This window comes from Methanobacterium aggregans (assembly GCF_017874455.1).
Taxonomy (GTDB): domain Archaea; phylum Methanobacteriota; class Methanobacteria; order Methanobacteriales; family Methanobacteriaceae; genus Methanobacterium_C; species Methanobacterium_C aggregans.
On sequence record NZ_JAGGLN010000001.1, the window covers coordinates 115,344 to 230,686 of the forward strand.

Consider the following 115,343-nt stretch of genomic DNA (forward strand, 5'->3'; position numbering starts at 1 on the left):
TGATATAGAGAAAGAGGGCAGCCTCAAGGGAAAAGTTGCAGACATCATGCACGACCCTGGTCGAACTGCTCCTGTTGCACTTGTTAAATTCGAAAATGGAGAAAAACAACTTATTTTAGCTCCTGAAGGAATACAGATCGATGATGAAATTGAATGTGGTATTTCAGCACCAATAAGTCCTGGAAACTCATTACCACTTGGAGAAATTCCTGAAGGAACACCTTTATACAATCTTGAAAGAATTCCAGGAGACGGCGGTAAATTCGTCAAGTCTTCAGGTACTTACGCTTCTTTAATAACCCATGATATTGGTAAAGCTATTGTGGAATTACCATCCGGTGAATTAAAGGCATTCAACCCCCGCTGCAGGGCAACCATTGGTGTTGTTGCTGGTGGAGGAAGAAAGGACAAACCATTCCTCAAAGCAGGAAACAGGTACCATGCACTTAAAGCCAAAGGTAAAAAATGTGTCAGTGTCAGAGGAGTGGCAATGAACGCAGTGGATCACCCACACGGTGGTGGAAACAGACAGCACCCTGGAAAGCCAACAACAGTATCCAGAAACGCACCACCAGGAAGAAAGGTTGGTTCAATAGCTGCCCGAAGGACAGGAAGAAGGAGATAAATTTAATTTAAAATTAAAAATGGGGAATACATATATGAAAAACGGATTAGGAGGAGACTAATTGGCAAGAAAAGAATTCAGATATCGCGGTTACACCCTGGAAGACTTGCAGGAAATGCCGTTAGATAATGTTATACAGCTTTTACCATCAAGGCAGAGAAGGTCCCTTAAAAGGGGATTCCTTCCAAGGCAGAAAAAAGTCTTAGAGAACATAAGGAAGGTTAAAAAAGAGGGCACTACAGGTGGAAGGCCAGTAGTAATAAAAACCCATTGCAGGGACATGATAGTCCTTCCTGAAATGGTTGGAATGGCCTTCGGTATTTACAATGGAAAGGAATTTGTTGAAGTCACAATACAGCCTGAGATGATAGGCTGTTACTTCGGTGAGTTCGCACTTACAAGATCAAGGGTTCAGCACGGAGATCCAGGTATGGGTGCAACAAGATCATCCATGTTTGTGCCGCTTAAATAAGGAGAAATTACAAATGGCAAAGATCAAATACGCTTATCAGGATGAGTACGACGGAAAAACAGCAAAAGCTGCAGGGAGAGCTCTTAAGATCTCCCCCAAACATGCTGTTGAGATATGCAGCGCAGTAAGGGGAATGTATCTTGACGAAGCCAAAGAATATCTGGAACAGGTAATCCAGATGGAGAAACCCATACCATTCAAAAGACACAACAAAAAGGTTGGTCACAAAAGGGGTTTAAAAGGATGGCCAACAGGAAGGTATCCTGTTAAAGCAGCCACCCAGATCCTTCAGGTACTGGCTAACGCAGAGGCAAACGCAGAATACAAAGGACTCGAAACAGATAACCTCAAAATAGTTCACGCATCAAGCCACCGCGGCTACGTGATCAGAGGATGGACGGCAAGAGCATTTGGAAGGGCAAGTCCGTTCAACACAACAACAACCCATGTGCAGATAGTTCTAGGGGAGGCATAGACCTAAATGATTGAAAAAGATTTCGTAACAGAAGGACTTAAAAGGACAAAGATCGATGAATTCCTTGAATCAGAGCTTGAAAGAGCAGGTTACGGTGGAATGGAAATTCAGGTAACTCCTCTCGGTACAATGGTTGTTGTATATGCTGAAAGGCCAGGAATGGTCATAGGTAGAGGTGGAAAAACTGTTCGTGCCATAACCCAGAACCTTAAAAATGACTACGGCCTTGAAAACCCACAGGTAGAGGTTAAAGAGGTTGATGTTCCAGAGTTAAACCCAAAGATCATGGCCCATAAAATAGCAGCCATGCTCCAGAGGGGAATGCACTTCAGGAGAGTTGCATACACATCACTCCGTAGAATCATGGGTGCAGGAGCACAGGGTGTTGAAGTCACAATATCAGGTAAGATCAGGGGTTCAAGGTCAGCATGTGCTAAATTCACAGATGGTTACATCAAAAAATGTGGAGAACCAGCAATCAAGCATGTGAGAACAGGATTTGCAACCGTACAACTGAAACCAGGTGTTCTTGGTATATACGTCAGAATCATGCCACCGGGCATTGTTTTACCTGACAAGGTTGAAATCAAAGAGGTTGAAATTTCAGAACCTGCAGTTGAAGAAGTTGTTGAAAACATAGAACAAGAAGAAGCAGTTGCAGTTGAAGAAAAAGTAGAAAAAGCAGAACCTGTGGAGATCCTTGAAGAAATCACAGAAGAAGCACCTGAAGATGCAGAGGAAATTCCAGAAGAAGTTCCTGAGGAAGAAGTAGAAACTCCTGAAGCTGAAGCTCCAAAAGCTGAAGCAGAAGAATCATCTGAAGAAGTTGCAGAAACTGCTGAAGAAATCCCAGAAGAATCCAGTGAATCTGAAACTGCAGAATCTGAAACTGAAAAATCAGAAACAGATGAAAAGGCAGATAAATCAGAATAAACTATAATCTGTGCATTTATCACAAATTATTAAAAGGATGTAGAGAAATGGTAATATTAAGAAGCAAGGAAATACGGGTAATGGAAACAGATGAGATCCAGAAAAAACTGGAGGAACTCCGGGCAGAGCATTCAAAAATGGTTTCAAAAAGTGCAGCTGCTGGAGTCAACGAAAATCCAGGAAAGATAAAGGAACTTAAAAGAACGATCGCACGTGTCCTTACCATATTAAATGAAAAAAACCAGGAGAAATAAAATAGATGAAAGTCTGTGAGATATGCGGTCTTCCAGAAGAACTTTGCGTCTGTGAGGAGATAGCCAGAGAAATTCAAAAGGTTAAGGTATACACAGTAAGAAGAAGATTCGGGAAACTCATGACCATTGTCGAGGGAATAGATGAACACGACATTGACGTGAGGGAACTAACAAAGGAACTCAAGGCAAAATGTGCCTGTGGAGGTACAGCTAAGAAGGGTCAGATAGAGCTTCAGGGCGACCACAAGAAAAAGGTCAAAGAAGTTCTTGCAAACATGGGCTTTTCTTCAGACACCATTGAGATAAAGGATAGAGATGATAAAAATAGGAAAAGAAGAGGTAAAAGGCGATAAATTACCTATTTTTTTAGGTAAATGCCACACCTCATTCTTATCTTTTAAATAACATGATCACTCCACAAAACATATTTCAGCACGAGTTTATAGGCCTCCATGTTGAGGTCAAAGAAAGCTCGCATGAAGGATTCATCGGGATAAATGGAAAAGTTGTTGATGAAACCAGAAACACCATCACAGTGGAAACTGATGATGGGGTTGAAAAACTGGTTCCAAAAAAAGCTTCAACATTTCGCTTCAAATTACCTGAAGGTGCCATGGTTGAAATAGACGGCAGTGTAATTGTTGCCCGTCCCGAGGACAGGATCAAGAAGAAGTTCAGAAAATACTGGTAGGACTTGGATATTCAGGATCCATTGGATTCCAAAATGGACAGAAATCTAACTGGAACACAAAAAACTGGATAAACCATTAAAAATAACCCAAATTTAATTAACAAATAAATAATAGGACGTATCAGGTGATAATATGGTTGGTATCGACGTTAAAGAACCAAAAACAAAATGTGATGATCCTAACTGTCCGTTTCACGGAACCCTCCCTGTAAGGGGTCAAATATTAGAGGGAATTGTTACAAGTGACAAGGCAGAAAGAACAATCACTGTTGAAAGAAGTTTCTACAAATTCATCAGGAAGTATGAGAGATACGAGAAAAGGAAATCAAAAATCACAGCACACAAACCCGACTGCATAGAATTAAAAGTTGGAGACGCTGTTAAGATAGCAGAATGCAGACCACTCAGCAAGACAAAACACTTCGTTGTAGTGGAAGTGAAAGGAGAGAGCTAAATGAAAGCTATGTCATCCAATATTACAAAGGCACTGCCAGTAGGTGCAAGACTTCAATGTGTTGATAATACAGGTGCAAGAGAAGTCGAAATAGTAGCTGTCAAAGGATACAAAGGTGTTAGAAGAAGATTAGCACCTGCAGGTATCGGTGACATGATTGTGATCTCAGTCAAAAAAGGTACAGTTGACATGAGAAGAGAAGTCACAACAGCTGTTGTTGTAAGGCAGAAAAAAGAATTTAGAAGGGCAGATGGCTTAAGGGTCAAATTTGAGGACAATGCTGCTGTAATAGTATCTCCAGAAGGTGTGCTAAAAGGTTCCGAAATAAGGGGACCAATTGCAAAGGAAGCAGCTGAAAGATGGCCTGCAATAGGAAGCGCTGCCAGTACAATAGTTTAAAATCATGGTGATAAAATGTCAAAACAGCCAAGGAAACAAAGGAAACTTATCTACAAGGCACCTTTACATATACGCCACAACTTAATGAGCGTAAACCTCAGTAAGGAGCTCAGGGAACAATACGGAAGAAGATCCATTCCTATAAGGACTGGTGACTCTGTCAAAGTAGTTCGTGGTGATTTCAGGGATCATGAGGGCAAAGTAGAAAAGATAGACCTTAAAAATTACAGGGTAATGATTGAAGGAGCATCAGTCCAGAAACCAGATGGAAACAAAGTTTACCATACAGTACACCCTTCAAATATCATAATAGTAGAACTGGACCTGGACGATGATGAAAGAAACCAAATAATAAAGAGGAAGGGATAACATGGCAAAGATGGGATCAAGAAAACATCTTAAACGTTTCAAATCACCAGAGCACTGGCCAATCCATCCAAAAGAAAACAAATGGACTGTAAAACCAAGTGCAGGCCCACACTCAATTGAAGATTCACTCCCACTACTACTCGTAGTAAGGGATATCCTCAAAGTTGCAGATAACTCAAGGGAAGCAAAGATAATCATCAACAACGGTGACATCCTTGTGGACGGCCGTGCAAGAAAAGATTACAAATATCCAGTTGGATTCATGGATGTAATAGAATTACCAAAATCTGAAAAGGTTTACAGGGTACTGCCAGATCATAAAGGTAGGTTAATACTACACTCCATAAGTAAGAAAAATGCAGAATTTAAACTCTGCAGAATTGAGGATAAAACCACAATAAAAGGTGGTAAAATGCAGCTCAACCTCCACGACGGAAGAAACTGTCTTGTTGAAAAAGAATACAAAACAGGGGACGTTATTGTGGTTGAGATTCCAGAGCAAACCGTTACAGATCAGATCAAATTTGAAGCCGGAACAATCGGCCTCATAACTGGTGGTAAACACATAGGTGAGCTTGGTAAAATTAAAGAAATTAACACAACACGATCATCAAAATCAAACACTGTTCTAATTGAGACAGATGATAAAAAAACTTTCCTAACACTCACAGACTACGTCTTTGTCATAGGAAAAACAAAACCTGTTATTTCACTTCCAGGAGGTAACTAAATATGAACCCAATGGAACAAGTGAAAATTAACAAAGCAACAGTGAACATAGGTGTGGGTGACGGTGGAGAACAGCTTGCAAGGGCAGAAAAGCTCTTAACAAACATCACAAACCAGAAACCTGTACGTACTTATTCTAAGGTAACTAACCCTGAGTTTGGAATAAGAAAAGGACAGCCTATAGCATGCAAAGTCACACTAAGAAACGAAAAAGCATTTGATGCTGTTAAACTTGTACTTGATGGTATAGGTAACAGGATTAAGGCAAGTCAGTTCGACAAACAGGGAAACGTTTCATTTGGAATAGCAGAACACATAGAAATTCCAGGAATGAGGTACGATCCTGATATAGGTATATTTGGAATGAACGTTGCAGTAACCTTTGAAAAACCAGGTTACAGGATAAAGAGAAGGAAGATCCAGAACAAAAAAGTTCCAAATAAACATCAAGTCACAAAGGAAGAAACCATGGAATTCATGAAGGAAAAATTCCAGGTTGAAATAGAATAGGGTGATACATTGCCAAGAAAATACGGAAAGGCATCAAGAAAATGTAGTAGATGCGGGGACCACTCTGCACTTGTCAGAAGATACGGGCTAATGCTTTGCAGACAGTGCTTCAGGGAACTTGCACCAAAGATCGGATTTAAAAAATACAACTAAGAGGTGTCAAAATGACTCTTATGGATCCTCTAGCAGACGCCCTTACAAACATGAGAAACAACGAGATGCAGGGAAACAAGAGGTGCAAAATCTCTCCAGCGTCCAAGATGATCGGACATGTTTTAAGGACCATGCAGAAAGAGGGATATATCGGCGAATTTGAATTTGTTGACGATGAAAAGGCAGGGCAGTTCATTGTTGAACTAGAAGGAAACATAAACAAGTGCGGTGTAATAAAGCCAAGACACGCCGTTAAAAAAGATGAATTTGAAAAATTTGAGAAGAGGTACCTACCATCCAAAAACTTTGGAATAATGATAGTAACAACCCCACAGGGAATAATGACCCACAGGGAAGCCAAAGAAAAAGGAATAGGTGGAAGACTTCTCGTATACGTTTACTAAGGTGATAAAATGGCTCAACTAGCAATTCTAAGGGAAGAAATACCTATCCCTGAGGGAATAGATGTCACCGTAGACGGTGCGGTGACTGTTAAGGGATCCAAGGGACAGTTATCAAGAAACTTCAACAACAGGAACATCAAAATAACAGTAGAAGATGGAAACGTTGTTGTAGAAGCCAGGTTCCCTAAAAAGAAAGATAAAGCCATGTTAGGAACCATAAGGTCCCATATAAACAACATGATCGTGGGATTAACTGATGGATTTACCTACAACATGAAAATAGTTTACGCTCACTTCCCTATGGCTGTTAAAGCTGCTGGAGATAAAGTTACAATAGAAAACTTTTTAGGTGAAAGACACCCAAGGACAGCAAAAATCGTAGGGGACGCAAAAGTCCAAATCAAGGGCGAAGAAGTTACAGTGAGTGGAATCAACAAGGAAGACGTTGGACAGACCATGGCCAACCTAGAACAGGCTACAAAAATTAAGGGAAGAGACCCAAGGGTGTTCCAGGATGGAATATACCTTATAAGCAAGGAGTGAAACGGTGGTTCCAATGAAAAAAACTCCAATTAAAAAACCGAAAAAACCAAACTTCAAAAGACAGGAATGGTTCAGGTACAAAAAACTTGGGGACAAATACAGGAAACCCAAAGGAAAAACAAGTAAAAGACGAAGATATGAAGCAAGAAAACCTGCAATGGCTGCCATTGGTTACAGAACTCCAAGGACCATAAGGGGACTTCATCCTTCAGGTTACCAGGATGTTCTTGTCTGCAACATGGCAGAACTTGAACAGATTGACCCGGAAAACCAGGCTGGAAGGATCAGCTCCAAAATCGGGAAACGAAAAAAAGAGATAATGCTTGAAAGGGCAAAGGAACTTGGAATAAAAATTCTAAACAAAGGGCTTTAAACTCCAAAAGGGTTTAAGGAAATTTATTTTATTTCTACAGAAATAAAAACGGAATAAATTAGCCAAGAAAACCAGGCAGCAAAAAATGCATTGCAAAAAGGGACAAGGGTGCAGCACCGAATGCGCGGTGATTGCAAAAACATAAGCCGAAAATAAACGGCAGGAGATTCTACAAAAATCCTGGAAAACTGAAACAAAATAACACATTAGAAATACATTAAAAAACAGTGTTGCTAAATGCATCACTGGAATTAGGTAATATCATATAAACAGTAAATTTGATACATTACCTGGTTTTACAGACACATGAAAAAATTGTAGAATCAGGAACTAAAAAAACTTATGATGAGTTTCAAACTCCAGAGTTTTTACCTAAAGTGTTAAATTTCAATGTTCATTGTTTCAAGATTCAGGTAAAAATTTTGATCAACCTTTAGAGGTTGATTTGGAGGTTTCTTTATGAATCTTACTACTCAAAAACGATTAGCTGCAGACATACTCAAAGTTGGAGTAAACAGGGTTTGGATAGATCCTGAGAGTGTAGAAGAAGTATCACGGGCTATAACTCGCGAATCTGTTAAACAACTCATTGACAGTGGAGCTATAAAAGCAAAACCCAAAAAAGGTATAAGCAGCTACAGATCAAAGAAAATAGCGGAACAAAAGAAAAAAGGAAGAAGGAAAGGCCGAGGTAGTATAAAAGGAGCAAAAGGTGCTCGAAATCCAAAGAAACAAGCTTGGATGACTACCATCAGATCTTTAAGAACAGAACTCAAAGATATGAGAGAGAACAGGGAAATAAACAAAACCACCTACCGTAAACTCTACAAAATGGCCAAGGGTGGTGCCTTCAGAAGCAAATCTTACATGAAGACCTATGCAAGGGATCATGACTTGCTCAGATAGACGGGGGAATTATATTGGCACGAGGATCAAGATATAAACTGGCATTTAGAAGAAGAAGGGAAGGAAAAACTGATTACAGAGCCAGGTTAAAATTAATCAGTTTAGAAAAATCACGAATGGTTGTTAGAATAACAAACAACCATACAATAGTTCAGATCATAGCTGTGGCACAGGATGGAGATGAAACACTTGTTTCAGCACACTCCAAAGAAATCCAGAAAATGGGATGGCTTGGAAATGGTAAAAACACCTCCGCAGCATACCTGACAGGATTCTTATGTGGTAAAAAAGCACTTGAAGCTGGAATTGATGAAGCAGTTCTTGACATAGGATTAAAATCATCCATAAAAGGTGCAAGAATGTATGCAGCACTAAAAGGAGCAGTTGATGCAGGACTTTTCGTTCCTCACAACGATTCCATATTACCTGCAGATGAAAGGATAAGGGGAGAACATGTAGCAGCATACGCTGAATCTCTCAGTGATGAAGAAGTTAAGGAGAGGTTTTCACAGTACATTAAAAACGGCCTATTTCCGAAAGACCTCCCTGATCACTTTGAAGCTATAAAACAAAAGATTGAGGAAGGATCATAATGAGTTTTGAAAAAGAAGAATGGGAACCCAAGACCCAACTTGGGCACATGGTGAAGGAAGGTAAAATAACCGACATCGATGAGATCCTGGAAAAAGGCCTTCCAATAATGGAACTTGAAATAGTGGACAAACTACTCCCAGACCTTGAAGAAGAGGTAATGGATGTAAACCTCGTTCAGAGAATGCATAAATCTGGTCGTAAAGTCAACTTCCGAGTAATCGTTGCAGTGGGTAACAAAAACGGATATGTTGGACTTGGACAGGGAAAAGCTAAAGAGGTTGGTCCTGCAATAAGAAAAGCTGTTGACAACGCAAAATACAACATCATCAAAGTCAGAAGGGGCTGCGGTGACTGGGGATGTGTTTGCGGAAGGGAACACACAGTACCATTCAAAGTAGAAGGAAAGATTGGAAGTGTCCGTGTAACCCTCATACCAGCTCCAGGAGGAGTTGGACTTGCAATAGGTGATGTTGGAAAAACTATCCTAGGACTTGCAGGAATAGACGATGTATGGTCCCAGACCATGGGTCAGACCCAGACAACAATAAACTTCGCTGGTGCCGTCTTTGAAGCACTCAAACACCTGAGCAAAGTTAAGGCAACCACCAAGGATCTTAAAAACCTTGGAGTAGCAGTATAAATCAAGGTGATAAAAGATGATTGCAGCAATAAGAATAAGAGGCACAACAGGGATAAAAAAGGACATAGCTGACAACCTGATGATGCTGAGACTTAACCAGATAAATCATGCAGTCCTCATTGATGAAAACCCAAGTTACAATGGAATGCTCCAGAAAGGAAAGGATTACATAACCTGGGGAGAGATAGACTCTGAAACTCTGGCTAAAGTTATAGTAAAAAGGGGCAGGCTCATTGGTGATGTGAAAGTCACAGATGAATATGTGAACGAAAACACTGACTACTCTTCAATTGAAGAACTTGCAAAGGCAGTTGTAGAATCCAAAGCAACCCTTGAGGATGCAGGAATAAAACCAGTATTCAGACTTCACCCACCAAGAAAAGGATACAAATCCACTAAAAAAGGTTACAATGAAGGCGGAAGCCTGGGATACAGGGGAGAAAAACTAGGAGAATTAATCATTAAGATGATCTGATTCATCTTAAGTTCCCTAATTTCCCTAAACTTTCATTTAACAAAATCATCAAGGTGATGACATGATAAGGAAAACAAGAAAAATAAGGAAGCTACGAGGCTCAAGAACAGTTGCAGGAGGCTGTTCTAAGAAGAGGAGAGGTGCCGGTAACAGAGGTGGAAAAGGAATGGCTGGTGGACACAAACACCACTGGACATGGATGGTTATAAACGACCCAAAACACTTCGGAAAATACGGATTTAAAAGACCTCCAAAAAGCATATTTCAGTTCAGCCCTGTAAACCTTAGCTACCTCGACGAAAAGTCAGAGGAATTAGTAAAAAAAGGTTTAGCAACTGAAGAAAATGATAAAATTGTTATAGATGTAACTGAACTTGGATACAACAAGGTGCTTGGAAAGGGCAAACTAAGCAAACCTTTAACAATAAAATCCCCACTTTTCTCCCAAACAGCAACAAAAAAAATTGAAGAAGCTGGAGGAGAAGCAGTAACCCTTTAGACACATTAAATTTTTTTAGAAAAACCATTAAATTTCTGGATTAAAATCATGGGCTGCTAAAGGGGTCTTTTAAAGTTTCAATCCAGAATTTTAATCTAACTTTTTTCTAACACTAATAGCAAGGAGTGAATTTCATTGAAAGAAATGCTGCAACCCATATTCTCATTAATTCCGCAGGTTAAATCTCCAACTTACAGGGTGCCATTTAAAGAGAAACTTAAATGGACGGGAGTAATCCTGATACTGTACTTCTTATTAACAGTCGTACCTCTTTTTGGACTTAGCTCAACTTCAGTTGACTACTTCTCACAGCTCAGGGCTGTGATGGCAGGTAGTTTTGGTTCCATAGTAACACTAGGTATTGGACCCATAGTCTCAGCTTCAATCATACTGCAGCTTCTTGTTGGGGGTAAAATATTAAACCTTGACCTGTCGAAACCAGAGGATAAAGCATTCTTCCAGGGAACTCAGAAAGTCCTTGCACTCATATTCACATTGTTCGAGGCAGCAGTTCTCGTATTTACAGGTGCACTTGCACCATCATCACCAGAACTCAGTTGGATACTCATACTCCAGATAACCATTGGAGGAATACTCATCATATTCCTCGATGAAGTTGTTTCAAAATGGGGATTTGGAAGTGGTGTGGGACTGTTCATTGCAGCGGGAGTTGCCCAGGCAATAGTTGTTGGATCATTCAACCCCCTATCCTCCCCAACATCACCAGGAGTACCAGCAGGTGCAATACCAGGATTCCTTTACTCACTTACAAGTGGACAGCCAAACTTCGATCTTCTGATCCCAATTTTGGCAGTCATAGTGGTCTTCATGGTGGTTGTTTACGCAGAAAGTATGCGTGTTGAAATACCACTATCCTATGGAGGAGTTAAGGGAGCAAGGGGAAAATATCCATTAAAATTCATATATGCAAGTAACATGCCAGTTATATTAACAAGCGCACTTCTTTTGAATGTGCAGCTTTTTGCAACCATATTCCAGAAAATAGGTTACCCAATACTTGGAACCATATCCAATGGAAGGGCAGTAAGTGGAATTGCTTACTACCTATCAACACCCACAAGCTACACAGTCATCTTCACTGATCCCCTCAAGGTACTCATCTATGGAGTGGTGTTCATAGCTTCATGTATACTCTTTGCAGTACTCTGGGTTGAACTCAGTGGAATAGGACCTAAACAGGTTTCAAAACAGCTTCATGGAATGGGAATGCAGATCCCAGGTTTCAGGAGCAGTAAAGGACACTTCGAAAAGATACTGAAGAAGTACATACCTGCAATAACAGTACTTGGTGGTGCATTCGTTGGACTTCTAGCATTTGGAGCAGATCTTACAGGTGCATTAGGTGGAGGTACAGGTGTACTTTTAACAGTTGGTATTGTTTACAAACTCTATGAAGAAATAGCTCAGGAACAGCTCATGGACATGCACCCAATGTTGAGGAAGTTCTTAGGTGATTAGATTCCTAACAATTTATAGGGAATATAATTTCTGAATAAAATTCAGGTGAATAAAAATGAAAGTAGTTGTAGTTGCAGGAATTCCAGGATCAGGAAGTACAACAGTATTAGGAAATGCATTGAAGGATCTTGATTATCTTCATGTGAACTATGGAGATGTTATGCTTGAAATAGCCCAGAAAGAGGGCCTTGTGGAGGACAGAGATTCCATGAGGAAGCTTTCCCCTGATATCCAGAAGGAAATCCAGAGAAAAGCTGCAAAAAGTATAAGAGAACGTTCAGAGGAAAGTAACATAATCGTTGACACCCATTGTACCATAAAAACACCCAAAGGATTTCTTCCAGGACTTCCAAATTGGGTTCTTGAAGAACTTCAACCTGATATGTTCATACTCCTAGAGGCAGACGGTGATGAAATATTAATGCGAAGAATAAAGGACACCAGTCGTACAAGGGACATGGAAAACCTTAAGGAAATAGAGCTTCATCAGGAAATGAACAGAGCAGCTTCAATGGCATATGCAGTGATTACAGGGGCCACAGTTAAGATCATAGAAAACCATGACAACAAGCTGGAAACATCAGTTGAGGAAATGATAAATACCTTGAAGTAAACCATATTATATTCAAGAATTTCTACAACAAAAAAAATTCTACAATAGAACTTCAAGATAAAAATCACTGTGAAATCCAATTATAATATGGGTACAATCACAGGGGATGAAGTTCTACTGGAAACTTCTAAATAAAATATGAAACTAAAAAAAGAGGAAATAAAAAAATGGTATTTGAAATAGTGAACCAGCTTTTAAATCCCATATTTCTCCCCCTTCTGAATCTGGATCCACATCCAAATAATCCTATAATTGCAGTTTTTGTGATTGCAACCATTGTTGCATTCATAATCACCCTTGCAAACAAACTTTTGGTGGATCAGGACAGGATGCAGTTTGTCCAGCAGGAGATGAAGGGATTCCAGGCAGAAGTTATGGAAGCACAGAAATCTGGCGACCCAAAACGTATGGCTGATATGCAGAAGAAGCAGATGGAATTCATGGGCCTGCAGAAGGAGATGATGATGAACTCCTTCAAACCAATGATAGTGACCTTCCTACCCATAATCCTCATATTCTACTGGATGTCCTACAACCCTGCAATAAGTAAGATGGTTATATACCTACCACACTTCGTGTACTACATACTCTTAACACCACTGTGGCACATGCTTTACCATCCAGCAGCAGGAGCACCAGCCTTCAGTATAACATGGCTTGGATGGTACATACTGGTATCCTTTGCAATGTCATTTGTGTTCAGGAAATTTCTGGGACTTAAAAGTGGGGGAATGTAAACCTCCCCAACATTTATTAGAGATACGCTCTAAAATCAATGTACACACTGAATGGAAGAGACAATCTACAAATTGTACTGTAGAAACTAAAAATAAAACTAAAAATAAATTGTACAACAACTGTGATGTGGAATTTCAGGAATAGAATTCATTCATCACCATAACATTTATAGATTCATATAAAAAAATAGGAGATGTGTATTATGCCAGAATTAAGATACAGATCTAGATCATATAAAAGAACATTCAAAAAAACCCCTGGAGGAAAAACAGTACTCCACTACAAGAAGAAAAAACCGTCAAAGCATATATGTGCAGAGTGCGGTAAAGAACTTCACGCGGTCCCAAGGGGAAGACCGTACCAGATAAGAAAACTATCCAAATCTAAGAAAAGACCTAACAGGCCTTACGGCGGATACCTCTGCACAGAGTGTGCCCGTAAAGTTTTCAAAAAAGAGGCCAGGTTGTAATGATCATAACCATCGGTGGACTTGCAGGCAGCGGTACAACAACCGCATCCAAGATCCTGTCCGAAAAACTGGGAGTTCGGTATATTTCTGCAGGTGACATCTTTCGTCAGATGGCTGCAGAGAAAGGCATGGATCTCCTGGAATTCGGTAAATTCGCTGAAGGTAACGATGAGATCGACCTTGAAATCGATAGAAGACAGGCTAAAATAGCAGAAGAAAGTGAAGATTTGATAGTTGAGGGAAGACTCTCCGCACACTTCGTGGAAGCTGACCTTAAAATATGGTTCGTTGCACCACTACTCGTTCGAACAGAACGAATATGTCAGAGGGAAAACAAACCGAAAGAACAAGTAAAAAAAGAGATAAGTACAAGAGGCGAAAGTGAAGCCAAAAGGTACCGTGAAATACACGGAATCGACATTGGGGACATGGAGGTTTATGACATAGTTATAAACAGTAACAGTTTCCAGCCAGAGGCAATCGCAGACATCCTTTTGAAAGTAACTGAGGTGATTTCATGCCAGCAATAGAAGTAGGAAGAATATGTGTTAAAACAGCCGGAAGAGAAGCCGGTGAAAAATGTGTTATAATCGAGATTATAGATGAAAAATTCGTTGAAGTTGTAGGAAAATCAATAAAAAACAGAAAATGTAACATCAAACATCTCGAACCAGTAGATCAGACAATTGAAATAAAATCTGATGATGTTGAAGAGATAAAAAAACAGTTAGAAGCAGCTTCAGCTTAATTTGTTATATAACAACGTTGACAGATAATTAGTCTTAGATACAGATAATAATTAACAGATAATGTTAAATATTATCTGAAAATAATTATTCCAGACGTTAAATATCATAAATTCTTATGGAATGTTCAAAAAAACATTGAACCCTTAAGACAACGTTTAAATACAAAAAGAATAGTTATTAAATATAGGGCATAATTAATCAACGTCCCAACAGGTCATTTTAATGGTAGATTTTCTCATAAAAGCAGAGGGTGAAACAGATCCAGAATATGGATGTCAACCTGAAGCCAGACCCATAACAGAACACATCCGCAAGGGTGTTATAAACCTTGACAAACCAATGGGCCCAACATCCCATGAAATAGATTCATGGGTTAAAAGGATACTCCACGTGGAAAAAACAGGCCACGGAGGAACCCTGGACCCCAAGGTTACAGGTGTTCTGCCAATAGGCATTGACCATGCTACAAGGGTTATACAGATGCTCCTTGGAGCTCCCAAGGAATACGTGTGCCTCATGAGGCTCCACGACTCTGTAGCTGAGAAGAAGGTGCAGGATATTTTTGCAGAATTCACTGGAAAAATATTCCAGATGCCACCAATAAAATCTGCAGTTAAACGAGAATTAAGGGTCAGACGTATATACAACGTTAACATCCTTGAAATGGAAGACCAGGATGTTCTATTCCGAGTGAAATGTGAGGGTGGAACCTACATCCGAAAGTACTGTCACGATATAGGTGAGGCACTTGGATGCGGAGCCCACATGGCTGAACTTCGAAGAACAGTTTCAGGACCCTTCCATGAGGACGAAACCCTTAAAACCCTTCACGATCTAACAGATGCATACCATGCATGGACAGAGGATGAGGATGAATCCCAACTAAGGGAATGCATACTTCCAATGGAAAGAGCAGTGGATCATCTACCAAAGATCATTGTAAGGGATTCAACAGTTGATGCCATATGCCACGGCGCAGATCTTGCAGCCGGTGGAATAATGGAACTTTCCCCGAATATTGACCGGGGAAACACAGTTGCAATCCTCACAATTAAAGGTGAACTGGTTGCAGCAGGTGAAACCCTCAAAACATCAGGGGAGATCCTGAATGAAAAGAAGGGTATAATGGTAAATATAAAAAAGGTTTTTATGGAACCTGAAACATACCCAAAGATGTGGAAGTAAAAACTACTCTTTAATTTCACTTTCAAAACTACCGTAGAACCTCTAAGAAATTTAGGGGCGAGGCCAATAAAAATATAAATAGACAACGTTTTATACTAAGACGTTTAATGTAACTTTAAACCCAAATACTTTGAATCAAACAAAAGCAGGTTAAATTATACCTTCTACTGAAATTGTAGGAAACTTCAATGTTCGGTGTGTTTGATTGAAGGTGCAACTGAAATTCAGATGATTCATATCAAATGAAATTTCATGTTTGAAGTCACATCATACATGGCCGTATGGTGGGAATGAAGGTTTAAAGACGGTTTTTTTCTCATGCCGGGATAGTCTAGCCTGGTAAGGCGCAAGACTGGAAATCTTGTGGAGCTTTGCTCCGCCTGGGTTCAAATCCCAGTCCCGGCGCTTCTATACAAATTTACACCAAACTTACAAAACCATATTTTAAAAGAATTAGAAAAAAGATAAAATTTCAAGTTTTTTTAAAAATTAAGTTTGGATGAAAATAAAATAGGAAATATTAAGATATTGAATAAATCCAGACGAATTAGACTCTCGTTGGAGGTAAATACTATGGAAGATGATTTTAAGCACATGGTCCGTATTGCCAGAAGGGACGTTAACGGTAACAAAACAATTGAAAACGCTCTTGCAGATATAAAGGGTGTTGGAAGGGCTCTCTCTATGGCAGTATGTACCGCAGCAGGTTTTGATGCAGAACAGAAAATAGGATACCTATCAGATGATGAGGTTATAAGGATCGAAGAAGCTGTGAAAAATCCACAGAAATACGACATACCAGAATGGATGTTAAACAGGCGTAACGACTACGAAACCGGTAAAACAGAACACCTCATAGAATCCGACCTTGACATGCGTTTAAGGGAAGATCTGAACAGGATGAAAAAGGTGAGAAGTTACAAAGGAAGAAGACACGAAGTCGGACTCCCAGTAAGAGGTCAGAGGACCAAATCCACCTTCAGGAAAGGAAAATCTGTTGGAGTTAGTAGGAGAAGAAGAGGATAAACTCAATAAAAAGGAGACGATGATATGGGACATCCAAGAAAAGCACGAAAAAAGTATGATACACCATCACACCCCTGGAATGCAGATCGTATAAAAGCAGAAAATAAGCTAGTTCAGAAGTATGGTCTTAAAAATAAAAAAGAAGTTTGGAAAGCAGAAACTACTGTTAAAAGGTACAGAAGGGATGCAAGACATCTTTTAGGTATGGAAACAGACCAGACAGCAGTTGAAAAGGAACAGCTTCTAGCCCACCTTATCAACGCTGGAATCTTAGGCGAAGATGGAAAACTCGAATCCATACTTGACCTCACAGTTGAAGATATCCTCCGAAGAAGACTCCAGACAATGGTTCACAAAAAAGGACTTGCAAACACTGCAAAACAGGCAAGACTCTTCATAATCCACGGCCACATAGCTTTAAACGGTAAAAAAGTTAGTTCACCAAGCTTCATGGTCAAAAAAGGACAAGAAGAACTTCTAGGATTCTACCCTGGATCACCAATGGAAAAGTACCATAAAGAACAGGAAAAAACTGCAGAGAAAGCAGAATAAAACAATTAAAAATTAATTATTTATAAGGTGATAAAATGGCAGAAAAAGAGAAATGGGGCGTAGCTAACGTTTACTCATCCTTTAACAACACCATAATAACTGTAACTGATATCACAGGTGCAGAGACCATAACTCAGTGGTCCGGTGGTAAGGTTGTACGTGCAGACAGGCAGGAATCCTCACCATTTGCAGCAATGGAAGCTGCAACACGTGCAGCAGAAGATGTTAAGGAAAAAGGAATAATAGGACTTCACATAAAAGTCAGAGCTCCTGGTGGAAACGGACCAAGAACCCCAGGACCTGGTGCACAGGCCACAATACGAGCATTTGCAAGGGCAGGTATCAGGATAGGTAAAATAGAAGATGTAACCCCAATACCCCACGATGGTACAGGAAGACCTGGAGGTAAAAGGGGAAGAAGAGTGTAAACTGGCCTAGAAGAAGTGTCTAAAATGGATATAACTATACGAAAGAAGGAAGACAACCAGATGGTGTTTGTAATTGAAGGCGTTAACGTACCCTTCATAAATGCCATAAGAAGGATCTGCACAGTTGAAGTTCCCACAATAGCAATTGAAACAGTGGAAATTGTTAGAAATGATGCAAAAATATTTGATGAAGCATTAGCACATAGAATGGGATTAATACCTCTCACAACAGATCTTGAGTCAATGGTACCTCCATCAGAATGTGACTGTGAAGACCATTGTCCACGCTGCAGTGTTTCCTTACTTTTAAAGGAAAAAGGCCCAAAAACAGTTTATTCCAAAGACTTAAAATCACAGGACCCCCAGGTAAAACCAGTGTTTGACACAATCCCAATTCTTAAACTCAAGGAAGGAGAAGAAGTTGAACTTGAGGCAATAGCACAGCTGGGAATTGGACTTGAACATGCAAAATGGCAGCCAACAACATCCTGTGCATACAAGTACTATCCAAAGATAACAATCGACAAGGAAAAATGTGAAGAATGCGCCAAATGTGCAGATGCATGCCCAAGGGGAATACTCGAATTCGATGAGAAGAAAAACGAGGTAAAAATCCTGGACATAGAAAACTGCTCAATGTGCAAGTCATGCGTCAACGCATGTGAATCTGATGCAATCACAGTCGAAGGTGAAGAAGATAAATTCATATTCAGAATTGAAACAGACGGATCATTATCCCCTGAAGAAATTCTAATTCAAGCATGCGATATCCTATCAGAAAAAGCTGATAAAATCGTTGATTTCTGTGAATCCTAATATGAATAATAACTTCAGATACTACTAAAAATATTAAAATAAACTCTTGAACAGGGAGGAATTTAAGAATGGTAAAACTTACAAAGACAAACCCAAACTTAACCGCTCTTGTGGCAAGTCTTAAAGAGAAATCATACACTGAACAAGTGGCAATCTGGAAAGATGTTGCAAAAAGACTCGAAAGACCAACAAGAAGACAGGCAGAGGTTAATATATCTGACATAAACAGGAACACCAACCCTGATGAGGTAATCATCGTGGCTGGAAAAGTACTGGGAAGCGGAAAACTTGACCACAAAGTACAGGTTGCAGCTTTAAACTTTTCACAGGGTGCAGCTGAAAAAATAGTAACAGCAGGCGGAGAATGCATGGACATCCTCGATGTTGTTGAGAAAAACCCTAAGGGAAATGGAATAAAAATAATGGAGTAATTCTAAGATATTTTAGAATTCATCCCACATATTCCAAAAAACATACAAAATTAAAAATAAGATTAAAGGTGTATCATATGATCATAGATGGAGAAGGACTCGTACTTGGAAGACTTGCAAGCTCAGTGAGCCAGAAGCTTCTTGCAGGTGAATCCGTAACAGTTTTAAACGCCGAAAAAATTATAATATCCGGTTCAAAGGAATGGGCATACACAAGATACAAACAGCGAGTAGACAGGGCCAGCATCTCAAACCCAAGGGATATGGGACCTAAATACCCAAGAAGGCCTGATGACATATTCAGAAGAACTGTCAGGGGAATGATCCCATACAGGAAAACAACTGGAAGAGAAGCTTTCAAGGGACTCAGAGTTTACGTTGGAATTCCAAAGGAATTTGAAGGAGAAGAAACATATCCTGTACCTGAAGCCCAGCCAAAACACATAACCAAAAGTGTTGAACTTGGAAAAGTTTCACAGTTACTCGGATCAAAATTTTAAATTCTTAATGAAAGAGGTTGCATAACATGAAGAAGGTAATTCACACAAGTGGAAAAAGGAAAACTTCCATTGCAAGGGGAAAGGTAAAAGAAGGAAAAGGCAGGATCAGAATAAACAAAAAACCTGCAGAACTCTACGACCCAGAACTTGCAAGACTCAAAATACAGGAACCCATCATATTAGCAGGTGAACTTGTAGACAAAGTAGACATAGACGTCAAAGTCATAGGCGGAGGCGTAATGGGCCAGGCAGAAGCTGCCAGAATGGTCATAGCCAAAGGCCTTGTACAGTGGACAGGTGACATGGAACTCAAAGAAAAATTCACACAATACGACAGAACCATGCTCGTTGGAGATCCACGCCGTTCAGAACCTAAAAAATACGGTGGACCTGGAGCAAGAGCAAGAAACCAGAAAAGTTACAGGTAAGCTGATTCATAATGATCCCTGTAAGATGTTTAAGCTGCGGAAAAGTTGTTTCTGCATACTTCGATGAGTATCAGAAACGCACTGCAGATGGGGAAGACCCAAAAAAAGTTCTTGACGATCTTGGAATCACCAAGTACTGTTGCAGAAGAATGTTAATAGCTCATGTAGAGGTGTGGTAACAAAATTTATACCTGGGGCCGTAGGGTAGCTTGGTCCATCCTCCCAGCTATTGAAAGAAAGATTCAAAATTCCATAGAATTTAAAGGAAATTTTTAAAGCTAAAAAAGCATAAATATTTCTAGATTTTTCTTCAACTGGAACGGGGATGTGGTCAAAACACCGAAATGCTGGAGACCCGAGTTCAAATCTCGGCGGCCCCATCTAAATTCATATCACAACATTTTTCAAGCAAAAATAAATATTCATTTATCAAGATCAATCATAAAAAAACTCATAAAATAATTTTTTGTTAAACCCATAAAAAGGTTTTATAAAAAGATTCATGCCAAAACCTTTTTTTAGAGGATTTGGCTTTAGGAGATAGATATTAATGCCAGCAAAAAAACTCACAAGGTTTGAAAGGGCAAGATTAATAGGTGCAAGAGCTTTACAATTATCAATGGGAGCAAAACCCATGGTAAAAGTGTCAGATTCAATTGATCCAATAGACATTGCAACCATGGAACTTAAAAAGAATAAAATACCCATTGATATCAACAGAGGTTAAATCCTGCACAAAAAAAGTAGTCTAAAACTGTAGGTGTTATAAAATGGGATTATATGACTAAAACTACAGTCACAGCCCTTTTATATCTATGCTAAATATCAAAGACTATAAAATTGAATAAATAAATTGTATAACTCAAATAAAAATCCAAACAACCTAAAAAAAACCACTATTTTTTAAAAGAGGTGTTTTTGTGGATAGTATTATTGAAGACATCCGTGTTAGAAAAATTTTAGACAGCAGAGGCAACCCCACAGTGGAAGTGGATGTTGTAACCTGGAACGGTTTCGGAAGAGCTGCAGCACCAAGCGGTGCAAGCACTGGAGCCAGAGAGGTAGTAGCATTCCCTGAAGGTGGAGTTGACAGGATAGTAAGTGAAGTTGAAGATGTGATCTCCTCTGAACTTATTGGAATGGATGCAGAAGATTTAAAAGAAATAGACCTTGTTTTAAAGGAAATTGATGGAACAGAGAACCTGGCAGCAATAGGAGGAAACACAACAGTTGCAGTTTCAATGGCAGTGGCCAAGGCAGCAGCATCCTCATACAGCATGCCCCTTTACAGGTTCCTCGGCGGCAACATGCCCAATGAGATCCCATACCCACTGGGAAACATGATAAACGGAGGAGCACACGCAGGAACAAACGCACCTGACATACAGGAATTCCTTGTAATACCAGTCGGTGCAAAGACAATCACAGAAGCAGTGTTCACTAACGTACAGGTGCACAAGAAGATCCGTGAACTCATACAGGCCAAGGACAAATCCTTCACAGGTGGAAAGGGAGATGAAGGTGGATGGGCACCAAACCTAACCAATGAAGAAGCCCTTGAAATACAGTTTGCAGCATGTGAATCAGTTTCAGAGGAAACAGGAGTGCTTGTAAAACCATCACTGGACATGGCAGCAAGCGAACTCTGGGACCCAGCCACTGAAGAGTACGTCTACGATAGGGAAGGTACAAGAAGAAGCACAGGCGAACAGGTGGACTACGTATCTGAAATCATTGACAAATATGGTTTCTTCTTTGTTGAAGACCCAATAAGGGAGGGAGACTTTGAGGGATTTGCACAGCTCACCAAAAAAGCAGGTAAAAAAGCCATAATCTGTGGTGATGATATATTTGTGACCAACCAGGAAATACTCGCTGAGGGAATTGAAAAGGGTGCTGGAAACGCTATTATAATTAAGCCAAACCAGATCGGAACACTCACAGACACCTACAACACAATTGAACTTGCAAGAAACAACAAGTACGTTCCAGTTGTATCCCACCGTTCAGGTGAAACAACCGATGAAACAATAGCACACCTGGCAGTTGCATTCTCAGCTCCAATCATAAAAACAGGAGCAGTGGGCGGAGAGCGTATAGCCAAGCTCAACGAACTCATCAGAATATCTGAGGAAATGACAGACCCTGAAATGGCAGACATAGCTAAATACAGGTAGATAAAACTAAATCCAAATTAAATGGGGAAAAGAGGATTAAGTTTTCCTCTTTCACATTATAAATTAAGAAGGAGAACTGATACTGGTACAACCTGAAGATCAGTGCGAGGAGATTAAAAATGGTTAAAATAACAATAGACTACGATAAATGTGATGGTGCAGACTGTGCAGAATGTGTGGATGTCTGCCCAATGGAAGTTCTCATACTAGATGGTGAGAAAGTAGTAATCCAGAACAAGGAAGAATGCAGCTTATGTGAAGTATGCATGGATGTCTGCCCAAACGAAGCAGTTAACGTAGAGGAATAATTTAAATAATTAAAAAAAAGTAATTCAATACTTTAAGATAATTGATTCAAAACTTAATATTAATGAGGTGATAATTTGTCAGAACTATTAATTCCACTGGACAAATACTTAGCAGCAGGTTTACACATAGGTACACAGCAGAAAACAAAGGATATGGAACGCTACATTTACAGGGTAAGGGCAGACGGTCTTTACGTACTGGATGTAAGAAAGACAAACGACAGGATAATGTCCGTTGGTAAATTCCTATCAAAATACGACCCCGATGATATACTCGTTGTATCAACCAGACAGTACGGTCAGGCACCAGTTAAAAAATTCGGAGAAATGACAGGTGCAAAAACCATACCTGGAAGGTTCATACCAGGAACACTAACAAACCCTAACTACGCAAAATTCATAGAACCAAAGGTACTGGTTGTAACAGACCCAAGATCTGATTCCCAGGCAATCATTGAAGCAAGACAAGTTGGAATACCTGTAGTTGCACTCTGTGACACAGAAAACCTCCTTGGAAACGTGGACATAGTTGTTCCTGTGAACAACAAGGGAAGAAAAGCAATAGCACTCGTTTACTGGCTCCTTGCAAGACAGGTACTTCGTGGAAACGGAACCATCCCAGAAGACGCAGATCTGGACATTCCACCAGCAGAGTTTGAACTTAAAATATAAGGCATAAGAAACTGAATTTGAACCAATAGGTTCAGATTCAGCTTTTCCATGCTGAATTCAAAGTAATTTTTTATATAAAAGCCAAGGGATCATGTTCAATTCAATGATCCGTGGCTTATGAATACTCATTTCATTCATAATTCCCATTATCATAGAATTTTCCCATTTTTATTAAATTCCGATCTTCATTAACATAAAAAAAAGTGGAAGGTGGTTTTTTTATGATAAGAAAACCTGCAGTTGCAGGACTCTTCTATGAAATGGATCCAAAGGCTCTGAGAAAACAGATCGAATGGTGCTTCAAACACCAGCTTGGACCAGGAAAACTTCCAGATAAAATAGGGAATGAACGAAATATTAAGGGTGCTGTGGTTCCACATGCAGGTTACCCCTACTCAGGACCTGTGGTTGCACACTCATACTACAGTATAGCAGAAGATGGATTTCCAGAAACCTTCGTGATACTCTGCCCCAACCACACAGGAATGGGATCAGGAGTATCAGCAATGACAGATGGAACATGGGAAACACCCCTTGGAATGATTGACATAGATAATGAATTTGCAGACAAACTCGTTGCCAACACACCAATCATGGATTCAGACCCATCAGCCCACATCCAGGAGCACAGTGCAGAGGTACAACTACCATTTCTACAGTACCTTGAAAAGGAATACTCCACAGAAAGTTTCAGATTCGTTCCAGTGTGCATGTGGATGCAGGACATCCAGACAGCCATGGAAATAGGAAGTTCCATCCATGAAACTGCAAAGGAATTAGGTAGGGATGTTCTCGTTGTGGCAAGCAGTGACATGACACATTACCAGCCCCAGGATATAGCCCGCAGGGGAGACATGCAGGTGCTGGATGCCATGGAAGCCATGGATGAAAACCTTTTAATGACACGCGTGGCTGAGCTGAACATAACCATGTGTGGATACGGGCCAGTTACAGCAGCTATGACGGCTTCAAAGGCAATGGGTGCCGGGGAATGTGAAGTAAAAGCTTATGCAACCAGTGGAGATACAACAGGAGACCACAGTTCAGTTGTGGGATACGCATCAGCCATTTTTCTATGATAAGAAACATTTTTTTTCCAAGACTGAAAAGATTTGTTGAAACTCCTTTGTAGGGAAAAAAAATTCTCGGGATAAAACTTAACCTAGATTAAGATCTATAGTAGATTAACCCAGTTAATAGGGGAGTGGTTAATTCAAAGAAACTGGGAGTTCCACCTAAAACTAACAGTTTCAATACTCCTAAAATTCGAGGTATTAAATAATCAATTTAAATTCATTTAATAAATTCATTGAAGTAGTCCTAAAAACTAAAATTAGAATAGTTTCCCTAAAAATAATTTAAATTATTTAAAATTAATAAAATTCATTAAAAATTAAAATAATCAAACTTCATATTGGACTTCAATTATAGTATCCATATGAAAAATAATATTAATAGCGGTGCTCCAAAGTATATTTTGGATGCACTTGTTTCATCAAGATTTTGAGGCATAAAAACTCAAAATTTTCACAATCAATCACAAATTAACCAATTAAAACTCACAGAACAAGTAATTTTTGACTTTGTTCCATTAAACAATCACTTGAATTCACGATCATAAGGTAGATTCCATGCAGGTTACAGCGTCGGCACCAGGAAAGATCATTCTCTTTGGTGAACACGCCGTAGTCTACGGAAAACCTGCCATCGCAGTTGCAGTTGACAGAAGAGCATACGTAACTGTTCAAAACCGCGAAGACGAAAAAATATATGTAGAAGTACCGGATCTTGAGGTGTCCGGATATTTAAACCTTGAAGAAAATGAAGTAAAACTTGAAACTGGAGAAAAAACAACAAAAGGCATTTTAATCTACATGTTAAAATCCATTGAAAAGATCCATGCAGAATGTGGAATGCATATTCATGTGGACCTCAACGTACCAATAGGTGCCGGTTTAGGTTCATCAGCAGCCATAACAGTTGCAACCATTGCAGCAGTTTCAAAGTTCAACGGTAAAAACCTTTCACTGGAAGAAACAGCCAGAACAGCCCATGAAGTCGAACTTGAAGTTCAGGGGGCAGCAAGTCCTATAGACACAACCTTGAGTACCTACGGCGGTATAATATACCTATCTAAGAATGCAGATGCACTCACACCACTTGAAGTGGATATGGAACTGCCACTGGTTGTTGGATACACCTCCAAAAGGGGTAACACTGGAGAACTGGTTGAATCTGTTCGAAAAAGAAGAGAAAACTATCCTGATGCTTTGAATCTTATACTGGATTCTGTTGAATCTCTTACAAATAATGCAAAGGAAGCCATTCTTCAAAAGGATGAAAAAAGGGTTGGTGAACTTATGAACATCAACCACGGGCTTCTGGATGCCATGGGAGTGAACACAGACGAACTATCGAGAATGGTCTACGCTGCAAGAAAAGCAGGAGCCATAGGTTCAAAGATAACAGGGGCTGGCGGTGGAGGTAGTATAATAGCCTACTGCCCAGGAAAAACTGAAGAAGTGATTAAAGAGATTAACACCTTTGAAAAAGCCTTCAATGCAAAAATATCTGGAGAAGGAGTTAAAATTCACTCTGAAGATTCAGGTACGTTGTAATATGAAAACTGATCCAAGGTTACCTGTGCTTTGAAGATTTAAAAAAAATTCAATGGTACAGCTGAATCATGATCCACAATCCATTCAAGGGCACTGATGCAACTAACGGATGGATTAAAAAAACCCATAAAAAATTCAATTCAAAATAGAATCAGCCACCAAAAGTCATTTAACAATAGATCAATTGTTCATAAAGATTTGGGACATCAAAAAGGCCATCTAACAATAAATCCATTAATTGGCTTTAAGATGATTGGCTATGATTCACTGAAGATCCATATTAAATTACAGTAAATCCTTGGAACAAGAAACAGTAATTCATACCAAGATCAACTCAATAAACACATGGAATATCATAAATTTCATGAAGTTTTTATCAAAAAACTTCTCTTAAAAGCTTTCCTGAAATTTAATGAAAATTTCAGAAGAAATAGGAACTTCATGGACAATTGAAAGATATTCCACACATCCTGTACAAAAAAAACTCGATGATTGGAATGAATCACATATTCTAAAACCTGAAAATCCACATAATCCATTAAAATTCACTGTAACAATATTTAGGATGAATTTTTAAGGGACACTCTGATAACGGTTTCAGAGACAGATTCTGAGGGTTTAACAGGATATTTAACGGAATTTAACATGTCATATCATATGTAACGATCTTTGAATTGTTACAAACAGAATTTAACCATTAGACTAAACCAGAAAATTCAATTAAAACATAAAATGAGGTTGTTGATTAGTTGATAATCTTAAAACTTGGTGGAAGTGTTATAACCAGAAAGGATTCGGCGACGCCTGCTCTGGACAATGAAAATCTTAACAGAATTGCAAAGGAAATATCAGAATCATCAAAAAATGCAAAGTACGGTGAACTGATTGTTGTGCACGGTGCAGGTTCCTTCGGACACCCCTATGCCAAAAAGTATGATATAGGCAGCAGTATTCCTGATGAAGAAGAATTTCAGAGGAAGAGAAAAGGATTCTGCATAACCCAGGAAGCTGTGAAAAACCTGAACAGTGCAGTGTGCCAACACCTGCGGCAATATGGAATTCCCGCAGTATCGGTGCAGCCATCATCATTTGTAAGAACAAAAAATAAGAGAATATGTCACGCTGATTTAGATTTAATCAAAAAATATCTTGATTCCGGATTCGTACCTGTACTCTACGGAGACGTGGTCCTGGATGATGATGAAGCCATTAAAATGGCGGTACTATCAGGAGACCAAATAATAAACTATCTTGGAAAAAATTTAAAACCAGATAGAGTTATCCTGGGCTCTGATGTTAACGGAATTTACAGAAAGGATCCCAAGAAGTATTCAAATGAAGAACCCGTTAAAATTGTAACCTCACACGAGGATCTGGAATCAACAGAGGGTACACAAACAGTAGATGTTACAGGGGGGATGGGTGGAAAACTCACAGAACTTCTGCAGCTTGCTGAAATTGGTGTTGAATCTGAAATTCTTAATGCAGGATCACCCAACCTTATAAAAAGGGCACTCATGGGTGAAAGGGGAATTGGGACCCGTATCAAACTTTAAAATTAATCATACAATCAAATACGGATTTAAAATCGTATATAAACTAAAAGGGACGTAAAAAATGATTTCAGATAGAAAATTAGAACATCTGATGCTCTGCAGAAACAACGATGTGGAGTATCGGAAAAAAACAGGATTTGAGGATATAGAACTTATCCACAAAGCCCTTCCCGAAGTGAACAAAGAAGAGATAGATGTAAAAACAGAATTCTTCGGGAAAAAAATGGATGCACCCATAATAATATCTGCAATAACAGGCGGACATCCAGCATCCCTCTCAATTAACAGAGAACTTGCAAAGGCAGCAGGCAAACTCAACATAGGAATGGGAGTTGGAAGCCAGCGTGCAGCAGTTGAAAACCCTGAACTTACACCCACATACACAGTAGTGAGGGAGGAAGCACCATCATCATTCTTAATAGGAAATATAGGTGCTCCACAGATAGAATATGCCCAAAAAGCAGCAGATATGATGGATGCAGATGCACTTGCACTTCACCTTAACCCCCTCCAGGAAGCAATACAGCCAGAAGGAGATGTTGATGCAACAGGATACACAGACTCAATCAAAGAAATATCAAAAACCCTGAAGCTACCTGTAATTGCAAAGGAAACAGGTGCAGGTATAAACAGTCAGGATGCACGTACACTGGAAAAGGCAGGTGTAAGTGCAGTGGATGTTGCAGGATCCGGCGGTACAAGCTGGGCTGCAGTTGAAACCTACCGTGCAAAGGACAGATACCTCGGAAACCTTTACTGGGACTGGGGAATACCAACAGCCATAAGCACAGTGGAAGTATGTGAATCAATAGATTTACCTGTTATCTCATCTGGAGGTATAAGAACAGGATTGGATGCAGCAAAAGCAATTGCACTCGGTGCAGATGCTGTTGGACTGGCACTACCCTTACTTAAAGATGCATACTCAGGTCATGAGGCAGTTATCACAAGACTTGAAAAATTCGTGGAAGAACTCAAGGTTGCAATGTTCCTGGTGGGAGCATCCAGCCTGGAGGAACTCCGAAATTCAGATATCATAATCAAAGGAAGTACAAAGGAATGGCTCCAAGAAAGGGGTTTTAACACTAAAAAATACGCAAGGAGATCAGTACAATGAGCGTTGAAGTAATAGCAATAGGAGGATACGAGGAAGTTGGAAAGAACATGACAGCAGTTAAGATCGGCGACGATGTTGTAATATTTGACATGGGAATCCACCTCGACAGAATACACATACATGAAGATACAGACATAGCAAGAATGCACAGCCTGGATCTCATTGAAAGGGGAGTGATCCCTGATGACACATTAATGAAGGAAGTTGATGGTAAGGTAAGGGCCATAGTATTCACCCATGGCCACCTTGACCATATAGGGGCAGTTGCAAAGCTTGCACACAGATACGAGGCACCAATAATTGCAACACCCTACACACTGGGACTCATAGAGAGAACCATCAAACAGGAGAAGAAGTTCACAGTCACCAACCAGCTCCAAGTCTTAAATGCAGGTGAAAAATGTCAGATATCCCCAGATATAACCCTTGAATTTGTTGGAACAACCCACAGTATACCTCAGACAGTTACTGCAGCACTACACACATCAGAGGGAATAATAGTCTATGCAAACGACTTCAAATTCGACAACCATCAGGTTCTATCACCACCACCGGATTACAAACGTTTCAGAGAACTTGGACGTAAAGGAGTTCTTGCACTAATCGTGGACACAACCAATGCCTGTGTGAAGGAGGAATCCAAAACACACTCTGAGAAGATAGCAAGAATCCTCCTCAAGGATGTACTGGAAAAACCACTCCGCCAGAAGGAGGGAATAATAGTTACAACCTTCTCCTCACACATAGAAAGGATCCAGGCCATATGTAAAATTGCCAATGAGAGCAAACGTAAAATACTGCTTCTTGGAAGATCCATGGAGCGTTACTGTTCAATGGCAGAGAAATTAGGAATACTGGACCTTCCCAAGTCAGCAAGTGTGTACGGAAGTCCTAAGGCAGTTAACAGGGCCCTTGCAAGGGCTGATGAAAACAGGGAGAAGTACCTCATGGTTACAACAGGACATCAGGGAGAACCTGATGCATTACTACCACGTATTGCCAACGGCAAAACCCAGTTCACAGTTAAACCTGGTGATAACGTGATATTCTCATCATCAGTCATACCAAACCCAATGAACATGGCCAACCGTAACCTTCTGGAGCGAAGACTTAAATCCAGTGGTGCCAGAATATTTACCAACATACATGTTTCAGGCCATGCAGGACCTGAAGATCAGCGTGACTTTTTAAGGATGTTGAACCCAACTCATATCCTTCCATCACATGGAACACTTAGCATGCTTTCAGCATACACTGAACTTGCTGAGGAGGAAGGTTACAAACTTGGAAAAGACATACATATACTGAGAAATGGACAGGCACAAGTTTTCAATGGGGGAGCTTAATGGAAGTAATTAAAATTCTAAAACGTTATTCAGCAATTGTAGATGAAGAACTAGACAGGGTACTTGGAACAGTTGAACCTGAAAAACTCCAAGAATCATCAGAACACCTCATCAAAGCAGGCGGAAAAAAACTCCGCCCTGCCCTTGTAATGCTAAGCTGTGAAGCAGTTGGAGGAAAAAGAGAGGATGCAGTTAAAACAGCAGCAGCAGTGGAACTGATACACACATTTTCACTCATCCACGATGACATCATGGACAAGGATGAAATGAGAAGGGGAAAACCCTCAGTGCACATGATCTGGGGAGAACCAATGGCAATACTTGCAGGAGACACCCTCTTTTCCAAGGCATTTGAAGCAGTTCTTGAAACAGGAACAGCCCACATACCATCTGAAAATGTAATATCCGCACTTAAAACAGTTGTAGGATCCTGTATAGATATCTGTGAAGGACAGGCATTTGACATGTGCTTTGAAGGAGACTTTGAAGTCAGCGAAGAAGCCTATATGAAGATGATCTACAAGAAAACAGCAGCACTAATAGCTGCAGCCACCAAATCCGGTGCACTGGTTGGTGGAGGAAGTCCAGAACAGGTGAAAGCTCTTGCAGAATATGGGAAACTCATAGGATTGGCATTCCAGATACAGGACGATTATCTGGATGTTGTGAGTGAAGAGGAAGACCTTGGAAAACCAGTTGGAAGCGACATAGTCGAGGGTAAAATGACCCTCATGGTTGTCAGGGCACTTTCAAGTGCATCAAGTGAGGATAAAAAGGAAATAATATCCATACTGAATGCCAAATGTGATACAAACGTTGAAAGGGCAATTGAACTCTTTGAAAAGTACGGTTCAATTAAATACACCTACGATGTGGCCCATGACAATGTTGAAAGGGCAAAAAAGCTCCTGGATGTTGTTGAAGATTCACCTGCAAAGGAAGCATTACTACTCCTTGCAGACTTCGTGCTCCAGAGAAACCATTAATAAACGCCTATAAAATCCCCCCTATTTTATAAAAATGGTTTATAAAAGGGGATTTTTTTACATCCATTTTAAAATTTTATAATAAAAATATTTTTTTTTACACTACCCTTCTTTTTGATCATATAAAAAAAAAGAGAGATTAAGAAATAAACAGGATTGTAACAAATTTAAATTTTTAAAAAAAATCTTTAAAAATAGTTTTAATCAAAATATATTTTACATATAACTTTTACATTACAAACCAATAATTTTCAGAACACAACTTTAATACAGATTTAAAGGAAACTGGAATATTTAAGTGATTTTTATGAGTGAAAACGTTGAGGAAATCGTGTACAGAGATGCACTGGAAAATGCAGTTAAACATAAAGGTAAAGCACAGCCTGGTGCAGTAATAGGTTCAGTTATGAGCACCCATGCAGAACTTCGAAGTGAAGCCAAAACTGTGGCTTCAGCAGCAGGTAAAATAGTTTCAAAGGTAAATGCAATGGACCCTGAAACCCAGAAGGCAGAACTTGAAAAACTTGGAGGCCTGAAGGAGAAGAAAAAACGGGTTGAGGAGAAGGGACTTGCAGACCTTGAGGATGTTGAAGGGGAAGTTGTGCTCAGATTCGCACCAAATCCATCAGGCCCCCTACACATAGGACATGCAAGGGCAGCCATCCTGAACAATGAATACCTTAAACGATACGGAGGCAAGCTAATCTTCAGGATCGAGGACACAGACCCTCGAAGGGTTGAACCTTCCGCCTACCAGATGATAGAGGAGGACCTTGAATGGCTGGGCTTCAACTGGAACGAGAAAGTGATTCAGAGCGACCGCATGGAAACCTACTACCAGTACGCAGAGGAACTCATAAAACTCGGCCAGGCCTACATGTGCACCTGCAACGGTGGAGACTTCAAAAAACTCAAGGATGAATCCAAGGCCTGCCCATGCCGCGAAAGCACAGTTGAAGAGAACCTAAAACTCTGGAGGGAACTCTTCACCATGGAAGAGGGAGAAGCAGTGCTCCGTGTCAAAACAGACATAAAACACAAAAACCCTGCAATCCGTGACTGGGTTGCAATGAGGGTGGTTGAACACGAACACCCACGTACAGGTACGAAGTACAGGGTATATCCAATGATGAACTTCTCGGTGACAGTGGACGACCACCTCGGCGGTGTGACCCATGTGCTGCGTGGAAAGGACCACCTTGCAAACAGTGAAAAACAGAGCTACCTCTACAACCACTTCGGATGGAAGATACCAGTCTTCATACACTACGGAAGACTTAAAATGGAGGACGTAGCCCTGAGCACATCCAAGGCAAAGGCAGGAATTGAGGAAAAAATTTACAGTGGCTGGGACGACCCACGCCTCGGTACCATAAGAGCAATAGCAAGACGTGGAATAAAAAGGGAAGCCCTTGACGAATTAATGGTTGAAATTGGTGCTAAAATGGCAGATGCAACTGTGAGCTGGAAGAAGGTATACGGACTCAACCGCCAGATACTTGAGGATTCCTCAGACAGGTACTTCTTCGTTAAAAACCCTGTGAAGGTTGATATAATAAACCTCCCAGAAGAGGAACAGGGCACAATAAAAAGACCACTCCACCCGAACTTCCCAGAGCGTGGAAACCGCGAACTGCCCTTCAACGGCAAGGTTTACCTCACAATGGAAGATGTGAACAAAGCTGGTAAGGGTGGGATTTTAAGACTCATGGATGCAGTGAATCTGGAATTCAAATACGACACCTGCAACTGTGGCAACAGGAAGGCAGCCTACCACAGCGCAGGCCTTGAAGAGGCCAGAAGTGCAGGTGCCAGCATTGTTCAGTGGGTACCTTCAAGGGAGGCCATCAATACGGAGGTTGTGATGCCAGATGCAACCAGTGTATCAGGATTCATAGAACCTGCAGCCTCCAACCTGAAGGTTGATGATGTGGTGCAGCTTGAAAGGTTTGGATTTGCAAGGGTTGACAAGGCCCTCAATCATAAGATAAAATTCTACTTCGCACATAAATGAACCTAACCTAAAAAAAGGGTATGTGAAGAATATTTTCCCTTGAAAACAGGATTATACTTTATTTTAAGGGGATATCAATTATTCTCCCACACTTTTTAAATGACAACCCTGAAGTTAATTACAGTTTAAATTTTTATTTTAAAAAACAAATTTTTAAAAAAAAATCATTTTTTTTTTTTATTTGGTTTGGTATTGGGATTCCACTCTGTTTAGTATTCCATCTATCTCCCCTTCAACCATTTTGATATCCAGCATGTTTCCCTTAAGATTTTCCCGGGCCATTGTCCTTGAGTAGGGTATGAATCCCTGAATTGGGATATTTTTCTTTGACAGGACACCTTCCAGGATGATCTTCGTTTCATCATCAACCTTATTCAGAACAACTCCAAAAGTTTTGCCGGCTTCTCCAGTTAACTCTGCTGTCTTTTCACTTAGTAAAACAGCATCGTTGGATGGATCAACCGCCATAAGCACGCAGTCTACACCTTCAACTACTCCACGGCCGAAATGTTCTACTCCAGCTTCTGTGTCCACCAAAACCCACTCTTCCCCATTTACATGGAGTTTATTCAGGAAATCCCGTGCAACTACCCCCATGGGACATGCACATCCCTCATGGGAATGCTCTATTTTTCCAATCTGCATGAAACCTTTGTTTTCATTCCAACGAACAAAATCAGATGGAAGATCCTCTAAACTATTCTCTGGTAAGAGTTCCACCTTCTCATCTTTACCTTCCCTGATAATGGCCATGAGCTTCTCCATCACAGCAGGTCTACCACCTAAATAATCCATAAGGGTTTTTTCCGCAGGTTCAAGTCCCAGCATGGCACCCAGGCCAAGGTTGGATTCATCTGAATCCACAACCAGAACCTTTTTTCCCTGCATATTAATCATATGGGCCATGAGCGTGACAAGGGTGCTTTTTCCACTACCGCCGCGGCCACTGATAATCAATTTGGGCATGTTTTTTTAACCTCCAAATTCTCTTAATTAAACAGAAAATTCCATTAAATATAATGTGAATAGTTTTTTTTAATCTATTTGTACATCCCTGCAAGGGGATCCTTTCCATTGGGGAACATTGCACCGTAGGGTTCGAAGAAATCCATGTCCTTAACTGTGCAGAAATGCATCCCCTCATTGGACTCAGTCATCATCAGGGGGTTTGCCTTTTCAACATCCCAGGAACCATTTTCTGCATTGTAAATATCATCTCTGACCTCAAGATGCACAACCTTGGCCAGAACCAGGGCGTAGGGGAAGTTATCATACTCTTCAGCCACGATTTTGTGGAGTTTGCATTCCATCCAGGCGTAACATCCATCCACACCTGGAGTTTTAATGGTCTTAGATGGTTTTTCCACAAGTTCCGCCAGTTCAAATTCACTCACCTCAGGAGGTACGAACTTCGCTGTGGGTATGACCTTGTCCATCATATCCACTCCGGGCAGGTTCACAACGAACTCTTCCTGAGATTTTATGTTGTTGAAGGTGTCCCTCATAACTCCTGCCGTTGCAACACATATAAGGTCGAAGGGTCTAAGAATTGGCATCAAACAGGAGTATGGTGCCACATTTCCCACTCCATCTTCACTGACCGTTGATATGAAGGTCACAGGCAGTGGAATTATGGATTCTCGTTTGAAATTTTTTAACTGCATTGATATCACCAGTTAATGACTGGTTCCAACACCTATATAAATCATATACAATTAATATAAAGTATTACTTAATTCTTATGAAAACATGTTTAAGTAATATCTGCGTTTTTGAAGAAGTAAAAAAATAGTATTATGCCCTATAAAAAAATTGATTTTAAAGAGGATACAACTGTTTATTTGATGCTTTAAGTTAGTTGAATTCAATTAAAATTTGATTAATAAAAATAAACATCCCCTACTAAAATAAAAATTCATTTTGTATTATGAAACAAAGAATAATTTTGTATATGAAGGTACAAAGAATAACTTTGTTTTTTATAAATAAAATTCTGATATCATGGTATCATAACTAGGTTTTATAAATCTTAAGGGAGAAATTAAACCTTGTAATGTATTTGAATTATTAACTCGAATTAACGATTTTTTAACATAATAAATTGGAGAGTATGAAATGGCAGTAAAAATCAATGAAAACTACATGTTGATCAAAAGCAACTACCTCTTCGCTGAAATAGCAAGGAGAGTTGACAAGTTCCAGGAAGAAAACCCTGAAGCAGACCTTATAAAAATGGGAATAGGAGACGTCACCATACCCCTACCAAAGGCAGTTGTACGTGAATTTAAACGTGCAGTTGATGAGATGGGTGAAAAGGAAACCTTCATGGGCTACGGTCCAGAACAGGGATATTCATTCCTTATAAAGGAGATCATAGAAAAGGACTACGCACCCCTAGGAATAAACCTGGCTGAAGATGAGGTTTTCATAAGCGACGGAGCCAAATGTGACACAGGAAACATCCAGGAAATATTCGGCCTTGAAAACACCATAGCAGTAACAGACCCAGTTTACCCAGTATATGTTGAGAGCAACGTAATGGCCGGAAGAAGCGGAGCCATGGATGAAGATGGTAAGTACGATGGAATGGTCTACATACCATGCACAGCAGAGAACAAATTCACACCGGAACTTCCAGAAACACCTGTGGATCTGATCTACCTATGCTACCCAAACAACCCAACTGGTACAACCTTGACCAAGGACGAACTCCAGAAATGGGTGGATTATGCACGGGAAAACCAGTCAATCATACTCTTCGATGCAGCCTACGAAGCCTACATAACTGAGGACAACATACCCCACAGTATATATGAAATTGAAGGTGCAAGGGAAGTTGCAATAGAGTTCAGAAGCTTCTCCAAGAACGCAGGATTTACTGGTACAAGATGTGCATTTACAGTTGTTCCAAAAGAAGTTAAAGCCTACGACTCCGAGGGAGAGGCACATTCGGTAAACCCCCTCTGGAACAGGCGCCAGACAACCAAGTTCAACGGTGTGTCATACCCTGTTCAGGTTGCAGCTAAAGCAGTTTATTCAGAGGAGGGCCAGGCAGAGATCAAGAAATCAATAGCCTACTACATGCAGAATGCAGAGATAATCAGGGAAAGCCTTAAAGAAATGGGTTTAAGTATTTACGGTGGAGTTAACTCACCCTACATATGGGTGAAAACACCTGAGGGAATGACCTCCTGGGAATTCTTCGACCTTCTCCTCCACGATGCCAACGTTGTTGGAACACCTGGAGTGGGCTTCGGACCAAGCGGTGAAGGATACTTCAGAATAACAGCCTTCAACACCCTTGAAAACACCAAGGAAGCAATGGAAAGGATTTCGAAGCTGGAGATTTAGGTTTATTGGATTTGTATATCCTCTTTTTTTTATTTTAATTAATAAAAAGATTGATTTCTTTAAATAATTGAGATTTTCTATTTCTTTTTTTTTAATTGTGTCCTCTCGGTTCAAGGGCTTTAATACACCCTCTATTCTACTCCCATACAGTTCTTTGTTAAATTTAATAGTGTTTACTCAATGATGAGTATACTACTCCATTGTAATATCCTGCCAATTTTTCCTTTTTACGAATTCAACTAAATAATAATTAGGCTGTGAAGATTTAAATTACTATAATTCAATATATCAAGTTATGAAATATGATGATCTTAAAGAATTGGATGAAATTAATAGACAGGTTGCTATAAAGATTAGGAATAATTATAATAAAGAAGAATTGAATATACTCGATTTTTATCCAGAGCTGGATTTAAAGCCACCATATACTGGAACTGGTACTAACCTTATAAATCCCATCAAACCTTATCAACTTTTTCCTTTTTTTAAAACAGTTTTAGTAGATGTACCTCCCATACCTGATGAAGATTTATTTAAAATGCAATATGGATTATCAGTTGAAGAATTAATAGACCTAGAAAGGGAAGGTAAAGTGGCTATAAGATTATCTTATCCATATATTAACTATCATAACCTTGAGAATGATTATCTTGATCCTATAATTTCTAGAAGACCTCCATCCGCTCGTGCAAGAGATTTGAACTATAGCTATCTAATCAATGACAAATTTTTAGAAACATTAGAAAAAGAAGATTTTTTTAAAGGGAAACTATTTGGTTTTGGGAGTGATTTATCATTGGAAATGGGAATGATAGATCCAATAGCAATTGCATCATATGATATAATGAATGATAGTGGTTCTAATTTTTTTAACTTCGATGAAGAAATATTTGTAAATAAAGTTAAAAGTAACTGTCAAAAATTAAGCCTTTTAGGATATGGTGATGTAAATAAATTCCTAAGAAAGATGTTAGAGGTAGGTAGTGGTAGACTTGATTGGGCTTATGTTTATTCCTCATGTTATACCTCTTTTTTAACAGATCCTACTTTTAATTCTCTAGATGGCACGCATCTTGTTAATAATAATGTCAGAGAAGTTCTTAATGATTTATTTGTTAGAAACAATAGTGGAACCGCATTTAAAGGTATTGTCGATGAAAATGACCCATTTCCATATTATGATGTTGGTAAAATGCTAACAGAAGAAATGATTACAGCAACTCCTATTAGTCTGGAGCAATCTAAAGATATTGATTATTCAAACACTATTAAAGCATTGGAACATTTGGAAAATGCAGTAAATAAAAAAGATATTGAAGAAATAACTGATCGTACTCATGAATTGAAAGCAGAAATTAATGTAGCTAATCAAATAGTCATGGATATGAATTATGCAGCAAACAAAGTACCTAAGGGCATATCACGTATAGGATTTAGTATTGGTATGTTAGGATCATTAGCACAAGATCCACATACTCAAAGTTTATCATGGGCGATTAGTGGTATTATTGGCGGTTTAGGGGAATGTGATGTATTAAAGCCTGCTATTGAGACTTTATTGAAATTTAAAAGAGATAATCATGTCTTATATTTGTATAATAACTATGAAAAATATGAAATTAATGAGTATAATTTAGATGGAAGAATTTTAAACCATGATTATCCCTTAAATAATCCTTTAATAGATAAATACAAATATTATGACTCCATTTATAAGAAAATACCAATTCTCAGAGTTATGATCGATATAGATACTCGTTTAGTAATAGGAGATGGGCCACATTTAAAAATAAAAGGTCTTCCCAATGATAAATTAGAAGAGAAAATCCGAGCACAATTTGAAAAAGATTTTCCTAAAGAATTTTGGAAAATAACACATAAGCATTTACGGCTTTATGGAATCGCTTACATATTAAGATCTAAGGAAACCTACCATATAATAAATCCTAAATTCATTAAGCCTATTTATGAAAATAATGAATTATTAAGCTATGAATGCATAGCTAAGAATGGTAAAAAGCAAGAAATTGAGAAAGAACGTGTTATTTGTATTAATCCATCTAATGAGTATTCAATTGTAGAAGCTTATATTATTTTATTTGATCAAACATACCCTGATTTAACTCAAAAAGGAATAAGACCTAAATTACTTTATGATACATATTTTGAAAATATGCAAACGGCAAGTAAATCAAAGATAACCGACTTTGAAAATACCAAAAAATTATTATTGAAAAGTTTGGAAATACCTGAACATTTTAAAAATGTATACGATAGTGTGCGTGCATTAAATGAACTTGGGGATCTTCATCGAATGTATAATCGTCATTCTGAAGCTTTAGTATTTTATGAAAGAGCTCAGGATTGTCTTAATGGTAATGCACATAGTAATATTTTAAAAAAATTTGAATTAGAATTATGCAATAAGATTTTAGAGACTAATAATCATTTATTACGGTTAAATGGAGTATAAACACCTTTTTGACCACTAACGAAACCACAAATGAAAGGAAAAAGAACTAAGTACTGGATGAAATATATTATATTATAAATGTATCCTACAAATTACCGTTTTGTTAGGTGCTGGATGTGGACGCAAACTCTCGTTCTTAGGTGTCTATTTTAAGTTTTAAATGTATAAATATTATTTAATTTACTCATACCCCGGCCTATATACAAATTACATACCTTATTATTCATTACATACTCCCTATCCCCTTAAAAACTGCTGATTTTATATAATATTTTAATATACCTTGGTATACTTAAAAATCAAAACATTATTTTTTATAATTTATTTAATATGTTTTTATTAGTTATTTAAAAGAAGAAACCATCCCGGAGTTAAAATTAGAATTATATGGACATTAATTTTAAATATTTTATTTTCATGTTTTTAATTCATTTAAAAAATAAGAAGGCTTTTAAAAAAGAAAAATTGATTTGAGATTATAATACTGATTAAACCATTCAGCTCGTCTTGGTCACAGTGCCCATACCATTAATCTGTTTTTTCAAGGTTGGATTGCCCAAATACTTTATTGAACCTCCTCCATTAACAATGGCATTGAGTGTGCTTGCAACGTTCACGATGGCTGAACCTCCACCGTTGATTGTAACGGTTGCGGTTTGTGTCTTCAGATCATGTGCGTTGATGGAACCTGCTCCATTCACGGTTGCAGTGTGGTCCGTTGATGTACCTGCAAGGTACAAGGTACCTGCATCCACAGTGCTTGTGATTTTGCTGGTGCTGAGGCCAGTTACGTTACCTTCACAATTTCCATGGAGCGCAACACTGTCCAGACTTTTGAGCGTTAATTTGAACTTCACAGCCCCGTTGCTGGCAGAGTTCAGGTTGTTTATGACCAGTGCATTTCCAGAAACCTGAGTGTTGATCTTGGACATCATGCTGCTGTCAGCCTCAATCGTGAATGAATCTGTATCACCCTGCTGGATGATCAGGGTTCCAGGACCGTTCATGACAACCGATGTAACCCCCTGAACATTTGTCTGGTTTGCAGAGCCTGTGCTCTGATTTCCGGACTGATTGCCTTGATTCACGCATCCTGACGCTGCCACAACAAGACAGATCAGCACTCCCAAAATAACATAATAACTTTTCTTCAAGCAATAATCCCCTCCTCTTTTTTTACTTAATCCAAAGGATTAACCTAAAATTTCATTTTAATTTAATGCAGGGCATATGAGAACCATTTAAAGATAAATGACACCCAAACGCCGTTATTACTAATTATAATTAAGTAATAATTGAGTATATAATCCTTTCAGAACAAGAACAAATATAAAAGCTTAAATAGTAACCATGGAATTTAGATTTTCAGAGAAAAGATTTGGAAGGTTTTATTTTTTGATATTTTAAGAGATATTTTTTATTTTCTGAAATAAAATGTTAAATGGATGTAATAATGATTTTTTTTCATATGATTTGTTTATCCAGTTTCTGCTTTTTTCAAGGTTGCAATTTGTGCAGCCCTGTTTTTAAGTCCCAGTGCTATGAAGAACATTCCGATGGCCACAACTGCTATGAGTATGTATGCAGATGAGTAACCTGCAAATGTGCCGGCCTGTGATGCTATAACACCACCTACAAATGCCCCTCCAACAAGCTGCCCTGCACTGGCATTCAGGTTTATTATGGCCTGACCTGCAGCACGCTGGCTTGCAGGACTTTCAGCAAGCATTATGTAACGCAGGGGAGATCCAAGAACCGTGCTCAAACCAACCCCGGTGATAATTCCAGACACTATGAAAAGGTAGAAATTACCTGCAAACAAGGCGAACATGAGGAGTCCGACCACTATTAAAATGGAACCAACCACCATAACTGCCTTGTAACCGTAGCTGTCAAGAAGACGCCCCACAATTGGTGCAGCTACTCCAAGGGCAATGATGAGGGGCAGAACCATAAGGCTGGCCTGGGATGTTGAAAATGACAGTGCAATCACAGCGAAGGCTGGTAAAAATACAATTGCGGACTGGCAAAATCCGGTTCCAACTGCTATACCTGTTGCAAGTTTAACCTCCATTTTTGAGAGAAGATCCACTTGGATCACAGGGTCAAAGGCTTTATTCTCTATCTTCAAGAGTACAGGTAAGAGGATCACTGCCAGGATAAGGAAAGGAAGTACATTCATGGACATTAAACTTGATGTGAAGTGGCTGGTGTTGATCTGGTTCATTCCGTAGGCAAGGCTTGCAACGAGAACGGTAAGAACTGCAGCACCGTAGAGATCGAATTTTGGAACGTTTTCCTTGTGTGTTTCAGGCAGTACAATGAAGCTTGCAAGTATTATGGCTGCAGCTATTGGGATGTTGATGATGAAAAGCCACTGCCATCCGTATTTAAGGAGTACAGCTCCAAGAATTGGTCCCAGAACTCCTGAAATTCCCCAGACAGAACCGATTATTCCCAGGGCACTTCCACGTTTCTCTGGCGGGAAGGTGTCACCTATAAATGCACTTGCAACAGGGAATATTCCACCTGCACCGAAGCCCTGAACTGCACGCCCTATTATCACCATGCTGAAGGAACCTGAAGAAACAGTTATCACAGAGCCAACTGCAAAGAGGAGAACGTCAAGGACGTAAACCTTTCTTCTACCATAGTTATCGGACATCTTGGCCATGACTGGGGTTCCGATCATGAAAAACAGGAGGTAAATTGCGAATATCCAGGATACTGCCCTTGCATCCACTAGGAAGTAGTTCTGGATTGCAGGCAGTGCTGGACCTATGATCCCAATGTCCAGGGAACCCATGAACACACCTGCAAATAAGAGTGCCAGAATTCGGTTCCTGTCTTTGTTGTTCATGGATAAATTAATTGACAATGTTATTAAAGAAATCTTCTATTTTGTTTTTTGATTCTATTTCAGTTTTATAAGGAAAGAATTAACTGATTGACATTAATCCTAAAATAGTCTGATTTTAAATAAATGATAATTACATGATTAAAATTATTATTTCAATCCTAAGATAGTCTTATTATTATTTTCTATCTTTTTTGCACTTAATAACATTTAATTTTTTTATTTAATTTTTACCCAAAAATATTTATTACTATTTCAACATATATACTCCTAATAAATTTAATCATGCAAAAAATGAGATAAATTAAATGAAAAAAGTGGTTATAACAATCAATTTACAATATGTTGTAAAAATTATACTTAACATTACACTATGTCACTAATTTGTGAACAATAAACATTTATATACTCGAACTGATTATTATTATTTAGAAAATCATCGTTATGATTAACATGAGATTAAATCTTCTGGAATTCTTGTATGATTGTGGATTGGGGAAAAGAACAGTATGGGATTGGGATAATCGAAATTAATGGAAATGGTGATAAAATGGTTGAGGGAGTAATATATGAATTTACGGGAAATCCTTTTGTGGATGCGGGAATTTGGGCTTTAAGTAGATGGGTTGATAAAAAACCCGAAGAACTAAATGAAGATGACTTAAAAGGTATTATTGATGACATAATTTATGTTTATTTAAATAAAGCATGGTCTAAAAACTTATTTTCAGTTTTTCCGAACAACCCTCTTACTAATCCTGCCGTAAAAGATAAAAAAGAACGTTATTCAAAATTTTTAATGGAATTAATAGAAAAAATAGAGGTTTCAGAAGCATCCGGTGATTGTATATCTTGTGGTCGAAGAAATAGGGTTGAAAGATGGGGTAAAGATAAGATACCATTGACGGGTTCAAAGAAATTTGTAAATTATTTTTCTTATGCCACAGATGGTGCTGATTATTGTCCAGCATGTACATTTGCAGTCCAATTTGTTCCTATTGTGATGTATGCATGCGGAAACATGCTACTCCTTCATTCAAATTCTGAAAAAGTAATGAAATACTGGTCTAAAAGAACTGTTGAAAACGTGAAAAAACAGATTGTAGCAAGAGAATTTACAGGATGCTTCAACGAAGGGTATAAAAACCCTATCAATGCTCTTTTTCATGTAATTCAAGATGTAATTTTGCATTATAATGAAAGGTGGTATCTTGAAAAGCCTTCAATAGATTTTTATCATTTTACTAATTACAATCAGGGTCCTGATTTGAATATATATCATGTTCCAACTTCAGTTTTCACATTCTTGGCTTATATTCCTCAGCATGAAAAATATTTTGACTGGTTAAAGGTAGTGAGAAGAGGATACAGGTATGTAAATTGGGAAAAGATAAAAGAAGAAGGAGACTACAAAAACAACCCAAATCTTGTTTATAACAATCTTTTAAATGGAAAATCAATCATTGGATTTTTTATAGATAGAAAAAACAAGGAAGCGATAGGAGGATGGGATTTAATTAAAAATTATCTTTTAGAGGTGCGAAATATGGATGAAAAAAGGATAAACACAATAAAAAAAATTGGAGACGAACTTGCAGATTATATAGAAACCGCTGAGGATATTAAAACTCTGAAAAAGCTTGAAACAGCCAGTAATTACAAAAATTATCGTAACATACTAAGAATTGTTATTAAAAAGAGAATAGAAAACGGTATTGAAGATCCATTGTTCACATTTGATGATTACGTGAACTACCTTTTCCCTGAGGGTAGTTTAACATGGAGAGAAACTCAAGACTTGATTTTATTTAGAATATACGAAAAATTACAGTTTTGGATAATTCAACAGGGAAAACAAGATGAAATAGTAACATCATTGGAATTAGAAGAATCTCAAGAGGAGGAATAAAATGTCAAAAACAGTAGTTGGATTCATGTTGGTAGACGCACCACATTCAGCGTTAAATAATGCTGGTTCAGATGCAGGAGATAGAACAGATAACATTGTAAGGGTTAAATCGATCCGAAGGGGAAGGAAGGTTTATCCGTATGTTTCAGGACAAGCTTTGAGGTACTGGTGGAGGGACACTTTGGCTCAAAAATGTGGATGGAAATTATCTCCAATAGAACGTGAGAAAAAAATTGCTTTCACAAGTGCAAATCCCATTGAATATGACGATGATGATGTTTTTGGATACATGAGGGCTTTGAAAGCTAAAGAAGGAGGAACAGTAACAAGAATATCTCCTTTGAAAAACTCACCATTAATCTCAGTTATAGGACAAATCCCAACTCAAGATTTTGGTGTTATGGCTCGTCATGAAGGTAATCCTGTACCTTATGAGCATGAATTTTATTCAACAGTTCTTAAAGGAATATTCTCTATTGATCTTGATAGTTTAGGTGTATTTTATGCAACTGAGAAAACGGGTTACAAGAACATGCATCCAAAACTTGAGGAGATAGCTGAAGAACAGGGTTTATCCCATGAAGAAGAAACTAAAAAATGGGTAATGCCTGTGGATGTAAGAACAAAAAGAGCTCAAGATGTAATTAAAGTTCTTCCGAATTTACAGGGTGGAGCCAAATTAACTTCTCATCTAACGGATGTATCTCCAAAATTCATAGTCGTAGCTGCAATTGATGGCGGCAACCACATATTCATGAACATAGCAAAAGAAGAAGATGGAGAAGCCGTGATTGACATTGAAGCACTTAAAGAAGTTGTAACTGAATACAAGGATTCTATACTTACAGATGTTTACATAGGTCGTAGAAAAGGATTCATGGATGAGTTAGAAGAACCTCTTGAAAAATTAGCCGGAGAAAACGGTAAAATACACGTAGGAACAATCAAAGAAGCTGTTGATCAGTTTTCAAATAAAATTCCCGAGCTGATGAAAGAATGAAAGCATTAAGAGTTCTGATTAAAGGTTGGGTAACATCTTTCAGGTACCCGGCCTTTATCAGTGGTTTCCAACCAACTCTGCCAGTTCCACCATTGAGCACAATATATGGATTGATATCTGCTGCTAAAGGAGAACTTGTTACTCCAGAAGACCTTTCAGTTGGATACATCTTTAAACACAATGGAAAGGCAGTGGATCTTGAAACGATTTATGAATTATCTGGATTGAAAGGCAAATCAAACGTTATAAAAAGGGAGTTTTTAGTGGATCCTGAGATCTACCTTTATTTAGATGATCTAGATTACAAAAAATATTTTGAACACCCCTATTACCCAATGTTACTGGGGCGTTCAACAGATCTTGTGAATATCACTGAAATTAAAGAAGTAGAACTTGAAGAGAAAAGCAATGTAAAAATTGGAAAAACCATTTTACCATTTGGTTTAAATGGTGCTTATGGAACCATTCAGGCATTGCCAAGTCATTTTACAGATACAATACCAAGAAAAGCAACAGGTACAAAGCCTTTCATATTGATGGATCAATTTTTTGAATATTCAGATGAATGTCCCTATGATGAAGAAATGGATTGGGGAGTTTGGTTCCATAAATAGGTGTTTAAAATGAGTTTATTGGCGAAACCAGATGAAACTTTACTTGAACATACAGAAAACACTTTAAAAGTTTTTAAAAGTATTAAAGAATCTTACAGTAATGTTCATGAGTTGTGTGGTGTTGATGATTTTTGGGAACACCTTTTTTATTCTTTGTTTCTGCATGATTTTGGAAAGGGTGCTACTGGATTTCAGGAAATGCTCCAAAGTGGAAGTCAAAGTGCTCCTTGGAAGTACAGGCATGAAATTCTTTCTGCAGGATTTATATCCACACTAAATTATGATAAAATTTACAAAGATGCCATTGGCCTTGCAGTAATAACCCATCACAAAGATATAAACAAACTCCGTGAACGTTACAATACATTTTCAAGTCCCCCAGGAAAAGATTTATATCAAAAAAAGTTATCAGAGTTAGAATCTAATTTTGATGAGGTTTCCTCTTATTTTGATAATGTACCTAATTGGAGCACCCAATATCTTGGATATGAATTGAAAAATTTTCTTAAACCATCTTCTATTGATGATCTGTGGGATGTTTACAAAGAATCTGTTCATCCTTACTTTTTTAATTGGGAAGATGAAGAGTACACTATCCTTCATGGACAATATGGAATCTTTTTAAAGGGTTTTGTGAATGCATGTGATCATTTGGCCTCTGGTTCAAAGTATGAAATTTTAAAGGGTATCAAAGACATGAGAAGTGTATATAATTTTCCCGAGCTTCGAAAGATGCAGGAAGAATCTTCAAATGTTAAAGGAAGTGCATTTTTAACTTCTCCAACTGGAAGTGGTAAAACAGAAGCATCTCTTTTATGGACAGATAACAACCAGAATTTAACAAAATCTAAACGAGTCTTTTATTTGCTCCCATACACAGCCAGTATAAATGCAATGTATCAGAGACTTCAAAATGACTTCGGAAATAAAGATTTGGTTGGTTTATTACATGGTAAATCATCTTATTTTCTTTATAAAGAGTTATCTGGTGATGTTACTGCTTATGATTCAATAAAAAGTAATATTAGGGATATTAAAGGATTGAATAAAAAAATTTACAGGCCCTATAAAGTTTTAACTCCCTTCCAGATATTGAAGGCATTTTTTGGTGCTAAAGGATTTGAAATGCAGCTTTCAGAGATGACGAACGGCCTTTTTATCCTTGATGAGATTCATGCCTATGATGCACACACGACATCATTGATACTGGAGATCCTGAAAATTCTGAAGAATAATTACAACGCAGATCTCTTTGTAATGTCAGCTACACTTCCTTCATTCATTAAAAACCTTTTTAAGGAACATTTAGACATTTCAACAGATATAAAAATGGAAAAAGAGGAACTTCATAAGTTTACAAGACATGAAGTTGATGTGATAGACGGAAACATAATGGACAACATTGATCTGATCTTGGAAGATTTAGAAAATGGTAAAAAGGTTTTAATTGTTTGTAACACTGTTTTAAGGGCACAAGAAGTTTTTGAAGAATTAGAAAATGAAACAGGAAATAGTGCTTTGCTTCACAGCAGATTCATGCTACGAGATCGAGAAAAAATTGAAAAATCTTTAGATAATTTGGATTTACTTGTGGGTACGCAGGCCATTGAAGTATCTCTAGATATAGATTATGATGCTTTATATTCAGAACCAGCACCTATTGATGCGTTGATTCAAAGGTTTGGAAGGGTGAACAGGAAAAGACGAAAAAACATAGCTCCAGTAAATGTATTTTCTGAGGGTTCAGAAAGTGATAAATACATATATAATCCAGAAATCGTTGAAAAAACAGTACAAAGCCTGCGAAACGTTGGAATTTTAGATGAAGATCTTATCCAGAGTTTAGTTGATGATATTTACGGTGATGGATATGTTGGAAAGGATAAAGAAGAATTTGAAATGGTTCAAAGGAATTTTGAATCATTCAATAAAGGCATAGTTCCCTTCATAAATGATAGAGAAAAGGAAATGAATTTTTATTCATTATTCCAATCTTATGAAGTTGTTCCCATCAAATACAAACTGAACTATCTCCAAGAATTAAAAGAAAAAAGATACTTTGAAGCAATGAGTTATATCCTTTCAATCAGTGTTGGTCAGTTTAAAAAGCTTGAAAACGAATCTAACGTGGAATTTGATAAAGAAACATATTTTGTAAATATGGTCTATGATGAGAAGCTTGGATTAAGATTAGATCGAGAAGAAAGTTCATTTTTGTAATATAATTGGTGAAAACTATGCGTTTAAAAATAAGTTTGGCATATGGAAACAGTGAATACAAAATTCCTTACAATTACAATTATCAACTTTCTTCACTAATTTACAGGAAGATAGCAGATCTTGATCTTGCCACAGAACTTCATGTTTCTTCTGATTTCAAGTTTTTCACGTTTTCTCAATTTTACATTCCTAGAAGACGAATAACTCAAAAGGGTATCATTTCTCAAGATGGAAAAATGTACTTTTATATTTCTTCCCCAAACGACTATCTTATCCAAAGTATGGTAGAATCATATTTGGAAGATCTTGAGGTGACATTCCGGGGTGACAGACTGAAAGTTCAAGATGTTGAACTTCTGAAGAAACCTGAGTTTAGTGGGAGTGTTGAGTTTAGGACTATGTCCCCTGTTATGGCGAGGATAAAACGAGATGATAAAGTATGGGATCTTAACCCTGGAGACCTTCAATTCTACACAGCCCTCCAAAAGAATCTTCTGAACAAGTACAGAAGATTTCACGGCAGTTATAATGGTGATGAGTACTTGAAAATTGTTCCAGACATGGGATCCGTGAAACGCAAACGAATAACAATCAAAAAAGATGGTCTGGAAACCTATCACCGGGCTTATCAGATGCGTTTCATGGCTGAAGGAGATCCAAGACTTTTGGATTTCATGTATGATTGTGGACTTGGGGAAAAAAACAGTATGGGATTTGGAATGGTAAATTTAAGTAGAAGTTTACCGAGAGATGGTTAAAATGATATACAAAACTGAACTCTCAAACGATTTCCAGACAATTATCCCTCCAGAAATCAGAAATAAGTTCAAAATAAGTCCTGGAGACCAGATAGAATGGATAATCTCAAACAATGGAGTGAAGCTGAAATTTAGAAAAAAGGTTTCAATTGATGAAGTATTTGGAATCATTGACTCTGAAAGTGATGCAGTTGAACTTAAAAGGAAGGTTCAGAGGGGAGATAAATTTTGATCCTCTGGCCTATAAGTCTTTAAAAAGAGGAAAGTTAAATGCTCTCAAACTCCGAAAAACACCTCCAGGTTCGAGGTACCGAGATAAACTACTACTTCATCTGCAAGACCAAGCTGTGGCTTTTCTCCCACAACATCCAGATGGAGCAGGAATCTGAATCAGTTTCAATGGGCAAACAGCTCCACAAAAAGAGCTACGGCCGTGAGAAGAAGGACTTCACCATTGACAACCTCATCAGCGTTGATTTTATAAGGCGAGGTGAAACCCTTGAACTCCACGAGGTTAAAAAGAGCAGTAAAATGGAGGACGCCCACCGCTACCAGCTCCTTTACTACATGTACTACTTGAAGAAGGAGAAGGGAATTCAGAACATCATAGGATTCATAGACTACCCCAAGCTGAGAAAAAAGGAAAAGGTGGAACTCACAGAATCTGAAGAGAAATCTTTAGAGGGCATAATTGAAGGTATTGGTCAAATAGTTCATGGAACCATTTCGAAACCTGAAAAAAAGAAAATATGCCGTAAATGTGCCTACTACGAGTTCTGTTGGGTTTAAACTTTGTTCTAAAATATGAACATATGTTCTGGAAACTGAACATTTAAAAAAAATGGTTTGATGAAGATTTTCAAGTTGTGATCTACATGAAAAAGAACTACTACCTTATGTCGGATGGATTGCTTAAAAGAAAGGAAAACACACTGTATTTTGTGAACAAAGATGGTAAAAAGCCCATACCCATAAACAAGATCTACTCCATCTATGCCTACGGCTCTCTTACCTTCTCCTCCCAGTCAGTGCACCTCCTGGCAAAGGAGGGCATTCCAATACACTTCTTCAACTACTACGGATTCTATGACGGCAGCTTCTACCCTAGGGAAACCCTGCTTTCAGGGGATCTGCTCGTGAAGCAGGTTGAACACTACCTCAACCCGGGAAAGAGGTTGTGGATTGCTAAAAAGTTCATTGAAGGTGCTGCAGGTAACATGGAAAAGGTTCTTGGTTACTACCATGTTCAAAATGGTATAGGGAAAACAGTGAAGGATTTAACGTTATCATCCAACGTTACTGAGGCAATGAACGTTGAGGCACGTATGCGTTCAGAGTACTACTCTAAAATGGATGAAATACTTCCTGACGGATTTAAAATGGAGGGAAGAAGCAGAAGGCCTCCTGAGAACATGGTGAATGCCCTTATAAGTTTTGGAAACTCAATGGTTTATTCAACCGTTATCTCTGAGATATACAACACTCAACTCAACCCAACAATTTCCTACCTCCACGAACCCTTTGAACGGCGCTACTCCCTGGCACTGGATCTGAGCGAGATGTTCAAGCCGATACTGGTTGACAGGCTCATATTTTACATGGTCAACAAGAGGATGCTAACCGAGGATGACTTCGAACAGAAAGTGGACTACTGCATACTGAACGACGGTGGAAGGAAGAAGTTCATAAAAGAGTACGATGAAAGGCTTAAAAAAACCATAAAACACAGGGAACTCAACCGTAAAGTTTCTTACAGGCGTTTGATCAGGTTGGAAGCTTACAAACTAATCAAGCACATCCTTGGCACGCAGGAGTACAAACCCTTTGTGATGTGGTGGTGATCAAATGTACGTTATAATAGTCTACGACATCAACGTTGACAGGGTTAACAAGGTCAAATCATTCCTCAGAACGCATCTGCACTGGATTCAGAACTCTGTATTTGAGGGAGAGGTTACAAAAAGTGAATTTGAAGAGATAAAAGATGGTCTAAAGGATATTATAAATAAAGATGAGGATTCTGTGATACTCTACACCATGCGGAGCGAAAAAGCACTTAAAAGAAAGGTTCTTGGTGTTGAAAAGGCCCCTATTGGTGGAATACTTTAATTTTTTATTTTTTTAATTTATTTACTATTAATACGTTCGTTTTTCAGGATTTGACTAAATTTTGATGGATCGTTCATGCCACCATCCTTAATATTATTTTATATAGTTTTTATATTACTGAAGCTTGGATCCTCATGTTTCAAGTTTTTTGAATCTTATAGATGTTCTACCATAACAATATTGTCCTAAAATATCTTAAATCATTGCACATCTCTTATTTTTTTAAAAAAATCTCCCATGAATTGATGTTGATCCATATAAAAGAAATTGAAAATTGGGGATGGATAATTTTAAGTGTGATATTGGCCAAAGTATAGGCTGTATCAGGGGAAATAGGCGAAATTTCGGGCCTGCTAAAATCAGACTATTTTAGGATTGAAAGAGGTACAGGAAGCACAGCATTCAACCACTTCTTTTTCGCTAAAATCAGACTATTTTAGGATTGAAAGTAAAAGGAGGGGACAGATTTGTGGACCTCATGAGGGTGCTAAAATCAGACTATTTTAGGATTGAAAGAAGGTTATGAAGAAGTTGAACCTGAAGTTGAATCAGCTAAAATCAGACTATTTTAGGATTGAAAGTTTTACTACTTTTTAATGTTACGGTTGCAATTGTTGGCTAAAATCAGACTATTTTAGGATTGAAAGATATTCCTTGATTACTTGCAATTTACACAGCTGCATGCTAAAATCAGACTATTTTAGGATTGAAAGTAAGTTATTACCTCCAAAAAAATGATTAATTAGGAATTGCTAAAATCAGACTATTTTAGGATTGAAAGCGTGGTATGAAGTTCTTTACAACATTCTCAATGGTAAGCTAAAATCAGACTATTTTAGGATTGAAAGTCCCTGGAGCATACACACCTATACAGAACGGTGCATGCTAAAATCAGACTATTTTAGGATTGAAAGAATGATTCTATATCATTCCCTTTAAAAGATACCTATGCTAAAATCAGACTATTTTAGGATTGAAAGCAGATCAAAGCGGCTAATGATATTATTGAGTACTTCGCTAAAATCAGACTATTTTAGGATTGAAAGTCGGTTTCACCTCCTGCTTTAAAAAAATTGAAATTAGCTAAAATCAGACTATTTTAGGATTGAAAGTTGTAAGATTAAATGATGCCTTGGCTTCCCTGGCCCGCTAAAATCAGACTATTTTAGGATTGAAAGGGGGGAACTTATGGAGGGTATTATCCAGGGATGGAAGCTAAAATCAGACTATTTTAGGATTGAAAGTAAAAAATCGTGTAATTCCAATAACTTCTGATTCATGCTAAAATCAGACTATTTTAGGATTGAAAGTCAGGTTTCAGGGTGACAAGTTTTGCAGATTTTCCAGCTAAAATCAGACTATTTTAGGATTGAAAGTTTGACCATACTGCTGAAGAGGCTAAGGTTGTTGTAGCTAAAATCAGACTATTTTAGGATTGAAAGGTCATCAACATGAAAGTTGTTGATCATGATGCTGAAGCTAAAATCAGACTATTTTAGGATTGAAAGACTAACAGAGAATGGTGGACAAGTCTATGCAGATGAGCTAAAATCAGACTATTTTAGGATTGAAAGTTTTACATGAAGTACAACATGCAATCTTCTTTGCAAGCTAAAATCAGACTATTTTAGGATTGAAAGGATATATTGTGATTCAGGAAGTTCTTTGATCACATTGCTAAAATCAGACTATTTTAGGATTGAAAGATCTTCAGGAAGGCTCGGTTCTTCAAAGCAGATTCCGCTAAAATCAGACTATTTTAGGATTGAAAGATGGTAGGATTATGGGTCTGCGATCCCACCAGAATTTGCTAAAATCAGACTATTTTAGGATTGAAAGTCTCTCCTACTAAAGTTTCATTCCCCTCAACATCCAAGCTAAAATCAGACTATTTTAGGATTGAAAGGGATCACTTTTTTTTAATGGAGGATTTATTATGGCAAGCTAAAATCAGACTATTTTAGGATTGAAAGTAGTTACACCTGTTTTATGCTTATGTGCTGATCTGGGCTAAAATCAGACTATTTTAGGATTGAAAGTTTCTTTCTTCTCGAGTTCGTATTTATTCAGATACAAGCTAAAATCAGACTATTTTAGGATTGAAAGAAATCCAATGGGTACTGTAATGGAGCCACAGTTATAGCTAAAATCAGACTATTTTAGGATTGAAAGTCCTCCTAACATTCAACACATGCCTCAAGCTTGTTTGCTAAAATCAGACTATTTTAGGATTGAAAGTTACTCTCAGCATTTCTCAAACTCGACGAGGTTACCGGCTAAAATCAGACTATTTTAGGATTGAAAGATTGAAGGGTTTTGCTGTTGAGAGTGTGATTGTGGGGCTAAAATCAGACTATTTTAGGATTGAAAGTGTTTTATCAGTAGAATCAACTCTTACTTTTATATAGCTAAAATCAGACTATTTTAGGATTGAAAGTTCTGCCCTGTAAACGGTGGATGTTACGGTGTCACAGCTAAAATCAGACTATTTTAGGATTGAAAGATACCTGTACTGGCTCCAAGGGATGCTCCGATTATGGCTAAAATCAGACTATTTTAGGATTGAAAGACATTCAGTTATGAGGCATTTACACAGAAGGATTTACGCTAAAATCAGACTATTTTAGGATTGAAAGGTCATCAACATGAAAGTTGTTGATCATGATGCTGAAGCTAAAATCAGACTATTTTAGGATTGAAAGACACCAAAGCAAGCTTTGACCCTGGAATCAATGATGGCTAAAATCAGACTATTTTAGGATTGAAAGACAAAACAGCATACGACAAAGAGGAAGACGCAGCAAGCTAAAATCAGACTATTTTAGGATTGAAAGTTGTTTTTCAGAACTAACATTGATGGGCTGTAATCTGCTAAAATCAGACTATTTTAGGATTGAAAGACTTAAAGCACAAGATAATTTAAGGGGTGGGGATAAGCTAAAATCAGACTATTTTAGGATTGAAAGATAAAACCCGAACCCCCTATAAAAGAAGAAAAAGGAGGCTAAAATCAGACTATTTTAGGATTGAAAGGAATTAGACAGTTTTGCACAATGGTTAATGGAGCTAGCTAAAATCAGACTATTTTAGGATTGAAAGATAGATGCTTTAGGAAGCTCTGAAAGAGTACATCTGGCTAAAATCAGACTATTTTAGGATTGAAAGGAAAATATACCAAAGTTAAATTAAGCGAAACACACAGCTAAAATCAGACTATTTTAGGATTGAAAGCAACTGGAGTATTAACCTTGTAGGTGGAACAATGTGCTAAAATCAGACTATTTTAGGATTGAAAGCAGGATCCCCATCCATGAACTCATCAAGAACAACCTGCTAAAATCAGACTATTTTAGGATTGAAAGATGAAAAATATAGTTAGCAATGTAAATATACTTTTTGGCTAAAATCAGACTATTTTAGGATTGAAAGTATTTTCCTTGGCTGTTTGTATCATTTTTGGTTATTGCTAAAATCAGACTATTTTAGGATTGAAAGGGAAAATCAGTCAAGATAATCTTTATTCTCATCATGCTAAAATCAGACTATTTTAGGATTGAAAGCTGTTTTATAAAATAATTAAAAAAAAAATAAAGGTTTGCTAAAATCAGACTATTTTAGGATTGAAAGATAGGAGATATAACCTATAAAGCCGCAATTGAAGAGGGCTAAAATCAGACTATTTTAGGATTGAAAGAATGATATAATATTTGAATTTGATGTTGTTTCAGCAGCTAAAATCAGACTATTTTAGGATTGAAAGTGGCCTAATGTTTCATCTGGTGTTAGTGGTGCAGTTGCTAAAATCAGACTATTTTAGGATTGAAAGTTATTAATAATTTCAATTTTCTCAATAGTTATAGGAAGCTAAAATCAGACTATTTTAGGATTGAAAGCAAGTTGGTGAAATCATAGTAACCATCATGGCAAAAGCTAAAATCAGACTATTTTAGGATTGAAAGTAAAAACACGGATAGATGCCATCAAAGAAACCATTGGCTAAAATCAGACTATTTTAGGATTGAAAGAGCATCTTCTTTACAATACTGTAAGGTACACCTTTGGCTAAAATCAGACTATTTTAGGATTGAAAGTGATTTATGACACATGCATCATTTATTGTGATTTTGCTAAAATCAGACTATTTTAGGATTGAAAGTGAGTTTCTTTTTCCTTATCATACCCTCGATCATCAGCTAAAATCAGACTATTTTAGGATTGAAAGAACATGGCAGTGTCTATTCCATGAACGCAAAGCGGGCTAAAATCAGACTATTTTAGGATTGAAAGGAGTGTAAGAATCAAAGATGAAAAAACATTGTCTGAGCTAAAATCAGACTATTTTAGGATTGAAAGTCTTATTAGCACGACATTTAATAGCAACCTTACTCCTGCTAAAATCAGACTATTTTAGGATTGAAAGAAATAATGAGAGAATCTGATATTATAACAATCAAAGGCTAAAATCAGACTATTTTAGGATTGAAAGGTTCTTTATAATCATATTCCAAATAACCAGGAAACTGCTAAAATCAGACTATTTTAGGATTGAAAGAAGATAAAGTTTGAAAAAGGAGATTTAGGTCTTGAAAGCTAAAATCAGACTATTTTAGGATTGAAAGATCCCCGGGTCCATCCAAATCCTAGCAATCATCAACGCTAAAATCAGACTATTTTAGGATTGAAAGAAAACCACGTACTGGGTTTGGATCCACATGATGAATTGCTAAAATCAGACTATTTTAGGATTGAAACTGGAAAAGTAACAAAAGATGTTTCCGATTTCTTAGAGCTAAAATCAGACTATTTTAGGATTGAAAGAGATAAGGATCCGTACAAATAAAAGGGAGTGGAACCGCTAAAATCAGACTATTTTAGGATTGAAAGGGACACATCACCTCTATTAATTCTGGATCGTAAATTGCTAAAATCAGACTATTTTAGGATTGAAAGTGTTTTTAATTCAGTCTTATTTAAAAAAAAATAATAGCTAAAATCAGACTATTTTAGGATTGAAAGTTACCATAATTAATTGAATGCTCCCCCATACTTTCAGCTAAAATCAGACTATTTTAGGATTGAAAGAACACTTATTAAAATAATGAATAATTTTTATTTAGAGCTAAAATCAGACTATTTTAGGATTGAAAGGGTAATGTATCTGTAATTGGATTCTTTGGTATCAAAGCTAAAATCAGACTATTTTAGGATTGAAAGAGGGTTAATATGACCAAAGTAGACCCATTTGGTGATGGCTAAAATCAGACTATTTTAGGATTGAAACATTGTTTGAAGGGTTTGTTTTCCAGCCACTCCATCAGCTAAAATCAGACTATTTTAGGATTGAAACTTTAGAACTGATTACTTTGAGGATTTAAAGTTGGAGGCTAAAATCAGACTATTTTAGGATTGAAACCTACATTCGCAGTGCAAACCACAAGCCCCGCCGCCGGCTAAAATCAGACTATTTTAGGATTGAAACTCCAGTATCAATCTCATGATTACTAGAAGCAGCAGCGCTAAAATCAGACTATTTTAGGATTGAAACCACCAAGGGTTGTTGCTGCCATCTTCACAGCATCAGGGCTAAAATCAGACTATTTTAGGATTGAAACTCTTATCTTAAACAAAGAGTGGGGAGAATTGAAAGGCTAAAATCAGACTATTTTAGGATTGAAACATACCTCATTATTTAATGTGGGGAGGGAGTTTTATGCTAAAATCAGACTATTTTAGGATTGAAACGGAACTGTCCTTATCGTGGTACGATTGAGATGGGTGGCTAAAATCAGACTATTTTAGGATTGAAACTTCTGAAAGGCTTTTTTGTCTGCATTAATCACAACATGCTAAAATCAGACTATTTTAGGATTATAACTTAAAAAAATTACTTATAATGTTTTCCAAAAATAATGAAACGAAATGGGTTGTATTCAGTTATACGGGGATATTTAAAGAATTAATTTTTTGTTTTAACTGTTTTGCCCGCTCTGTGTGAATGTGTTAATCCTATTTTCTTTATTGTACACACTGTGGATTGTGATTGGCACCTAAACAGTTATTTTTTAGAATAAACTTCTTATGAATTTATTTTTAAGACAATATTTTGTTTTAGATTTATTTATTGAGTTTAAAAGTTAAATAAAGTTTAATATTATTTTAGAACTCTTTTCCATCTCATATATTTTTCAGGTTTACAATTTGTTCTTTTACATTTTCACAACTTATTAAAAAAACTTGAAGTTTTTTGTGATTAATGTAACAAAAAGATAAAGGTTTTTATAATAGAAATGTGAAGAATAATAATTTTCTTAGAAACGAATAGGAGGTGAAATAAGATGGAATTTAAGGGAATTATCATGTTATGTATTACATTTCTTGGTTTTTTTGCGTGTTTAAGTGGTGTCAGTGCAGCTGATGTTAGCATAGATAACAACACCTGGACCATAAGTGAAATCCAGAATTATTTCAATGGAAATACAGTTCATGGTTTAACCATATCCAATGGGGATAATGTGATTTTCCAAGCAGGTGATTACCTTAATTTAGCATTATCTGTGAAAAATAGTGTTAATATCCTTGCTAATGGTGCTGTAAACTTCATTGGAAAGGGAGCAGCCATTGGTATTACTGTCTCTAATGCCAACAACGTGAACATAACTGGACTGAGCGTAAGCAACTACACATACGGCATATATTTAAGTAAGTCTAACAACACGGATATCATTAATAACACCGCTAATAATAACCGTAAAAATGGAATAACACTTGATGCGGCCTCCAATACAGATATTATTAACAACACTATGTACAACAACACCAATCGGGGAATCTACCTATCCTCTGCCCGTAACTCTTTCGTCTCCAATAACACAATCTGCAACAGTTTGACTAATAATGGGGGTATTATCTTGGCTACTTCCATTAATTCCTACATAGTTAACAACACCCTAAATCACAATGTAGATGGAATCTACGTGTATGCAAACTCAGTTAACACGACTTTAATCAACAACGTGGTGAGTAACGATACCAGCAATGGAATAGTGCTGGGAGACTACAGTACTTCGGCAGTTAACAACATGTTGATCAACAACACCGTGATCAACAACAATGTTTACGGGATTCGCTTAATGAATACAGTTAATTCCACAATATCAGAGAATAACGTGTTTAACAATACCGCCGGAATTGGTTTGGCATACAATGCAATTAATTCCAATATAACAGAGAATAACGTGTCCAACAATAGAGGTGATGGAATTGGTGTATCAACATCCTCTAATACGAATATACAGGGTAATACAGTTAACAACAACAAAAGATCTGGGATCACGTTATCAAGTTCACGTAATTCCACTGTAGGAGACAACCTTGTTTCTAACAACAGTCAAAACGGGATAATCATAACGGGTACTGGAAATTCAACTGTAAAAAATAATACAGTTTCTAACAACACATTATCTGGAGTTAGATTAGGTAATTCCGGTAATTCCGTGACTGATAACTCTGTGACCGGTAACGGTGTTGGTGTTTCAATTTACGCAACTAACAACACCCTAAATAACAACAACATTGCAAACAATGGTGCTGGTGTTTTAATTGGTTATAACAACGCAGTTATTGTTCTGGGAGAGAATAACATATCAAATAACCTGTACGGACTCACTATCACAGGAAACAATGACAGATTGAGCAATTTTGGCATTGAAAACAATACCAATGGTATCCTTCTTAATGGTATCAAAAACATCCTGAACAATGTGACCAGCAGTAACAACACCAATGCAGGTTTAATATTTAATTCAACATCCTCAGGTAACATTTTCACTAATGGTTCAGTAACAAACAATGGTATGGGCATTACTGTGAATGGTCAGAACAACTCTGTTTTGAGCTCCACAATCCTAAAAAACACAGGATACGGTTTCACAGTAAATGGATCCAGCAACACCTTAAACTACAACAGGATATACCAGAATAACATGGGGTTGAACAACACAGGCAGCAACACCAATGCTAATTTGAACTGGTGGGGAATTAACAACGCACCAACACAAGTTACGAGCTCCGGCACAAATCTAAACATGAGCTGCTGGTACGTTCTACAGTTATCCTCCAACAACTACAACACAACTTTTAACACCACACAAACATTCAATCCAGGAGACTCTGTAACTTTAGGCTATTCATTAGAAACTAATATTCCAGTGACAAGTTACAGAGAATTGTTACCCTACTTTGAAGTTGCAGTAACAAAACCAGATGGAGGTACCGTTACAGGGGACATAAGAAACACAACAGTTAATTACACAATCACTGCCAAAAAGGGTACTACTTACTCAATTCAATCTACAGCTGACAAAGAGAACATTAAACTATCAATCAATACACCAGCTTCTGATTTAGCTGTCAATAAAACAGTGACGAATAAAAAACCTAACCTGAATGATAAAATTGTTTACACAATTACAGTGACAAATAATGGTCCAGATAATGCAACCGAGGTCTTTTTGAAGGATTTACTTCCAAAGGGAATTAAATTTATCTCTGCTGATGGGAAATACAATTCCACAACAGGAATATGGGCTATTGGAGATTTAAGAAGTGGTGAAACTGTCGTATTAAACATCATTGCACAGGTGATTCAGTCCAATGTGAACATACAAAACATTGCATCAGTGCACCAGGCAAACTACGACCCGAACAGTACCAATGACCAGTCAAGCATCACCATAAACGTTGGAAAAGATTCTGATCCAACAAGTGGAGGACGTGCAGGTAACGAAGATGGGGTAGTCAATGTAAATGCTGTTGCAATGAAAAACACGGGTGTGCCAATTGCAGTACTGGTACTAGGTATCTTAACAGTATTTGGCGGACTGTTACAAAGAAGGAAATAAACCTCCCTTCTTACTATTTTTTTATGAAAATATTTAATTTTAAAGGGGCTTTACAGAAAAATAGTAAAGATTCACATCTTAAGTTGAGATTACAATGGGCATCGACTTTGTTTATTTTACAACTCGCTCGTGATTTAAAGAGCCACCCTCTGGAAAATTTAGATATATAACTTAAATAGAGGAGCTGAGGAAACGTAGATTGTTCAAGTGGGTGTGTCTGGTATTTTTAGGATTACTTTTACAATCTTACGTTTCCCCAAAAAATGGTAAGATACAAATAGCATACGAAAAATTATTTGTACCACAGTACTAATCATGCATGTCGTACCTTATAAAAGTTTCTACAAAAAAAATCGGTTTTACCATGTGGACTTGACACCTGTGGTAACAGGTTAATTTTTTGAAAACATGTTTTACCAAAATAGGAAGCCCCATATTTTCGGGATAAATCTGCATCGAGGGCTGCAGTAAAAATGGATAAATTATTAACCATGTGTTCCAATGAATAATTTAGATACAAACAATCTTTTGGGATATGCTTCATTTTTTTGGGGCACCTCACATTATATTGTTAGGGGAGTGTTACATTGGACTTAAGCAAATATAAGAAAAGAACAGCTACCAAAAAGGCTTACAGAAAATTTAGACGGGGCAAATATGAAGAATCTCTGGAAGTTTACAACAACATTTTAGAAAATTATCCAGAACATACCAACGCCTGGTTCGGTAAAGCAATGGTTTTAGAAGCAATGGGAAAACTTGAAAATGCTTTAGAATTTTATGATAAAACGTTAGAACTGGATCCAGGGTACTTCGGTGCCTGGTACAATAGGGGAAACACTCTTATCAAGCTTGAAAGGTTTTCTGAGGCTTTGGATAGTTATGATGAGGCTTTGAAGTTGGATCCTGAGTACTTTGGTGCCTGGTACAATAGGGGAAACACTCTTATCAAGCTTGAAAGGTTTTCTGAGGCTTTGGATAGTTATGATGAGGCTTTGAAGCTGGAACCAAAGAATGTTGAAGTACTGTACAATAGGGGGTACGCCCTGGCGTATTTGGAGAGGTTTTCTGAGGCTTTGGATAGTTATGATGAGGTTTTAAAGAGGGATTCAAAGTATTTTGATGCATGGTACAATAGGGGGTACACTTTGGCGTATTTGGAGAGGTTTTCTGAGGCTTTGGATAGTTATGATGAGGCTTTGAAGCTGAATCCAAAGAATGCTGAACTATGGTACAATAAAGCTAAAACCTTTGAAAAACTTGATAAACCTCAGGAAGCCATAGAAAGTTATGATGAAGCCTTAAGAATAAACTTAAACTACGTTGATGCATGGTACAGTAGGGGCATGGTCATGGTAAAATTAGGTAAAAATGAAGAAGCATTGGAATGTTTTGATAAATCCTTAGAGTTGAATCCTGATTTTGAACCAGCTTTAAAAGCTAAAAAAGCTATTTCAGATGCTGAAGTATAACTCTTTTTTTGATCTTTTTTTTTAGAGGTTCTGAGAACCATCAACAGTTAAAGCTGACTGAATATGAGTTTTTCAGTACCTAAGGATCTTTAGGATAGAATTGACTATTATTGATGTTTTTGGTGGTGCTAAAGTAGACTGAAACAGGATGCTGGCACATGATCCTTCAGCTTTTGATCCAAAATTTGAACCTCAAACTAGTAGTACCATGAAAAACATATCATTTAAAAGGATGATAAACCTTATAAATACATTACAAGAATAAAGAAATATCTTAAAATCAGATAGGCCTTCAATTAGTTAATATTTATCCAAAAAAAGATGTTAAAAGTGATTTTTAATGAACTACTACCACGATGAAAAAATGGAGAAGCTCTTCCAGGTTCTGGAACAGCCAAAATCTCTTGAGGACATAGATCTTTCAGAGTCCTTTATAAAAAATCTTATTCTCAAGATCATCTCAAGCTACGGAAACATAAAGGTCAATCAGATCCATGAAATAACAGGTCTCCATGTTGATATCCTCGAGGAATGCCTGAGGGCAATGGAAAAACAGGATCTATGTGCTCAAACAGGTGGAAGTTTCCTTTTCCCAAGTGTTGAATACACCATAAAGAAGCAGGGACATGAAAAGGCCAAAAAATTGATGCAGGAAAACCCCTACATAGGTACGGCTCCTGTGACCTACGAGGAGTACTTCAAGATAATGGAGGTCCAGCTCAAGGGCAGGTTCCCAATCCACATCCCTGAATACGTGATTGAAGATGCTCTCAAGGATGTTGTTGGTGTTGAAGGTGCTAAAAAAACCCTTGTTGAAGCTGCAATTGGTGGAAAAGGATTTTTCATATACGGACCTCCAGGAACAGGTAAAACCTTCCTCACAAGTAAGATGTCGGATCTTCTACCCCCACTTCTAATTCCAAAGTACATAGAATTCAGCGGTGATGTTATACAACTTTATGACCCTGATTTTCACAAATCACGTGAGGAACAGCCAGAAGATCCACGGTGGGTTAAGGTCTACGCACCCTTTGTTTTCACAGGTTCCGAGCTTTCAACTGAGAAACTCGAAACTAACTTCAACCCGAACAAGGGAGTTTACGAAACCTCCCCAATCATAAAGGCCAATGGTGGAGTTTTACTTCTCGACGACCTTGGAAGACAGAAGGAAGATCACAACGCCCTTTTAAACAGGCTCATTGTGCCTCTGGAGAACAAGAAGGATGTTGTGTATATCAAGGGTGCTCCTGTTATTGTTCAAACCCACTTCATACCCTCATTTTCAACCAACCTTGAAATAACCATAGTTGATGAGGCCCACCTCAGACGTGCACCATTGAACATTCTCCTTGATCCACCAAGCCCCGATGAGATCGTGACTGTTTTCAAGAAGAACCTGGATGCAATGCATGAAGACTACGATGAGGATGTGCTTGAGAGGTTCAGGAGTGTCTATATCCCCATGATCTACGGTGGAGAACAGCTCAAACCAACCTTTGCACATGCAAGGGATGTTGCTCAGATAGCACAGGCCGTGCGTATAAGGCGTGGAGAGGAGAGGATAACAAAGGAAATACTTGAAGAAGCTTTAAACGGCCATATTTTGGTCTCGCTCCAAAGGAAGTACACCCCTGAACTCTTCGAGAGGATCATAAAACAGAAACATTGAAAAGGATTATGTGGAGGAATAATGCCTTAAAAATTCTTTAAAAAGGTTTTAAATCCTTCAAATAATTTTTCATCAAGGTCCCTTCATGAATTTTTTTTGTATGGGGCCTTTGGAATATTTTATAAGCAATGGAAATGTTTTTATCTAAAGCCTTTATAATATAAGAGAGGATGAAATTTTTTAGATCCAAAGATCATTTCACATAAGGGAAGATTTTATAGAGATTTATAAAGGAGATTTTCATATGACATGTAACATACTTGTTGGTGGAGGATGGGGAGATGAAGGTAAGGGAAAATGTATAACCTACCTTTGTTCAAATGATAAACCCGATATCATAGCTAGAGCTGGAGTAGGTCCAAATGCAGGACACTCAGTTGAATTTAATGGCGAAAAATATGGATTGAGGATGATACCTTCAGGATTCGTGCACACAGATGCAAGGCTTCTTATTGGTGCAGGGGTGCTCGTGGACCCTGAGGTGTTCCACTACGAACTCAACTACCTGAACAAGTACAACGTTAAGGAGAGAACCTTTGCAGACTACAGGTGCTCAATTATTGAAGAAAAACACAAACAGCAGGACAGAGCTTCTGAATACCTCTCAAAGAATATTGGAACCACAGGAAGTGGCTGCGGACCTGCAAACAGTGACAGGGTTATGAGGGTTGCAAAACTCGCAAGCCAGATCGAGGAAATGGAAGGATACACAGCAGACGTGCCAACAGAGGTTAACGAGGCCATAGATGCTGGTGAGGATGTGTTCATAGAGGGATCCCAGGGATTCGGATTATCGCTTTACTACGGAACCTACCCCTACGTGACCAGTAAGGACACAACTGCAAGCACAGCTGCAGCAGATGTTGGAGTGGGTCCAACCAAGATCGATGAAGTTATAGTTGTATTCAAATCATACATAACACGTGTAGGTGCAGGCCCATTCAAAACAGAAATAACACAGGATAAGGCAGAGGAAATGCACATAGAAGAGTACGGAACAGTCACAGGAAGAAGGAGGCGTGTTGGTGTATTCGACATGGAACTGGCCAAGGAATCCTGCATGATAAACGGAGCAACCCAGATAGCTCTGACATGTGTTGACAGATTATTCCCACAGTGTGAACGTGTTAAAGAGTACAGTCAACTTTCACCTGAAGTTAAAAACTTCGTTGAGGAGATACAAACTGAAACAGGAGTTCCTGTAACCATAATATCCACAGGACCTGACATGACAGACACAGTTGACCTCAGAGATGAATTACTCTGATTCAACATTTCCTTAATTTCTTTTAACCTTCTTTTTATATCTTAAAATTATTTAGATTTCATAATTATTTTCTTTAATTTATAACCTTTTTAATACTCTATCTTTTATTTTTAAAATTAATTTAATAATCTTCGTTTTTAATTTGTGAGGCTTTATTTTAAAATAATAACCTTTATTAAAGTTTTTAAAGGTTAATATGTTGTGGAACTGTTTAATTTAAAGTGTTATATCCTATGGATTTGCTATTTTTTGTAAATTTTTTTTATTCTCTTTTATTGCCCGTATTTTTAGGATTAAATCAGAAGTTTTATTATTGTGAATGTATTATGTTGATGTGGATATGATACTATGATAATATTTTATCCAGAACGAGCATGAAGGAGGTGAAAAAGACCAATGGAAACCAAAAACAAACATTCAGTCCTTAAAATTCCTTTGTTGTTATTGATGTGTGTAGTAATGTTATCTCTTGGTGTTAATGCTGTGAGTGCAGCTGGTGCATCGGATAATTCCACAATCTATGTCAGCACACAGGGAAATGACACATGGGATGGATTAAATGCTACATACAATGGTACAAGCGGGCCAAAAAAGACTATAACAAATGCCACAGGAACGGTAGCAACAAATGGGACAGTTCACATAGCAAAGGGAACCTACAACGAATCTGGAATAAACATCAACCATAACATGACCATCACAGGTGAAAACCAACAAAACACCATAATAAACGGAACTAATACAGACACAATATTCTACATAATATCTGGAGTTAATGTTAATATCAGCAATTTAACACTCACACAAGGCGAAAGCCCTGATGGTGGAGCTATTTACAATGAAGGTATTACGACCTTAACTAACTGTAACTTTGAAAATAACAGTGTCTATGGATATGGTGGGGCTATAGAAAATTACGGTGCTCTGAACATAACAAAATGTGTTTTTACCAATAACAGTGCAATGGTGGATGGAGGAGCTATTTCCAATGAAAAGGGATGTTCTGTTAATATAAAAGACAGTACACTCACAGGTAACACTGCAATGAACAATGGTGGAGCTATTTACAACGGTGGAACTTTAACCATAACCAACACTGCACTCACAAACAACAACGCAAGTAGGGGTGGAGCCATCATAAATATTGGAAATTTAAATGTGACCAACAGTACACTCGCAAACAACAACGCAACAAATTATGGTGGGGCCCTATTTAATTTTGTGCGTGGTGAAACTACTCCTAGGATAGTTAATTTTAACAGGATTGTTGGAAACAATGCATCTTACGGCAGTGCAATTTACTGTTTGTATGGTGCAGTGGATGCTACGCTTAACTGGTGGGGTTCCAATGATCCAGTATGGACAAACCTAATATTAAATAATGCTGGAACAATAGATACTTCAACATGGCTTTACATGACAATAAACGCCACACCAACCACTATCAACAATACTCAAAGCAGTTTAGTTACAGTTAGTTTCAACAACCAGTATAATGGTACTACGGTTACTTCATTCGATCCTAAGACAGGCCACATACCTGATGGAACATTTGTAAACTCTAGCAGTGCATTGGGAACTTTCAGCCCTATAACCACAACAATTAATGGTATTGCAACATCAGTCTTCACAGCAAGCCATGCAGGAACTGGTAACCTGAATGCAACTACCGATAATCAAACAGTTACACAACTCTTAACAGTGAATCCAGCTTCATACCTGTACCTGAACACTACAACATCCAAAAAGAACCCAACTACTGGTGAAACATTCATTGTAACCTACAAACTCAGTAACAGCGGGCCGGACAATGCAACCAATGTTACAGTATCATTCCAGATACCCGCAGGATTGGAATTTGTAACTGCAACTGTTGATAACGGAACATACAACTACAACGCTGCAAACAGAACAGTAACCTGGAACCTAACCAACGTGGCAGTGGGAGATCCTTATCTATACCTCACAGTCAAGGCTTTAGGAACTGGAAGCTACTCTATCACTCCAACGATAACCTCAGAGACATTCAACAGGAACACAAATCCATTAATGCCGTTCAGCATTAGTGTAAAAGCACAGAACAACTCTAATGGCAATACAGTGAACGCTGCAACAACAACAAAAACAGTTCCAATGCAAACCACAGGTATGCCAATAGCAGGACTTGTACTCGCAATTCTAGCTGTACTCGGCGGAATATTCACACCAAGGAAAAAATAAACCCCCTTTAATCCCTTTTTTATTCTTTTTTTAGGATCAAAAAGTTATGTTTATCCAAAAAAGGTGTTCAAATCTTCATAATATCTTAATTTAAGCTTTTTTTTAAAGGTTAAAACTGATTTTGTCGGTTTTTTTTGAAAATTAAGTTGATATTAAAAGAAAATATTGATATTAAAAAATTTTAAAAAAATTTCCTAAAAAAAATGAGTTCAGGAATTCACCCCTGGATTTCAGGATTCATCCCTTGGCTCCCCCATTTCCTCTATTTCATCTGCAACGTGCCAGTGGTCTCCACGTTTTTCAGCCCGTCTTATGAAGTAGACTCCTATAAGCGCTCCAACTATTCCACCGGCAGTGTCTGTGAAGAGGTCGTTCATGGTATCATCAATGGCATTCTGGGTTGGTGAGCCCTGCATCTGAGTATTCCCTGTTATCTCCCCTATTATGGTGTGTGATAGGTACTTGTCGTATGTGTACTCTCCCATTTCAAGCATACCTCCAAATCCTATGGTTACAATCACAATAAGCACGGCCATTGAAGCTACACCGGCCTTCAACTTACCGTAGAAGTACATGGTGTAAACTGCCATCATACCTATGAGTGCAACGTAAAGGGGCAGCATGAAGTGCATGAAGTTGTCGTAGTGGGGTACTCTGACGTAGAGTCCCAGTGCATCACCACCCACAAGTTCGAAGAGAACCATTGCAAGAAGCAGAAGTTCGATCTCAACTGGAATGGCACGTATCCGATTTCTTGTGAAGAAGGATGGTGCATGCATGATCAACAGTGCCACCAGAATGAGAACTCCGAATATTCTCTCTGAACCTGTGGCACCACCGAATATGGTGATGTAGATACCTGCAGCCAGGAGAAAAACCCTCAGCACGATGAGGATTATTCTTTCTGTGGGGTTTATATTTTCGTCTGGTTTAAAGTAACTCATATCTAACCTCCAGATTAAATCAATGCATTCAGATCATTAAATCTAACTCAAAAAATCTAAACCTCCTTAAATAATTTCATTATTCCTTTTATTATTTATTATTTTATATTTTTAAGCGCAGTTCAACCAAGTATATTCAGTTCAAACTCATATATCCTGAATTTTGTTCAAGGATCAGGTGGAACAATAGGTTTAAGTACAAAAATGAACACATCTAATTTAATAAAAACTAAGCTTAAAATAAGAAATATCTACATTTTTAAACTACTTAAAGATTTAAACCTACCTTATCCAATTCAACGAAGATTCACGGTAGATCATGAGTTTCCCATAACTTTTAAAGATTCAAAAAGTTTCCCATAACCTTAAAGATTCAAATAACTTTTAAAGTTGATTCAAAAAAAAGAAATAATATTATAAATGCTTTTTCAAATGGAGATGTTTAATGAAGAAAATTTTAATGATACCCCTTATCATGGTCATGGTACTCCAGGTGGCACCTGTATCTGCATGGTCAGTTACAACCCACTACGAGATAGCTGATGAAACATACAGCTCCCTTTCCCCTGCAGTTCAGGAGAACCTGAGTGAGATAGCAATGAGGGACGGTGCAGACGACCCTGACCTGAAGTTCAGGGACTTCCAGAACCATCACATGCCATACAGTGCCATTAAAGCACAGTACTGGTTAAACAAGGGAAAAATCAGCTACGACAGCGGCAACTATCACTACGCAAGTTACTGTTTTGGTGTGGCATCCCACTACATATCAGACAGCTTCTGCGCACCCCACACAGTGAACGGAGCATCGAAGGTGGACCATGCACTCTATGAAGTACAGGCAATGCTCCTTGAACCCCATGTAAGTTACATGAATTCTGACCTTAACCCCCTATTAGATCATGGTCAGGCAGAGGGTGAAGTGAGCTGGACAGAATGGAACCAGAACAAGGGCGATGCTGTAGTTCAGAACAACCTTGATAACGCTGCAAGTGCTTCTTACACGCTCATAAGTGAATATGCAACGTGAAGGAACACTTTCCTTTTATTTTAAAACCAACTCTTTTTTTATGGGGTTAATTTTAGTTTTTTTTAATTTAGTTTTTTTTAATGGGTTTAGTTTTAGAAAATGAGTTTTTATTTTGGATTTTGTTGTTAATTATTATAAAAAATAATTTCTATTTTTAAATTTAGTTTTAAAACCTTCATTATTATAAAAAAAATAATTTCCTTATTATAAAAAAAATGAAAATTCTCATGTCTTGAATTCTTTATTATTTAGAAAAAATTAAGGAATCTCTATTTAGAAAAAAATGAAGAAATCTCAAGTGAAAGAATGAATAAAAATAAATCCTTCACTTTAGTTGAAGAAACCTTCAATAATTCAAAGGCTTTAAGGTTTAACCTGCTTTATTCTGAACCCTTTCTGTACTCATGTGTGAAGGTTCTGTCGTAGAGCTTTGAAGGAGTTACATGGGGAGTACCAAGCACATCACCAACAACGATCATTGCAGTTTTCTCTATTCCAGACTCCTTTACTTTGCCTGCAATATCCTCAAGTGTACCCCTCACTATCCTCTCATCAGGCCAGGATGCCTTCTGAACAACTGCAGCAGAAGTTTCAGCAGGGTAATGACTTCGAAGATCCGAGACAACTTCCTCTATCATGTGAACACCAAGGAATATGCACATGGTTGCACCGTGCTCTGCAAGACTTGAAATGGATTCACCTGAAGGTTTAGGTGTACGACCCTCGGGCCTTGTGATTATAACTGTCTGAGAAACATCTGGAAGTGTTAACTCGGTTTCAAGGGCAGCTGCAGTTGCAAAGAGTGAGCTGACACCTGGAATTAATTCAAAGGGTATTCCAAGTTCCTGAAGGTCTTCCATCTGCTCGCCTATGGCTCCGTAGATTGAAGGGTCTCCTGTGTGAACCCTTGCAACAGTTTTTCCCTTGCTTGTTTCATCCTTCATGACCTGAACGATCTCATCCAGGTTCATGGATGCGCTGTTGTATATCAGGGCATCCTCCCTTGCACAGTCCAGAACTGCCCTGTTAACAAGGGAACCTGCGTAGATAATAACATCTGCACTTTCCAGTACCTTGTAAGCTTTAACTGTTAAAAGTTCAGGGTCTCCAGGACCCCCTCCTATGAATACTACTTTTCCCTTCATCTTTTTAATCCTCTGAGCATTATTTAAGGTTAGACTTTGATGTTTCTGCTATTTATTTATATGTACATCATCAGGGCCAGATTCAAAAACATGTCCATGTTTACTTTTAAAAATTATTAAAACATAATTTTTCATAGGAAAATTAATTCAAGATCATAAAAAAAATTAATTTATCCTGAGGATTTAGGTTCTTTGAATCTGAACTTAAAAAATCTGAACTTTAAAAAAGATGGAAAGATTCTCTTAAATGTCCATCCTTTCCTCAATCAGTTCAATTGCACCGTAGGGACATTCCCTTATGCATATTTCACAGCAGCCACAGGATGCGGGGTCTATAATGGCCTTGCCACTGTCATTAATGGTGATGGTTTTTGCACCGGTTTTCACCTGGGGACAGACATCCCTGCAGTTGTGATCACAGTCCACATCCCCCATGCAGTCCTCCTCCAAAACCACTGCTGATCTGGATGCAAATCCCAGGCCCCTTTTCACAGCTTCCTTTATGTTGTAGCCTGCAAGGTGCAGTATGGTATCATCAAGGGAAGGGTCTGTGTTCATTGAAGCCAGGCATGGGTAGTTGTGGATTTTGTTTCCTGATTCAGTTTCAGCCTCTTCAACTGGAAAGCCTTCCAGATTCTCTGCAACGTACCATGTGGAGCCGCATGGTGCTCCCCTTAAAACCTTCACCTTCCTCACGAGGTCATCGGTCTGGATCTCAAGTTTTGGCCTTCCAAACTCCTCTGCAAACTCATCCACAACAGGGTTTTCCACAGGCTTCAAACTGCAGAATGGCTTGGGAAAGAGGACCAGGACATCATCTGGTGTAGATTCTATTATCTCCCTTTGAAGTCCTGGTGGAATCTGGGAGGGGTCATGTATCGGGGCAATAACAGCTTTTGCACCACTTTTCTGTGCTACCTCTGGGAGCACCATGTTTATATCTCCTTTAAGGTCAAGTGCCAGGATAAGGTCACATTCTGGAAGGTTTTCTGGGACCTGGGATTTAAAATCGTCTATGAACTCGGGCATATCCTCTGGAAATTCATGCAGGCCCACTATGTTCGATGCAAAACCCTGCTCAGCAATGGTGTTAACAATTCTGGCCCCGTAGTCCCCACATGTCAGTATGAATATTTTCAGTTCCATCTCAAAATCCCCCTTTTAATCAGCTACTTCTCCTGTAGAATTACCTCAAGATAATATAAAAAAGTCTCTTCATGCACATCATAAATGTTCAGATGATCATTTGATGATTTAGGGATAAAAATGTTTTTTTAAATATTTAACATCTATCAAAAGTAGATCTTCATTCAAATTTGAAACCTTTTTTTTTAAATGAAAAAGATGGTTTTTGAGTTTAAATGATAAAGAAAGATGGTTTTTGAGCTTAAATTATGAGAAAAAAATGATTTTTGAGATTAAATGATGAAAAAGATGTTTATTGGTTAGAAAAGGATAAAGGTTAAAAAAGGATAAAAAAAAATGTTCTGGGGATAATAAAATTCGAGTAATAAAACTAATTATTTTAAATCCTTCAAAAACCCCTTTAAAAGACTTTATTTAATTAGGGCCTGTTTTATCAACCTTGAAACTGTGTCAATTATTATCCCTGTGAATGCAATGAAAACACCCATAACAGCGATCAAAGCTGCAAAGACAGTTGGTCCAAGGGTGCTTCGAGTTCCTCCAAGGTAATCTCCAAAGAATATAAGGCCTGAAGCAAGTCCTATGATGATGAGAACAACACCGGGAATGGTGAAGAAGTAGAGTGGTCTGTTAAATTCCATGTCCTGAATTATCTTGACCAGCACGCTGACCCCATGTTTTACAGGGTTTCTTTTCCTGTCAGTATCGTACCTAACACCTATCTGAACTTCTCCTATTCTAAAACCCGCATTAGATGCATCTATGAGCATTTCACTTTCAATTCCAAAGCCACTTAAACTGAATCGGAATGAGGGTATGATATGGGCTGAAAATGCTCTGAACCCACTTTGACTGTCTGTAACATCGGTTTTACCGTTCATGTTTGTTGCAATATCCAGAACGCTCTGACCCACACGCCTGTATCTGGGGGTGTTTTTTTCACCACCTTCAATGTATCTGCTCCCGTTTACAAGGTCGACTTCACCTTTTATTATGGGTTCCAGGAGTTTTGGTATTTCCTGGGGGTTGTGTTGTCCATCTGCATCGATGGTTACTACTGCATCGTAGCCACCCACCCTACTGAAACCAGTTTTAAGGGCTGCTCCCTTTCCCTGGTTTTGGGGGTGTATGATAACTTCTGCCCCTGCAAGTTTGGCTATGTCTGCTGTACTGTCGATACTGCCATCATCAACCACCAGTACATGGTCCACGTACCTTTGAACATTTAAAATTATACTGCCTATACCTATTTCCTCGTTGTAGGCAGGTATTATTGCAATCGTTTTCATATTTTTCTTCCTAACCTGAATTTGAATCTAATATTATGAGTTCCTTATGAATTTTTTTACATGAACACCTTGGGATAGGGATTCCACCCTTCACTCCAGAAAATTTCCAGTGTAATCCATGAGTTTTTATGATCTTTAACCTTGTTCATGAGTTCTGCAATGATCTCAATTTTTCCCGAGTTTATCTAAAAGGTTATAAAATCAAATCCGAAATTTATTTAAAGGTTGAATCATCCCCAATCATGGTAAAACCATCATGAATAGATTTCAGTTACATTTAAACCATTCACTGCTTTTAAAATGTAAAAAAATGTATTATAAACACCTTTTCCTGAAACTATTACACCTTCCATTTAGAATTTCTTCACTGATTTTTGGTATATAACTTCTCATTAAAATATTAGTGCCCTTGAATCTTAATCAGAGACTATCTGGATTTAAACCATTGATCTTCTTTTGTAGGAGTAAGGTTTATAATTTGTAGCCTCAGATATGTTACAAGGACTATATTATAAAATTTTAACGGTGAATTGATGGGGAGAAAGGAAACATCTGAATTCTTTGAAAAAGCAAAGAGTTTACATGAAAACAATGAATTTGAAACTGCATTATCATATTACAGTAAAGCTTTGAACTTATTCCGGGAATGGGGAGATGTTGAAGATGAAGCAGATGTCCTCCTTGAAATGGGCAGCGTGTACATGGACCTTGAAGATTACATGAAATCTGCAGAGTTCTATGAAACTTCACTGAAGCGTTACAAAAAACTTAAGGACCTTACAGGTCAGGGATACTCCTTAACAGGTTTGGCCCTGGTGAATGAAAAACTTGAGGAATACGAGGTTTCAAGATCCTACTACAGGAAGGCCATTAAAAAGTTCAGGAAGAACAAGGACCATGAGAGGGAGGCAATAGTTCTGTCCATGATGGCAAGAACCTATGAATTCCAGGGCTCATGGGAAGATGCCTTGATGGATTACAGAAGGGCAAACAGTGTCTACGAAAAGATCCAGGACATATCCGGCACTGAAGAAACACTCAGATTGATTGAAACCATTAAGGAGAAACGATCTCGTGTTCGTTCTTTTAAACGAAAGGTTGTAATTGTATTGTTATACCTTGCAGCACTCGTAGCTGCTGAAACTGTTACTGCACATTACAGCATGGAACTGGGCCTTGTAATGCATGCAGGAATACTTTTCGCACTTCTATTCCACTCTGCACTCGTCAGGGAGCAGAACTTCTCCTATCTTCTCATGTCCATGATGGCACTGCCGATGATACGTATCATAGGACTTTCAATCCCGCTTATAAATATAAAACAGCTTTACTGGTTCCCAATAATAGCAGTTCCCCTCTTCGGATCTTCCTATGTTATAATGAAGGTTCAGGGACTTGGACTTAAAAATGTAGGTTTTCAGTGGGGAAACCTGAAGCTGCAGATACTCATAGCCTTGACAGGGGTTATCCTTGGAACAGTTGAGTACTTCATACTCAAACCACCTGCCCTTATACCTCACTTCACACTACAATGGGTATTATTTGGTGCACTGATCCTCCTCATATCCACAGGATTTGCAGAGGAACTGCTCTTCAGGGGAATAATTCAGAAGAACGTTGAAAATGTTTTTGGATGTGCATTTGGACTGATTTACACTTCTTTAATATTCACAACCATGCACATAGGCTGGAACTCCTTTCCTGATCTGATATTCGTGTTCTTGGTGGCAATGTTCTATGGTTACGCCTTCCAGAAGACGCGCAGTCTGCTGGGCATAACCCTGTCCCACGGAATTTCAAACACTTTACTGTTTTTGATCGTGCCATTTTTAGTGGGTTGAGATGAATTTTCTTCTTTTGCACCACTTTTAAATCCTTTACACTATTTTAAAAATAAGATAGGTATTTAATTGAATAAATATGGTTTAAATGAAGTATTGATCTAAATAGAAGCGATCAAAATGAATAAAGGCACTTTAAATGAAAAAATAGATCATGTGGATAATGAGGGAGGTTGTGAAGGTGGTATCCTTCACAAAGTGTCACTTTTTAATTGTTTATGAGTGACACAAATTAACATTAACAAACCAAGTATTAATACCTTTGGTTTTTAGTATGCATCAGCTGAACCTGCCTTATGAAACTCATTCAGATGCGCTGAACTTGCCCTCCTTGAACCTTATCCTGAACCAGGTTCCATTTCTCCTTCTTAACTCCATCTCACCCTTCAGCTGTTGTATGAAGCTTGAAATAAGTTCCATTCCCATGGATTCAGCATGGACAATGTCCAGGTCTTCAGGTAATCCAACACCGTCATCCCCAACCTCCAGAATATAGGTGTCATGATCCCTGTGGAACCTCACAGTCACACAGCCATTCCTATCATCTGGAAAAGCGTACTTCAGGCTGTTTGAAACCAGTTCGTTGACAATGAGTCCCAGGGGAAGGGACGTGTTTATGTCAAGCATGAGGTAATCCACATCCATATTCAATGAAACCCTGCTCGTTGTGGAGTAGGTGTTGAAGAGATCCTCTGTGATACTCTCGATGTACTCCCCAAAGTTTATGCGTTTGAGATCCTTGCAGCTGTAGAGTTTTTCATGGATGATGGCCATGGAACGGGCCCGGCTCTGACTGTCCCTCATCATACTCCTGGCTTCCTCATCATCTATGTAACGGGACTGGAGGTTCAGAATACTGGAGATAACCATGAGGTTGTTTTTAACCCTGTGGTGAACCTCCTTCAAAAGGAGTTCCTTCTCCCTGAGGGAATCCTTCACGAGTTTTTCAGCTGCCTTCCACTGGCTGATGTCCCTTGCCACTGAAACAACAACCATCCTGTTCTGGAGTTTGAAGGTGTGGGAGCTGACCTCAACAGATATCCTCCCACCACTACAGGTTAAGTGTTCCGATTCAAAGGTTTTACTCCCATCCCTGAGAAGTTCCATGATTATGGATCTGATCTCATCTTCTTTCTTAGAAGATATATTTTCAGGGGTCATTTCAAGGAGTTTTTCCCGTTTGTAGCCCAGCATGCTACAGGCAACATCATTAACTTCTATGTAACGGCCGGGCATTCCCTCAACAACTTCGTGGAGGTAAACTGCATCGTTGGCATTGTTGAAAACCTCACGGAACTTCTCCTCACTCTCTTTAATGGCTTCCTCCATCCTTTTACGGTAGGTGATGTCTGAGAAGGTTGCAAGAACATTCCTTACACTACCCTCATCATCCTTGATTGGTGTGAGGTGGAACTGGGACCATGTTTTCTTTCCCCACTGGGACAGGTAACTGCGTTCTGCAGAGATACTCTCACCAGTCTCAAGACACCTTTTAAACTCCCCTGTAAATCCTGATTTCATAACTCTGGGAGATTTAAGCATGTTAACTTTTTTGCTCTTCTCCTCAGACTTTGAACCTGCCATCTCCAGAAATTTAGGGTTGATGTCAATCACTTCACCCTCACGGTTTATGAGAAGTATTCCAACCTGGGCGTTTTCAACAAGCAGCCTGTAACGTTTTTCACTTTCACGAAGCTCCTTTTCAGCCCTTTTTTCAGGGGTCACATCCCTGGATATTATGGAAACACCGCTTATGTTTCCCTGGCTGTTCTTGATGGGCGAAACTGTGAGGGAAACGTTTATTATGGAACCGTCCTTTCTCATACCCAAGGTGGAGTAGTTTCGAACCACCTCCCCTGCCTCTATCTTCTTGAGTATTGGGGGAAGTTCGTAATCACAGCCTGGAGGGGTGAATATCTCTACGTTTTTACCCATCATCTCCCTTTCAGTGTAGCCATATACCTCCTCCGCACCCCTGTTCCAGCTCAGTACCCTTCCATCAAGGTCATTTGATACCACAGCGTCTCGAGTGTTTTCAATGATGTCCGAAAACCTGTGCTCCATCTCCTCTACCATCTTCTTATGGGTGATGTTCCTGGCAATTCCCTGAACTGAAACTGGATTTCCATCATCATCTTTGATCACAACGTCCTTCTGGCTCACCCAGAGCACATCTCCAGAACTGTGGATGATCTGATACTCTGTCTGGGAGGCTGAGTTTTCAATGAGTTGGTTGAACCATTTCCTATCGAAGCAGTCCTTCCAGTCAGGGTGAAGCATTTCCTTTATGAGCAGAGGTTTTTGGTAAAACTCCTCCTGACTCCGACCGCATCCTTTAAGGCAGGAAGGACTGATGTACTCGTAGCGCCCTTCAGGAATGGATATTCTGTATATTACATCAGGACAGCTGTCTGCCAGGAGCCTGTACATTCTCTCGTTTTTGATTAAATCTTGGTTTTCAGTGGAAGCTTCCAATTCCTTTTCCAGATATTCCACCCTCTCTTCTAAGCGGGTGACTTCGCCCTCCAGATCCTCTCTGGTTTTATTCATCTTCAAAGAACCTCGCTACTCCTTACGGATATTAATAGTATTTCATATTCTTAATACTCTAAAACGTCCCATTTATTATCTACAATTAGATTTATCTTATCTTCTTACCATAAAAATATATTGGAAGAAAAATAAAGCTTATTTAAACTTTTTAGGGTTAAATAATATTTTAAACATGATTATTTATCCAATTTTAAATTTAAAACGTATTAAAAGGTTAAAAATACTTTAACACATATTAAAATAGAATTTATGGCAATATAAACATGTTTTTAGCCCTAAAAATTCTTTTAAAGTAGATTCACGTGATCTGGATCATTTTTTTATATAGTTGGTAGTATATTCACAGGATGTGTGCACAGTTGGGGATTATACATGATCCAGGAAATACAACCCTCATTTAAAAGGGGGTATTAAAATGAGTCCATTGGATGGATGAACCCCTCTTACATGCATATACCATTAAAATAAACCTTCTCCTTATCAAAAAAAATCTTCAGGGAGATTTTTTTGAATTTATGGGGTGTCCTCCAAAACTTAAAAGCTTATAACTGGGCAGCCATATAATATGTGAAGATAGAACTATCTTTTATCCTATTTCAAATGAAGTACAGAACTTTAAGAGTATAGTGTAAAAAGGACATTTTTAACGTACAATACGATTTTAACAGATTATTAAATATAAAAATTAAATTTACCCAGTTTTACCTAAAAATTTTAGAAAGTGAATCTTATGAAAATTTTAATGACATCCATAGTGGACCTCAGAAAGTCCCAGCACAACAGACCCCACCAGTTTGTTAAGCACCTCTCAAAAAATCATGAGGTCACGGTGCTGAGCATAAACGACTGGTGGAAGGGCAGTCAAACAGATATGAACTCCTACTCCTCTGATCTAAATGATTTTCTCCAAAACGTGGACATTCGATACCTCACAGACACAAAGGTGTCCCCGGTACTTCAGGAGCTCTTCTTCACAAGGGAGATAAAAAAGCTTTCAAAGGAAGATTTTGATGTTCACTTCAATTACAACAGCCTTATAACAGGGTCCCGATTTTCAAAGGACTTTAAAACAGTTTTCGACCTTGCAGATGATCTGCCTGAGATGATTGCTCACTCACCTCAGATACCTGGCTTCCTGAAGGGAATTGGGAAATGGATGGGTGAAAGATACCTTAAAAGGGACATAGAACAGGCAGAGCTGGTCACTCTAACAACTGAAACTCTTAAGGAAACCTATAATGTTCCTGATGAAAAATCTGTGATCATACCCAATGGTGTTAACACTGAAAACTTCAAAAATGTTGTGAATGCCAAGGAGGAACTGGGAATTGAAGGATTCATAGTGGGATACGTTGGAGTGTTAAGGGAATGGGTTGATCTTGAACCTGTTTTAAGGGCGCTGAAGGAACTTCCAGAGGATATCAAACTCCTTGTTGTTGGTAGTGAGGGTGAATTCCAGGAGAACAGGGAACTTGCAGCAAGATCCGGCCTGGGAGACCGGGTGATATTCACGGGCATGGTGCCATACTCCAGGGTTCCTCTCTACATATCTGCAATGGATGTGGGTTTAATACCATTTAAAACCAACGGCATAGCAAACAATGCCCTACCAATAAAACTCTTTGAGTACATGGCGTGTGAAAAACCAGTTATATCCACAGAACTTACACCTGTAACATCAAAATTCAATAACAATGTATTGTACGCTTCAAACTCCGAGGAATACTTGCAGTGCATAGAACTCCTTCACAACGATGAAGAACTCCGGAGAAGAATGGGCAAAAAGGGAAGAAAAATTGTTCTATCAGGCTACGACTGGGAATTCATTTCAAAGAAGCTTGAGGATGTGCTGAAGGAAGTGTGTTAAATGAAGATACTTGTAACCTCCCTCCCGGACCTCAAGAAGATCAACGTGCAGAGACCACACCACCTCCTTAAGCATCTCTCACAAAGCCATGATGTAACTGTGGTTTGTGTCAATGCATGGTGGCTTGAGGAGAGTACAGATGAAATTATGAGGGAAAGCCTGGAAAACCTTGCATTCCACTACATGGATATGGGTCGGAAGAACACCATCTCCCAGGAAATACTCATAAAAAAGAGTCTGAAGAAGCTGAATATTGATCCAGACTCCTTCGACGTCCTATTAAACTTCAACAGCCTCATTGCAGGTTACAAGGTTGCAAGAAGCAGCAGAACACCCATGGTATTCGATGTATGCGACGATCTTGTGGACTGGATCAATGTTTCAAGCAAGGTTCCAGGACCACTTAAACCTGCAGGAAAGAAGATATGTTCTGTGATGCTCCAGAAAAACATCAAAATAAGTCGGAAGATAACCTTCTCATTAAAATCCCTTGAGGAATCCTTCAATGCACCATCAGAGAAATCTGTGATAGTACCCAATGGAGTGGACACTGAAACTTTCAAAAACATGAAAAACCCTGGGCATGGAAAAAAATTCATAATAGGGTTTGTTGGATTTCTTGGAAACTGGGTTGACATTGAAACTCCATTCAAGGCCCTGAAAGAACTGGAAGATGTTGAGATGATTGTTGTTGGTGGTGGGGACAACCTGAACCACTTCAAGAACATGGCAGAAAAACTGGGAGTTGCAGAGCATGTTAAATTCACAGGGGATGTTCACTACTCCCAGGTTCCAGTTTACATCTCCCAGATGGATGTATGTTTACTCTCCTTTGATAGTAGTGTGGTTTCACACAGCGCCCTTCCACTGAAGCTCTTCGAGTACATGGCCTGTGAAAGACCAGTTGTATCATCAAGTCTTGAAAGTGTGAAGGAGGCAGTGGGAGACAGGGTGCTCTATGCAGACACTGTGGAGGACATGAAAAACAGTATAGAAACCCTCTGCAACAACGAAGACCTGAGGATAAAGCTTGGAAACAGAGGCAGAACATTTGTGAAGGAAAACTACAGCTGGAACAGTATTTGCTCCAAATTTGAAGAGGTTTTGAAGGGTGTTTCAGACAAAGATCAGGTAAATTTAGGGAAATCACAGTAAAGACATTTTAAGGTGCATATATGAAGGAAGCGTTACTCTTTTTAGAAAACAGTTTAATTGCCAATAAAAACGTTACAGTTGAAAACCTTTTAAGATCCATTGAATTCAAACTCTTCATTCTACCATCAATTAAACGTATTAAGCGGGATTACTCCCTCAAGATCTACGTGCAGGACCAGGAAACCCGCACTATGCTGGAGGATCATGGATACAACTGTCAGATGGTTGATAAAAACCTTTTTCATATGAATAAAAACCAGGAACTCATGGATCTCAGGGTAGAAGTTGAAAACTGGTCCAAAACATGTTACAGAACTTCTGAACTCCAATTCAAAGGAGTTACTATTGGTGAAACAACCCAACTCGAAGTTTCATATTTATTACAGGACCTTCTTGACAGGGTTCAGGGTTTTGAATCCACGATAAAGGGAGAAAATGCTGATATGGTTTTCATTGAAAACCCCCACTCCAACGATGGAAGGGCAATAAAAACTGTCTGCGAATCCCTGAAAATCCCCACAGAATTAGTATACTCATTTTATGGTAAACTAAAATCTGATTTTATAAAAAGGATGATCTACATCATCAGCAACAGAAACAACCTAATTGCAACCAACCTCTACAAAATAGGGGGAGGATCTGAGTCAGTTGAAAGCATCCTATTAAACGCGCCCTACATAAACTTTTTAAGGGCGCTCATGCCTGTGGTTAATGAATTGAGGAATAAGAAGGATTACAACATCTATGTAATGGCCAGAGAAGCAGATATAAATAGATACAAAGATGATTATTCTTTTTCACAGCTGGAACTTAAGAAACCTGGAATAAAAAGGATGATAATGAGTCCTCTGAGGGGAAAGGTGAAAAGATACTCATCTAAACTTGAGAATCCAGGATCCTTCAAGTACAATGGTGCAGACATCTGGAAGTACGTGGCTGATGATCTTCACCACCTCAATATGGGACGTTTGAAGGTTCTCTATCACCTTGAAAACTTCCAGAAGATCATGGAAGATTTAAACCCAAAACTCGTTGCTGTGGGAGATGATAGAACATCCTTCGTCAGGGCCCAGCTCATACAGGCAATTAAAAGAGATATTCCTGTTGTTGAGGTTCAGCACGGACTCTACCTTCCAGGCGGCCCCATGACTGACCCCATCTCAGACAAAATATTCATATGGGGTGAGGGAACCAAACCAGCACTCATGGGGGCAGGGGCCAGGGAGGATCAGCTGGAGGTTACAGGATCACCCCTCTACGACTCATTGATATCAAGGATCCCTGATGTGAAGCAGGATTCTGAACCTAAAACCATACTCTTTGCAACCCAGCCCATGGCAACCCAGTCAATATCAGACGACACCAACCTGCAGGTTGCTCAGAAGATAGCTGGTTTCCTTGAAAAGAGGAAGGATCTTAAACTCATTGTAAAGCCCCATCCCGTTGAAAATGCAGATTACTACAGATCAGCCCTTAAATCCATTCCAGAGGATATTGTGGATGTCAGGGACAGTCGTGAGGACATATTCCAGTTCCTGGAACTTGCAGATATTGTCATACTCATGTCATCAACCGTTGGTATAGAGGCTGCAATAATGGACAAACCCATGATATGCATCAAATCCAAACAATCCATCTACGTGGAGGAGGGTGTTGCACTTGAAGCTGAAACCCCAGATGAAGTTTTAACACGAATAGGGGAGATACTTGGGGATGAGGATGTGAATGAGAATCTCAGGGAAAACATGAAGGAATTTGTGATGAAGTACGCCTACCTCCAGGATGGCCAGGCATCTGAGAGAATAGCCCAATCCATAATTCAGATGATTGAAAAATAATTAAGGGGTAATATGGTTAAATAACCTTAAAAAAGTTAAATAACCCTAATTCACTCATTTAACATATTTTTAAAGAATTTAAATTCACTTTTTTCCACTCCCTTTAGTAATATAATGGATGCAAAGTAAACTGCAGCGCAGACTACAACCACAATTGCAATGTTTAAAATTCCCTCAGGTCTGCTTAAAATAATGATCACTGCTATTAAAATAGAAGATATGATACTTTTTATTATAAATTTCACGTTAAAATCAAATGTGAAGAATTTGTTTGAATAATAAAGCATGATTGAAAAGGCTACTACATATGAAATTAAGGTAACTGCCGCAGCACCGAGTATTCCCAGGTACGGAACCATAATAATATTCAAACCAAGATTTAAAATAGCACAGATTATCCATACAGTTCCTATTATTTTTGTTTTCTTTTCTAATACTAATATGTTACTTGTTATTCCATAAATTCCAATCAAAATAGCACTTAAAGCAACAAATGGAGTTATAAGGTATCCGTTTGCAGCTATTTCCGTTGTTGTGAGTATATTTAAAATGGGTTTTGAAAGCAGGGATAATCCAACAGCAGATGGTATTGCAACTAAAAGGAAATATTTAAGTGAATACTTTAAAAATACATCAACCTGTTCCATATTATTATCTTCATAGTACTTTGGAAGAACTGAAGGAAGTAAAAGTGTGAACGGGGCGAGTATTAACATTATAATGTTTCCAAGAGTGTAACCTGGTGAATAATAACCAACAAAAGCTGTTCCTAAAAATATTCCTATTACGTAACGGTCGCTGGAATCAGTTATCCAGTAAGATAAGTTACTGGGAACAGTTGGAAGTCCAAAAGAAAGATATTCTCTCATATTACTGAATTTTGGAATTTTAAAGCCTATATTTGAAATTATGAATGGTAGCATGACAATTAAGGTGGTGATGTTAGCAGCGAGGAGTCCTAATGCAGCTGTGTAAATACTGAATCCCATCAATGCAAAGTAAGATACAATAAAAACTCCCAAATACGTTTGTATCAATAGAAATATGGAATATCTTTTCATCTGCTGGAAGGTTCGGAAGTAGTTGAGTAAAAATGCATTTAAACATGCAAAGAATATTATCACAGCTAAAACCATGGCTAATTGAACATCACCGCCCAATATGCCATTGGCTATGTTTTGTGCGAATATGAACATTAAAACTGATATTATAAATGTTGAAACCAGAACAACAGCTGAAATGGAATAGAAACCTTCTCTTATTCTATTTTCATCTTTTTCTGCAGATAAAAATCTCACCATTGTGTAGGGTAATCCCAATGTGGCGATGTTGGGCATTAAACCAATAGTTGTAGTTATCTGAACCCAGATACCATACTCTCCGATTGAAAAATTTTTTGTCAATATTGGAAGCAATATCAAAGAACTGATGGCTACTAGTATGTTGGTTATTCCCACAAGACCTATTCGCTGTACAAAGAGTTTGTATTCACTCAAAACTTCACTTTCCTGTTTTTAATTATTTAATATAAAATAAGAAGATTTTAATTTTTGTTGGTCATGAAAAACTCAACCATCTTAAAATCAACTTCAGAATCTATGTCTATGGAACGTTCACCTGGCATTTCATAGATCATACTGGATTCAGTTATCACATTCTCCATTTCAAGCAGTTTTTGAGTCCAGTAAATGTATATAGAAGCATTCATCTCATAAACTATTGGAGTGTCTTGCATTCGGAATATGGGGTTTTTGAGCTCCTTTGAGAGATGTGCATGTTCATTTTCATCCAGTTCAACCATGTTGAAGTAAGGACTTTTTCGTGCACTGCACACTGAAAACAAGTTAACTGGTTTTTTATCAACCATTATATTGTATGCATTTTCTATGTCTTCCACAGTTCGAAGGGGACTTGTAGGATCAAGATCAACCACTAAATCAAATTCTTCATCTTCTTCATTTTTCAAGTACTCAACAACATGTTTTATTACTGGTATTTTAGGAGCAGTATCTTTCGCTAGTTCTGCAGGTCTCATAAATGGAACTTCTGCACCATATTCTCTGGAAATTTTTGCTATTTCTTCTGAATCTGTTGAAACAATTATTCTATCCGCTTTACCCCATTTTTTAGCCGTTTCAATCGTGTGAGCTATGAGAGGTTTTCCCATTAAATTCCTTAAATTTTTATTTTCAACTCTTTTTGAACCTTTCCGAGCACAGATCGTTAATAATGTCCTCATTGAATTACAACTCCCGCATTATTTCTCATATAAAGTGCATATTTAAGCGTTTCAATAGCAAAGGGAGTGTCATTGAAACTTTTAACTCCATTAACAATAATATCTAAGAAATATTCCATTTCTTCAATGTACATGTCGTTTCTATCAAAATCGAAATGGTGTGTTTTTTCTTCACCAGTTTTTTCACAAATTTTGACCTTTGAACTGAGTAAATCAGCATGTATTACAGAGTTTTCAGTCACTATTTCAATTTCACGCTTTGGAATTTTCCTGTAATAATCAAGATGAATCTCACAGAGAGCTCCATTTTTTAATTTCCATATACCATAGGCAGTATCTTCAACATCTAACTCTAAATCGCTTATTTTTGTAGAGCCAAAGTACCCCTCAGAGACATCTCCAAAGATCCACCTTACAAGATCAATTTCATGTATCAAGTCTAGGGCTACTCCACCACCTAATTCCTTCTGGGCACTGTAAGTTTTTTTGTAATCTTGTCCAGGACGCCATGAAGGAAGATAGGATCCAGAATGTATATGGATGCTCTTAATTTTATTGGTACTATTAAAATAATTTTTAAGGAATTTCGTAACTGGATGAAATCTTAAGGGACATGCAACATGCATGATTGTATCTGCGTTTTTAACGAGTTTTTCAGCACTTTCAATACTATCTGAAAGGGGCTTTTCTATGAACATTCCTTTCACGTTATCAATAAATTGGAGTGCTGTTTCAACATGAAGTGAAGTTGGATTCGTTATGAATACAATATCAGCATTGAACTTTTTAGCATCTTCAACGCTGTAAAATTCATGATCAATTAATTCAGAATACTCCCCAAGAATATTTCTGTTACTGGACCTTAAAGCAGCGGTTTCAGATGACTTCATAATCTTTTTGAGATTTTTCAGATGCCTCAATCCAATGGATCCCATTCCAACGAATAAAACCTTTTTTACCAAATTGATAAACCTCCATCAACCAGTAGATTCTGTCCAGTTATATACTTCGATGCATCTGAAACTAAAAAGATCAAAGAACCAACAATATCCTCTGGAAGTGCCATTCGATCAAGAGGAGTTCTTTTACAGTAATTATCTACAAATTCTTCAGGTTGATTATCAAATATGCCCCCGGGGCTTACTGTGTTAACACGAATGTTGTAGGGTGCAAGATATGTTGCAAGGTATCGGGTGAAATTGATTATACCTCCCTTAATCATAGAATACTCAACAGGCATGGTCATTGATGTGTCACCATAAACTGAGAAATCAGGACCCAAAACTCCATAAATAGACCCCATATTTATTATGACTCCCGAATTTTGTTTCTTCATTACTTCTGCAACTTTTTGAGCAACTTGGAAGTAACCTCCCATATGGGAAATCACATTTTCTTTACAACTTTCAAATTCAACATCCTCAAATTTAGCACCATACTTCCTGTTTCTAGGATATGCACTGTTTACAAGGATATCTATTTTACCAAAACAATCCAATGTTTTTTCAATAAACTTCTCTGTGGAAGTTTCGGATGTTATATCCAAATATAAATATTTAACCTTCTCTTCTCCCAGATCATTATTCAGTTCCATGGCCACGGATCTGCCCTTATCTTCATCATTACTGGCAATAATTATGTGAGCACCAAATTCAGCCAGGCCCCTGCAGAACTCTTTACCTAAAAGTCCGTCACCACCTGTGATAACTGCTAGTTTTCCATCAAGATTCATCATTTCTTTGTACATTTTACCACCTAAACTGAAAATATAATTGATATAAAGTTTACTTTATTAATTTCTAAATATATATATCAAAAACATAATAAAAAAGCTTAGATAAGTTTAACTATACAAATTCAATTAATAAAAATTTAATTTAAAGGTAATCTAATGACATCTCCCATTTTCGAAAAATTAACCGCGGATCCTAAAAATTCTTTTATAATAGCAGAAGCAGGGGTCAACCACAACGGATCATTAAAAACAGCAAAAAAATTGATAGATGCTGCAAAAGAAGCTGGAGCAGATGCTGTAAAATTTCAGACATTTAAAACAGAAAAAATTCTAACAAAAAACGCTCAAAAGGCAGAATACCAGAAAAAAACAACAGCTGAAGATTCTCAGTATGAAATGATTAAAAAACTGGAATTATCCCCTAATGATTTCAGAGAACTGGCAGATTATGCTGATAAAAAAGGCATTACTTTTTTATCTTCACCATTTGACATTGAAAGTGTTGATCTACTTGATGAACTTGGTGTTCCACTTTTCAAACTGGCTTCGGGAGAGATCACAAATTTCCCCTTACTTGAACACATTGCAGACAAGGGCAAACCTGTGATATTATCCACAGGAATGGCAGATTTAGGCGAAATAGGAGAAGCCATAAATCTATTTGAAAATAAAATTCCTGAACTGATTTTAATGCACTGTGTAACCAGTTATCCTGCAAAGGTTGAAGATGTAAATCTTAAGGTTATCAAAACTCTTAAATGTGCATTCAAACTGCCTGTTGGCTTTTCAGATCATACCTTAGGAATTGAGATGGATGTGGCTGCAGTTGCAATGGGAGCATGTGCACTGGAGAAACATTTCACACTTGATAAAAATATGGATGGTCCTGATCATAAAGCATCCTTGGAACCTGCAGAATTCAAGGAAATGGTAAATGCAGTAAGAAATGTTGAAAAAGGTATGGGAACCGGTATAAAAAGATTGACAGTTGAAGAAGCTGAAATAAAGAGAATAGCAAGAAAAAGTATCGTTGCAAATGTAAATATTGGTCCTGGAACAGTTTTAACAGAATCCATGCTCACAGTTAAAAGACCGGGATCTGGAATTGAACCCAAATATTTCAATTCATTGATAGGCAAAACAATAACATCAAAAATAAATAAAGATGATGTTTTAATATGGGATATGCTAAGATGAGTCGTAAAATACTTTATATAACTGGAACAAGGGCAGATTATGGTCTAATGCATTCGGTTCTTGATGAGATGAATAGAAACCCTAATATTGATCTGGAAGTGGTTGTAACGGGAATGCACCTTATGGAAGAGTTTGGAAGCACCATCACAGAAATTGAAAGGGATGGCTTCAAAATTCATACCCTGAATGCAGTCTACCAAAATGATGATAAATTTTCCATGTCAAGTTTTGTGGGAAAATTCATAGAACTTTTAACAAATGCCTTAAAAGAGATAAAACCGGATTTAATCATGCTTTTAGGAGATAGGGGCGAAATGCTTGCAGGAGCTATTGTGGGAGCTTATTTGAGCATACCTACAGCACATCTGCATGGTGGGGAAATCACTTCAACAGTCGATGAATATGCAAGACACGCAATAACGAAACTTGCTAACCTGCACTTTCCAGCAACTGAAAAAAGTGCTGAGAGAATAATTGCAATGGGCGAAGATCCCTCACATGTATTTACAGTGGGAGCACCAGGTTTAGATGCAATACTGAACATGGATTTAATAGGGAAAGAAGAAATAGCATTAAAGTATGGATTGGACATTTCAAAGCCCATAATTCTGATGCTACAACACCCCGTAACCTTAGAATCTGAAAATTCAGCCCATCAAATTTCAGAAACCATCAAAGCAATTTTAAATCTTAAATACCAGACTGTGCTAATATATCCTAATGCTGATGCGGGTGGTAGAAGCATAATAAAACTGATAAAGCAGTATGAAAATCTGCCGTTCATAAAATTATTTAAGAGTATTCCGAGAAAAGATTTTCTGAGTCTTATGAACATTACCAGTGTCATGGTTGGAAATTCCAGCAGTGGAATTATTGAAGCTCCTTCATTTAAGCTGCCTGTAATTAATATTGGCTCTAGACAAAAAGGTAGAGAACGAGCTTTAAATGTTGTTGATGTGGGCTATGATGCTCAGAAAATAGAAAATGCCATTAAATTTGTATTGAATGATGCAGAATTTAAGGAAAGATTAAAAAGTTGTAAAAACCATTATGGTGATGGTAATGCTTCAAAAAGAATCACCGAAATTTTAACCAGAATAGAGTTGAATGAAAAATTACTTGAGAAAGGAATAAAAGTATGACAAATGAAAGATTTGAAAACTGGAAACCCCCTGAAATTGAAGACGGAAAACTGAATAAATATAACTGGGTGGTTCAGCACAAAGATAATCTTATATTAGGATATAAATCTGATGTGGGAGCTTTCACATACATAAATGCTAAAAATAATGTTTTCATTGAAGATTACGTTCAAATCGGTTCCCACTCTTCATTATATTCAATTTCAACCATAGACAACAAGGAAGGACCTGTTGTACTTAAGAAAAACTGTAGAATTGGTAGTCATTCAATTGTAATGCCCAATGTTACAGTGGGCGAAAACTCCATTGTAGGGGCTTTCAGCTTTGTTAATAAGAACATACCTGACAACTCCCTCGCATTTGGAGTTCCAGTTAAAGTGATTCGAGAATTGACTGAAGAAGAGATAAAAAAACTTAAAGAGGAATTAGATGGCTCATAAAATACCTTTATTCAAAATATTATGGGATGAAGAAGATGTTGAAAGTGTTGGAAGAGAAATAAAGTCTGGAATGAATTGGGCTGTTGGGCCGCGCGTTGAAGAGTTCGAAAAATTGATAGCAGATTACATTGGAACAAAGCACGCAGCAGTCTTCAACTCAGGAACATCTGCTTTACATTCAGTATTAATGGCCCATGGTATAGGAAAGGCTGATGAGATTATAGTCCCCTCATTCACGTTCATAGCAACTGCAAATTCACCACTCTTTGTTGGTGCAAAACCAGTTTTTGCAGATATTGAAGGAGAAACACTGGGACTGGATCCAGAAAGTGTTGAAAAAAATATAACTGGTAAAACAAAGGCTATTTTACCCATACATTATGGTGGATGTCCATGTAAGATAGAGGAACTTCGAAAAATAGCAGATGACCATGATCTCATACTTATAGAAGACGCTGCAGAAGCCTTTGGTGCAGGCATAGGAAACAAAAATGTGGGTACATTCGGTGACTCCGCAGTTTTAAGTTTCTGTCAAAATAAGATAATCACAACTGGCGAAGGCGGAGCAGTTGTAACAGATTCCAAGGAACTATACGAGAAACTTTTACTTCTAAGATCCCACGGAAGACTGGAAACAGCAGATTACTTCACTTCAGCAGGATTATTTGATTACATAGACATTGGATACAACTTCAGAATGTCCAATATAACTGCTGCACTGGGCATATCTCAGATGAGTAAAGTGGATGACGTAATAAATATGAGAAGGAGTAACTCTGAATATTTAACACGCAGAATATTGGAAGAAACAGATCAGTTAACTCCACTGCATCCTCCAGAAGGATATAAACATGTTTATCAGCTTTACACAATTATAGCAGAACAGAGAGATGAATTAATAAGTTACTTAAAGGAAAATAATATAATAAGCAAAATATATTTCGATCCAGTTCATTTAAGCCATTTTTACAAGGAAAAATTGGGATATAATTGTGATCTTCCGGTTACAGAGGATATGGCCAGAAGAACAATCACACTTCCAATGTATCCATCCCTAAGTCAAGATGATATGGATTTCATGGCAGAAACAATTGGAAAATTCTACAGGTGATCTCATGAAATCGTTTTATGAAGACAAAATTGTACTGGTAACTGGCGGCTCAGGATCCATAGGTCGAGAAATTGTTAAAAAACTTGTGGGATTAAATCCTAAAGCCATAAGAGTACTTGACAACAATGAAACTGCGTTGTTTGACCTTGAACAGGAATTAAAATCTGATAAAATCAGGACATTAATTGGTGACATCAGAGATAAAGACAGGTTAAAAAGAGCTTTTGAGGATGTGGATATTATTTTCCATGCTGCAGCCCTTAAACATGTCCCATTATGTGAATATAATCCATTTGACGCAGTTAAAACTAATGTCATGGGTACACAGAATGTTATGGATGCTGCCTTGGATAAAAATGTTGAAAAGGTTATCCTTGTTAGCACGGATAAAGCAGTTAATCCAATAAATGTTATGGGTGCAACCAAACTTCTGGCTGAACGGCTCACAATATCTGCAAATTATTATAGGGGAAATAAAAGAACAGTATTTTCATGTGTAAGGTTTGGAAATGTTTTAAACTCAAGAGGTTCTGTTGTGCCTCTCTTTAAAAAGCAGATCAAAGATGGTGGTCCTGTTACAATAACAAATCCTAAGATGTCACGTTTTATCATGCACATCCCTGATGCAGCCAAACTCATACTTAAAGCAGGTTACTTGGCAGAAGGAGAGGAAATATTCATTCTTAAAATGCCTGCAGTGAACATAGTTGACCTTGCAGAGGTTATGGTGGAAGATCTAGCCCCAAAAAATGGTTTCAAAGCGGAAGATATTAAAATAAAAATCATAGGAAAAAGAATAGGCGAAAAGATGTATGAAGAACTCATGACCGAGGATGAAGCTTTATGTGCAGTTGAGAGTGCCAAACTGTTTATTCTGAACTCTAAAATAGATACTGATTCATGTGAAGCGATTGAATACAATTCGGACACAGTTGAAAAATTGTCTAAAGATGAAATTAGGATGATTATAAAAGATATAATATCCTAATATTTTAAATTTAATTTTTATCACATTTCCTCCTTTTTCTTATTTTATTTTCCAAAATAAAAAATAAAGAACCTAACATTACTAAAATAAGAATATTACCTATTAATGCCATTATTCCAAGTAGATATAAATTATAAATGTGTTGTAATCCTAATTTTCCGATAATTGGAGCCATTGAAATCCCTGCACCAAAAAATAGTATCTGTACCAAAAAAATGTGGTAAGAAGCTTTTCCAATGAACCCCATTAAACTTGAAATTTTTCCTGCACTTGATGGTAGGTATCTCAAGCCCACTAAACATATAATCAATGGGTAAAAAAAGGATAAAACAGTTTGTGGCTGCCATGCAGGTTGAAAATATGTTAAATTCCAATTAAAAACTGAAACTGTTATCATGTAAACAACACTTACAATTAGCCCGATTATTATAAACTTTCTTTTCAATATTGTCCTTAAATTGTTAATATCAAAGTTATCTGCAGCCCAAATGCCTAATGCGATTATAAAGAAATATCTTAGAATGCATGCTTTGTAGAGGTATGAATTATTTTCTAAAACTGGAATTTGGTTAGCTACCATCTCAAAAACAAAGCTTAAAACAAAGCTTAAAATTAATATCAAGTTGGGATTCTTTTTGTATAGATAGTATAATAAGGGAAACACGAAAACAAACTGAAATGCTATAGATATGAAGTAATTACCAGGTCCTGATAATGGCAAGTAACCTAAAATATTTAAAATTCCAATATAAAGACTCTTTTGAAGTAAAATGCCAAAAACTCCGGACAATATGAAAATGACAATAAAAGGGTAGAACAATCTCTCAAACCGACTTTTAATATAATTTTTGTTGTACATTTTATCCAAAGTCAAGTAATTGTGCCTTTTAAATGACATTGCAGCATTTAATCCCATAATGACAAAAAATATGGGTACGGCTTGATAAACAGTAAAAATTGATAATGGATTTCTAACTAAGTTCCCAGGTATTGTGTGTAAAACAATCACTGCAAGTATTGCAAGTCCCTTTAAAATATCTATTTGGAGGTAATGTTTTTTTTCATTCAAATTAACACCTGCTATGATTAATATTATTAATTTTTCTTCTCTGAGGAAGTTCATAAAGTTGGAAAAAATATTATAATTTGATTATTTCTATTGCAACACATCTAGACTACTATATTTATCAATTAATGTTGCATAACTTCAAAATTAGAGATTTAGGGATATGCTTATTTAATTATATTTAATAAATTCAAATGTGAAAATATGATGAATTTAAAGATGAAAATCTTTTCTCCCATCCCAGAACCTCCCAAATAGGTAAACCACCACTGCAATCAAAACAGCGATAAAGGTCACACCGTAATCTGCACTGGTTGTAAGTCCCAGCTGCCAGTAATTCCAGCTAAAAGGGAAGAGAAGGTACATGCCGCCTGTAAGGTGCATGAGGATGAGATCCAGGCAGTAGTGGGTTGCAACACCCAGTGAGAGGAAGAGAAATGCATTCTTCCGCTCAGGGAAGAGAAGTGCAATGATACCTGCCAGTGTGAGGGATCCAGTTGGGATGTGAACCGCCTCAAGGTAATCCCAGACATCCAGACCCAGAAACTTCAATCCCAGGGCCAGCTTCACCATATCTGGTATCAGAGCACCCACCATAACGATCATGGTGTTTTCAGGGCTGAAACTTTTAAAACGGAATCTGAGAATCCTGCAGATGGTCCATGCAACTGCAAGATGTGTTACCCAGTCCGGCATTTACCTCAACCTCCGAAATTCCATCCTGGAAATATTAAAACGCCAGTAACGCCTGAAAAGAAGTATGAAAATTATTATAACCAGGAACGAGCGCAGAAGCATGAACTTGTAATCAAAATCTGTTATAAGAAGGATTTTAGATGCTTTAACAGTGTAATTGGGCATTAAGGTTCCAAGCACTTCACCTTCATCTCCAACTTTCACTTCATGGTTTGATACAACGTGGTAGTTCACAGCAGTGCCATGGTAGTTGTCTGAGAGGAGAAAACCATCCCCGTATATCATAGTAACCCTACCAGAAACTGAAACAGTTTCTCCAAGGGGGTAATCCTTGAGTATCATGCTGCTGTCAGGGTGTTCAAGGTGTGCCTGGTAGTTGGTGTTGTAGTAAAGGCACAGGAACATTAGTAGAATCATTAAAATTGTGAAAATAAATGCACGACTTTTTAAAATAATTTTAATGCTTCTTTTGGCGTTAAATGAACTCATTGGTAATCACGAATTCCCTTTTTGAAAGATGGTTCAATGCATCGATCTTATATTTTGCCTTGAAAAAAATGAAGATCATTAGGTTGATGTTTAAGTCTTAGATTTAATATTGACTTAATCTTATAAAAATAGATATTTTAGAATTAAAAATTATTTCAGTAAACCTTTTTAATATAAAAATTAGGATTCAAATCAAAGTATTTTTAATGAAAATGTTTTAAATATTTCTAAAAAATAAAATAAAGATTCTAAAAAGATAAATAATGATTCAAATCGTTGTAATTTAAACTATCAATGTTATAACACTGCAATCTATAAAACGAAAAATCATTTACAACCTTTTTAATTATTCTGCTGCACTGGTTAGCTGGTATGCATCGTATGCTGCGTATAACGCGAATAGGAATGATATTATACCTATCATGGAGCTTATAGCGCCTACTAACAGACCGAGTACTATTGCAACTACAAGGAATATTAAACCTTTCTTAGTTTCACCAGCAATGATCTGACCTAATCCAGGAATTATGAAAGAAAGTATTGCTGCTATTATTGGGTTAACCATACGTTTCACCTCCCTCTCTTTTTGATACAAGTTATGCGTGTACTTTTATATTTAACTAGTTCTATATGGATAAATCTTTCGGTGATGCATAAAAATGCAGTTATTTTAAAAGAAACAGTATCTATATCTATTAAATTTCATATGCATCTGAAATATTAATTTAATATAAATTCCAGAGGATTTACTACTGTTTTGGTGTATTGAACTTGGGGATAGAATTCATTAAACTGGAAGATTCAAAATCTGCAGCAGAAAAAGCCACAAAGAAGCTTTAAAATCCTCGGATACACTCGTTTTGTCCATGATTTTCTTAACTGAGAGCTAAAACCCGGAAATCGTTATAAAAACTGCTAAAAAATTATTCAGGGGCTTTTAAACTAAAAACTATTACATGGCTGATTTTTTAAGGGACACCCAGAATCTTTCCATTATAAAAAAAATTCCAACTACCAAATATACATACTTTTTAAAAAACATATTATTAAACAATGGGGGATGATATTATGGGTGAAGTGGAATTCAACAACGAGAATGTGATGAAATGCATGTGCTCGGGATGTCCTGTACAGGGTACAAGTGAATGTGTTAAGGGGAAACTGCAGAAGATGCAGGAGATAATGTCGGAAGACATAGATATTGCAACTGTCATTGGACCTGAAGATGTTCCTGGGCTTTACTGTGCAAGCAGTGAGGCAAGCTGCACGGATCTCTACTACCATGAAGAGTGCAAGTGTGCAGAATGTCCAGTGTTCAAGGAAAACGATCTCATGAGTGGTAAACCCGCAGGATACTACTGCAGGGATGGAAAGGCACTTTAAAACCTTATTTTTTTTATTTTTTTTAAAGAAGAAAAACTTTTTGATATTCCATATCAACCCGGGGGGGCTTAATTTTAACTTTAAAATCCCAAATGTTTCTAATTTGACCTTAAACCCTATTTTTAAATCCAAATTACGTTGTATCCCCTAATAAAAACGATTCTGAGTAACTCTTACAAAAGAGTAACTCTTACAAAAAGGTTGAGCATCTTAATTAATGATAATAAACAAAGTATATGTAGAAATTAAAAGGCGTCGTATGAATTATCAGATTTAGTATAATATTTTAATGTGTTGTCTTAAAAACTGGGGTCTTTAAAATGATCGGCAAAAAAGAACTTGTGGATATGATAGAAAACTCAGAATTAGAGAGGGTACCTGGATATAAGGATCTTTGGGAGAAACATATTTATTTAGACGATAATAATCTGTTGATCGTTGGCTATGAAGAGGAAGAGGCAACTGATAAACAAGATCCTAAAGAAGAAACTATTAAAAACTATTACTGGTATTGGGAGCTTAGAGATTCACAAACATGGGATGTTATATTTGAAGATCATGATAAAAAGTTTAGTTTTTGCGAATCTGAAATGGGAACCTACAGCGACCAAGATCGTATAGAAGACGTAGTTGGCGATATTGATGAGGCAGAAGTATGTGCCTGGAGTGAAAAAGACTTGATTGAAGATATTTCTGAAGATATCGCAGATAAAGTACTTGAATGGTTAAAAACTTTAAAAGAAAAGTAAATCTGATTTTCACGGTTAAACTGACCTCCATGATACTTTAACACATTCAACATCAAATTTTCAGGTTTTAAGGGAATCCGTTATGATCCTTTGTCTAAAATCTCTTTTCTAGGTTCAAATAACCAAATCCCAAGAGTAGAACCCATATGGTGGTATGAAATTTATTCTAAACTTCATTCACCACCAATGTAATATGATGTGCTTAAAATATAATAATTCCTGCAATGTTACCGATAATTAAAAGGGTATCCCCAACAATACATATACGTGTTGATGGTTTTTTTGGAGCAGACATTTTTTTCTGTTTTATCATGAGATCTTAATTGACATATTTGATCAATTATTACCTATTGATCAATTATTAAAATTGTAATTATAAAAAAAATATGAGGTGTTTGAATGGTTAATTATTGGCTTTGGGTATCTAAAGATGGTGGTATGGATGATAATGATGAAGTTGGTTCCAGTCAGAGATGGAATGGTTGTGATCACGATACAGAAATCGGAGATTATGCACTGATCTACAGGATATCACCCTACAAACATATTAAATATTTAGTAGAAATTACTAAAGACTCCTTTCTGAACACCAGTAAATTACCCGATGAAGAATATTACTGTGAATTCAAAATAGTATCTAATTTTGAAAATGAACTTGAATTAAAGGATATGAAAGAAGAAGAAGAATTAGCTGATTGGTATCCTCTAAAAAACAAATTCCATAAAAAGATGTTCCCAGTGGCTGAAGATTACTGGAAAATCTTAGAGGGAATGATCAAATCTAAAAATCAGCCACCAAAAGATGTTTCTTAAATTAACATCCCTTTTTTTGCCATATTTTGGATAGAATAGAAGTTTAAATCCCTTAAAACTGCAGATACATCTTCTAGGTTCTTTAAAATTCAAAGCTTGCGAAGTGCATTTTTGGCAGCATTTTGTTCTGCTTCTTTTTTACTCCCACCAGAACCTTTTCCGTAATTTTTACCGTTGATCATCACTACCATGGTGAAGGTTTTATTATGGGGTTCTCCTTCTTCCTGGATCAGCTCATAGTTTATATCAGCAGCGTCATGATCACATAACTGTTTCAACTCAGATTTATAATCATGAAAAAAAACATCCCCATTCTTTATATGTGGGAGCACTGTTTTTGAGAGAAATTCTTTCACAGTGTCCAGGCCATGATCAAGGTATAAAGCCCCAACAAAGGATTCAAACACATCACTTGTAACTGAATCAATTTCTCGTCTTGCTAATTTTTGACCAGTACCTATTTTTACATACTGATCCAGTCCTAATTCCATGGAATAACTATGGAGTGCTTTTTTACACACGTAATTGGAACGTGTACGGGTTAATTCTCCTTCAGTTAAATTAGGGCCCATGTTGTAGAGAAATTCAGACACCACCAGATCCAGTACTGAATCACCTAAAAATTCTAATCTTTCATAACATTCACTGAGGCCATTTTCATTTGAATAGGACTCATGAAGAAAGGCCAGATCATAGAGATGATTATCAACGGGTTTAATTGAAAATTTTTTCAGTAGCTGCATAGGTTTCAATATGTACCCTGGATAATTTACAGTTTATTAAAACTTGATCCTCAGATCTCATCTTAGGATAATTTATAATAACTGCATTAAAGAAATATTACTGGAATTGTTGAAGTGGTTTTTTCAATTCGTTGTTATAGGTAAAAAAACTCATAAACTTAAATGGAATTTGAAATTTCTGCATGGAAAGGGGGAATAGTTCGTATGGTTTCCATTTCTGATCTGGAGAAAATGAGGGATAAGAGGGATATTCCAAACCTTATAAAAGTATTGGATGTAACCGAAGACAAAAAGGCTCGAGAAAAGGCTGCTTACATCCTGGGTGATATAAGGGCTGAAGAAGCTGTGAAACCTCTGATCTCAGTATTAAAGGATGATCACTGGCCTATTCGTAAGGCCGCTACTCTGTCTCTAGGCAGAATTGGGGATAAAAGGGCAGTTGAACCTTTAATCAAGGTTTTAGGGGATGATTACTGGCACGTTCGTGAGACAGCTGTCCTGGCTTTAGGTGCCATTGGAGACAAACGGGCTGTGGAACCCATTATAATGGCCTTAAAAGACGGCTCTTTAAACGTTAAATGTGAGGTGGTGGATGCTCTTGGAGTTTTAGGTGACAAAAGGGCTTTGGAGCCGTTAATGGATATTTTAAAGGAAGAGGATTACATCTTACGGGCCTGCACTGTAACTTCACTGGGTAAAATAGGTGATAACCTGGCTGTCAAGGTTCTTTTAAATTCTTTGGAAGATGAAAACTTCTTCGTCCGGGTAAACGCTGCCAATGTCCTGGCAACCATAGGTGATGAAACTGCACTTCCAACCCTTCAGGAGGCCTTAGATAATTCAAAGGGAGAATCCCATGAATTTGAAAGAGCTCTTAAGGAAGCCATGAATAAGATCAGTGCAAGAAAAAAGAAGAAAGCTTAAAAATATTTTTTTTTATTATAAATTCTCTAGAAACCTATTTTTTCATGAACCCTTGAAATTTGGGTATAAATTGGGAAAACTGTATTATAACGAGAAGTTTCATAATTGATCCCAGGGATTTATTATGAACACGAAAAAAATGGCAATTTGTTCTGTGATCATGGTACTGGGGATCCTTGGATCCTATTCTCTTATTGATAATGCAATGACAGAGACCAATGCTGCCACCAATAATCAAAACCAAACTTCAAGTAATACAGTTTCAGCTGCAACGAGTACAGAAACCACAACTGTTAACGGTGGAACAGTGCCGGAAAAACCCGGTGGAAGCAACTCATCTGGATCAGCACCTCCTGGTGGTTCACAAGCACCTGGAGGTGCATCCCAGGACAGCAGTGCAAATGTTGTGACTGCAGGTGCCTACGTTGTGGATGGTACAAAAACTGCTGATTCATTTAATCATGCAGTGGGAGAATTCCTGGCAATGTTTGGAATGGGCTGGTACGATATAAGCGAAACAGGGAAAACCTACACCAGCACAGTAAGCGACCAATCAGCCATTGTTGTAAATGGAAGTGGATCACTCAGCATAGATGGGGCAACAGTTACCAAGAATGCAGGTACAGCATCCAGTGAAGAAAACAGTAATTTCTACGGAGTAAACGCAGCGCTACTTGCAAAAAACGGTAGCAAACTAAAGGTAACCAACACCAAGATAACAACTGGTGTGGATGGAGCTAACGCAATCTTTGCAACTGGAAACAACTCCAAAATAGTAACCACGGCAAACTCCTCAAGGGGATTGGATGCAACCTACGGTGGAACCATAATAGTAAACAACATCAAAATAACAACCAGCGGAGCCCACTGCGCAGCACTAGCAACGGATCGTGGAGAAGGAACAGTAACTGTAACTGATGGAGTGTTGAAAACCCGGGGAGAAGGATCACCTGGAATCTACTCAACAGGAACCATAACAGGAACCGACTTAACATCCACGGCTACAGGAAGTGAAGCAGCGGTGATCGAAGGTAAAAACAGCGTAACCCTTACCAACTCAGATATAACAGGATACAAAAAGTACGGTGTGATGATCTACCAGAGCACATCTGGAGATGCAGCAGAGGGAGAGGGAACCTTTAACATGACTGGTGGATCGATAACTGCCAAAACAGACCCCTATTTTACTCAACCAACACCATAGCAACCATTAACCTAGAAAATGTGAAACTAACAGGAAACAGCACACTCCTGAAAGCAGGTGCAGACAGCTGGGGAACCAGTGGTTCAAACGGAGCAAATGTAACATTGAACGCTAAAAAGCAGGTATTAAGCGGTTCAGTTGAAGCAGACAGCATCAGCTCCTTAACCTTAAATATCCTAGACGGCAGTAAACTCACAGCCACCATCAACGCTAACAACACAGCACAATCAGTTGTACTGAATCTATCCTCAGATTCAACATGGACTGTAACTGGAAACTCCTACCTAACAGGACTAACAGATGCAGACAGCAGCCTCTCCAACATAGACGACAATGGATACACTGTATACTACGACAAATCAAACTCAAAAAACAGCTGGCTCAATGGAAAAACAGTAACACTGAAAGACGGTGGAAAACTCACACCAATTTGATCTTGTTAAGGGATAAACATGTTTTTTCCCTTAAATATTTCTTTTTTAATGTTTCATCAAATTACAAAAAAAATTCACGCATATGATGTGTTCTTGGATAAATTGAAAATCTGTAAAATAATATTTAATTTATATACATTCTTAATCATGTTATTTGTCTTCAGTGAAATTAAACTTTTTTCTAAAATTTAGTTAAAATACTCTAAATGGATCAGTAGGGCTATATCTACCGATCAATTTACTCCAATTTCTCTTAGATTTATTTTATATGATTTTTTTGAATTTAATTAATAAAATATGGGTTGAAATCTTCATTTTGTTATATCATGATTTCGTAACCTGTGGGCTATTGTTCATGCTACTTTGTTATAGGCTGGTTTGGTAACCGTGGGATAAGTAAAAGTTCACTTCTTCGTTATATCATGGTTTAACGAAATTAAATTTCATATAAATTTCGCGAAAAAATGAATATTGAAACTTATTATAGTCCCATACATGTTAAAAATCACCATATTTTTTAAATAAGTTTAATAATAACTTTTATTTGAATTTAGAACTTAATTAATCTTTGAACTATTGTTTTTTGCAAACCTTCTAAATATTGGTAATACTATGGATTTTTTAAGGTGTTATCAGATTTTGATAAAACAAAGAAGTGGGACAATATTTGTTGCCCGGGGCTTAATAAGGAGGAATGTTTTTAGCCTTTGATTCCAAAGAGGAATCTGACCCCCTTGATCCTTCTGACCACTTCAATGGTGGCTATGGTGAATACGAAACTCAACGCCATTGTGAGGATTACTTGGAGGGCCATCATGCTGGGTACCCATCCAATGATATAGTAGGCAAAGAGGTTGACCCATATTATGTGGAAAATGTAGATGGGGAAGGATGCTGCTGAAAGGTAGAGTGTTTTAGGGGTTTTGAATTCCAGGTAATGTTTACCCATTCCCATCACACCCAGGACTCCCAGCCACAGGATAACATTGGCGTAGAGTTTCATCAGGAATAATGATATTATCAAGGTGGATGTGGCAGCACTGGCAGCGTCTCCCGATGAACTTAGGATAGATAATGCCATTACCACATATATCACGGTTAAAACCACAAAGGAGATGAAAAGTGGCCATCTTTTATCTTCCAGTTTTTCCTGCACACTGTCATCCGACAGTAAGAAGTAGCCGGCAAGAAAGAGTAATAAGAACTGTACTATGCTTTTATCCGGATATAAATTGAGGAAAAAGCTACCAATAGTCAGGGGGATAATCCCCAGTAATAGTTTAGGCACGGTCACTTTTTCTAGGGGTATTCTCCATTTCCCTTTTTTGTATTTCATGATAAGGGGCAGGGCCACCACGGAGATTATGAAGAGGTATAACAGGAACCATAGGGGGCCTACAATTATCCCGTTCGCCAGGTTCTCCAGGGGATGGCTGAAAATAGATAGCCAGAGGGAGGGGAAACTCCCGGTGTATCCACTGTAAAGGAAGCCAAAGTAAACACTCACGGGTATTACCAGAATAGCACCGGCCACTGTGGGGAGGAGGAGTTTTGATACTCTTTCTTTCAGGTACTGCTTTGCATCCCTCCTTTTCAGAGAATAGTAAGTGGCGATACCTGCAATGGCAAAGAGTAGTTGCATGAACCAGGGTGCGAAGGTTAAGATAAAAGCATTGGCAATACTTGAGTTGGCAACGTGGAAGTAGTATGATCCAATGCTGCTGTACATAAGTAACACATGATAGGGGAACAGGATCAAAATTATAAGCCAACGTAGATTATCAAGATAATATTTTCTCATTTTATAACTCTCCTAGTAACAAGTTTAGTAACAGATTATCTTCAAAAAGATAGAAGACCACATTTTACTCCTTATAGAAATATTGGGAGTATGTAATCCTTCTATAATTAGAATGATGCGTTTATCCATAGTAATATCTTTAGAAGTTAATATAATTTGTTATAAAATGAAAAACAAAAAATTTAATAGATTTATACACTAATATTATTTAAAACTTTATTTTAAATCATTGATGAAGGCAGATTCTGCTGGGTTTTTTAAAAAGTTTATACAAATTAGGAGACAATTAATGCATCACTTGACATCTAAATTGGTGATTTACAAAAATATCAACAAAGATAGTATCTTGTTTAGATTATCCAATATCTGCCAACGATTTGAGGCAGAGGACTATGTGATGGAAGATCTGATTTCAGATATTTATATCGAAATCAATCGTCTGCTTGATATTTCAACGCTTTATGGCTTTGACAAAAATTTGTGGCACAATTATCTGGCTTTTATTCTATTCATGACTGAAAACCCCTTTACCCTTGTTTCGGAAAAAGTTGGAACCAACGAAGGTACCGTAAATAAATTTGCCAGGAACGATTTTGGCATCTTCAAGCAATTGTTTGACTACGACTTTTCTAAAATAGAAAAGGAACTGGACATTGACTGCTTTACGATTATCACGAATTATAATGCTGTGGTGAAAAGTGAACAGATCTTCAACAAGAGCGTAAGTGAAAAAGTTCAAAAACTCAGTTATGCCATTGAACAGGCTAAAGATGACGAGGAGCTATACAAAATCGTTACAGATTTCTACAAAGCATATGGTGTTGGAGAATTGGGACTAAATAAAGCTTTTCGTATTTCAACTGATGATAAGTCCGGAATCCTTTGCCCCATCACAACGACCAGTGACATGATACTGGATGATCTGGTTGGCTATGAATCCCAAAAGAAAGAACTGGTGCAGAATACAGAAGCCTTCGTTGAAGGGCGCAAAGCAAACAACGTTCTTCTCTATGGTGATGCCGGCACTGGCAAATCTGCAAGCATAAAGGCAATCCTAAATCAGTATTACAGCCGCGGTCTCCGCATGATAGAGGTCCACAAACACGAATTCAAGGAACTACCAAAGGTCATTGCAGCCATAAAAAACAGAAACTATCGTTTTATAATTTATATGGACGATCTGTCTTTTGAAGAGTTCGAAATTGAGTATAAATATTTGAAGGTAGTTATGGAGGGTGGTTTAGAGACAAAACCTGAAAACGTACTCATCTATGCAACATCCAACAGGCGCCATTTGATCCGGGAAACTTGGAGTGATAATTCGGATATGTCCCAGGATGAACTGCATCGTTCCGAGACTGTGAATGAAAAACTATCCCTGGCGGCGCGGTTCGGCGTGACAATTGGTTACTACAATCCCCAGAGGAAAGAATATTTCAACATAGTCACAACGCTTGCAAGGCGACACCCTGAAATCAAACTGGCAGATGAAGAACTGAGATCGGCAGCAAGTAAATGGGAAATGCGTCATGGTGGAATGTCAGGACGTACAGCACAGCAGTTCATAGATTCATTGCTTGGAGCTCTTGATCCATCTTGATTCGTTTTTAGAAGATAAAATATTTCTATACAAAATATCTAATGAATGTAATTTTATTTGATGAAATTGTGACTCAAACAATTGTATTAATGTAGGTAATTCCATGAGAACAGCATATCTATTGGTATTTAACGGTTTATCTGATTGGGAACCCGGCTTAGCAGTGGCTGAAATCAACAAATCACGAGATTATACTGTAAAAACAGTTGGTTTCAACGAAGACACCATAGTGACCATGGGCGGGGTTTCTATAATTCCAGATTGCACCATTGATGAAATTGATTACAGTAATGCTGCTATTATCATTTTGCCAGGTGGAGAAATGTGGGAAAACGATCCAGTGACGGATCTGGTTCCTGTGGTTGAAAAATTCATAAAGAAGGGTATACCCGTTGCAGCCATCTGTGGAACAACTGTTTTTTTAGCCAGACACGGATTTCTTGAGGACATCAAACACACCAGTAATGGGAAATCATACCTTCAGAACTTAGTAGGAAAATATAAGGGTAATGATCTGTACGTTAACAAGCCCTCTGTTTCTGATAATGGGATAATTACCGCCAATGGAATTGCTTCTCTGGAATTTGCCAGAGATGTGCTTGGTGAACTTGGTGTTTATGATAAGGATACCTTAAACGTGTGGTATGATTTTTTTAAAAATCCACAGTTGAATGAATAACACTTTTGCTTCTCATCTAAACCCCATTTTCTCCTGAACTGTAGCTTCTCTTCAGCATTCATCCAATGACTACCATCACAATATAATTTGTTATCTGATTTTTCACATCAACCGGTTACTTGCCTAATACAGAATGGCATCAGAGGAGTCTATTGGGAAAGGTTTGGGTACTCTCTTTTTTTTTTATATTATGTGTTTTTGTGAATAGTTCTGTTTGTTGTGGTTGAACAGTTTTCGTGTTTATTGGATATTTTTTGTATTCATTTATCAATTTAGAGGGTAATATATCATTTTTGTTTTCATATTCCAATTAATATATTGTAAAACTGTTTAATTTAAAGTGTTATCTCATATGGAGTTGATATTTATTGTAAATTGTTTTTATTCGCTTTAATTAGCCGTATTTTTAGGATAAAATCAGAAGTTTTATTTACTGTGAATGTATTATGTTGATTTGGATATGATACTATGATAATATTTTATCCAGAACGAGCATGAAGGAGGTGAAAAAGACCAATGGAAACCAAAAACAAACAAATAATCATTAAATTTCCTTTATTATTGTTAATGTGTGTGGTGTTGTTCTCTTTTGGTGTTAGTGCTGTAAGTGCAGCTGGTACAGATAATTCCACAATCTATGTTAATACACAAGGAGATGACACATGGGATGGATTATCTCCAGTTTATAATACTACAAGCGGGCCAAAAAAGACTATAACAAATGCCACAGGCACGGTAGCAGTAAATGGAACAGTTCACATAGCACAGGGAACCTATAATGAATCTGGAATAAACATCAACCAGAACATGACCATCACGGGTGAAAACCAGGACAACACTATAATCAACGGACAACAAAGTGGAAACAGTATATTCTACGTAGGACCTGGAATAACAGTTACCATAACCAACCTAACACTAAGAAACAGCACTGCATTTAATGGTGGAGCGATCTACAATCAGGGTAATTTAACAGTGACAAACTGCACACTCACAGGCAACACTGCAACAAATTATGGTGGAGCAATCTACAATGAGGGTAGTTTAACAGTTACAAATTCCACATTAACAGGCAACACCGCAAGTAATGGTGGAGCAATTACTAATATGAATGGTAATTTAACAGTAACAAGCACCATAATTAACAACAACGTAGCCAATGATGGTGGAGCAATCAGCAATTATGGTAATTTAACAGTAACAAACTCCCTAATTAACAACAACAGTGCAGCATCTTACGGTGGAGCCATAGAAAATTATGGAACTTTAACTTTAACTAAAAGCACACTCACAGGCAACAGTGCATCATCTTCCGGTGGAGCGATCTTCAATGCGATGATGGGTACTTCAACAGTTACAAACTGTACACTCACAGGCAACAGTGCATCATTTACCGGTGGAGCAATCTTCAATGGTGGTGGTAGTAGTGTAACAGTTACAAATTCCACACTCACAGGCAACACTGCAACAAATTATGGTGGAGCGATCTACACTTATGGTGATGTAAGAGTTACAAACTGCACACTTAAGAACAACACTGCAAGAAATAATGGTGGAGCAATCTGCAATGATGGAGGTAATGTAACAGTTACAAATTCCACACTTAGTAAGAACAATGCAACAAATGGTGGAGCAATCTTCAATAGCTATTATCTTACTTTAACAGTTACAAACTGCACACTCGCAGGCAACAGCGCAACAAATGGTGGAGCGATCTACAATCGTAACTATCAGGTTACGGTTGTTAGTTTTAGTAGTATCGTGAATAACACTGCAAGTCTTGGTAGTGCTATTTATAATGAATATGGTGTTATAGATGCTAAGTACAATTGGTGGGGTTCTAATGATCCTGTGTGGGCAAATCTCATATATCAAATGTCAAATCCCATAAACTGGTTATACATGACAATAAATACAACACCAACTATTATTAACAACACTCAAAGCAGTTTAGTCACAGTTAGCTTCAACAACGTCTGTGATGGCACTACGTTTACTTCATTCGATCCTAGTACAGGTCACATACTTGATGGAACACTTGTAACCTACAGCAGTACTTTGGGAAGTTTCAATCCTGCAACCGCCACAACGGTTAATGGTATTGCAACATCAATATTCACTGCAAAACACGGAGGAACAGGTAATCTCAATGCAACTACAGATAATCAAACAGTTATGCAGCTCTTAACTGTGAATCCTGTATCGTACCTGTACTTGAACACTACAACATCCAAAAAGAACCCAACTGCTGGTGAAACCTTTATATTGACCTATAAATTGGGTAACAGTGGACCAGATGCTGCAAGTAACGTGACCATAACCATACCTGTACCTGAGAACTTTGAAATATCCAAGATATCTGGTGATGGTAGTTGGATCTACAATGAAACGATGAGAACGATAACCTGGACATTAGTGAACGTTCCAAAGGGTGATCCTTACCTTTACATCACAGGAAAAACCACAAGAGCAGGAGTCTACTCATTTGGTTCATCAATAACTTCAGATACCTACAACATCAACACAGAGGGCGTAACTCCATTAACCATCAATGCAGCAAGCAGTACAAATACAAACAGCACAACAGACAACACAGCCTCAGTGAACGCAGCAAGCAACACAGTAACAATGCAGAATACAGGTATGCCAATAGCAGGACTAGTACTGGCTATTCTAGCTGTTCTTGGAGGAATGTTCACACCAAGAAAAAAATAAACCCCATTTAACCTTTTTTTATTCTTTTTTTTAAGGATCAAGATACTGAATTGTGCACGCAAAGAAGGAGCTTTAATTTTGAATTCTACATTAAAAGGTGAATTACTACTTTCATAGTTGGATAATGATAACCAGAATGTCAACTATCATGTAACCTAAATTCCAATTTTTTTCTTTTCCTGTACATTCTTAGGCAACCACCAATAACTATGGGGATGATTTTTTTAGCTTGTGATACCTTTTAAAACCATAGAACCATCTTATTGACCAGAGGATGTGAAATGCAGCCCACCAGAAAATTCCAATAAAATACACAATGACCCCTAAAAAGATGTTAATAAATGCTACCAGTAAGAAAAGAATGGGATTTCTGTAAAAAAATGAGGTAACTCCAATAAATTCTTGTATACTTGATGAGAAGAGGATGGTTGGACTAACACCTATCAGGATCCATATTACTAGGGCAAAAAATCCTATAATGATCCTTACCACGGCTCTGGCGGGTGATAACTGTTTTTCCAGCTGTGAGGATAATTCCTTCTCCTTGTTAACTCTGTCCTTTTTACTTTCTTTCAACTAATTACACCACGATTACCTATTAAAAATCAAGGATATTGATAACCTATTTATTTTCCATCCATTGCGCTTTGTACTGAAATCATTTTTATCTAAGCATGAAAAATAGGAAAAAAGTAGGGAAGTTTTATGATGTCCACTCACAATTCAGCCAATGGTCCCTTTAATGCCCATGAAACACCTGTTCAGCTTCTGAATAGGTACACTCCGTATACGAGTAGGATTACGACCATGATCCAGTACAAATACAATATGAAATTAGGTAGTGCCAGATACAGTATTGCTAACAGAACAGCCACAACAATCATCAATAAACCAGTGTTTTTTTCGTTCACAGTTAGACCTCCAAATATCTTTAATAATATATTAGGATTGTATATGTTATATTTTTTTTGCAGAAGTTATGCTGTTCTTTAAAACTTCAAAAACCTCATTCTGGATCCATTGGGGTTAGATGTTTGCACTCATTTTCAATTAAAAAAATTTCACATCCATTTCATTTTTTTTCCTGTTATCCATTCTGGCATACAATCACCATGATAACTATAATGAATTAGAAAGGTGTACTCAATCGTCAGTAAAATATACTAACTACAGTTTTATAGATTGGTACTAGAAAGAGTATTCTGTTAATATGAGCTTTGAAAATTTTGATGAATAACCTGTTAATGAAAAATTGAATAAAAAAAGGATAGTTTATTTGAAAAATAAAAAATAGTTTTAAGTAAAAAAAATCAAATTTGAACTTAATTTAAGTGTAATTATTCTTCTACGTCAACAAGCTCGCCGTATTCAAGTTCAAGCTGGCAACCTTTAGGACCGCAGCAGAAGTGCTGTAATTCAAACTGTACTAACACTATTTCACCTCCTTTGAACAAAGGATATACTCTATCAAGACTTTGAAAGAGATTTTATTATTTTTTTTTGACTGGAAACTATCTGGTTTTTTCTTAAAGAAACTTCAGAAACATTTCCTTCAACAACTTAATATTGGCCCGGTAGGTATATGTATTTGATCGTCAGAAAAGTGTATCGAACTACAGTTTTATACACAAAACTAACCTTTGAAGTTTATGTAGAAACCTTTATTATGGTTGTTTAATATAAAATTGAATAATGAAAGCAGAAGTTGACAGTGCCACTGAGATCACTGAGTTAAAATCCAAGCTGGATCTCATGCACAGGGATATAAAGCGGATGATGGAAAATTCCAACAAAGAATACCTTGATCTCATGCTAAAAAACCTTAAAAAGGATTTTTTAAACTGCATAACTGCCCATATTTCAGAGGACATTGAAAACAGCCTTGAGAGGGGAATGGTTGAGAAGTGCCAGATGAGGGAAACCTGCAAATCCAAGTTCACAGAGCTTCTGGAAAGGAATGCTGACCTAATAAAACAGGATAAAGTTCCAGAGACCCAAGTAACCGAGTCCAAAGGGGAATTGAATAATTTAAGGGCTGAAGCACCCTTCAATAAATGTGATGTCTGCTTTTTGGAGGTTACAGATGTCTTTGAAAAACAGCTGAAACTCATGCGATCCCTACACATTTACAACGGGCCCGAAGAGATTAAAATGGATATATCTGACATATCAGAGGATATTCTGGTCAGGGATGTCTTTGAACCCCTCTCAAACAGGCAGAGACTTCAGATAATGAAGGCAGTTGCAGTGGAAACCAAAACCTTCACATCCTTATCCCAGCTCACAGGATTAAGGGGAGGAAACCTTATTTTCCACATTCAAAAGCTCCTGGATAGCAATATGATAATTCAGAGACATGAACGCGGTGATTACATGATCACAGAGAAGGGCTACAAAATCCTGAAGACAGTATCCCAAATTGGATGCATGTTTGAGGATGCTCCAGAGCCTGAAACATTAAAAGCATAATCATATGTGTGATCCAAATCATTAAAAGTATAAATTTATATAATACTTTTGTTCTATACTAATAAAACAAATGATGGGTTTAGGTGATACTCATGAAGAGAGATGTTATCAGGATCAACGAGGAAAAGTGCACAGGTTGTGGAGATTGCATTCCAGGATGTCCCGAGGGAGCCCTGCAGGTAATAGATGGAAAGGCCAGACTCATCAGCGACCTCTTCTGCGACGGGTTAGGGGCCTGCATTGGAACCTGCCCCCAGGGAGCAATAGAAATTGAGGAGAGAGAAGCAGAACCCTACGATGAGTCAAAAGTCATGGAAAATATTGTAAAAGCCGGACCCAATGTTATAAAGGCCCATCTGAAGCACCTCAATGATCACGGAGAGAAAAATCTTCTAAAGCAGGCAATTCATGTTTTAAATAATAAAGGCATTGATGTACCTGATTACGAAGAAGAGACATTAGCATGTGGCTGTCCAGGATCAATGACTCAGGATTTAACTAAAACACGGTCTGAAAATGTTGAAACTTCTGTGAAAATCAGTCCAGAACTTGGAAACTGGCCAATACAGCTCCAGCTTCTAAACCCAAACGTCCCCTACCTGAAACATGCGGATCTGTTGATAGCTGCTGACTGCGCACCATTTGCCTACCCCAACTTCCATCAGAGGTTTTTAAGGGACAAAGTTCTCATAATATTCTGTCCAAAGCTTGATCAGACCATAGACCAGTACGTTGATAAACTGGCTGAAATCTTCAAGAAGCAGGACATAAAATCCATCTCAATAGTGCACATGGAGGTTCCATGCTGTTCAGGTATTGAGGTTGTAGTTAAAAGGGCATTGGAAAAGGCCCAGAAGAACATTATCATCAAGGATTACACTATTTCCATAAATGGGGAAATAATATAGGTGTGAAAATTAAATAAATCTAATTTTTATCTCTTTTTTTTTAAAATCTAAATTTGCAATGAATTATTGGAGTGGATCTTAATGATTCTTTTTGATGTGTGTTTAACAAAACCATTATAATCCTATTAAAAACAAAAATTATACCATCAGATAGATCTGTATCAAACCAATTTTTATGGATTTCTTTCTTAAAAAAATGGGGTTGATAACATGTCAAAGGTTGTACACTTTGAGATACCTGCAGAGGATATGGAGAGAGCTTCTAAGTTCTATGAAAATGTGTTTGGATGGGAGATCACAAAATGGGAGGGTCCCTTTGATTATTGGCTCGTAAAAACTGGAGAAGAGGATGAGCCCGGTATTGGTGGGGCCATAATGCCCAAGGAATCAGGTGATGTAATCAGGAACGCCATCAGTGTTGATTCCTACGAGGAATTTGCCAAGAAAATTGAGATGGAAGGTGGAAAAATGCTCACTGAAAAAATGGGAGTTCCAGGTATTGGCTACACTGGATCCTTTCAGGATACAGAGGGGAACATCCTCCTGATAGTGGAGTTTAAGGTGGAGTGATCCCAATTCTTATTTTTTATCTAAATTTTTCATTAGTCTCTTAAAATTTAATCAACATTTAAATAAACTTTTTTTATAATTAATTTTTATTTATCTGAAGTTGATTAGTTAATTCTACTTTTTAAATACCTCTTAAGAAAAAATTTCTTATTATCAGCCTTCTTTTGATAATTTTTGCCTGTTCCGGGTTTACACCATCTTTTTCAAACCCAAATAAAAACCTTTATATATGTTCAATTGAACAGTTATTCATATGAAGATTGAAAGTGATGATGGAACCTGTGAAGTTAAGTGCATACACAAAGACTCAGTCATGGAAGTTAAATCCAAAATGTTAAGTGAAGAAACCTTCCAGAGCATAGCTTCAGATTTTAAGATGCTTGGAGATCCAACCAGGGTTAAAATACTCCATGCCCTATCTAAAAAGGAGCTTTGTGTCTGTGATCTTGCAGCCCTACTTGGTATGACTGATTCTGCAGTATCTCACCAGCTACGCCTACTTCGAGAGAGGAACATGGTTAAATTCCAGAAAAAAGGAAAAATGGCCTACTATCAACTTGCAGATCAACACGTTATACAGTTAATAAAGATGGAGTCAGAACATGCCAGAGAATGCCGATAAACATGAAAACCACACATCCTGCAGCTGTTCCTGCCAGGAAGATGTGTTTGAAGAAAGGGAATCCATATGGAACAGAAAAAACATCGCAATAATCACAAGCAGCGCAGTTCTACTCACCATTGGTATTCTCCTTGAAAACTTCACAGGCCACCAACTAATTGCACAGGTCCTTTTTCTCATGGTTGTTCTAATTTCAGGATACGAAATCATAAAGGAAGGGATTGAGGAACTTTTAGGGGGAGAATTCAGCATAGACCTCCTCATTACCATTGCAGCAGTAGGGGCATTTTTAATTGGACACGGTGTGGAAGGGGCATCTGTGGTCTTTTTGTTTTTCATAGCAGAGTTTTTAGAAAGTTATGCCGGTGAAAGGGCAAGAAATTCCATGGCTTCCTTGCTGAAGATAGCACCTGAAACTGCAACTGTAAAAAAAGGTGACAGTGAAGAGGTTCTTCATGCCCACGAGGTTGAGGTTGGGAACATGGTGGTTGTGAAGCCTGGAGACAAGATACCCCTTGATGGAATCGTTATAAATGGTGCATCATCAGTTAACCAGGCACCAATAACAGGTGAAAGCATGCCCGTTGGAAAGTATCCGGGACTAACTGTTTTTGCAGGTACCATCAACCAGGAGGGTTATCTGGAAATTGAGGTAACCAAAAGGTCCACTGAAACTGTAATATCCAGGATAATAGAGCTTGTCAAAGAGTCCCAGAAAAACAAGTCAAAAACAGAGGCTTTCATAACTCGTTTCGCCCGCTACTACACGCCCACAGTGATACTGGCAGCAGCAGTTGTTGCAACGGTCCCACCATTAATATTCGGACTTTCCTTTGAAGAATGGTTTTACAGGGCCCTGGTTCTCCTGGTTGTTTCATGTCCATGTGCACTTGCAATATCAACACCTGTATCCATGGTTTCAGGTATAACTTCCGCAACAAAAAACGGGGTTCTCATAAAAGGGGGACAGTTCATAGAAGAAATGCAGAACGTAAAGCTCATGGTCTTCGATAAAACAGGAACCCTGACAGAGGGCAAGCTTGAGGTAACAGATGTGAAGAGCTTCAACAACCACTCCCAAAGGGAGGTTCTGGAGGTGGCAGCATCCTTGGAATCCCGATCCAAACACCCCCTTGCAGAACCCATCCTGAAAATGGCTCAAAAGGAAAAGATCTCCCTTAAAGATGTTTCAGACTTCAAATCAATAGCAGGAAAGGGAATAACAGGTAAAATTGATGATAAAATATTTTATGCAGGTAAAAACTCCATGATGGATGGGCTGGAAGTTCCAGGTTCTGATGTAACAGAATTTGAAGAAAATGGGAAAACAGTGGTCTTAATTGCAGATCATCACCATGTAATTGGATTAATTGGATTAAGGGATAAAATACGGGAAAATGCAGAGAAAACAGTTCAAAAACTTAAAAATCAGGGAATAAAAACTGTGATGCTCACAGGAGATAACGAAGGAACAGCCAGGGCAGTTTCATCCCAGATAGGGATTGATAAGTATTACTCTGGACTTCTGCCTGAGGACAAGGTAAGGATAGTTGAAAAACTCCTTGAGGAGGGGCAGGTTGGAATGGTTGGTGATGGTGTGAACGATGCTCCTGCACTTGCAAAGTCCAACGTGGGCATAGCAATGGGTGCTGCAGGTTCTGATGTTGCCATTGAAACAGCTGATGTGGCTCTGATGCATGATGACCTTTCCAAGCTCAACTACATGATGAAGCTCAGCAAAAAAACCATGGCTATTGTTAAAGAGAATGTTACAGTATCCATCCTTGTTAAAAGTTCATTTGCAGTACTTGCAGTATTTGGATTTGTGACGCTCTGGATGGCAGTTGCCTTTGGAGATATGGGTCTGAGTCTGGCTGTTATACTAAACGCCCTGAGGATAGGCAACGGAAAAATAGTGAATTAACAATAAAAATAAAAATTATTTTTTTTATTTTGAACTTCTTTTTTTATAGAAATATACATGAAAAATTTATGACTTTATTTTATATTTGAAGCAATATTTCAATTATCATTGTTGAAGTGTTAGTTTTCGCAAAATTCACGATAATAAAATAAATTCCAGTGCATATCATTGATAAAACAATTAAAAGACTTACTTTTTAAGATTTTTTATATAATCTTCTATATATATGTTAAATTACAATAAATTAGTGTGATTTTGATTATGGATAGGAAAAAGAAATTTGGAAAGTACCTGTAAATATTATTGATGAAAATGGTAAATACACATTTAAGTACATTTATGTTGATCTTACAACAGGGAAAAGCAAAAACACATTAAACGAGTTTAATAAGCTGCAGGGACAGATGGTTGGCTAACGCTAAAAGAAGTAGATAATGTAATTAATAAGGGAGATTACCAATTAAATTATTTAGTTGATCTCAAACAAACTCCTTTTAGGGATGCTTTAAGGGATTCATACTCAGAATAAGAGGACATATTATGGACAGAAAAAATTTAATAATTGCTGGCGGTTTAATATGTGCTTGTTTAGTTTCTGTTTTCATATTCTTCTCATCTGATTCGAATTCAGTATATGGAATGATTGATCCATTCCTAGAATATAATGTAGATAATGCTTCTTTTAATAATTCGACTCCGGAATTAACAGGGGCATCAACAGCAATAATAAATTTTAAAACTTTTGTTAATGGAATTACACCAGTAGCTATTTATAATTATGTTTCGCATGAGATTAATTGGCATTTATTTAAAAAGGATAGCAGTTATCAAAAAGGTACATATTCACAATCGAATTATTATATAAACTGGGCAAATGATATCAAAAATGACAAAAAAAATTATCCTCAACTAAATACTAATCAACAAAAAGGGGAAGCTGTCTTTAATTATGTATATTATCATGTTGTAACAAAATGGCATGTGCATTATAACACATGTTGTCCTATTCAGGATGTGGCCAAATATCATGAAGCAAACTGCGCGGAAACTGCTAGAATTGTTTACAACCTTTGTCTAGCTGTGGGTATACCAAAAGAAGACGTTCGATATGTACATAGTGTACTCCAACATCATTATTGGGTGCAGATATGTTGTGATGGTAATTGGATAAATGTTGATGTATCACATGCGGCTGATGACACGTATCAAGTTACTAAATTTGGATTATCTGAGCCTGCGAGTGATGTGCAAGTTGTATCAGAGAGTCAAGTTGCATAAGTAGTTATATGATGTATTTACAACCTTCTTATTTTTTTAAACAGATTTATTCATTGATTTGCAATAAATTAATAAGACATTTATGCAAGTCATCACGATTTAGAAGGGATTATGAGGACATGATCCATACATAAATTTTTTATATTAAGTTCAAACCGTAATTAGAAATAATTTTAGAAATTTTTCTCATTTTAATACTAATTATAAAAATTTATTAAACAGTACTCCTAAATAATGAACTGGTGTTTGTAATGAAAAAAACCTTAGAAAACCTAAGCAAAGCATTCATAGGTGAAAGTCAGGCAAGGAACAGGTACACTTTCTACTCCAAGACAGCGAAGAAGGAAGGATATGAACAGTTAGCTGAAATATTCCTTGTAACTGCTGAAAATGAGCGTGAACATGCTAAATGGCTCTTCAGATTAATACAGGAACTTAAAGAAGATTCTGGTGAAGATCTGGAGGCGTTGGTTGTTGAAGCTGAAGCACCCCTTGTACTGGGAACAACAGCTGAAAACCTCATAGCTGCAATAGCAGGTGAACATTATGAGTACAGTGAAATGTACCCTGAATTTGCAGATGTGGCAGAGAAGGAGGGTCTTAAAGAAGTTGCAGTCAGGTTAAGGGCAATAGGTCATGCAGAGGAACATCATGAGGAACGCTACAAGAAACTTTTAGAGGAAGTTGAAGCCGGAACCATGTTGAAAAAGGATGAAGAGGTTAAATGGATTTGCCGTAAATGTGGATACGTTCACACAGGAATGGAACCACCAGAAAAATGTCCTGCATGCGACCATCCAACCAAGTACTATGAGATTCTATGCGAGGAATATTAAGGGGGAACTATTTTGGAAAGGGGACAGATTTACAGGTGCAACGTTTGTGGAAACATTGTTGAACTCATCCATGTTGGTGGAGGAAACCTGACATGTTGTGGAACTGAAATGGAACTATTGAGTGAGGAACCAAAGGATGTTGGGGCAGAAAAACACGTTCCAATTATAGAAAAAATTGAAAAGGGCTTCAAAGTTAAAGTGGGCTCAGTACCACACCCAATGGAAGAAACCCATTTCATCGAGTGGATAGAGCTCAAATCTGGAGATGAAGTGTACAAAAAATTCCTGAAACCTGGAGATGCTCCAGAGGCAGAATTTGAAGTGGAAGATGCAGGGGATGTGAAGGCAAGGGAGTACTGCACAGTCCATGGGCTCTGGAGATCCTAAAAATACTACTTCTAAATTTCTTTTCTTTTTATTTTTTAAAAAAAATTATTACTACTCTTTTTTGATTATTTTATTAATTAAGTGTTTCATCATGCTTTTTATTAATAAAATCCTATAACCAAGACGAATTGATATATACCATGTCCCCTAAATTCATGCTAATGAGGTGTTTAGTTGGAAATTTTTGAAGGTCATGTTCGTTCACCATCATTTAAAAATGGAGTTATAATTGCTTCAGGCGTTTTTATCATTTACATCTTGTTGAACATCCTATTTTCAAATAAAAACTTTTATGCAGAACTCAATGACTTAGCTATGGCTTTTGTAAGTTTCATTGCATTTTTGTCCATTGCTTATGCTGCAAAAGTTTCTAAGGTTTATTCACAAAAGATCTACGTTGCATGGGGACTTCTTGCCATTGCCCAGTTCTTCTGGTTTGTGGGTGACTTTTCATGGTTTTTTATCGAAACCTTCTTTAAACAAGTACCATTTCCATCGTTAGCAGACCTATTTTACCTCTCTTACTACCCAATTTTCCTTTTAGGAATATATTTCCTGCCTAAGAGGCCACTCAAGAAGGATGAAAGATTCAACAGTGCACTGGACATTGGAATAATAATGTTTTCATCCATCCTGATCTTCTGGAATTTTCTCATAGGGCCCATGATCGATACAAACCTTTCAAGTCCACTATTAAATCAAATTTTAACGGTTTATTATCCTATTTCAGATTTAATATTGCTCTTTGCCCTTTCAATCCTTAGCTACAGGCGTCTTTTAAATGTGAATTTTGAACCCCTCCTTCTCCTGATGGTAGGGGCTCTAATCATGATAATGTCCGATTCAATATTTGGATATCAATCCATGTTGGGTACAATTCAAAATGGAGGAGTATCTGACATTAGTTATGTTATTGCTGTGATGATAATAGGCCTTGCAGGGGTTCTTCAGGTAAATGCCCTTATTTCTAATGCCAAAGAGGATTCTAAGATTCCAGAATATTCCCTTGAAGTACCAATGTCCTACATCCCTTACATATGGATGATCATACCCTTCTTTTTACTTATATGGGGCCATTTTCATGGAACATATCTGAGTTTCACGACTATTGCACTGGGAGTTATATTAATCATTTTAATGACTTTAACTCGCCAAATTAGTACATTAAAGGATAATAACAGGCTTTATAGGGAGCTTCATAGGATTAACAAAGATTTAGAGTCCAAAGTTTATGAAAGGACAGAGGAGCTTTTAAATACCAATAAAAACCTCCAAAATGAGATAGCAGAACGTGAAAAAATTGAGGACGATCTTAAGATAAAGGTTGAACTTCTGGACACAGCCACAGATTCAATTGTTCTCCATGATGTGGAGGGGAAACTGCTCTACGCCAATGAGAAAGCTGCTAAAATGAGGGGTTACTCCAAGGAAGAGTTAATGAAACTCAATGTTTATGATCTGAATGTTCCAGGTAAGTCCAAATTCACAGGACAGTACGTAGATGAGTTAATGGTTAAGGGTGAGACAATATTTGAATCAGCACAGTACCATAGGGATGGGACTGTGATACCCATTGAGGTAAACGCTAAAATGGTTACCCATAATAAGGATCTACTGATACTGAGCACAGCCCGTGACATTACAGATCGAAAGGAAAACGAGGCAAAACTCAGATGTTACCAGGAGCATCTTGAAGATATGGTGGAAGAGAGAACAAAAACCCTGGAAAAAACGAATAAAATGTTGCAAAATGAGGTGGATGCACACGAAAAAGCTGAAAAAGAGATCTTGGCTTCATTAGAGGAGAAGGAAGTTCTTTTAAGGGAGGTTCATCATCGTGTTAACAACAACATGCAGATCATCTCAAG

The 115,343-nt window shown here is 37.6% G+C and carries 111 protein-coding genes, 2 tRNA genes, 1 pseudogene and 1 CRISPR repeat array (2 of these 115 cut by a window edge); of the genes and pseudogenes, 94 read left to right on the forward strand and 20 right to left on the reverse strand.

All coding sequences use genetic code 11. The features are described from left to right. From J2756_RS00565 to J2756_RS00810, 50 genes and pseudogenes are all read left to right on the forward strand, one after another. On the forward strand, window positions 1–625 hold the 3' portion of the coding sequence (locus J2756_RS00565; protein WP_209581113.1) for a 50S ribosomal protein L2. Its footprint begins 101 nt before the window's first position; 625 of the gene's 726 nt are visible here — the last part of the coding sequence; its start codon lies beyond the left edge, outside the window; the stop codon is at window positions 623–625. 61 nt (window positions 626–686) lie between these two features. Next, on the forward strand, window positions 687–1,097 hold the full coding sequence (gene rpsS, locus J2756_RS00570; RefSeq protein ID WP_209581114.1) for a 30S ribosomal protein S19: 411 nt from the start codon (window positions 687–689) through the stop codon (window positions 1,095–1,097). Window positions 1,098–1,110: 13 nt separating this feature from the next. Further along, window positions 1,111–1,572 (forward strand): 50S ribosomal protein L22, encoded by a 462-nt coding sequence (gene rplV, locus J2756_RS00575; protein WP_209581115.1) that lies wholly within the window; start codon window positions 1,111–1,113, stop codon window positions 1,570–1,572. Window positions 1,573–1,578: 6 nt separating this feature from the next. Next, window positions 1,579–2,346 (forward strand): annotated as a pseudogene (locus tag J2756_RS00580) (30S ribosomal protein S3); the annotation flags it as partial. A gap of 206 nt (window positions 2,347–2,552) precedes the next feature. Continuing rightward, the gene (gene rpmC, locus J2756_RS00585; protein ID WP_209581117.1) at window positions 2,553–2,759 is read left to right on the forward strand and encodes a 50S ribosomal protein L29; all 207 of its coding nucleotides are present in this window, start codon (window positions 2,553–2,555) and stop codon (window positions 2,757–2,759) included. A gap of 5 nt (window positions 2,760–2,764) precedes the next feature. Beyond that, window positions 2,765–3,112 carry a stress response translation initiation inhibitor YciH gene (gene yciH / locus J2756_RS00590; RefSeq protein WP_209581118.1) on the forward strand — a complete coding sequence of 116 codons (348 nt, stop codon included), beginning with the start codon at window positions 2,765–2,767 and terminating at the stop codon, window positions 3,110–3,112. Window positions 3,113–3,165: 53 nt separating this feature from the next. Beyond that, window positions 3,166–3,450 carry a ribonuclease P protein component 1 gene (rnp1, locus tag J2756_RS00595; protein WP_209581124.1) on the forward strand — a complete coding sequence of 95 codons (285 nt, stop codon included), beginning with the start codon at window positions 3,166–3,168 and terminating at the stop codon, window positions 3,448–3,450. A 133-nt stretch (window positions 3,451–3,583) separates the two neighbouring features. Next, entirely contained in the window at window positions 3,584–3,904 is a 321-nt protein-coding gene (locus tag J2756_RS00600; RefSeq protein ID WP_209581126.1) for a 30S ribosomal protein S17, read from the forward strand. Then, complete coding sequence (locus J2756_RS00605) at window positions 3,905–4,303, forward strand: 50S ribosomal protein L14 (protein ID WP_209581129.1); 399 nt, start codon at window positions 3,905–3,907, stop codon at window positions 4,301–4,303. A 15-nt stretch (window positions 4,304–4,318) separates the two neighbouring features. Beyond that, complete coding sequence (gene rplX, locus J2756_RS00610; protein WP_209581132.1) at window positions 4,319–4,672, forward strand: 50S ribosomal protein L24; 354 nt, start codon at window positions 4,319–4,321, stop codon at window positions 4,670–4,672. Window position 4,673: 1 nt separating this feature from the next. Then, window positions 4,674–5,402: a 30S ribosomal protein S4e gene (locus J2756_RS00615; RefSeq protein ID WP_209581134.1), complete on the forward strand. Its 729-nt coding sequence runs from the start codon at window positions 4,674–4,676 to the stop codon at window positions 5,400–5,402. A gap of 2 nt (window positions 5,403–5,404) precedes the next feature. Beyond that, window positions 5,405–5,911, forward strand: a complete 507-nt coding sequence (locus J2756_RS00620) for a 50S ribosomal protein L5 (RefSeq protein ID WP_209581136.1) — start codon at window positions 5,405–5,407, stop codon at window positions 5,909–5,911. 9 nt (window positions 5,912–5,920) lie between these two features. Beyond that, window positions 5,921–6,064, forward strand: coding sequence for a 30S ribosomal protein S14 (locus J2756_RS00625; RefSeq protein ID WP_013295326.1), 144 nt, complete (start codon window positions 5,921–5,923; stop codon window positions 6,062–6,064). Between the two features lie 11 nt (window positions 6,065–6,075). Beyond that, the gene (locus tag J2756_RS00630; protein ID WP_209581138.1) at window positions 6,076–6,468 is read left to right on the forward strand and encodes a 30S ribosomal protein S8; all 393 of its coding nucleotides are present in this window, start codon (window positions 6,076–6,078) and stop codon (window positions 6,466–6,468) included. A gap of 9 nt (window positions 6,469–6,477) precedes the next feature. Next, window positions 6,478–7,011 carry a 50S ribosomal protein L6 gene (locus J2756_RS00635; protein WP_209581140.1) on the forward strand — a complete coding sequence of 178 codons (534 nt, stop codon included), beginning with the start codon at window positions 6,478–6,480 and terminating at the stop codon, window positions 7,009–7,011. 13 nt (window positions 7,012–7,024) lie between these two features. After that, window positions 7,025–7,384, forward strand: a complete 360-nt coding sequence (locus J2756_RS00640) for a 50S ribosomal protein L32e (RefSeq protein ID WP_209581142.1) — start codon at window positions 7,025–7,027, stop codon at window positions 7,382–7,384. A 459-nt stretch (window positions 7,385–7,843) separates the two neighbouring features. Continuing rightward, a complete protein-coding gene (locus tag J2756_RS00645; RefSeq protein WP_209581144.1) occupies window positions 7,844–8,290 on the forward strand; it encodes a 50S ribosomal protein L19e in 447 nt (148 codons plus the stop codon). A 14-nt stretch (window positions 8,291–8,304) separates the two neighbouring features. Then, a complete protein-coding gene (locus tag J2756_RS00650) occupies window positions 8,305–8,883 on the forward strand; it encodes a 50S ribosomal protein L18 (RefSeq protein WP_209581147.1) in 579 nt (192 codons plus the stop codon). Further along, window positions 8,883–9,524 carry a 30S ribosomal protein S5 gene (gene rpsE, locus J2756_RS00655; RefSeq protein ID WP_209581149.1) on the forward strand — a complete coding sequence of 214 codons (642 nt, stop codon included), beginning with the start codon at window positions 8,883–8,885 and terminating at the stop codon, window positions 9,522–9,524. Before J2756_RS00650 ends, rpsE begins: the two co-directional genes overlap by 1 nt. 16 nt (window positions 9,525–9,540) lie before the next feature. Further along, complete coding sequence (gene rpmD, locus J2756_RS00660; protein ID WP_209581152.1) at window positions 9,541–9,999, forward strand: 50S ribosomal protein L30; 459 nt, start codon at window positions 9,541–9,543, stop codon at window positions 9,997–9,999. 61 nt (window positions 10,000–10,060) lie between these two features. Beyond that, window positions 10,061–10,498, forward strand: coding sequence for an uL15m family ribosomal protein (locus J2756_RS00665; protein WP_209581155.1), 438 nt, complete (start codon window positions 10,061–10,063; stop codon window positions 10,496–10,498). Window positions 10,499–10,627: 129 nt separating this feature from the next. Further along, window positions 10,628–11,977: a preprotein translocase subunit SecY gene (gene secY, locus J2756_RS00670; RefSeq protein ID WP_209582267.1), complete on the forward strand. Its 1,350-nt coding sequence runs from the start codon at window positions 10,628–10,630 to the stop codon at window positions 11,975–11,977. A gap of 55 nt (window positions 11,978–12,032) precedes the next feature. After that, complete coding sequence (locus tag J2756_RS00675) at window positions 12,033–12,590, forward strand: adenylate kinase (RefSeq protein WP_209581160.1); 558 nt, start codon at window positions 12,033–12,035, stop codon at window positions 12,588–12,590. 167 nt (window positions 12,591–12,757) lie between these two features. Further along, window positions 12,758–13,327, forward strand: a complete 570-nt coding sequence (locus J2756_RS00680; protein ID WP_209581166.1) for an EMC3/TMCO1 family protein — start codon at window positions 12,758–12,760, stop codon at window positions 13,325–13,327. 203 nt (window positions 13,328–13,530) lie between these two features. Continuing rightward, window positions 13,531–13,797, forward strand: a complete 267-nt coding sequence (locus J2756_RS00685; RefSeq protein WP_209581169.1) for a 50S ribosomal protein L34e — start codon at window positions 13,531–13,533, stop codon at window positions 13,795–13,797. Then, entirely contained in the window at window positions 13,797–14,327 is a 531-nt protein-coding gene (gene cmk / locus J2756_RS00690; protein ID WP_209581173.1) for a (d)CMP kinase, read from the forward strand. Before J2756_RS00685 ends, cmk begins: the two co-directional genes overlap by 1 nt. Then, window positions 14,315–14,545 (forward strand): 50S ribosomal protein L14e, encoded by a 231-nt coding sequence (locus J2756_RS00695; protein WP_209581176.1) that lies wholly within the window; start codon window positions 14,315–14,317, stop codon window positions 14,543–14,545. Before cmk ends, J2756_RS00695 begins: the two co-directional genes overlap by 13 nt. Window positions 14,546–14,768: 223 nt before the next feature. Beyond that, window positions 14,769–15,731, forward strand: a complete 963-nt coding sequence (locus J2756_RS00700) for an RNA-guided pseudouridylation complex pseudouridine synthase subunit Cbf5 (protein WP_209581179.1) — start codon at window positions 14,769–14,771, stop codon at window positions 15,729–15,731. Between the two features lie 320 nt (window positions 15,732–16,051). Continuing rightward, window positions 16,052–16,136, forward strand: a tRNA-Ser gene (locus J2756_RS00705). A 168-nt stretch (window positions 16,137–16,304) separates the two neighbouring features. Beyond that, entirely contained in the window at window positions 16,305–16,757 is a 453-nt protein-coding gene (locus tag J2756_RS00710) for a 30S ribosomal protein S13 (RefSeq protein WP_209581182.1), read from the forward strand. A 24-nt stretch (window positions 16,758–16,781) separates the two neighbouring features. Further along, the gene (locus J2756_RS00715; RefSeq protein WP_209581186.1) at window positions 16,782–17,309 is read left to right on the forward strand and encodes a 30S ribosomal protein S4; all 528 of its coding nucleotides are present in this window, start codon (window positions 16,782–16,784) and stop codon (window positions 17,307–17,309) included. A 35-nt stretch (window positions 17,310–17,344) separates the two neighbouring features. Further along, window positions 17,345–17,737: a 30S ribosomal protein S11 gene (locus J2756_RS00720; RefSeq protein WP_013825953.1), complete on the forward strand. Its 393-nt coding sequence runs from the start codon at window positions 17,345–17,347 to the stop codon at window positions 17,735–17,737. A 24-nt stretch (window positions 17,738–17,761) separates the two neighbouring features. Beyond that, window positions 17,762–18,553, forward strand: coding sequence for a DNA-directed RNA polymerase subunit D (locus tag J2756_RS00725; RefSeq protein ID WP_209581189.1), 792 nt, complete (start codon window positions 17,762–17,764; stop codon window positions 18,551–18,553). Window positions 18,554–18,621: 68 nt separating this feature from the next. After that, window positions 18,622–18,984, forward strand: coding sequence for a 50S ribosomal protein L18e (locus J2756_RS00730; RefSeq protein WP_209581192.1), 363 nt, complete (start codon window positions 18,622–18,624; stop codon window positions 18,982–18,984). A gap of 77 nt (window positions 18,985–19,061) precedes the next feature. Continuing rightward, window positions 19,062–19,484 carry a 50S ribosomal protein L13 gene (locus tag J2756_RS00735; RefSeq protein WP_209581194.1) on the forward strand — a complete coding sequence of 141 codons (423 nt, stop codon included), beginning with the start codon at window positions 19,062–19,064 and terminating at the stop codon, window positions 19,482–19,484. A 26-nt stretch (window positions 19,485–19,510) separates the two neighbouring features. Further along, a complete protein-coding gene (locus J2756_RS00740; RefSeq protein WP_209581197.1) occupies window positions 19,511–19,912 on the forward strand; it encodes a 30S ribosomal protein S9 in 402 nt (133 codons plus the stop codon). A gap of 11 nt (window positions 19,913–19,923) precedes the next feature. Beyond that, a complete protein-coding gene (locus tag J2756_RS00745; protein WP_209581200.1) occupies window positions 19,924–20,091 on the forward strand; it encodes a DNA-directed RNA polymerase subunit N in 168 nt (55 codons plus the stop codon). Between the two features lie 14 nt (window positions 20,092–20,105). After that, window positions 20,106–20,292: transfer RNA gene (locus J2756_RS00750), tRNA-Gln, on the forward strand. A 170-nt stretch (window positions 20,293–20,462) separates the two neighbouring features. Beyond that, window positions 20,463–20,639, forward strand: a complete 177-nt coding sequence (locus J2756_RS00755; protein WP_209581203.1) for a DNA-directed RNA polymerase subunit K — start codon at window positions 20,463–20,465, stop codon at window positions 20,637–20,639. A gap of 193 nt (window positions 20,640–20,832) precedes the next feature. Beyond that, complete coding sequence (eno, locus tag J2756_RS00760; protein ID WP_209581205.1) at window positions 20,833–22,089, forward strand: phosphopyruvate hydratase; 1,257 nt, start codon at window positions 20,833–20,835, stop codon at window positions 22,087–22,089. Between the two features lie 119 nt (window positions 22,090–22,208). After that, complete coding sequence (locus J2756_RS00765) at window positions 22,209–22,397, forward strand: 4Fe-4S dicluster domain-containing protein (RefSeq protein WP_209581207.1); 189 nt, start codon at window positions 22,209–22,211, stop codon at window positions 22,395–22,397. Window positions 22,398–22,472: 75 nt separating this feature from the next. Then, the gene (gene rpsB / locus J2756_RS00770) at window positions 22,473–23,069 is read left to right on the forward strand and encodes a 30S ribosomal protein S2 (RefSeq protein ID WP_209581210.1); all 597 of its coding nucleotides are present in this window, start codon (window positions 22,473–22,475) and stop codon (window positions 23,067–23,069) included. A 221-nt stretch (window positions 23,070–23,290) separates the two neighbouring features. Continuing rightward, complete coding sequence (amrB, locus tag J2756_RS00775) at window positions 23,291–24,148, forward strand: AmmeMemoRadiSam system protein B (RefSeq protein ID WP_209581212.1); 858 nt, start codon at window positions 23,291–23,293, stop codon at window positions 24,146–24,148. Window positions 24,149–24,700: 552 nt separating this feature from the next. Further along, window positions 24,701–25,687: a mevalonate kinase gene (gene mvk, locus J2756_RS00780; protein ID WP_209581215.1), complete on the forward strand. Its 987-nt coding sequence runs from the start codon at window positions 24,701–24,703 to the stop codon at window positions 25,685–25,687. Between the two features lie 412 nt (window positions 25,688–26,099). Continuing rightward, entirely contained in the window at window positions 26,100–26,264 is a 165-nt protein-coding gene (locus J2756_RS00785; protein ID WP_209581228.1) for a hypothetical protein, read from the forward strand. Between the two features lie 172 nt (window positions 26,265–26,436). Further along, the gene (locus J2756_RS00790; protein WP_209581231.1) at window positions 26,437–27,243 is read left to right on the forward strand and encodes an isopentenyl phosphate kinase; all 807 of its coding nucleotides are present in this window, start codon (window positions 26,437–26,439) and stop codon (window positions 27,241–27,243) included. A gap of 61 nt (window positions 27,244–27,304) precedes the next feature. Continuing rightward, on the forward strand, window positions 27,305–28,360 hold the full coding sequence (gene fni, locus J2756_RS00795) for a type 2 isopentenyl-diphosphate Delta-isomerase (protein ID WP_209581235.1): 1,056 nt from the start codon (window positions 27,305–27,307) through the stop codon (window positions 28,358–28,360). After that, a complete protein-coding gene (locus J2756_RS00800; protein ID WP_209581247.1) occupies window positions 28,357–29,706 on the forward strand; it encodes an RNase J family beta-CASP ribonuclease in 1,350 nt (449 codons plus the stop codon). The genes fni and J2756_RS00800 overlap by 4 nt, the downstream gene beginning before the upstream one ends. Next, window positions 29,706–30,692 carry a short chain isoprenyl diphosphate synthase IdsA gene (gene idsA / locus J2756_RS00805; RefSeq protein WP_209581256.1) on the forward strand — a complete coding sequence of 329 codons (987 nt, stop codon included), beginning with the start codon at window positions 29,706–29,708 and terminating at the stop codon, window positions 30,690–30,692. Before J2756_RS00800 ends, idsA begins: the two co-directional genes overlap by 1 nt. Before the next feature lie 307 nt (window positions 30,693–30,999). Then, window positions 31,000–32,706 (forward strand): glutamate--tRNA ligase, encoded by a 1,707-nt coding sequence (locus J2756_RS00810; protein WP_209581259.1) that lies wholly within the window; start codon window positions 31,000–31,002, stop codon window positions 32,704–32,706. A 177-nt stretch (window positions 32,707–32,883) separates the two neighbouring features. On the opposite strand, the gene J2756_RS00815 is transcribed toward J2756_RS00810, so the two are convergent. Then, entirely contained in the window at window positions 32,884–33,672 is a 789-nt protein-coding gene (locus tag J2756_RS00815; RefSeq protein ID WP_209581262.1) for an ATP-binding protein, read from the reverse strand. A 74-nt stretch (window positions 33,673–33,746) separates the two neighbouring features. Further along, entirely contained in the window at window positions 33,747–34,370 is a 624-nt protein-coding gene (locus J2756_RS00820) for a flavin reductase family protein (RefSeq protein WP_209581265.1), read from the reverse strand. Between the two features lie 451 nt (window positions 34,371–34,821). Between J2756_RS00820 and J2756_RS00825 the strand changes: the two genes are divergently transcribed. Together J2756_RS00825 and J2756_RS00830 are read left to right on the forward strand one after the other, a co-directional pair. Further along, a complete protein-coding gene (locus tag J2756_RS00825; RefSeq protein WP_209581271.1) occupies window positions 34,822–36,057 on the forward strand; it encodes an LL-diaminopimelate aminotransferase in 1,236 nt (411 codons plus the stop codon). A 319-nt stretch (window positions 36,058–36,376) separates the two neighbouring features. Further along, the gene (locus J2756_RS00830) at window positions 36,377–38,530 is read left to right on the forward strand and encodes a tetratricopeptide repeat protein (protein ID WP_209581275.1); all 2,154 of its coding nucleotides are present in this window, start codon (window positions 36,377–36,379) and stop codon (window positions 38,528–38,530) included. A 497-nt stretch (window positions 38,531–39,027) separates the two neighbouring features. On the opposite strand, the gene J2756_RS00835 is transcribed toward J2756_RS00830, so the two are convergent. Next, window positions 39,028–39,684 carry a GIN domain-containing protein gene (locus tag J2756_RS00835; protein ID WP_209581279.1) on the reverse strand — a complete coding sequence of 219 codons (657 nt, stop codon included), beginning with the start codon at window positions 39,682–39,684 and terminating at the stop codon, window positions 39,028–39,030. 323 nt (window positions 39,685–40,007) lie between these two features. Continuing rightward, window positions 40,008–41,408, reverse strand: coding sequence for an MFS transporter (locus tag J2756_RS00840; RefSeq protein WP_342593082.1), 1,401 nt, complete (start codon window positions 41,406–41,408; stop codon window positions 40,008–40,010). 460 nt (window positions 41,409–41,868) lie between these two features. On the opposite strand from J2756_RS00840, the gene cas8a1 reads away from it, so the two are divergent. The 14 genes from cas8a1 to J2756_RS00910 all read left to right on the forward strand — a co-directional run bounded on the left by cas8a1 (window position 41,869) and on the right by J2756_RS00910 (window position 65,525). Continuing rightward, window positions 41,869–43,296 (forward strand): type I-B CRISPR-associated protein Cas8b1/Cst1, encoded by a 1,428-nt coding sequence (gene cas8a1, locus J2756_RS00845; protein ID WP_245315861.1) that lies wholly within the window; start codon window positions 41,869–41,871, stop codon window positions 43,294–43,296. A 1-nt stretch (window position 43,297) separates the two neighbouring features. Continuing rightward, the gene (gene cas7i, locus J2756_RS00850) at window positions 43,298–44,296 is read left to right on the forward strand and encodes a type I-B CRISPR-associated protein Cas7/Cst2/DevR (protein ID WP_209581282.1); all 999 of its coding nucleotides are present in this window, start codon (window positions 43,298–43,300) and stop codon (window positions 44,294–44,296) included. After that, a complete protein-coding gene (gene cas5b / locus J2756_RS00855) occupies window positions 44,293–44,910 on the forward strand; it encodes a type I-B CRISPR-associated protein Cas5b (RefSeq protein ID WP_209581285.1) in 618 nt (205 codons plus the stop codon). The genes cas7i and cas5b overlap by 4 nt, the downstream gene beginning before the upstream one ends. A gap of 9 nt (window positions 44,911–44,919) precedes the next feature. Beyond that, window positions 44,920–47,130 carry a CRISPR-associated helicase Cas3' gene (cas3, locus tag J2756_RS00860; RefSeq protein WP_209581288.1) on the forward strand — a complete coding sequence of 737 codons (2,211 nt, stop codon included), beginning with the start codon at window positions 44,920–44,922 and terminating at the stop codon, window positions 47,128–47,130. A gap of 17 nt (window positions 47,131–47,147) precedes the next feature. Beyond that, complete coding sequence (cas6, locus tag J2756_RS00865) at window positions 47,148–47,888, forward strand: CRISPR-associated endoribonuclease Cas6 (RefSeq protein WP_209581291.1); 741 nt, start codon at window positions 47,148–47,150, stop codon at window positions 47,886–47,888. A 1-nt stretch (window position 47,889) separates the two neighbouring features. Beyond that, on the forward strand, window positions 47,890–48,120 hold the full coding sequence (locus tag J2756_RS00870; RefSeq protein WP_245315863.1) for an AbrB/MazE/SpoVT family DNA-binding domain-containing protein: 231 nt from the start codon (window positions 47,890–47,892) through the stop codon (window positions 48,118–48,120). Window positions 48,121–48,158: 38 nt separating this feature from the next. Further along, complete coding sequence (cas4, locus tag J2756_RS00875) at window positions 48,159–48,677, forward strand: CRISPR-associated protein Cas4 (protein WP_209581294.1); 519 nt, start codon at window positions 48,159–48,161, stop codon at window positions 48,675–48,677. Between the two features lie 86 nt (window positions 48,678–48,763). Then, a complete protein-coding gene (gene cas1b / locus J2756_RS00880) occupies window positions 48,764–49,729 on the forward strand; it encodes a type I-B CRISPR-associated endonuclease Cas1b (RefSeq protein WP_209581296.1) in 966 nt (321 codons plus the stop codon). Window positions 49,730–49,733: 4 nt separating this feature from the next. Next, entirely contained in the window at window positions 49,734–49,997 is a 264-nt protein-coding gene (gene cas2, locus J2756_RS00885; protein WP_209581299.1) for a CRISPR-associated endonuclease Cas2, read from the forward strand. Window positions 49,998–50,349: 352 nt separating this feature from the next. Continuing rightward, a CRISPR array of direct repeats spans window positions 50,350–55,872; the repeat unit is 30 nt; unit sequence GCTAAAATCAGACTATTTTAGGATTGAAAG. A gap of 481 nt (window positions 55,873–56,353) precedes the next feature. Next, a complete protein-coding gene (locus J2756_RS00890; protein ID WP_209581302.1) occupies window positions 56,354–58,897 on the forward strand; it encodes a right-handed parallel beta-helix repeat-containing protein in 2,544 nt (847 codons plus the stop codon). A 587-nt stretch (window positions 58,898–59,484) separates the two neighbouring features. Then, window positions 59,485–60,369, forward strand: coding sequence for a tetratricopeptide repeat protein (locus J2756_RS00895; RefSeq protein WP_209581305.1), 885 nt, complete (start codon window positions 59,485–59,487; stop codon window positions 60,367–60,369). 340 nt (window positions 60,370–60,709) lie between these two features. Then, on the forward strand, window positions 60,710–62,038 hold the full coding sequence (locus tag J2756_RS00900; RefSeq protein WP_209581308.1) for an ATP-binding protein: 1,329 nt from the start codon (window positions 60,710–60,712) through the stop codon (window positions 62,036–62,038). Between the two features lie 244 nt (window positions 62,039–62,282). Next, entirely contained in the window at window positions 62,283–63,305 is a 1,023-nt protein-coding gene (locus tag J2756_RS00905; RefSeq protein ID WP_209581310.1) for an adenylosuccinate synthetase, read from the forward strand. 396 nt (window positions 63,306–63,701) lie between these two features. Beyond that, on the forward strand, window positions 63,702–65,525 hold the full coding sequence (locus J2756_RS00910; RefSeq protein ID WP_209581313.1) for a DUF11 domain-containing protein: 1,824 nt from the start codon (window positions 63,702–63,704) through the stop codon (window positions 65,523–65,525). 230 nt (window positions 65,526–65,755) lie between these two features. Here J2756_RS00910 and J2756_RS00915 read toward each other — a convergent pair whose 3' ends face one another. Further along, entirely contained in the window at window positions 65,756–66,469 is a 714-nt protein-coding gene (locus J2756_RS00915; protein WP_209581323.1) for a hypothetical protein, read from the reverse strand. 445 nt (window positions 66,470–66,914) lie between these two features. On the opposite strand from J2756_RS00915, the gene J2756_RS00920 reads away from it, so the two are divergent. Further along, the gene (locus J2756_RS00920; RefSeq protein ID WP_209581325.1) at window positions 66,915–67,499 is read left to right on the forward strand and encodes a zinc dependent phospholipase C family protein; all 585 of its coding nucleotides are present in this window, start codon (window positions 66,915–66,917) and stop codon (window positions 67,497–67,499) included. A 380-nt stretch (window positions 67,500–67,879) separates the two neighbouring features. On the opposite strand, the gene cobM is transcribed toward J2756_RS00920, so the two are convergent. From cobM to J2756_RS00935, 3 genes are all read right to left on the reverse strand, one after another. Further along, window positions 67,880–68,644: a precorrin-4 C(11)-methyltransferase gene (gene cobM, locus J2756_RS00925; RefSeq protein WP_209581327.1), complete on the reverse strand. Its 765-nt coding sequence runs from the start codon at window positions 68,642–68,644 to the stop codon at window positions 67,880–67,882. A gap of 243 nt (window positions 68,645–68,887) precedes the next feature. Continuing rightward, window positions 68,888–69,790 (reverse strand): DUF166 domain-containing protein, encoded by a 903-nt coding sequence (locus J2756_RS00930; protein ID WP_209581329.1) that lies wholly within the window; start codon window positions 69,788–69,790, stop codon window positions 68,888–68,890. 410 nt (window positions 69,791–70,200) lie between these two features. Continuing rightward, a complete protein-coding gene (locus J2756_RS00935) occupies window positions 70,201–71,079 on the reverse strand; it encodes a glycosyltransferase family 2 protein (protein WP_209581332.1) in 879 nt (292 codons plus the stop codon). A gap of 533 nt (window positions 71,080–71,612) precedes the next feature. Between J2756_RS00935 and J2756_RS00940 the strand changes: the two genes are divergently transcribed. Beyond that, window positions 71,613–72,920, forward strand: coding sequence for a tetratricopeptide repeat protein (locus J2756_RS00940; RefSeq protein WP_209581333.1), 1,308 nt, complete (start codon window positions 71,613–71,615; stop codon window positions 72,918–72,920). A 303-nt stretch (window positions 72,921–73,223) separates the two neighbouring features. Here the strand turns inward: J2756_RS00940 and J2756_RS00945 are convergent, their stop codons facing one another. Next, window positions 73,224–75,470, reverse strand: coding sequence for a PAS domain S-box protein (locus J2756_RS00945; RefSeq protein WP_245315905.1), 2,247 nt, complete (start codon window positions 75,468–75,470; stop codon window positions 73,224–73,226). A gap of 733 nt (window positions 75,471–76,203) precedes the next feature. Here J2756_RS00945 and J2756_RS00950 point away from each other — a divergent pair. The 3 genes from J2756_RS00950 to J2756_RS00960 are packed head-to-tail and all read left to right on the forward strand — an operon-like array spanning window position 76,204 to window position 80,333. Beyond that, window positions 76,204–77,340, forward strand: coding sequence for a glycosyltransferase family 4 protein (locus J2756_RS00950; RefSeq protein ID WP_209581335.1), 1,137 nt, complete (start codon window positions 76,204–76,206; stop codon window positions 77,338–77,340). Continuing rightward, window positions 77,341–78,495, forward strand: a complete 1,155-nt coding sequence (locus J2756_RS00955) for a glycosyltransferase family 4 protein (protein WP_209581336.1) — start codon at window positions 77,341–77,343, stop codon at window positions 78,493–78,495. A 20-nt stretch (window positions 78,496–78,515) separates the two neighbouring features. Then, the gene (locus J2756_RS00960; RefSeq protein ID WP_209581337.1) at window positions 78,516–80,333 is read left to right on the forward strand and encodes a UDP-N-acetylglucosamine 2-epimerase; all 1,818 of its coding nucleotides are present in this window, start codon (window positions 78,516–78,518) and stop codon (window positions 80,331–80,333) included. Between the two features lie 50 nt (window positions 80,334–80,383). Here the strand turns inward: J2756_RS00960 and J2756_RS00965 are convergent, their stop codons facing one another. The 4 genes from J2756_RS00965 to J2756_RS00980 are packed head-to-tail and all read right to left on the reverse strand — an operon-like array spanning window position 80,384 to window position 84,319. Further along, complete coding sequence (locus J2756_RS00965) at window positions 80,384–81,829, reverse strand: flippase (RefSeq protein ID WP_209581338.1); 1,446 nt, start codon at window positions 81,827–81,829, stop codon at window positions 80,384–80,386. 47 nt (window positions 81,830–81,876) lie between these two features. After that, window positions 81,877–82,572 carry an acylneuraminate cytidylyltransferase family protein gene (locus J2756_RS00970; RefSeq protein WP_209581339.1) on the reverse strand — a complete coding sequence of 232 codons (696 nt, stop codon included), beginning with the start codon at window positions 82,570–82,572 and terminating at the stop codon, window positions 81,877–81,879. Then, a complete protein-coding gene (locus J2756_RS00975; RefSeq protein ID WP_209581353.1) occupies window positions 82,569–83,534 on the reverse strand; it encodes a Gfo/Idh/MocA family protein in 966 nt (321 codons plus the stop codon). The genes J2756_RS00970 and J2756_RS00975 overlap by 4 nt, the downstream gene beginning before the upstream one ends. After that, the gene (locus J2756_RS00980; protein ID WP_209581356.1) at window positions 83,528–84,319 is read right to left on the reverse strand and encodes an oxidoreductase; all 792 of its coding nucleotides are present in this window, start codon (window positions 84,317–84,319) and stop codon (window positions 83,528–83,530) included. The genes J2756_RS00975 and J2756_RS00980 overlap by 7 nt, the downstream gene beginning before the upstream one ends. Before the next feature lie 144 nt (window positions 84,320–84,463). Between J2756_RS00980 and neuB the strand changes: the two genes are divergently transcribed. From neuB to J2756_RS01005, 5 genes are read left to right on the forward strand one after another with little or no spacing between them, the layout of a single operon-like run. Further along, a complete protein-coding gene (neuB, locus tag J2756_RS00985; RefSeq protein WP_209581359.1) occupies window positions 84,464–85,504 on the forward strand; it encodes an N-acetylneuraminate synthase in 1,041 nt (346 codons plus the stop codon). Continuing rightward, entirely contained in the window at window positions 85,501–86,646 is a 1,146-nt protein-coding gene (gene neuC, locus J2756_RS00990; protein WP_209581361.1) for a UDP-N-acetylglucosamine 2-epimerase, read from the forward strand. Before neuB ends, neuC begins: the two co-directional genes overlap by 4 nt. Beyond that, window positions 86,643–87,086 (forward strand): acyltransferase, encoded by a 444-nt coding sequence (locus J2756_RS00995; RefSeq protein WP_209581363.1) that lies wholly within the window; start codon window positions 86,643–86,645, stop codon window positions 87,084–87,086. Before neuC ends, J2756_RS00995 begins: the two co-directional genes overlap by 4 nt. Next, window positions 87,076–88,197, forward strand: coding sequence for a DegT/DnrJ/EryC1/StrS family aminotransferase (locus tag J2756_RS01000; protein ID WP_209581365.1), 1,122 nt, complete (start codon window positions 87,076–87,078; stop codon window positions 88,195–88,197). The genes J2756_RS00995 and J2756_RS01000 overlap by 11 nt, the downstream gene beginning before the upstream one ends. Before the next feature lie 4 nt (window positions 88,198–88,201). Continuing rightward, the gene (locus tag J2756_RS01005; RefSeq protein WP_209581367.1) at window positions 88,202–89,185 is read left to right on the forward strand and encodes a UDP-N-acetylglucosamine 4,6-dehydratase family protein; all 984 of its coding nucleotides are present in this window, start codon (window positions 88,202–88,204) and stop codon (window positions 89,183–89,185) included. 10 nt (window positions 89,186–89,195) lie between these two features. On the opposite strand, the gene J2756_RS01010 is transcribed toward J2756_RS01005, so the two are convergent. The 4 genes from J2756_RS01010 to J2756_RS01025 form a co-directional block, all read right to left on the reverse strand. After that, complete coding sequence (locus tag J2756_RS01010) at window positions 89,196–90,254, reverse strand: acyltransferase family protein (protein WP_209581369.1); 1,059 nt, start codon at window positions 90,252–90,254, stop codon at window positions 89,196–89,198. A gap of 210 nt (window positions 90,255–90,464) precedes the next feature. Continuing rightward, the gene (locus J2756_RS01015; protein WP_209581372.1) at window positions 90,465–90,947 is read right to left on the reverse strand and encodes a metal-dependent hydrolase; all 483 of its coding nucleotides are present in this window, start codon (window positions 90,945–90,947) and stop codon (window positions 90,465–90,467) included. After that, complete coding sequence (locus tag J2756_RS01020) at window positions 90,948–91,436, reverse strand: hypothetical protein (protein ID WP_209581375.1); 489 nt, start codon at window positions 91,434–91,436, stop codon at window positions 90,948–90,950. It abuts the gene before it with no gap. Window positions 91,437–91,782: 346 nt separating this feature from the next. Further along, the gene (locus J2756_RS01025; RefSeq protein WP_209581377.1) at window positions 91,783–92,001 is read right to left on the reverse strand and encodes a hypothetical protein; all 219 of its coding nucleotides are present in this window, start codon (window positions 91,999–92,001) and stop codon (window positions 91,783–91,785) included. A 503-nt stretch (window positions 92,002–92,504) separates the two neighbouring features. Here J2756_RS01025 and J2756_RS01030 point away from each other — a divergent pair. The 3 genes from J2756_RS01030 to J2756_RS01040 all read left to right on the forward strand — a co-directional run bounded on the left by J2756_RS01030 (window position 92,505) and on the right by J2756_RS01040 (window position 94,381). Further along, a complete protein-coding gene (locus tag J2756_RS01030) occupies window positions 92,505–92,819 on the forward strand; it encodes a DUF2769 domain-containing protein (RefSeq protein ID WP_209581379.1) in 315 nt (104 codons plus the stop codon). A 320-nt stretch (window positions 92,820–93,139) separates the two neighbouring features. After that, window positions 93,140–93,568 carry a hypothetical protein gene (locus J2756_RS01035; RefSeq protein WP_209581381.1) on the forward strand — a complete coding sequence of 143 codons (429 nt, stop codon included), beginning with the start codon at window positions 93,140–93,142 and terminating at the stop codon, window positions 93,566–93,568. A gap of 399 nt (window positions 93,569–93,967) precedes the next feature. Next, window positions 93,968–94,381, forward strand: a complete 414-nt coding sequence (locus J2756_RS01040) for an EVE domain-containing protein (RefSeq protein WP_281063368.1) — start codon at window positions 93,968–93,970, stop codon at window positions 94,379–94,381. An 89-nt stretch (window positions 94,382–94,470) separates the two neighbouring features. Here the strand turns inward: J2756_RS01040 and rnc are convergent, their stop codons facing one another. Beyond that, window positions 94,471–95,124: a ribonuclease III gene (gene rnc, locus J2756_RS01045; RefSeq protein ID WP_209582277.1), complete on the reverse strand. Its 654-nt coding sequence runs from the start codon at window positions 95,122–95,124 to the stop codon at window positions 94,471–94,473. A 204-nt stretch (window positions 95,125–95,328) separates the two neighbouring features. Between rnc and J2756_RS01050 the strand changes: the two genes are divergently transcribed. From J2756_RS01050 to J2756_RS01060, 3 genes are all read left to right on the forward strand, one after another. Beyond that, window positions 95,329–96,048 (forward strand): HEAT repeat domain-containing protein, encoded by a 720-nt coding sequence (locus J2756_RS01050; RefSeq protein WP_209581386.1) that lies wholly within the window; start codon window positions 95,329–95,331, stop codon window positions 96,046–96,048. 124 nt (window positions 96,049–96,172) lie between these two features. After that, window positions 96,173–97,252: a hypothetical protein gene (locus J2756_RS01055; RefSeq protein WP_209581389.1), complete on the forward strand. Its 1,080-nt coding sequence runs from the start codon at window positions 96,173–96,175 to the stop codon at window positions 97,250–97,252. A 20-nt stretch (window positions 97,253–97,272) separates the two neighbouring features. Next, on the forward strand, window positions 97,273–97,686 hold the full coding sequence (locus J2756_RS01060; RefSeq protein ID WP_209581392.1) for a hypothetical protein: 414 nt from the start codon (window positions 97,273–97,275) through the stop codon (window positions 97,684–97,686). A 700-nt stretch (window positions 97,687–98,386) separates the two neighbouring features. Here J2756_RS01060 and J2756_RS01065 read toward each other — a convergent pair. Beyond that, a complete protein-coding gene (locus tag J2756_RS01065) occupies window positions 98,387–99,487 on the reverse strand; it encodes an acyltransferase family protein (protein ID WP_209581395.1) in 1,101 nt (366 codons plus the stop codon). A 346-nt stretch (window positions 99,488–99,833) separates the two neighbouring features. On the opposite strand from J2756_RS01065, the gene J2756_RS01070 reads away from it, so the two are divergent. The 3 genes from J2756_RS01070 (at window position 99,834) to J2756_RS01080 (ending at window position 104,481) form a co-directional block, all read left to right on the forward strand. Further along, the gene (locus J2756_RS01070) at window positions 99,834–101,087 is read left to right on the forward strand and encodes an ATP-binding protein (protein ID WP_245315865.1); all 1,254 of its coding nucleotides are present in this window, start codon (window positions 99,834–99,836) and stop codon (window positions 101,085–101,087) included. Between the two features lie 103 nt (window positions 101,088–101,190). Next, complete coding sequence (locus tag J2756_RS01075; protein ID WP_209581400.1) at window positions 101,191–101,766, forward strand: type 1 glutamine amidotransferase family protein; 576 nt, start codon at window positions 101,191–101,193, stop codon at window positions 101,764–101,766. A gap of 579 nt (window positions 101,767–102,345) precedes the next feature. Beyond that, window positions 102,346–104,481 (forward strand): beta strand repeat-containing protein, encoded by a 2,136-nt coding sequence (locus J2756_RS01080; protein WP_209581402.1) that lies wholly within the window; start codon window positions 102,346–102,348, stop codon window positions 104,479–104,481. 207 nt (window positions 104,482–104,688) lie between these two features. Here J2756_RS01080 and J2756_RS01085 read toward each other — a convergent pair whose 3' ends face one another. After that, window positions 104,689–105,057, reverse strand: a complete 369-nt coding sequence (locus J2756_RS01085) for a hypothetical protein (RefSeq protein ID WP_209581405.1) — start codon at window positions 105,055–105,057, stop codon at window positions 104,689–104,691. Between the two features lie 1,116 nt (window positions 105,058–106,173). Here J2756_RS01085 and J2756_RS01090 point away from each other — a divergent pair. From J2756_RS01090 to J2756_RS01130, 9 genes are all read left to right on the forward strand, one after another. Then, a complete protein-coding gene (locus J2756_RS01090; protein WP_209581408.1) occupies window positions 106,174–106,950 on the forward strand; it encodes a winged helix-turn-helix domain-containing protein in 777 nt (258 codons plus the stop codon). A gap of 92 nt (window positions 106,951–107,042) precedes the next feature. Then, on the forward strand, window positions 107,043–107,858 hold the full coding sequence (locus J2756_RS01095; RefSeq protein ID WP_209581410.1) for an ATP-binding protein: 816 nt from the start codon (window positions 107,043–107,045) through the stop codon (window positions 107,856–107,858). A 210-nt stretch (window positions 107,859–108,068) separates the two neighbouring features. Beyond that, complete coding sequence (locus tag J2756_RS01100) at window positions 108,069–108,428, forward strand: VOC family protein (protein WP_209581413.1); 360 nt, start codon at window positions 108,069–108,071, stop codon at window positions 108,426–108,428. A 253-nt stretch (window positions 108,429–108,681) separates the two neighbouring features. Beyond that, a complete protein-coding gene (locus tag J2756_RS01105; protein ID WP_245315866.1) occupies window positions 108,682–109,050 on the forward strand; it encodes an ArsR/SmtB family transcription factor in 369 nt (122 codons plus the stop codon). After that, the gene (locus J2756_RS01110) at window positions 109,031–110,974 is read left to right on the forward strand and encodes a heavy metal translocating P-type ATPase (RefSeq protein ID WP_209581417.1); all 1,944 of its coding nucleotides are present in this window, start codon (window positions 109,031–109,033) and stop codon (window positions 110,972–110,974) included. The genes J2756_RS01105 and J2756_RS01110 overlap by 20 nt, the downstream gene beginning before the upstream one ends. A gap of 540 nt (window positions 110,975–111,514) precedes the next feature. After that, a complete protein-coding gene (locus tag J2756_RS01115) occupies window positions 111,515–112,252 on the forward strand; it encodes a transglutaminase domain-containing protein (protein WP_209581419.1) in 738 nt (245 codons plus the stop codon). Window positions 112,253–112,503: 251 nt separating this feature from the next. Next, a complete protein-coding gene (gene rbr / locus J2756_RS01120) occupies window positions 112,504–113,088 on the forward strand; it encodes a rubrerythrin (protein WP_209581422.1) in 585 nt (194 codons plus the stop codon). A 12-nt stretch (window positions 113,089–113,100) separates the two neighbouring features. Beyond that, a complete protein-coding gene (locus tag J2756_RS01125; RefSeq protein ID WP_245315868.1) occupies window positions 113,101–113,475 on the forward strand; it encodes a desulfoferrodoxin in 375 nt (124 codons plus the stop codon). Window positions 113,476–113,649: 174 nt separating this feature from the next. After that, window positions 113,650–115,343, forward strand: partial view of a histidine kinase dimerization/phosphoacceptor domain -containing protein gene (locus J2756_RS01130; protein WP_209581424.1) — the 5' portion only. The gene runs 562 nt beyond the window's last position; the window shows 1,694 of its 2,256 coding nt (coding positions 1–1,694); the start codon lies at window positions 113,650–113,652; its stop codon lies off the right edge, out of view.

Coding starts and splice junctions, on each gene's coding strand:
- rplV (WP_209581115.1), top strand. CDS start 1,111: ATGGCAAAGATCAAATACGCTTATCAGGATGAGTACGACGGAAAAACA.
- rpmC (WP_209581117.1), top strand. CDS start 2,553: ATGGTAATATTAAGAAGCAAGGAAATACGGGTAATGGAAACAGATGAG.
- yciH (WP_209581118.1), top strand. CDS start 2,765: ATGAAAGTCTGTGAGATATGCGGTCTTCCAGAAGAACTTTGCGTCTGT.
- rnp1 (WP_209581124.1), top strand. CDS start 3,166: ATGATCACTCCACAAAACATATTTCAGCACGAGTTTATAGGCCTCCAT.
- J2756_RS00600 (WP_209581126.1), top strand. CDS start 3,584: ATGGTTGGTATCGACGTTAAAGAACCAAAAACAAAATGTGATGATCCT.
- J2756_RS00605 (WP_209581129.1), top strand. CDS start 3,905: ATGAAAGCTATGTCATCCAATATTACAAAGGCACTGCCAGTAGGTGCA.
- rplX (WP_209581132.1), top strand. CDS start 4,319: ATGTCAAAACAGCCAAGGAAACAAAGGAAACTTATCTACAAGGCACCT.
- J2756_RS00615 (WP_209581134.1), top strand. CDS start 4,674: ATGGCAAAGATGGGATCAAGAAAACATCTTAAACGTTTCAAATCACCA.
- J2756_RS00620 (WP_209581136.1), top strand. CDS start 5,405: ATGAACCCAATGGAACAAGTGAAAATTAACAAAGCAACAGTGAACATA.
- J2756_RS00630 (WP_209581138.1), top strand. CDS start 6,076: ATGACTCTTATGGATCCTCTAGCAGACGCCCTTACAAACATGAGAAAC.
- J2756_RS00635 (WP_209581140.1), top strand. CDS start 6,478: ATGGCTCAACTAGCAATTCTAAGGGAAGAAATACCTATCCCTGAGGGA.
- J2756_RS00640 (WP_209581142.1), top strand. CDS start 7,025: ATGAAAAAAACTCCAATTAAAAAACCGAAAAAACCAAACTTCAAAAGA.
- J2756_RS00645 (WP_209581144.1), top strand. CDS start 7,844: ATGAATCTTACTACTCAAAAACGATTAGCTGCAGACATACTCAAAGTT.
- rpsE (WP_209581149.1), top strand. CDS start 8,883: ATGAGTTTTGAAAAAGAAGAATGGGAACCCAAGACCCAACTTGGGCAC.
- rpmD (WP_209581152.1), top strand. CDS start 9,541: ATGATTGCAGCAATAAGAATAAGAGGCACAACAGGGATAAAAAAGGAC.
- J2756_RS00665 (WP_209581155.1), top strand. CDS start 10,061: ATGATAAGGAAAACAAGAAAAATAAGGAAGCTACGAGGCTCAAGAACA.
- J2756_RS00675 (WP_209581160.1), top strand. CDS start 12,033: ATGAAAGTAGTTGTAGTTGCAGGAATTCCAGGATCAGGAAGTACAACA.
- J2756_RS00680 (WP_209581166.1), top strand. CDS start 12,758: ATGGTATTTGAAATAGTGAACCAGCTTTTAAATCCCATATTTCTCCCC.
- J2756_RS00685 (WP_209581169.1), top strand. CDS start 13,531: ATGCCAGAATTAAGATACAGATCTAGATCATATAAAAGAACATTCAAA.
- cmk (WP_209581173.1), top strand. CDS start 13,797: ATGATCATAACCATCGGTGGACTTGCAGGCAGCGGTACAACAACCGCA.
- J2756_RS00695 (WP_209581176.1), top strand. CDS start 14,315: ATGCCAGCAATAGAAGTAGGAAGAATATGTGTTAAAACAGCCGGAAGA.
- J2756_RS00700 (WP_209581179.1), top strand. CDS start 14,769: ATGGTAGATTTTCTCATAAAAGCAGAGGGTGAAACAGATCCAGAATAT.
- J2756_RS00710 (WP_209581182.1), top strand. CDS start 16,305: ATGGAAGATGATTTTAAGCACATGGTCCGTATTGCCAGAAGGGACGTT.
- J2756_RS00715 (WP_209581186.1), top strand. CDS start 16,782: ATGGGACATCCAAGAAAAGCACGAAAAAAGTATGATACACCATCACAC.
- J2756_RS00720 (WP_013825953.1), top strand. CDS start 17,345: ATGGCAGAAAAAGAGAAATGGGGCGTAGCTAACGTTTACTCATCCTTT.
- J2756_RS00725 (WP_209581189.1), top strand. CDS start 17,762: ATGGATATAACTATACGAAAGAAGGAAGACAACCAGATGGTGTTTGTA.
- J2756_RS00730 (WP_209581192.1), top strand. CDS start 18,622: ATGGTAAAACTTACAAAGACAAACCCAAACTTAACCGCTCTTGTGGCA.
- J2756_RS00735 (WP_209581194.1), top strand. CDS start 19,062: ATGATCATAGATGGAGAAGGACTCGTACTTGGAAGACTTGCAAGCTCA.
- J2756_RS00740 (WP_209581197.1), top strand. CDS start 19,511: ATGAAGAAGGTAATTCACACAAGTGGAAAAAGGAAAACTTCCATTGCA.
- J2756_RS00745 (WP_209581200.1), top strand. CDS start 19,924: ATGATCCCTGTAAGATGTTTAAGCTGCGGAAAAGTTGTTTCTGCATAC.
- J2756_RS00755 (WP_209581203.1), top strand. CDS start 20,463: ATGCCAGCAAAAAAACTCACAAGGTTTGAAAGGGCAAGATTAATAGGT.
- J2756_RS00765 (WP_209581207.1), top strand. CDS start 22,209: ATGGTTAAAATAACAATAGACTACGATAAATGTGATGGTGCAGACTGT.
- amrB (WP_209581212.1), top strand. CDS start 23,291: ATGATAAGAAAACCTGCAGTTGCAGGACTCTTCTATGAAATGGATCCA.
- mvk (WP_209581215.1), top strand. CDS start 24,701: ATGCAGGTTACAGCGTCGGCACCAGGAAAGATCATTCTCTTTGGTGAA.
- J2756_RS00785 (WP_209581228.1), top strand. CDS start 26,100: ATGAAAATTTCAGAAGAAATAGGAACTTCATGGACAATTGAAAGATAT.
- fni (WP_209581235.1), top strand. CDS start 27,305: ATGATTTCAGATAGAAAATTAGAACATCTGATGCTCTGCAGAAACAAC.
- J2756_RS00800 (WP_209581247.1), top strand. CDS start 28,357: ATGAGCGTTGAAGTAATAGCAATAGGAGGATACGAGGAAGTTGGAAAG.
- idsA (WP_209581256.1), top strand. CDS start 29,706: ATGGAAGTAATTAAAATTCTAAAACGTTATTCAGCAATTGTAGATGAA.
- J2756_RS00810 (WP_209581259.1), top strand. CDS start 31,000: ATGAGTGAAAACGTTGAGGAAATCGTGTACAGAGATGCACTGGAAAAT.
- J2756_RS00815 (WP_209581262.1), bottom strand. CDS start 33,672: ATGCCCAAATTGATTATCAGTGGCCGCGGCGGTAGTGGAAAAAGCACC.
- J2756_RS00820 (WP_209581265.1), bottom strand. CDS start 34,370: ATGCAGTTAAAAAATTTCAAACGAGAATCCATAATTCCACTGCCTGTG.
- J2756_RS00825 (WP_209581271.1), top strand. CDS start 34,822: ATGGCAGTAAAAATCAATGAAAACTACATGTTGATCAAAAGCAACTAC.
- cas8a1 (WP_245315861.1), top strand. CDS start 41,869: ATGATTGTGGATTGGGGAAAAGAACAGTATGGGATTGGGATAATCGAA.
- cas7i (WP_209581282.1), top strand. CDS start 43,298: ATGTCAAAAACAGTAGTTGGATTCATGTTGGTAGACGCACCACATTCA.
- cas5b (WP_209581285.1), top strand. CDS start 44,293: ATGAAAGCATTAAGAGTTCTGATTAAAGGTTGGGTAACATCTTTCAGG.
- cas3 (WP_209581288.1), top strand. CDS start 44,920: ATGAGTTTATTGGCGAAACCAGATGAAACTTTACTTGAACATACAGAA.
- cas6 (WP_209581291.1), top strand. CDS start 47,148: ATGCGTTTAAAAATAAGTTTGGCATATGGAAACAGTGAATACAAAATT.
- J2756_RS00870 (WP_245315863.1), top strand. CDS start 47,890: ATGATATACAAAACTGAACTCTCAAACGATTTCCAGACAATTATCCCT.
- cas4 (WP_209581294.1), top strand. CDS start 48,159: ATGCTCTCAAACTCCGAAAAACACCTCCAGGTTCGAGGTACCGAGATA.
- cas1b (WP_209581296.1), top strand. CDS start 48,764: ATGAAAAAGAACTACTACCTTATGTCGGATGGATTGCTTAAAAGAAAG.
- cas2 (WP_209581299.1), top strand. CDS start 49,734: ATGTACGTTATAATAGTCTACGACATCAACGTTGACAGGGTTAACAAG.
- J2756_RS00890 (WP_209581302.1), top strand. CDS start 56,354: ATGTTATGTATTACATTTCTTGGTTTTTTTGCGTGTTTAAGTGGTGTC.
- J2756_RS00900 (WP_209581308.1), top strand. CDS start 60,710: ATGAACTACTACCACGATGAAAAAATGGAGAAGCTCTTCCAGGTTCTG.
- J2756_RS00905 (WP_209581310.1), top strand. CDS start 62,283: ATGACATGTAACATACTTGTTGGTGGAGGATGGGGAGATGAAGGTAAG.
- J2756_RS00910 (WP_209581313.1), top strand. CDS start 63,702: ATGGAAACCAAAAACAAACATTCAGTCCTTAAAATTCCTTTGTTGTTA.
- J2756_RS00915 (WP_209581323.1), bottom strand. CDS start 66,469: ATGAGTTACTTTAAACCAGACGAAAATATAAACCCCACAGAAAGAATA.
- J2756_RS00920 (WP_209581325.1), top strand. CDS start 66,915: ATGAAGAAAATTTTAATGATACCCCTTATCATGGTCATGGTACTCCAG.
- cobM (WP_209581327.1), bottom strand. CDS start 68,644: ATGAAGGGAAAAGTAGTATTCATAGGAGGGGGTCCTGGAGACCCTGAA.
- J2756_RS00930 (WP_209581329.1), bottom strand. CDS start 69,790: ATGGAACTGAAAATATTCATACTGACATGTGGGGACTACGGGGCCAGA.
- J2756_RS00935 (WP_209581332.1), bottom strand. CDS start 71,079: ATGAAAACGATTGCAATAATACCTGCCTACAACGAGGAAATAGGTATA.
- J2756_RS00940 (WP_209581333.1), top strand. CDS start 71,613: ATGGGGAGAAAGGAAACATCTGAATTCTTTGAAAAAGCAAAGAGTTTA.
- J2756_RS00945 (WP_245315905.1), bottom strand. CDS start 75,470: ATGAATAAAACCAGAGAGGATCTGGAGGGCGAAGTCACCCGCTTAGAA.
- J2756_RS00950 (WP_209581335.1), top strand. CDS start 76,204: ATGAAAATTTTAATGACATCCATAGTGGACCTCAGAAAGTCCCAGCAC.
- J2756_RS00955 (WP_209581336.1), top strand. CDS start 77,341: ATGAAGATACTTGTAACCTCCCTCCCGGACCTCAAGAAGATCAACGTG.
- J2756_RS00960 (WP_209581337.1), top strand. CDS start 78,516: ATGAAGGAAGCGTTACTCTTTTTAGAAAACAGTTTAATTGCCAATAAA.
- J2756_RS00970 (WP_209581339.1), bottom strand. CDS start 82,572: ATGAGGACATTATTAACGATCTGTGCTCGGAAAGGTTCAAAAAGAGTT.
- J2756_RS00980 (WP_209581356.1), bottom strand. CDS start 84,319: ATGTACAAAGAAATGATGAATCTTGATGGAAAACTAGCAGTTATCACA.
- neuB (WP_209581359.1), top strand. CDS start 84,464: ATGACATCTCCCATTTTCGAAAAATTAACCGCGGATCCTAAAAATTCT.
- neuC (WP_209581361.1), top strand. CDS start 85,501: ATGAGTCGTAAAATACTTTATATAACTGGAACAAGGGCAGATTATGGT.
- J2756_RS00995 (WP_209581363.1), top strand. CDS start 86,643: ATGACAAATGAAAGATTTGAAAACTGGAAACCCCCTGAAATTGAAGAC.
- J2756_RS01000 (WP_209581365.1), top strand. CDS start 87,076: ATGGCTCATAAAATACCTTTATTCAAAATATTATGGGATGAAGAAGAT.
- J2756_RS01005 (WP_209581367.1), top strand. CDS start 88,202: ATGAAATCGTTTTATGAAGACAAAATTGTACTGGTAACTGGCGGCTCA.
- J2756_RS01015 (WP_209581372.1), bottom strand. CDS start 90,947: ATGCCGGACTGGGTAACACATCTTGCAGTTGCATGGACCATCTGCAGG.
- J2756_RS01020 (WP_209581375.1), bottom strand. CDS start 91,436: ATGAGTTCATTTAACGCCAAAAGAAGCATTAAAATTATTTTAAAAAGT.
- J2756_RS01025 (WP_209581377.1), bottom strand. CDS start 92,001: ATGGTTAACCCAATAATAGCAGCAATACTTTCTTTCATAATTCCTGGA.
- J2756_RS01030 (WP_209581379.1), top strand. CDS start 92,505: ATGGGTGAAGTGGAATTCAACAACGAGAATGTGATGAAATGCATGTGC.
- J2756_RS01035 (WP_209581381.1), top strand. CDS start 93,140: ATGATCGGCAAAAAAGAACTTGTGGATATGATAGAAAACTCAGAATTA.
- J2756_RS01040 (WP_281063368.1), top strand. CDS start 93,968: ATGGTTAATTATTGGCTTTGGGTATCTAAAGATGGTGGTATGGATGAT.
- rnc (WP_209582277.1), bottom strand. CDS start 95,124: ATGCAGCTACTGAAAAAATTTTCAATTAAACCCGTTGATAATCATCTC.
- J2756_RS01050 (WP_209581386.1), top strand. CDS start 95,329: ATGGTTTCCATTTCTGATCTGGAGAAAATGAGGGATAAGAGGGATATT.
- J2756_RS01055 (WP_209581389.1), top strand. CDS start 96,173: ATGAACACGAAAAAAATGGCAATTTGTTCTGTGATCATGGTACTGGGG.
- J2756_RS01065 (WP_209581395.1), bottom strand. CDS start 99,487: ATGAGAAAATATTATCTTGATAATCTACGTTGGCTTATAATTTTGATC.
- J2756_RS01075 (WP_209581400.1), top strand. CDS start 101,191: ATGAGAACAGCATATCTATTGGTATTTAACGGTTTATCTGATTGGGAA.
- J2756_RS01090 (WP_209581408.1), top strand. CDS start 106,174: ATGAAAGCAGAAGTTGACAGTGCCACTGAGATCACTGAGTTAAAATCC.
- J2756_RS01095 (WP_209581410.1), top strand. CDS start 107,043: ATGAAGAGAGATGTTATCAGGATCAACGAGGAAAAGTGCACAGGTTGT.
- J2756_RS01100 (WP_209581413.1), top strand. CDS start 108,069: ATGTCAAAGGTTGTACACTTTGAGATACCTGCAGAGGATATGGAGAGA.
- J2756_RS01105 (WP_245315866.1), top strand. CDS start 108,682: ATGAAGATTGAAAGTGATGATGGAACCTGTGAAGTTAAGTGCATACAC.
- J2756_RS01110 (WP_209581417.1), top strand. CDS start 109,031: ATGCCAGAGAATGCCGATAAACATGAAAACCACACATCCTGCAGCTGT.
- J2756_RS01115 (WP_209581419.1), top strand. CDS start 111,515: ATGGACAGAAAAAATTTAATAATTGCTGGCGGTTTAATATGTGCTTGT.
- rbr (WP_209581422.1), top strand. CDS start 112,504: ATGAAAAAAACCTTAGAAAACCTAAGCAAAGCATTCATAGGTGAAAGT.